This is a genomic window from Effusibacillus consociatus, assembly GCF_042652925.1.
GTDB classification, from domain to species: Bacteria; Bacillota; Bacilli; order Tumebacillales; family Effusibacillaceae; genus Effusibacillus; species Effusibacillus consociatus.
In genome coordinates, this window is the sequence record NZ_JBHSHC010000006.1 from 1 (window position 1) to 104,444 (window position 104,444).

Here is a 104,444-nt window from a genome sequence, read left to right on the forward strand (position 1 = left end):
AGAGGGGGGCCAACCACCGTTCTGCGCCGGCGATGATCCAGTTGGCCAGCGTTTGACGTGAAAGTTCTACGCCCAGGCGCTGAAACTGCTGCTCCTGCCGGTACAGCGGCAGGCTGTCTACATACTTTTGGCTCATCACATACGCCAACATCGACGGCGACACTAGACTGCCCGGCACCACAGGAGCGGGCATCGGCGCGGTCACAATCGGTGTGCGGATCGCCTCCTGCTCGCACCGGCGGCAGCCATAGACATGGCACACATGCCGAACCACTTTGACTGCACATGCCGAACCACTTTGACTTCCGCCGGGATGATCTTGAGCTCCTGCCGCGTCTCGGTGCTCATTTCGTGCAACGTGCCGGTGCAGCAGGGGCAGACCTGCTCCTCCTCGGTCAGCCGGTATTCAATCGTCTCCACCGGCAACCCCTCAAGCTTCGTTTCTCGCGCTCCACGCGTTTTCTTTCGGCGGTAGGTGATGGTTTCCACGGTGGGTTCCGGCACCGACGGATCGGCTTCGGCTTCCGCTTCGTTGAACATATCCAGCGTCAATTGACTCGGATCGGTTTTTTCACTGGATGCACAAAACCGCCGATGCTGCGCGATACGGAACTGCTCCTCAAGCCAGGAGACTCTGGCCTTGAGCTCCGCATTCTGTTTCGCCAGTTCGATATTCTGGTTCCATAGTTCTTCAATTATAGGTAGGGACATATCGGCTTGGTTTTCCATAACCAAAGAAATTCGCCATCGCCCCTGATTCTCCTGCTATTGCCGGTGTCCATCGGGTGAACGTTTAGGACGGGTGGAGTCCTATAGGACGATCTCGGCCCGCACCTCAAGATGGGCCTGACGTTGTTCCAGAGAAAGGCCGTCCAGTAGCCAGCGCAATTGTCTGCGGCTAATGGATATCGGTGCGGAGCAATTTTCGTTCGGCCAGGCAAACGTGCCGCGCTCCAGGCGTCGGTAAAACAGCCAGAAACCATTGTGCTCCCAGTAGAGCATTTTCAACTTGTCGCGCCCACGATTGCAGAAGACAAATAAGCTGGGCGAAAACGGATCAAGTTGAAAACCTTCCTGCACGAGCGCGGCCAAGCTGTCAATCGATTTACGCATATCCGTGCTGCCAGAAGCCAAATACACCCGATCCACCTGAATTTCGCTTAGCATAGGACTTGCAGTGCCTTGACGATATCGGCTAGCAGGGATGGTTCGAAGCCGGGTCTCACCTCAATGGTTGCCGAACCGACTTTGACTAGCAGGGGTGAGGCTCCGTCAGATGTCATTTCGTCCATATGAAGGGGAACCCACTGCGGTTTCCTGTTTGCTTGTGTTTGTTCATCAGCCTTTTTTAATTTTCGCATCCAATACCACAGTTGGCGCGGCGTAACCTTGTGGCGTTCACACCAGATTGCAGTACGCTCTCCACTAGACCGGTAGTCTTGGATCCGAGCGATCCATACCTCTCTAAGCTCTGCTTGTGTCATAAAAAAATCCCCCTTGCTTCATTCTGAGGAAGATTATCTCATGGGGCAAAGCAGCTTTGTAGGTGTGCAGGATTTGACGCTTACTTTTTATTTGCCGGCCAAATAAAAAAAGTCCAGCTTTTTCAGCTAGACCACGTACTTGTACCTGTACAATTCAACTGTTTGTGTCCTTTTTCGTATCATCTGACATATGGATGTTACACGTTCCAATATGGCAGTAAGCGTTTTCTACAAAGCGAAAACCCGTTTTGAAAATATGTGTGTTCGTTCACTTCAAGTAGTTGATTGCAATAAAGGCAAAAGAAATGGCTTTGTACAACTTCCTTCAATGATGTTACCTCCTACGATATGTTGGAAGTTCTACATTCCTCCCGATTTACTTCTTATATTATTCGTCAAACATGCTAGATTTTCGAGTGCACATAGTGGCACGTATGTATTAAAGGTTTTTATAGAGGTCACCGCGACTGGAAACCTTGATGATCAAAACAATTAATTGTTCGTTTTCAACTGAAAAAACGATCCGAAAGTCCCCCACACGTTTCCGGAAGAGGCTTTCGCCACCTTCCAAGGGCTTGACATTTTTATCAAGGTACGGGTTCTCGGCTAACTCAAGAATGGCGTTTCGGATCCGCAATCGTGTGGGTTTGTCCAGTTTCTTAATATACTTTTCAACCTCTTTGCGGAAGATCACTTTATACATCATTACTCAGGTCTCCAAAAACCTCATCAAAAGTGACATACTCGCCTTTCGCCACTTCCTCTTTGGCCTTTTTTGCCTCAGCCAAAATTTCGACCAGCTCTTCCGGAGTCAAATCGTCACTATCTTTTTCGCCTTCAAAAATGATTTTGGGCAGCGCCTTCACAAGTCTCTCGTACCGATCTTCAGGTAACAGGTCAATGATGCGGTGGAACTTTTCTTTTGGCATCGACATAGCGATTCCTCCATAATGTCCGCTAATTGATATTAGCGGTAATTGTATGTATCTTAAATTCACCCTTGATGTCCGCTAATGTATGAATTAAGATAAGATTATCATGTCCGCTAATGTAAGTCAAGAATTTGGAGGGTTTCCGACAGTGAGCATCCCAAAGGTAATATCCGCACAAGGAGAACAAATAATTAACGATTTCATATACATCCTCTCCACGGAGGAAGACTTGAATCCAAAAACTTTGAAGGAATATGCAAGTGATCTGAAACAGTTTATTGGATGGTTTGAGAGTTCTGAACAAGACAACCAGGAAGAGGATATTGCTTTTCGATTAGAGGATGTGGCCACCCCCACGTTGACCCGATACCGGGAAGTCATGCAAAAAACAATGGAATTAAAGCCGGCAACTATCAACCGCCGCTTAATTACACTTAAACGATTTTTTGAGTGGGCGACTACCGAAGGACGTATCCGCCGTGATCCTTCAAAGCCGGTGAAGTTAGTTCCGGCAGAAAAGACAAGCCCCCGACAGATGACAGAAAAAGAAGAAGCCGCTTTGGTTGCTGCGGCGGAACACAGCGGTACGTTACGAGATCAGACCATTATTATTGTAATGCTTCATACGGGCCTTCGCACAATGGAAGTTTGCGACCTGGCACCAGAAGATATCAATATTGGAAAACGCAGTGGAAATGTAACTGTACGGTCCGGCAAGCGAAATAAACAAAGAGAAGTTCCCCTAAACTCCACATGCAGAGCTGCTTTGGAAAAATATGTGTTTACACTGCCGCCAGGCAGCAAGTATTTGTTTCCATCTGAAAAAACTGGCGGAAGGCTGAGCGAACGGGCACTTCGGCATCGGATTCAAAAATATATGAAATTGGCGAGACTTGAAGGGCTAAGCGCTCATGATCTACGACATCGATTTGGGTACGTTATGGCAGTAAATACACCTTTGCACCGACTGGCTCAAATTATGGGGCATGACAGCTTAGATACGACAATGATATACGTTAAGGCGACCCAAGCGGATTTACAGTCCGAGGTTGAAAAAATTGCTTGGCAATAGGAAAGGCATTTCATTCATAAACAGCCTAGAGATCGAAAAGGGATGAGATCATGCCAGTTGATTTTCTTACAACGGAACAGGAGGCGAGGTATGGCCGTTTTACGAGCGATCCGACCCCTGAACAATTAGCGAGATATTTCTGGTTAGACGATCAGGATCAAGCCCTCATTTGGGAACGTCGGGGTGATCATAATCAGTTAGGCTCTTAAATTCAAAGATCTTCGAAAAGTGGAAAGAAACTCGTAAAAACCTTGAAAAGACAGCGTTAAAGCAAGGCTGCCGTAAACAGCCCGTGTCACATGATCGGGTAATCAGTTTGCAGCAACTTCCGTCAGTCCGGGAATGATGAAGAGTTCCCTGGTTTTGAGACCGAGCGTAATGACGCTCTTTCCCAGCTTGGTCAGGTAGTACTTCCTTTGTACCGGGGACTTTCTTCACAATCCCGTGAACACGAAGGCGCTTCAAGATACGGGAAACCGAAGCCGGACTAAGTGTGCCTTGCAAAAAAAGTCGTCTCGCCCATGTCATCTTTCCCCATCCCCGCTTGCTCCTACAGCCACAAGGCTTCTCCGCCTCTTTACAACATCTCCCAAAATTACCAAAGTAATTATAGTCGTGAGATGAAACAGGAGAAAATCGAGGTCAGAACGGGAAAAAACGGGATAAAAAAAGCAATTAAAGTCGAACTAAGAGCAGGGGGAAAGGCAGGGAAAAAGATTCGGGATAGGGCAAAAGATAATCGGAGGAAATGATCGAGAAAAAACAGGAGAAAAACGCTTGAATCCCTTGTACCACAAGGGTTTTCTTCTTTTCCCCTCCCAATAAATCCTCTCCCCTGATTTAAGAAAAGAGCCGAGGAAATACAGGAGTGGATACCCGCTTCTCGCTCGGCTCGTAACATGACTTTTTAGGCTTTAACACGACTTTTTAGGCTTTTAGATGACTTTGATTGGTTTTTACAACAGCTGTTCGATGAAAATAAAGTATTAGACAGGAGTTGTTGATGTGGCGCGGTTTTTTGAGTTTGAAAATCGTCAGCTTTTGAAAAATAAGTTTTAGACTAAGTATCTAGATTAGATTCTAAATACGAAAACCCAGGAAAATAAAGTATTAGACTGGAGAAAAAAGTGACGATAAACTTGCTTCCACAGGCACCTTGTTATTAGTTAGATAGCTAGTTCCCCCTGAAAAAATGACGAAAGTGGAGAGCCATCTCTTAAATCGATTTTTTCAGGGGTAACTAACTAGTTCTCTCTTAAGAAATTCTTTATCGCTCGTCCAATCACAGTATATATTGAGATAATGTTTGTTGAGAGCTTTAATTACTTTCTTGATAACATCGGAATCTAGAAAACTATGAGAAATAAATACATCAAAAACCTTTTGGTTCTGAAGATTATTGCTTTCAATTCTGTTTAATAAATCCAGAGGGGTCATGAAAAACTGACTTGTCTCAGTCATGTAACTCTTTTCTTTACCTTTAAACTTTTTTCTTAATTTCACATAGTTTCCCATCAGTTGCAAATGTCTAAACGCCATGTTGCTAATCTGGTTATTCCGTTCACTGTCATTAAGCTTGTAGAAAAATTCTAGGACTTTATTGGATTTATATTTTTGTAGTTCATTAAATATTTCCAACTTTCCTTCCAAACTTATTCCTCTTTGGTGATAAGCAGCAATAAATGCATCAATATATAGTGGTTCAACATTTTGAATAAGTTCATTTTCTTTAGCGATCTTGTCATTTTTACTCTTAATAGCGATTTGCCTCTTAACCTTAAAACTGTTGAACTTTTCTTGATAACCCAGCCTATCAAAGTTAGCTTTGTGCTTAATAAGCATACCTTTAGATAGCATGTGTTTGACTTTAGGCAGATTAAGAAAATGCTTCCTCGGTGGGTCAGGCTTGTACCTGATTTTCTTACCAATTTTTCGCAAGAATTCATCTTTCTTTTTATAGTGTTGATAACGTTGGTTTAGTTCGCACCACTCATGCGGATACAACTCTTTAAATAAATTTAACAGTGTATCCGCGTTATAATTATAAGGTAGGACTTCTGATAGGCGTCTCAATATTTGTGTAATTTTTTTATTGATCCGCATCGTTTCTCCAACATATTTTCTTTTTGTTACACCCGGCATGTACTATATCCCCTAAAATGATCGTTATCAATGCATCTCTAATTTACACACTTTTTCGAATGTTATATGAATCTATATTTTCATTAATGTCGTATGCTATCTGAAGATAATAATCGATATTATCAATAAAATCGACCCACTTAACCGATCGTATATATGAGGCTTCCCCGGTGTATACCTTGTTTAATTCACTATGGTTACTACAATCGTTATAAGTAGGAGATTTTATGTTAAACATATTTTCTCTCAATATTGTAAATAAAGTATAGGTCTTTAGTGTCCTACAATTACAGTAGGGACACGAGTTATCCAGGATGAAATATTCGTAGCTATTATTTTGATCTGGCAAAACAACTGCCAGCAATGCATTGGCATCACTAGTCCTTCCGTTTCTCGTAAGTTCTTTCAACGAATACGAGATCTCCCAAGGGATCCACTGGTCTTCTTCGCTGACAAATGCCGATTTCATATTCTTTGAAATAAACACAATGGTGATACTACTATCAAAGATCTTATCCTTTAATTTAGTCCAAATCGTTTCATCCTTGAATTCACTAAGGTCTTCACCGTCAGCTTCACCTTTGTTAATGTGATCGTCTTCCTTTAGTTTGTCTTGAAGCTCATCTACATAATGTCTTACAGTTGTAGAATAGTCGTTATTTAGAGGATATACATTGCTATCGGAATACTTATAGGAAATAAAAATCTTTCTCCCCATTTTATTCACTCCCCAAATTATTCTTTACCTGCCAGCCCTAAGGACTCTAATTATTTTTATTACTCTTCTAATGATTTCCTGATGATCATTCTTTGCATCCCCAATGAATTCAAAATCTGGTTTAAGTGCCGGGAAATCAAAATAGTATTTATTGAAATCTGCGATTACTTCTTCCCATAATGCCTTGGATACATAACCTGTAGCACCTATAGGTATAACCTTAACCCCTTTTGAAACAGCAATATCGAATTCTTTTCTTACACCATCTGCATCTACTACTTGACCATTGTCATCTTTATTCCCAAATAAAAACACAGCACAGCCTACATCCGAGATTAAATCTCTCCTATATTTGTCCCATAAATCCTTCAAGTCCATTCCGTTTGTTGCAAACTGGGGGAACGGCCTTAAAATTAAATAATCACTGATTTTTCGTTTGTTTGTGGAGTAAACAAAATCTAATGATCCGTTAATAACAGCACTTCCAACTCCTAAACCAAATCCAGATGCTATTTTGAAATCAGCTTTCACTATCTCATGACTCAGTTGATGAATAAACATCTGTGCAACTTTCTCATCACTATCGAACTGGGCGTACTCTGCTGCACTCCCAGATATAAGTATGTTTGATCTAATGTAACGTTGGTAAATGGTATCTAAAATTTCGGTAATATCTTCATATTCATCGACTAACACTGGCTTGATGTGATACCTTTCTAAATCTGCACACTTTAGTTCCTGTTTAACTGAATTGTACCTGAACATTTCATCGCCTTCTTCTTGGGGAAGATGGCAGTAATCATTGCGACTGACCTTTCTAAAAAAACAGTAGTGGGTTCTTCCGTCTTGGCCCATTAATACTCGGATGCGACTTAATATATACTCTAAATCAGGGTCTTCAAAGCTATAACCAATGAATAAAAAGGTTTTTGAAATTAAATCACCTTTAAGCCCCATTGCAAAAAGCTGATTCTTTTCATGAAATGTTTCGTATTCATCTTTTATCAAAACAGTTTCATCGGCCCTTTCAATATCTCCATGCATTTTGTATACAATCGCATCTCTTCTGGGCTTTAATAGGGCAAAATCGGTTTGCTTTATTTTAACGTCTGGGTTCTTTCCTGCCTCAGTCAATGACCTTTCAATCAATCTATCGTAATTTGTTGTCCAGTAAGTATCTATAGGTAACTTAGCTAGGATTCGGTGGTTCTCATTTATTTGAGCCTGCGCTGAAAAATTATCAATAACCAACTGCGATAATCTTTGCCTGCCATTTTTATTATAGAAATACTGTGCTAAAGATATTAAGTCAGTCTCTTTTTCTATATCAAGGTGAAGCTCCTCTGCTACCTCCTTTAAAAGTCCTTTCCAATTAACATATCCTGAAGCAGCGGATAAACCCGCTCCTGCGAAAATAGCTGCATTTTCTTCATGGAGAGCTTTCAGGAATTCCCGTATTAGAACTTCTTTATCAGTTGACATCAATTTCTCCCTCCAAATTAATAGGCATAGCTAAATAACAATTCATGTTAGCTATGCCTAGGTGTATTAATATTTAAATTCTCCCGTCTCTATCTGCGCCATCAATTCGGCTTGCTGAAGCACTAAATCAATTGCCATCTTCTCCAGATCCGGCGGGTAACCGTATTTCTTCAACAGCCGCTTGACCGTAATTCGCATTTGAGCCCGTACATTCTCACGAAGCGTCCAGTCGACTTTGATGTTGCTCTTGATCGCTTGAGTCAGTTCGTGTGCGATCTGCTTCAACATGAGATCGCCCATCAGTTCCTTGGCCGAATCGTTCGAGGCAAGCGCGTCATAGAAAGCCAGTTCTTCCTTAATCAAACCAAGATCTTCACCGCGCTTGACAGCCGCATTCATATCTTTGGCCATCTGGATAAGTTCTTCGATAACTTGTGTCGTTTCGATGGTGCGGTTGTTGTATTTCCGAATTGCTTCCTCCAGCATCTCTGAGAATTTCTTCGATTGTACAATACTGGTCCGGGAAACAGCCTTCACTTTACCCTGAAGCAACCTGCGGAGAAGTTCCACCGCCAGATTCTTCTGCTTCAACCCGCGCACATGTTCCAGGAACTCATCCGATAGTATCGCTATGTTCGGTTTCTGTAAGCCAACAGCCTCCAGAATATCGACAACTTCATCGGATACGACCGATTTCGAGATGAGCTGATTCAACTCGGCGTCGAGTTCTTTCGTCGTTTTCTTCCTGTTCTCGTCAGTTATCAACTTAATAATACCTGATTTAACCGCTTTGAAGAAACTGATTTCGACATTGACTTCCTCCGCGGCGGAAGTTGTCGCGCAGAGCGAGAAGGCTCTTGCTAATTCCGTCGTCCAATTCAGGAAGTTCCGCTTGCTCTCTTCACCCAATCCAAGTACGTAATCGACCGTCTCAACAATTGCCTTCATCCGGTCGGATGCTTTCTCCGAAGCAAATTTACTGTAGTCATACCCATGGAGCAATTCGCGGATGAGCTGCAGCCTTTCCAGCATAAAATCAACGGCCTGGTCCGTGTCGATGCCGGCAGTTTTGCGGTCGTTTTCCGTATATTGTTGAAGCGCCGATTTCAGTAAATCCGCTATTCCGATATAGTCGACGATCAAACCGCCTGGTTTGTCGCGGAATACCCGATTCACGCGAGCGATCGCCTGCATCAGGTTATGGCCTTTCATCGGTTTGTCGATGTACATGGTATTCATGCTCGGCACGTCAAAACCGGTCAGCCACATGTCACGGACAATGACGATCTGAAGCGGATCGTTCACATTCTTCATCCGTTTCGCTAAATGTTCGCGGCGCCGCTTGTTGCCGATAAACGGTTGCCACTCCTCCGGATCGCTGGAACTTCCGGTCATGACGATCTTGATCTTGCCTTCATTGTCGTCGTCGCTATGCCAATCCGGCCGAAGCGCCACAATCGCTTTGTACATATCGATGGCAATCCGCCGCGACATCACAACAATCATCGCTTTGCCGAAACCGGCTTTCTGCCGCTGCTCGAAATGTTCGACGACATCCTGCGCGACTTTCTTGACTCGTTTCTCTGCACCTGCCAATGCTTCAAGCCTGGCCCAACGCGACTTCAGACGCTCCCGCTGCGAATACTCCTGATACTCCGTAATATCCTCATACTCGCTGTCGATGACCGGACGTTCCGACTCCGACAGCTCCAGGCGGGCAATACGGCTTTCGTAATAAATTCTGACCGTTGTCCCGTCTTCTACGGCTCGGGTCATATCGTAAATATCGATGTAATCGCCGAAAACGGCAGGCGTATTTTTGTCTGTCAGTTCGACCGGCGTTCCGGTAAAGCCAATATAAGAAGCGTTCGGCAACGCATCGCGCATATACTTGGCATAGCCATACTTAATTGCCGCTTCGTCGTCCCCGGCGACCATTTCCGCCTGAAAGCCGTACTGGCTGCGGTGCGCTTCGTCCGCGATCACAATCACATTGCGGCGTTCCGTAAGAACAGGGTACTTGTCTTCATTTTCATCCGGGGTGAACTTGTGTACGGTTGTGAAAATGATCCCGCCCGACTCCACCGACAGAAGCTGGCGCAGATGAGCCCGATTCTCCGCTTGCTGAGGCGTCTGCCTGAGCAAGTCCTTTGATTTACTGAACGTGCTGAACAACTGATCATCCAGATCGTTCCTGTCCGTCACCACGACGATCGTCGGGTTGTTTAACGTCAGCACGAGTTTGCCCGCGTAAAATACCATGGACAAGCTTTTTCCGGAGCCTTGCGTATGCCAGATGACGCCGATTTTGCGGTCCCCTTCGTCCATCGTTGCACGTTCCGTACTCGCAATCGCTTTGTTGGTCGCGTGGTACTGGTGGTAACCGGCCAATATTTTGAATAGTTGCTCCCCATCGGTCTGAAACAGCACGAAATGCTTGATGATGTCGAGCAGCCGGCTTTTTTCAAACATCCCTTTAATCAGCACTTCGAGCTGGGGCAGGGAAGAAGGAGCCACATCTTCGCCTTCAATCGTACGCCACATCATAAAGCGGTCTTCATTCGCTGTCAGCGTACCGACGCGGGCATTCACGCCGTCACTGACGACCAGGAACGAGTTATAGGTAAACAGGGACGGTATCGCGCTTTTGTACGTCTGCACCTGATTGTAGGCGTCGCTGATCCCGACTTCTTCGTTGGAGGCGCTTTTCAATTCGAACACAGCGATCGGCAAGCCGTTCACGAACACGACGATATCCGGGCGCTTCTCTCCCTGATTCTCGACGACGGTAAACTGGTTGACGACCAGAAAATCGTTGTTGCCGATCCGATCCGGATCAGTGTCGAGCAACCATACTTTTTCCGTCGGATATTCGCCGTTAGCCGCCCGATACTGAATGTCGATCCCGTCGGTGATCATCTTCTGGAACGCCTTGTTGTTGATCAGAAGGCTCGGACTGCGCGACACTTCAATGACCCGGATCGCTTCCTCAATCGCTTCCCGCGGCACATGTTTGTTGATGCGAATAAGCGCCTCGCGCAGCCTGTCTTTCAGGATGACGTCATGGTAAAATTGCCGTTCGGGATACTCCCCTTCGGGAGAAATATCCGGGCCGTAAGCTTTTTCGTAGTTCAGTTCTTCGAACCATTCCAGCGCTGCCTGCTCCAGGTCGCTTTCGGTATAGGATGTGGTATAATTGGCCATCATTGCACCTCCTTTGAGTTAGGTTTGATATATTGCTTTGCTCTCGGCAACCATTGGCAGATTGGGAGCGCTGTGATCCTGCTCGACAGGGACACGGATCTCACCAGACATCAGTTTAGGGAGAAGAGTGTCGCGAATGGAAGCAAGATATTTATTTTCTAATGTGTTTTCATTAATTTTTTTATAAATGCCTGAAACTAAGTCGTTAAATATGTACGCTGTATCTGACCCTCCATAAGCTAATTTATAATGCAATGTCCCTTTTGGGTTCACCCGTTGGCGACTATTCGTGGAACCCGTTGTGTTTCCAACCAAATATTGATGGAAGCCTTCAGAATTTAAAATCGAAAAGCAATATGCACGAAGCTTACTATTTACAGGGATATAATTCACAAATTCAGTTGAGCAGATTGCATAATCGGTTAAACAATATGGACTCCAAATTCTTTTCGTTTCCGGATTTAGTTTAGAAACAAGAATTGAATTTTTACTTACTTTGTATTTATTGCTTTTTATTTCGCAACCGAATTCAAATACTGGTAACTTCCCGCTGTCAAACGCAGGAAGACTGTAATGTTCAAAAATGATATCAGGCTGTGTTGCCGGATTTATGGAGATTGTACTTATTTCACAAAACTCCCCCAATGTGCAGACCTTCCACCCCTTCGGAATCAAACCCAATTCGCTTTCCTCAAACTCGCCGCCGCTGGACTTATACGGTTCGCCGTTATCATCTGGAAACTCGAAGTCTACAAACCACCGTTTGAAAAGGGCTTGAGCCATGTCTTCAAGGTTTTTGATGATGGCGTTGTTGAGTTCGATTTTTTTGTCTATTGATGCTAGCATTTCTCCGATCTCACGTTGTTCATTGTCGGAAGGCAAATAGACCATGGTGTATTCTATGATATCAGGATTAAAAGCCGGGTATGCGGATGTCTGCCCTTCGGCGATCTGAGTCAAATATCTTGTATAAGAGTCCGAGGTCAAATAATAGTACAGAAAATCCGGATGAACCTTTTTAGGTGATATTACTGCAAACCCTGTCGATGCGATCATATTTGGTTCTGCCTTACGAATCATGGTATAGTGCTTCAAATTCGGACGAACTGTGGAAATCAAAATATCGTTATCCTGCACAATCCGGCGAGCGCGACTGGGAGCGTCGTTCAGATTGAATTTCTGTAGTTGATCTATATTACGATGGTTGACTGCCGCAATATCAATATACTGGATTGTATCAATACAATCGCTTTTCTTGATCGCCCTTTCATTCACAACTGCAATATCTTTCACCAATTTTGCCTTCCATTCATTAGGAGGCGTCATCCCGTTAAATGGCTCAAAACTCAAACCCAATCCCCCCAAGCCGCTTGCGAATTTCATCCTCTAGTTGCCGGGACTTGGCGAACTGCTCCGCCAGCTCCGATGTCAACCGCGCCATTTTATCCTCGAACGGTTCGCTGTCTTCTTCCACATCTTCAATCCCGACATAACGCCCCGGCGTCAAAATATACTCGTGCTCTTGAACCTCAACAAGCCTCGCCGCTTTGCAGAAGCCCTTCACATCCTCATAGATTCCGGCTTCCGGCTGTCCGCGCCAGGCATGATAAGTATCGGCGATCTTCCGGATATCGTCCGTGCTCAACTCGCGATGTGTGCGATCCACCATATGTCCCATTTTGCGTGCATCGATAAACAGGATTTCACCGCGGCGGTCTCGAAGTCCCTTCGGCGCTTTATTCTTGGCAATGAACCAGAGACAAACCGGGATTTGCGTCGAGTAGAACAACTGCCCCGGCAAGGTGACGATGCAATCGACCAGGTCTGCATTAACCAGCTTGCTGCGAATCTCAAACTCCGCCGTCGTACTCGTCGACATGGAACCGTTCGCCAGTACGAAGCCGGCCACACCGCTGGGCGCAAGCTTGTTCACGATATGCTGAATCCAGGCGTAATTGGCGTTTCCAGCTGGAGGCACCCCATACGTCCAGCGTGCGTCTTCCGTCAGCCGTTCGCCGCCCCAATCGCTGATATTGAACGGCGGATTCGCCAGGATGTAGTCGGCCTTCAGATTTTTATGTAAATCATTGTGGAACGTATCCGCGTGATGCTCGCCAAGATTGCCGTCGATGCCGCGAATGGCGAGGTTCATCTTGCACAACTTCCACGTTGTCGGGTTCGATTCTTGCCCGTACACCGCAATATCGCCAATGCGCCCCTGATGTTCCTCTACAAACTTCTCGCTCTGAACGAACATGCCACCGGAACCGCAGCAGGGGTCGTATACGCGGCCCTTAAACGGCTGAATCATCTCGACGAGCAAGCGAACAACGCTGTTCGGGGTATAGAATTCGCCGCCGTTCTTGCCTTCAGCGCTGGCGAATTTGCTCAGGAAGTACTCGTATACTCGCCCCAGAACGTCTTTCGAACGGCTCTCTTCATCCCCAACCTTGAACGAAAACAAGTCGATGACTTCACCGAGACGGGTTTTATCGAGCGCTGGTCTGGCGTAATCTTTCGGCAGCACGCCTTTCAGCGACGGGTTTTCCTTCTCGATGGCGATCATGGCGTTGTCGATAATTTGACCAATTTCCGGCTTCTTCGCATTATCCTTGATATGGCTCCAGCGCGCTTCCTTCGGCACCCAGAAAATATTTGCCGCCACGTATTCGTCCCGGTCTTCCGGATCGGCGTACGGTTCATTTTTAAGCGCTTCGTACTTCTCTTCAAACGCATCAGACACATATTTCAGAAATAGCAGGCCGAGCGCTACATGCTTATACTCCGCCGCATCCATACTGCCGCGCAGCTTATCGGCCATGCTCCATAATTTTTCTTCGAATCCAATGTTCGCTGTTGCCATTGTCAAATATTCCTCCTCAGTAGAGTTGCTCGTATAACTGGCTCTTCACTTGTTCCCAGCGGTTCGCCGCTTCGCGAACGACTTCTTTATATCGTTCCTTCTCTTGAATATATCGCTGGATTAATTCTTGCTGCGTGTCTTCCGGTACCAGGGGCAATTCCATTTCCGCCACATCCGCCGGATTCAAGTTCATTACGGTTGTTCCCCGCTGAAAACTTTGAATAAGGGCCGTACCGACAGGGCTTTCCAGAAACATTTTGGCAAAATGGCTCTTGATCGCCGACTTGAATCGGATAACGATCATATTCGAGGAAGCGATGACCACCCCTTGAGCCTCCGGAAACACAGCCAGCTTGTTCACGGTGCCGCGGCACGTCATCACCAGATCGCCTGGGAGAATCTCGTAACGCTTCACTTTCCGCTCTTCTTCGTCTATCGTTTCAAGCTGATCCAACAGCACTTCGCCGTCATCGAGATTGGATATATTCAGCACCTTAATGTTCCCGGGCTTTAGATCCTGCTTCAGAACCGACTTGCCGCGAAAAATATCCGCCACATCGCGCAACTTCACTTTCGGGGTTGCCGCCTGCTGGAAGGAACGAAGCGTATCCTGATCTTCATCCAATAGCAGTTCGATTCGCCAATGATCCAGTTGCCGGAACCGGTCGGGATGGATGGAAATCTCCCGTTCCGTCACAAGCTTTGACTTCTCCACATGAAGCCGCCCGAGGATCACTTCTTCCGCAGGAGCTTTGCCGAAGTCAACCTGATAGGTCTTGATGGAAGTGTAGGGACGAAACAAGCCGTCCGGAAGCGAATAGATCGTTTGCACCGGCGCCTGTTCATTCATTTGCTTCCGCCAGCTTGCGATCGCGCCGGATTGAAACAGCATCCGTGCAGGAAAGGTCACGCTCAATCTCCCGCCGTCTTGCAAGAGTGGAAGCAGGTAGCTGGCCGCTGCGCCTTCGGATTCCCGAACCGCGACCTCGTCATCGTTCATTTTCATACCGAAATTCGGCATCGCCAGGATCGCGTCGAATTGATGTTCCAAAGGCAGCGGCTGATAAATGGACCCTTGAACAATGCGGATATTGGAATAGGGCTCGAAATACGTCTTGAACAATCTGCCGATGATGTAGTTTTCCGTTAACATAGTGATGGTCCATGGTCGATGGTAACATTTGGTCTCGACGAGTCCTTTGATATACTTTTCAGCTTCTGCAAACAGAATGTTCTTGCAACCATGTCGCACACACTGATCGACAAACCGCTCTACGATTCCAGGATGGACGATAATGCTCCCTGTAATACGATCTTGTTGAATCGTTAGCATGGCGTATTCCAACAAGTCCATATCCTTGCCTGTGTGGTATAATTTATAAAATAAATCCCGATCGCCGGGGAAATGGCCTAATTCTTTGTCTAAGGCGCGTTCCTTCATCCACTGAAACAGCTTCTCGGGTTCAGTCATTAGCTCCGTTTCTGCCAACGGTTTTTGTTTCAGAAGTTGTTGCATCCGCTTCACACGAATGGCCTCGCGAAGCAACTGATCACGGGTTGATATATCGTGAAGTAGACAGATATTCCAGAACGATTCAATCAATTCATCACCTTCTTTCACTGCCAAAAGCCAACTAAATTATACCATCCAAGAATTGAGTATTTCAATACCAAAAATAAATTCAAAGTTGGACTGTCTAGCCGGATAATTTCCCGTTTATTCGATACGCCCAATCCCTAATTGAATCGCTTTGATAATGCTTAACCTTTTCGATATTGAAGCCGTTGCATTGGTTTAAAATGTTCTGATCCCAGTGGCCGCCTTTTTGAACAAGCCCTTCAAGGAGCAACTTAATGTCACGCTCAACCGTCTTTAGTGAAGTCTGCTGGGTTGGGTGGAGGATCAATGTCGAAATGGACCAATCATCCGGCCTGGCTACTTCGATAACAAACTTAGTCGTGATACCATTATCCGCCTGTACGATCGCGCATGTTCGTCGGGAGCCGTTTGGACACACAGAAAATCTTTTGCCGGGAGGTACCCTGAGCACAGACATCCGGATATGACCGGGAAAGATATGCTTCAAGATTTGAATCATCTCGAAAAAAGATTCAAGACCGATGGCCTCTGTGACTGGTATGGTTTCAAGCGTCTGAAAATCGATAGGAGGCGTATCGCCGCCGACCATCGAATCCTGTGTGCTTACTTCCTCTAGTCCTCCTGAGTTCTTCCCGCCTCTCCCGGAGGTGACGATCACGTCATTGCCGGTATGGGAATGCCTAACATCCTCCCGACGAGCAGTAACCCTCGGAAAATTGGAGAATCGCATAAACGTAGGAGGGGTCTCCAATACATCTTGCCTCGCGTTTTCCCTGGCATTTTCGCTTTGATCATTCAATATGTAGTCTTTATTTTCGGATCCGGACGTAACTCGAACTTGTTTATCTCCTGAAATCGACTCACGACGTTTCTTCGATGGGTGCCAAAAGACGATTTCTTCCGCCGGATGCTTAAAACCGCCAATACCGAGAATTTCTTTCACCAAGAAGTAGTTATTGAATTGTTCTCCTCGAACGTGAAACTCAAGAGGACCAACAGCCGGGAGCTCAACGCTAAGCGGAATTCCCTTCTTCATCCTAGCGCTCGGATTTTGAGGCGAGTCCTTGATCACTTGATTGAACATCAATTGATAAACGGAATCCCACATGGTACGAATAGCGGGATCAATGTAAATCCAGGATAGGTGACGTGCGTTACTTTCGCTTGCCAATTTGGCCGGTACACGAAAACTCAAATCAAAATACAGAGTTGTTCCTCTCATATCGCTGTTATCGACCAACATTTCCAGACCGTGCGGCTGCATCAAATAATACGCCAAATACCTGGAGTTAATAAAGATGGCTCTAATGAATTCGAACACTGGAAAGCAATAAATCATCCCGTCAAACTGAAACTGAATAATTTTTTGAAGCCCTAGCTCCGGATTTTGACGGAAGTCAATCAAGCGCTTGGGCAATTTAAACCCATTGCTAATCAGACCTTGATCCAAGCTGCTTATCGTTACTCTATGTACAATACCTTCCAATGGCTTGACTTGATCAAATACTCCGTTGGTGTAGATTTGTCCCATGCGCAAATAGGGTACTGTTCCCCATGGGTAGGATATAACTTTTAAGTCCCCGGTTTCCGTCCGAAATGCGACTCGAACCCTCCAATTCCCTTTGTAGTCCATGAAAGGGGACCCGAACCAAAATAACTCAACTTCCTGATTCTCCGGAAACGGTCAGGTACGCAGTATCAATGCAGCCATAATGGAGTCACCTCAGCAGATGCAATTCGATTCATTACAGCCCCTTGTCCAATACAACGAGCGATTTCATCCGATACCTCTTGGGCATATCCTGGTCGCAGTCCGGCTTTTTTCACAAGTTTCCACCGTTTTATGGGCCATTCGCCGGCCATTTGCTCAGCAGCCCATCGAACTCTCCTAATTTGAAATTGGGATGTAGACTCAAGGTAATCAGATAAAATTTTCGTCGTTACAGGGAGCTTTTGTTTTTGCTTTTCTAGCAAACTCAGTTTCCCGACTCGTTTGCCTATCGCTGCAATCGTAATTCTGACAGGTTTATTTTCGCGATCAGATAATATCCTTCTACATGCTTCCTCGACAATCCAACTTAGCTCCATGTCACGTTTTCCCCAGTCGACTCGTGTATTTTTAGATCCCTTGGACCGGACAGGTTTGGAAGATGTTCTTGGTCTCTTAAATAATGCAGGTTCCAAGTTGCGAGTTGTCACGGTACCTTTGGCGTACTTAATGACTGTATCCGTATCAACTCCCAATAACGCTGCCATGGAACGATAGGAAATGCCCTCTCGCAAATGTACCTGAAGCTTATCCATCCAAACAGGACCAAACGATTTTATACGCCCTCTGCGGTATTTATCGTTTTCGGATTGATCCGGTCCTCGTCTTGAATAGGCGAAGCCGCATTCACAAGTAAAGGTTCCTACAGGCCGACCGGTATCTGTACAACGCGTAATCCGGAGGTCCGTTATTATTGAGGTTCGATAATGTTCCGCTGCTTTGTTCAGACATGGCCATGGCCCTCTGCCGAAGGGTGCGTCATCCACCTCGGATTGTTCTAAAAATCCATTGAATGACCCGTACAAAAAACGGATCAGCAGCATCTGTCGCAGCGGATGAATCGCCCGCCGGGCGGGCCTTGTCGCCAGATTCAACCATGTGTAGTCTTTACCGTATGGAAGGCTGCCCAGCATCTCCAGCAGTTCTTTCCCATAGCAAATGACGAACTGTTCCTCAAGTTTTTGCTGGCGAATACGCCCGCCTGCTGTTACATACCCTTGCTTCCGTAAGCGTTGAAGAAATATGTTCCTGGATTCATAAAGAACTGGCATATCGTTGGTTTTCATTAATGCCTGAATGTCTCTAGCGATGTCTGAAAGCTGATCGATTGTTTTACCCGACAAGTTCGCGACAATCGGTACAGAGCCGAACATCTTCTTTGAAATTGGGAGAACGGTCAACCCATATCTGTCTGAAACCGGATACGTAATTCGATGCAGAACATCCCGATGAACCGGACAAACCCATACTCCCGGAAGCTGGTGAATGCGGTGCCAATACGGCTCCCCATATTGGTTTATATCTTCTTCATAGCATTGAGAACAGAACCGCAAATCACTGTTCCTATCCACAGTACTGGCGGTAATCCCAACAAGTGCATGTATCCCCGAACCATCCGGCCCTTTCATGAGTTGCTTTAAACGATTGGCGCGATCCTTGGGCAAGAACGGAGCATAAAACGGATAACAAGTGTGGTCTTTCATCCAATCATCGGCTGTCATTCCATGCAGCATACTTCTGCGCGAAAATGTCTCGATATGACTTGGCAGGTCAATTGTAGGAATAATGTTCTCCGTGCCAAATAATTCTTTATATGACCACTTGGGGGTTGTGTTATTCGCTCTCAGGTGATAACGAGAAATCACGCTATATAAAAGCTCATCAGGATACGGAACAGGGATTGCATATCGTTCATTCATGGGTTCAATGCCTCATCCAAGGAACTCCAAAGGATTTTTAATATATCCGGCTGCTTTCAGCGCCTCGTAAGCGGACAACTTCTTCTTTCTTCCTTGTGAAACGATTAATCTCAAATCGTTAGGCTCAGTCAGAATCACTTTTGAATTGCTTCTTCCGCGTTGCTTTGTGGAAGCACTTGATGGAACAGGCTGTGTATGTAAAGCCAGCTTTAAGGCCTCTTTATGCAGATCTACACGATCCAGTTCGTTCAAGTGCGCCTTTACAACCTGCTCGGCTGATCGCTTCGCTGACTGGCGATCAATTCCCGCCTCAACAAGCCATGCGCAGACTTCGTTCACGGTTTGTTCCACAACGTCGTAACCGAGTTCATTCCGAATCAATTCCAATCGTTCCGCTTGCCGCTGTTCAGCTTCAATCCGATCCAGATAATCGTCAATGGACACACTGGAATAAATGTCGGCGAAATTCTGAATTTGCCTCTTCTTGCCGGATCGTAATGCTTCGAGAGCAGGCCGAATTAATGTCAGCCGATCCTTTGCAACGGAACGAATCAATTCCGGAGTAATTTGCTCCATTTCTTTATCCAATGCTCTCCATTGGGTCAGCATGAACAGTTTAATCGCAATGTCGGAAATGCCTTGGGATTCGTCGTACATGATATCAATGAACTCCTGATTCAGTTCAGCCTTTTTGTCTGTCCACTGATATTTCCACAAACCTTGCAGCAGCCACGTCCATTCCTCATCTTTCTTAAAATGGTGCCACGCAGCGTCCCCTTGGCCGCTGTTGCGCCGCGCGTTTCGAAATTCACCATTTAATGCGGGGAGCGCCTTATATGTTCCGACAAGTATGACTGGCAACCCGATAGTGTTGACCAATTGAACGAAGAAGTTCAGCATTTGAGCTGCGCGATCGTCCTTGGCTTCTTGAAGGTTTTGGATTTCATCAATCACAAGAACCCCCAGACAATGCACTGCAGCCGCCTGCGCCATGAGCGGCAACAATTCATCCGGATTTTTCGTGACATTCTTTTTGTAGTACTTTGTCCCAACGAGACTATCGACCGCAAGCAAAAAATTTAGGCAGAGCCCTCTGATGGAACCGTCATGCGGGCAATCCATCTTTAACCACACAATTTGGTAGGGGGCGGGCATATCTTTGCCTTGGTATTTCCGATGCAAAATCACTTGCGGATACATTTGTAAAATTCGAAGCAAGCTGCTGGACTTCCCGATTCCCGAAATACCAACTAAAGCAAACCCGGCTGATGTGGGTGTATTCACTGGATATCCGCTTGTATTCCCCTTCATGATGAGCTCATATGCGTCCTTACGGGCTCGGAAAGCATAATTCGGGGTAAGCGGATTTCGGCCGACATAACCGTCTCTAATCAGTCGGGAAATGCTTTGCTCCAGCTCCAAATGTCGAGATAATGGTTGAAAGAAATCGCGAGAAATCCGTTGTACGCAATGTAACCGAAGATGAACGGGCAACTCTCGTTCAGAAGCATGAAACTTCGGTCTCGAAGCTAATTTCTGTACAACGGTTTTCTCGTCCCATATCGGCGGCAGTGCCTCAAGCAAGGGATTGTTGCGGTAATCCTCGATTAACGGATCCTGATAGTCTGCTTCAACAAATGTACCGCGGCTGAAATGAAATAAGGGGACATCAAATTCACTCATTCCTCTTCACCATCTTCGATCATATAGGCTTTAATTTTGGACAGTTTGTCTGCCGGCGGAATATATGACGGTGCCTTTCTGTCATCACTGTCTTCTCTCCTCATTGGAATAACATTATTTGCTGGGATGTTTGGTACTTGAGGTTGATCGGACAATTTAAAAGCTTCTCGTTCACGATTGAGCATTTTCTCGTTGGAGCGATGTTGTCTCGTTCCTTTTATTCGCTGGTTACTGCTTTCTTGATTTTGATTCATCGCTTCATCAGTCTTTTTAGCCGCTTCTTCTACAATCGCCTTCGTATGAGCGTCCAGTTCGATTTTGGACAACATATTGTTGATCTCTTGATGGCGACCTTGATACTTTTCAATCTCGAGCAAATCTTCTACTTCTTCGAATCGTTTGTTCATATAACGTTCTTCCCGTTCAAGCAAAGTACATGGTTCAAATCGGTGGCCTTCATCCAACCACAAATAAATTTCGTCGGTGGAACGGGGATCGTAGCATACTTGAACACGCCACGTTTTGCCTGCCCTTGCTTTTACAAACCACTGTTCGCGCAATGCCAAGTCACAACCGTAATGCATGCCTTTGAACTGCATTCCAGCCGCTGTGACGGTCGCTTCCCCGTGATACATTAGGTTTAGCTTGACAATGTGTTCCGGCTGCTTCTTGAGCCGTCCGTTTCGATTAATGATGCCCCACTGCCACAGTTCGCGTGGAATAGGGAGAATATCATCGGCGATCATAAACTCATTCCGGTCGTACCATTGCATGTGGTGATGATTGTTATGATAAAGCACATTGCGAATCATAATCTGGGTAAACTCCCGAAGCGTTAATTTTGCATCCAGACGGTAATCTCGTTCACCTCGCTCCCGTTGACGCTCTTTGATTGCTCCCGGTATAAACCGAATACTCCGAAGATTGATTAATCGGAATTGCTGCTCAACAATGCCCTTCCAATCTGCCCGGTATGGGGAAGCGTTCTCCACATCTACACCCAAAACATCAATAAGATGGCTTGGCTTATGCCCTTCCAGCTCCCCGCGGTCAGCTGTCAACTTTTGAGGCAAGTGACTGCAAATCCACTCCTCCGGTTCAATATCGATGCCATATTGAGCACAAAATCTCACTTTATCCATTGTCGTATTGGCCAGAGCCATCATCGCTCCGACCCAGCTCGGTCCTTCGAGCCCGATGTATAATCCAACGATGTAACGGCTGAATACATCGATTACGATGTAAATAATCGGTCTTCCGATAATCCAATCCCGACGATATTCACTAACCAGGAAGACATCCGCTACAGTCGCATCGATTTGGAATCTGGAACCTGGACCGAAGCTTTCATGAGTGGAACTGCCAAGAATCGGCCTGTACTTGAGCGCATATTGTTTCTTTCCAAGCCGGCTTCTTAAGGAATCTTCCAAGTCCAATTCTTTCTTGAACCAATAACGATACTGTCCGAACGTCGGCAATTTATCCGGTGGAGGAAGAATGGGGACGAGTGCTTTCCCGTCTTGTCGAAAGCCCGTGGCAAAAAACTTTTCAAGCGTTTTTTGGTAGGCATGTTTGAGAGGGGCTTTCTCCTTGTTGTTGTAAAATAGCCGAATGCCCGAACGAAGCAATTGTTTCGTTTCTTCGTCAATATTGATGCCTGTCGGTCCATCCTCGAACTTTCTGGGACGGCCGCGTTTTGCTTTTCCGGGAGCTCGATCAGTCCCATAATCTCCACAATTGTAATAATGGGGGAGAAGAGCATTTTTCAACTTTCCGCCTTGCCAGAATCTCCGCAAATAACGATAGATTGTACTTTTATGAAGTCCTGTCTTTTCTTGAACTTCTCGTACACGTACTCCTCGCCATTTTTTATCAAAACAGTCTGGTTCATCTGACACGACATCTTTAATCGCATCCCATGCTTTATCACGGAGGAGCAGATGTTCATGATCAATGAATTGCTCCAGTAACGGAATGTTTGAGTTGATCCAGTCAATGGGCTTACATAGATTAGCCTCTATGCCAGCAATGAACTCCGTATATGTTTTCATGACCGGAAACGCCTTATCGTCCTCGAGCGCGATGCTGAATACCACATCATTTGCCTGGGAAATCCACAGGATTCGCTCTACAGCACGATCATCTGTTTCGGATGAAATCCATTCTATCACCTGATTTTCAAAGATAGATCTTGATGGCATTACGTTTATCCACCTTTCGCTTCAAGCCTTATATCCGAATGCTTCTCAGAGAAGTCCTTAGCCGGAAGAGTAGGCATGATTCGTTCGGTCATATCAACGGACCATATTTTACGTGCTATAAAATGGCGGAATAACGCAAGTGAAGTACCTGCATCAAGTCCTAACTGTTCGTCGCAGGCCAAGCATGCTCTCGATATGACTTCACCATTATGTAATCGAGCGGATAACATCTGTTGCAGGTTGCGAATCGTAAATATTCCAAGCGCCGGAACATCTTCATTGTGGAACTCTTTATGCACCCATTCGATATTTCGTATAAGTGCATCAGGCAGATCTGAATCGGTGATGATACCCCAATCTACATGTCTGGAATCCCAGTAAATCCGCTCAATTTCAAATTTCGCTATAGTTCGTTCATTTTCCAATTCAGCGGATGGTTTCACTGTTCTGGCTAATGTTTTATCCTGATAAGTAATAAGAAAATCCGTGGTCATCACAATCGGTATGCCAGTTTTCGGATCTTTGGGATGCTCCACACCGATTTTTTCTGCTATCATCTGCGTTTCTTCTAACGGCAAAAGTGGAAATTGTTCACGAATATCCGATACATCGTCGCAATAATCCAGGAGGTAGAAATAATCACGCTCAATATCCGACAAGAGTTGGTGTCTTCGACCGGTCGTCCATCCAACGCCGCGAGTAGCCCTGCCTTCTGAAGGAACGTCTTGAATGGTAAGCCAAGGAAGATAGTCCTTGCCGATTCCCTGTCCTCTGCCTTCTTTAATCATCCTTTCAATTTTTGCTTCTGTGAGTTGCCGTTTCCGCTTGGCCACTGGATCACCTCAAATGCTTGTCCGGTAGACAGTTTCGTGTACTATCTGCAAGCTCTTTTCTCAACGCCATCAATCTTTGGAACTCTGAATAATACGCCCTGACTTTCTTTAAATCACATGGCAAAAATTCAATCCGATAGCAGTTAATCTTTAAGCCATCCTCTATAATTATTACAATCTGCTCTTCATCTTGGGACTTAACCGCCACCGGCCAACCCCCAACTTGATGAGCCCGCTCAAACCATTTCTCATGAATGGCTAATGAACAGGAGTAGAGGCTCCCGTCAAACCAAATTCCATTTTGAGTCACGATTCCAATACCCGACTTTTCTTTCACTTGGTAACACCCCAATATGTTTTGGTGATATTACCATATTTACACTTTTCGGATTTTTTTAATCCGTTTTCGGATATTTATTTTTTCTCATTTTGATTTCTATAATTTCGTAGAGCTCATTTTTTTCTTGAGCAGGGAGTGTACGAATACTGGTAAGCAGCTTTAACTCCTCATTTGATACATAGGTTGGAGTGGGAGAGAAAGATTCGTCATCTGAAAGCAGCCAATTAAGATCACATTGGAATGTGTTTTTAAGCGCAATGATCGTTTCACACGATGGCAAACAAACTCCACGTTCAATATCACTAAGCGTTCCTTGCGAAACGCCGATTTTCAGTGCAAATTCTTTCTGATTCAACTCATGCGATTTTCGGATAGTTCTGACTTTCTCGCCCAGATTCAAACCGGATCAACTCCAAAAAAAGAAAATAACCCCGCAAATATTCCATTTACGGGGTTCAAGCTCTAGATGTCTGTTATTCGGAGTAAATGCTGAAGCACCCAGCAGTCTAATACTTTATTTACTCAGTCTAAAACTTTATTTTCACAGTCTAACACTTTATTTTTCAGTCTAATACTTTATTTTCACCGAACAACAGCCCCAAAGGGGCGGTGTATTCTTACTCCACAGTAACACTCTTAGCCAAGTTCCGTGGCTTATCTACATCGTTCCCACGAGCTACGGAGGCGTAGTACGCGAGCAGCTGCAGCGGAATCACTGCCAGTACCGGTGCCAGGAACGGCAGCGTACGCGGGATGGTGATCACCTCATCCGCATTCTTCTGAATGGCGGTATCGCCTTGCCAGGTGAGTGCCAGGACGTATGCATCGCGCGCCTTGACTTCCACAATGTTGGAGACTGTTTTTTCATACAGCTCATCTTGGGTGACCAAGGCAATCACCGGAACCCCTTCGGTAATCAGGGCGAGTGTTCCGTGCTTCAATTCACCGGCTGCATAGGCTTCCGCATGGATATAGGAAATCTCCTTCAACTTCAGCGAACCTTCCAGCGCAACCGCATAGTCAAGACCGCGCCCGATGAAAAATGCGTCTTCCTTATCCGCATATTTTCGTGCAAATTGCTCAATGGCAGGTGCCGTCTGGAGAACCTTTTGCGCCAGTTCCGGCAGTCCCTTCAAACCAGCCAAAATGTCCGGTATCTGATGAGCGCCCTCCGAACCGCGCTCTTGCGCCAAATAGCAAGCAAACAGGTAAAGCGCGATCACTTGCGTGGTGTAAGCCTTGGTAGAAGCTACCGCAATCTCAGGCCCCGCCATCGTGATAATCGTATTGTCCGCTTCCCGGTTTACGGAAGACCCCAGTACGTTGGTGATTGCCAGAACGCGAACTCCGCGCTGCTTCGATTCCCGAAGCGCGGTCAAAGTGTCCAATGTTTCACCCGACTGGGAGATCACGATGACCAGTGTGTTTTCGCTGACAATCGGATCCCGATAGCGATACTCCGATGCGATCTCCACATCGACCGGAATACGGGTTAATTTCTCAATTACTGTCTTCCCTACCAATCCGGCATGCCAGGATGTACCACAAGCCACGATGTGAATTCGATCGATCGCACCCGCTTGTTCTGGCGTCCAGTTCAGTTCTTTCAAAATTACGCGTTCGCCGTCTTCCGAGATGCGTCCGGTTAACGTATCGCGGATTGCTTTCGGCTGCTCGTGAATTTCCTTCAGCATGAAGTGTTCGTAGCCGCCCTTTTCCGCAGCTGTCGCGTCCCAGGTCACATTGAAGACTTCTTTCACAGTCGGGTTGCCTTCAAATGTGAAGCATTCCACTCCGTCAGTTGTCAGAACCGCAATCTCCCCATCGTCGAGGATATAAGTCTTGCGGGTGTATTCCAGAATCGCCGGAATATCCGACGCGATGAAGTTCTCTCCTTCTCCAAGGCCGACAATCAAAGGGCTTTGTTTACGAACGGCAATCAGCTTGCCCGGCTCATCCTGTGCCATGATCCCAAGCGCAAAAGCACCGTGAATTCGTTTCAGAACTTGAACAACCGTTTTGAACAGATCTCCGTTGTACAGCTCCTCAATCAAATGGACAACCACTTCGGTATCCGTTTGCGATTGGAAAATATGGCCTTTCGCAATCAATTCCTCACGCAATTCCAGATAGTTTTCGATAATCCCGTTATGAACGACCACGAAACGACCCTCTTCATCCGTATGAGGATGGGCGTTATCGTCCGAAGGACGACCGTGTGTCGCCCAACGCGTATGCCCGATTCCTTGGGAACCGGCTAATACGGCCTCACCTTTCACGCGCTGTTCGAGGGATGCCAGGCGGCCGACCGATTTTTGCAGTTGGATGGAGCCGTCCTTTAATATGGCGATTCCTGCCGAGTCATATCCGCGATATTCCAATTTGCTAAGTCCGTTAATCAATACGTCTTGGGCTTGACGATGCCCTATATATCCAACAATTCCGCACATGGAACACACAACCTCCAGTAAGAAGCTCTAAAAATTGGCAATACGAAACCCTTCCACTTTCACTGAAAGAGGAATCCTCGTGTAGTCGGCCTGTGCAGGCACATACTACTCCCTGTTTACCCTGTGAGCTGTTCTTGTCCCGCCGGTCACCCAACGGTTTTCAAACATGCTCTTACGGCAGAGGGATTGTCTGCCGGGAGGCATCCGCCGAATCTTCGCTAACCTCCTCCGCGTCAACTGCAGCCATCTGCAGTCCGGGCGCTGGATCGAGTTTTTCTAACCCGACCCTCCTTCCTGTATTCGATTGCACTTGCTTTCCATCTCCTATCTCGCCGCCGCACCACCTCCTCAAAGAATGTTACTTCCATTGTATTCCGGTCCCCCGCAAAATGCGTAGACGGAAACATCAAAACCAGGGGCCTATTGCAGAGCCCCCAGCTCCTTCCGTACTACATTCGCGATCGAATCCACATATTCCTGCACCTGGTCCTGATCGGGCCCTTCGGCCATAACACGAATCAGGGGTTCGGTACCGGAAGGGCGTACGAGTACCCGGCCTTCGTCACCCAATTCTTCTTCCACCTTGCGGATGGCATGCTTGATGTTCTCGTTCTGGTCCCAGCCTTCTTTGCTTCCTACACGCACATTCACAAGCACTTGCGGATAAGAACGCATAATACTGCGCAGTTCAGATAGAGGTTTGCCTTCCGCCACCAGTACATTCGTCAGTTGAATTGCAGTGAGAATTCCATCCCCGGTGGTGTTATGCCTGAGCATAATGATGTGGCCGGATTGTTCGCCGCCAAGCACATAGCCGCCTTCCCGCATCGCTTCCATCACATAGCGGTCGCCTACTGCGGTGCGAACCAGCTCAATGCCAAGCTCTCTGGCCGCTTTTACAAAGCCCACGTTGCTCATGACAGTCGTTACAATTGTATCTTTCGCAAGCTCACCCGCCGCCTTGAGGGAGCGGCCAAGGATCGCCATCACATAGTCGCCGTCAACCAGCTGGCCCTTCTCATCGACTGCGATCAGCCGGTCGGCATCACCATCGAACGAGAGCCCGATCGCCGCACTGTGCTGCAGCACAGCCTCACGAACCACATCCGGATACGTGGAGCCGCATTTTACATTTATATTCACACCGTTTGGTTGCGAATTTATGGCAATTACTTCTGCACCCAATGCCCGGAATACTTCCGGTGCAATATGAAAAGCAGCCCCATTGCCGCAATCCAACACCACTTTCAAACCGTCAAAGCGGTTCGGGATCGTGGTCCGGAGATAGTCAATATACAAGGAAACAGCATCGGACCGATCTTCCACACGGCCGATATCCCCCGCTACAGGCCGAGGCATCCGGTCTTCGCCTTGCAGCAAAGACTCAATCTCTTCTTCCGCTTGATCGAGGAGCTTAAAGCCGTCCCCGCCAAAAAATTTGATCCCGTTGTCCGCAACCGGGTTGTGAGATGCGGAGATCATAACGCCGGCATCGGCCCCAAGCGTACGTGTTAAGTAAGCAACTCCCGGTGTAGAGACAACACCGACTCGAATTGCGTTTCCCCCAACCGACAAAATTCCGGCAACAAGCGCCGCTTCCAACATATCGCCTGAAATTCGGGTATCTTTCCCGACAACAATTTTCGCATTCTGTTTCCCGCGGGTTAGCACGTATGCGCCTGCACGTCCCAGGCGGTAAGCAAGCTCAGCGGTTAACTCTGTATTCGCTACTCCTCTGACTCCATCCGTTCCAAACAAACGTCCCAAATTGGCTTGCCCCTTTTTGCTAGAATACTATGCCCATTCTCCCACATTACGTCGAATCCTGCAATAACCAGGATCCACCATCCCCTTTTTTCCAAGTTCGTATTATATTTGCAAGGATTTTGTGGAGTTTTGTCGTATCTATATAATTGAAGTTCATTTAATTTTATTTAAATTTTGCCAAAAGGGGCGAGCCCGTGTGTCCGATTACACTCGCTATTCTCGTCTTGCCACGATAACACAATTAATCAACTCCAATTTGGATTTGCGTTCCGTTTTGGAACATGTGGTTACAGCCATATCGGAAGAGATTGTTCAATGTGATTTGGTCGGCATTTTTTTGCCGCAAGAAGATGGGGCATTTCGCGGTTTTGTCGGAAAGCCGGAACAGGCTAACGGACTAACAGTGGATCAAATCATAATCGATCCGGCACACGATTTGCTCGCTCAAGAGATCATACAGACCAAACAAAGCATCTACATCCCTGATACTTCCAAAGATCGCCGTCCCAATCGACGTTCTGTCGAAATGCTTCATATCCAATCCATGCTCGGGCTGCCAATTGCTTACGAAGATGAACTGTTCGGTCTGATTTTTCTTCATGATTACGGCACACCGATGAATCTCACTTCGGATGAAATCCAGTCAGTAGAAGCATATGTAAACATGGCGGCGGTTGCGATTCGAAACGCAAAATTATTATCCCGTCAGCAATCGCTCCTCGCGGAAAAACAATTGCTTCTCGACGCAACCCGGGAGCTCGCTTTGTGTTCAACCACGCAGGAAGTGCTCGACACGAGCTTCCGCTATGTAGGCGTTGCACTTGGCAACCATAACATTGGGGTCCACCTTTGTGATGCAATGGGAAAAAAATTTCGCCCGGCCCGTATGCATCATCACAGCGAATGGACGGAAAAGGAATGGAAGAAGGTGCACAATCAAGTCCAATTGGACTTTGAGAAAGATCTTCTCTTTCAAGAAGTTGTTCGCACCAAACAAGCGGTCCTGATTCCCGATGTTAACCTCGATCCCCGTCCCAACCATGAAGCATGCCGCACATTCGGAATCAAAGGGATCTTCATGTTACCTCTGGTAGCAACCGGAGAAATTCTTGGAACTATGGCAGTCGTCAGTCTGGGAGAAGTCCGTACCTATTCGGAAGCAAGCCAACTTCTTGCCCAATCGATTGTCGATGCGACTGCCACAGCTCTGGCAAACGTCATTCGAATGGAACAGCTTGAATTGATTATCAAGGCCAGGACTGCCGAACTGCATGAAAAAAACGGCATGCTGGAACAGGTCGTGTCGGAGCTGAAATCCCTCGACCAGATGAAGAACGATTTTATTGCCAGTATGTCACACGAACTCCGGACCCCGATGACCGCAATCAAAGGAAGTGTCGAACTTCTGAAATCGGGTGTGATGGGTTCTCTCAACCCGGAGCAAATGGAGCTGGTCGATATGGCGGAACAAGGAATCATCCGGCTGTTGAATAAGGTAAACGACATTCTTGATTTTTCCAAACTGAAGGACGGTACTTTCCTGATCCATAAAACAAAAACCGACTACCAGGAACTGATCCGACGGACGGTTGATATCGTAACGCCCCTGTTTACCAAGAAATCACAGCGATTGTCTGTCAATGTGCAACAGATGCCGCCGATTGAGATTGATCCTGACCGGATCGAACAGGTTCTGCTTAATCTTTTGGGAAATGCCAGCAAATTCACTCCAAAATATGGAAAAATTACGATTCACGCAGAACTTGTGGATGAGGGAGTGCTTACGACCATCGAAGATACGGGAATTGGAATTCCCAGCAGCTGTTTGGACAAGATTTTTGATCGATTTTACCAAGTCAAACATGAAAAAATCCGCAATACATCAGGTACCGGCTTGGGTCTTTCGATTGCCAAACAAATTGTGGAACTCCACGGTGGAGAAATGTGGGCGGAAAGCGTTTTGAATTCCGGCAGCCGATTTTACTTTCTATTACCCTTGTAAAAGGAGTGATTGAACATGAAAGCTGTTCGTGCCGTACTTGAATTTCTGTCTAGCGGCGGGGTGGAATGTATTTTTGGAATTCCCGCCGGTTCCGTAAATGGTTTTTTTGATGAGATGTACGATATGCCGCACCTTACACCTGTCATCACCAAACATGAAGGAGCCGCTGCCTACATGGCCGCCGCTTATGCGAAGACATCCAAACGTCTGGGGGTCTGTATCGGATGCAGCGGACCCGGCAGCACCAATTTGCTGACCGGTGCGGCAAATGCCATGCGCGAGCAGCTCCCTGTACTGTTTCTCACCGGGGCGGTACCAACAAACACCGTCGGATTAAACGCATCCCAAGAATTTGACTCGCAAAAAGTCTTTCAGCCTTTGACAAAATACAGTGTTACAATTGATGGGGAGAAAGACTTGCTGCAAGAAGTACGGTTTGCAGTTTCCATCGCTTTATCGGGGATACCCGGGCCTGTACATATCGCTGTCCCGCTTGATATCCAACTCAAGGAAATTCCCGCTCCGGAGATTCTTCCCTTTCCACAGCGCCAGCCCATCATCCCCGACCCTCTCCAGGTTAAGCGGGCTGCTGCGAAACTGATCGAATACAAAACCGGAGTCGTTTTCGTCGGACAGGGGGCCGCTCAGGCAGTTCCGGAACTGCTCGAATTAGCCGAGATTCTACAGTGGCCGATCGTGACCACCCCTCAGGCGAAAGGATTGCTTCCGGATTCGCACCCTCTTGTTCGTGGGGTGTACGGGTTTGCCGGTCAAGAAAGTGCTGTCCGGCTCATGCACGATGGAGATCATCGAATGCTTCTCATCGTGGGATCAAGTCTGGGGGAAACGGCTACCAGCAACTGGAATCCACAGCTGACAAACGGTCGTTTCGTACTGCAGCTTGATTATGACCCCAGTGTATTTAACCGAAAATACAACGTGGATCTGCCTATTCTCGGCGATGCCAACCTCAGCCTGCAATTCCTCATCAAAGAGCTTCAAGAAGCCGGACTTCAGCGTAAATCCTATCACCTGAGCTCAACTTCCAAGCAACCAAGAACCGGAATTGAGTATAACACACAAAACGTTCTCAACACTCTGCAGGAAAGTTTGCCGAGTGACACACGATACACAATTGATATTGGGGAATTCATGTCCTATGTGATTCACTACATGCGGGTCCCGCAAAGTGGCGCCTTTGATATCAATGTCCATTTCGGAGCTATGGGAAGCGCAATCGGTTCGGCGATCGGCATTTCCCTGGCGGACTCTTCCCGACCGGTTACCTGTATTACAGGTGACGGCTGCTTTTTCATGCATGGGATGGAAATTCTTACTGCCAAAGAATACAACCTTCCTGTCTTGTTTGTGGTGATGAACAATTCTCGTCTCGGGATGGTCTATCACGGACACACCCTGCAGTACAAAAGATCTCATCCGCGCTTCGAACAACAGCCGGTAAATATTGCCGCGATGGCCTCCGCAATGGGCATCCCATCAGCTCGAGTCGAAAAACATGACGACCTTTCACAAGAGCTTGTTCGGGATTTGCTTGTGCCCGGTCCTTCGCTGCTCGAAATTGTTCTTGTGGATGAAAACATTCCGCCAATGGGAGACCGCGTAAAGTTTTTATCATCGTTCGGAAAATAGCGGCTAATTTTCTGTCATTGTAACAAGGTTGTTACACGATTGTTACACGCTTATCATCGTTCTGTTACAACACTCCATTAAGATAGTCGGTAGGGGAAAATCTCGGGAGAAAACAGTCTGAGGGAGTGTTTGTATTGGAGGGCAAACAAACGCCGGTCCAACCACATATCGAAAAGCTTCGGACAAAATTGGAGCACACCGCTATGAAACACGGTGATTTGTTGCATCCGGAAGTCATTCGGATCAGTCAGGAGCTCGATTTGCATCTCGTGAGAATTTTTCGCGAGCAGCTCCACCACTCAAAGATCCTACATGCCCAAGCTGCGAACCCGGGAATACGTGCAGGGGGGAAATGAAGTGAAAACGATTCTCCTGGTCGAAGACGACATCTTGAGTGCCAAATTGCTTCAGATCGTGTTGACTCGTTTAGGAAACCATAACGTGATTGTCAGTGAATGCGTCGACGAAATTCTGGATCTCACAAGCTCCGGCAATGTAGACCTTATCATCATGGACATCTCCTTAACTCGAAGTGTATATAATGGCAAACCGGTAGACGGGCTAAGTCTTACACGCATGATTAAGGACAAACCGGTATCAAAAGACATCCCCATCATTCTCGCTTCGGCTCAGTTAATGATGGACAATGCCCCGCAGATCGTAGAAAATTCGGGAGCCGACGACTACATTCCAAAGCCGCTGATGGACCATCTGATCCTGATCGAAAAGGTCAATCACTGGATGGGTGTTGAATCGTAACTGGAGAAAAAAGGGGTTTTCATCTATATGTAGAATATAACTAAGAACAGAACTACAACTCGAAGGTGATTGTTCTTGGTGAACACAAAAATTCTTTCCGTAGATGACGATCCCGCCATTTTGCGATTGCTTGAAATGGTGCTCAAGAACGCAGGTTACGAGGTCTATTCCACCACCTCGGGTGAAATGGTACCGTCTCTTATTCAAACCATACAGCCGTCTCTGATCATACTTGATATCGAACTCCCCGACTCGAATGGCATTGATCTGGTCCAGATTATTCGACAATATACCCAGGCTCCCATTATGATGCTTTCGGGCAAAAACTCGGACATTGAAAAGATTTCATCTTTTCATTCCGGTGCAGACGACTACGTGGTAAAACCATTTAGTGTAGCGGAACTGGTGGCTCGGGTTCAGGCGATTCTGCGCCGATTGGGAAATCCCGTGTCTCAACAGGAGAATGCTCCCGTCCCTGTCAAGGAACGGAACATTGTGATTCAGCTCGAATCTGATCAGCATCGGGTCTTTATCGGGTCACAGGAATTGTTTCTGACTCAAAAGGAGTTTCATCTCCTGCAGCTGCTTCTGGACGAAAAAGGGAAAGTCCTGTCCCGCGAACTGATCTTGGATAAAATCTGGGGCATCAATAATGTGGAGATCGAAACCCGCGCAGTGGATGCTTGCATCAGTCGGCTTCGCAAGAAGGTTAAATCCGTGCTTGGACACGATGTGATTGAGGCGGTACCCGGATTTGGCTACCGGTTAACAATCTGAGATGTTACTGGGGAGACGTATATCCTTTGGAGATGTACGTTTTATTTTTGTTACATACTTGTTACACGTTTGTCGATGTTTCGTTACAACACTGGTATATACTTGAAACAGCATCATCTCCAGATGCTTTCCATATTTGTGGGATGGTAGGTTCAATAGGGAAAACGCCCGGATTCGTTCGGGCGTTTTTCACTGTCCTATTCTGGAGTTATTTTTACCGGTACCCGGAGAGGCGCTTTCTCTGCAAGCTTAACAGTTGCCGGAACGGATATTGCAGCCTCGCGCACGTAATCCCCAGGCCCAAGCCCTGTCACGTCGACCACAATCTTAATGTCCTCCGGTCGAATGGCTTCTACATCTGCCGCCAACCCTTCCACCGTTACGGTGAAACCTTCTGGAGGAAGCACTGCTTTCAAACCCTTTGCAAGACCTTTCAACTCTGCCGTGAGCTTTGGGAATTCCTTGCGTTGAATTGTCGGTTGATAAACGAGATCCACAGTCTTTGGCTCCAGCGACAAATTGAGCGTTTTTCCTTTGTCATTTACGGCATTGACAACCACAGTTTGTTCGACACCAGGAGCGTCGAACGCTTGTACTGGAATACGAGCTTGTACTTTTTGCACTTGCTGAACCAAGGAAGCCGGGCCGGTAACCGCTACTTCATTCGGTTCGGCTCGCACGGCAGCCAATTTGGTGGGGTCCTCAAGTCGTTCCGCCACCAGTTCGACTCTGAAAACCTGCCGCACATTCGCTTCCAATCGAATTGACGCATATTGAGAATCTTGGCTGACACCCGGAGGAAGCCCTTGAACTTGTACGGGCAGCTGATGGATTCCTTCCCCATAATTTCGTGCGTCAACTAAGAATTTCAGCTTGTTGGCCTGCATTTTCGCCTGCCAGACCGATAACCTCTCTCCATGTATTTTAAGTGTGACCTCGGGCGGTTCACCGACCAGTGATACCCGTTCCTTATTCAATAGTACTTCCACCGTTCCGGTTATGGTTTCGGTAACACGGTCAATCTGCGGCGGGGCGTCCGCTGCATCGGGACCGGCCCGTACAACCAGCCATAACATAACAGACAATACAAAAGCGATTAGACGAACGAAATTGTTGCTCCTTAGAAATGCGTCCATTACTCCTCCCCCGCCTTTCGCCCGAGGAATGAGAAACCACTTGTTCTCTGGGGCATCAGGTGGCTGGTCAGCATTTGACGCAGGGTTTGGTCGTCAATGTTCCGTACAATTTTTCCGTTAACAGTCAATGATACAAAGCCTTTTTCCTCCGAAACAACAATTCCAATGGCATCCGAATTTTCGGTGATTCCAATCGCGGCCCGATGCCGGGTGCCCAACTCCTGAGCCAGATTGGGATCATCTGATAAAGGCAGAAATGTATTCGCGGTCACGATCCGATTTCCGCGAATTACTACGGCGCCGTCATGCAAAGGGGTATTGGGAATAAATATATTGATCAGAAGTTCGGACGAGACGATCGCTTCAATCTTCACACCAGTTTCCATGATGTCTGCAATACCGGTTTCACGCTCAATGACAATAAGACCGCCGATCTTGTTTTTTGACAACACGGATGTCGCTTTCGCAATCTCATTGATCATTCTGCGTATGTCTTGTTCATCCTCTTGGGTTTTCGATAAGGAAAAGGAACGGGAAAAAAAACCTCCCCGCCCCAATTGCTCAAGGGCTCTACGAAGCTCTGGCTGAAATACCACCGGAATAGCAAATAACCCGATTGTTAAACTCTTGTCCAGAATCCAGTTCAACGCTCTTAAATTCAGGTAACTCGAGATTCCTGTCATAATCAGGATCACAACAATCCCTTTCAACAGCTGAACCGCCCGGGTACCACGAATTAAGAGAATCATCCGATAAAGAACGAAGGCTACGATCAGAATGTCAAGTGCATCCGCTATGTTAAATTGGCCGATTACGTCAAGAAAAGTCTGCAATCTTGCCACCTACTGTCTCATTAGCAGCTATTCAGTTGTAGGGTTTCCCTACCTCTTCCATAAGATTCGATAATTGTTTCGGTTTCCCTGCTCCGAATTCTGCTATTATTTTAAAGCTTCTTGAATTGTTGACCAAAACTGATTCAGATAGTATTTCATTATGTGAAAAGTTTCGTTTATTTCTTCTGTTTTCCCGGAAATATCGGCGCCTGCCTGCTTATAAATCTGACCGTTCAACGCCACAATATCGCCGTCGACTTTCCCCTCAACAATCACGTCTCCATTATGAATCACCAGATTCCCTTTATACTCCTGCCCTTTTGGAATTATGATCACCCGGTTATCCTTCATCACCAAGCTTTCGGAGGGATTCGCCGAAACGGAAAATTGGTCAGGTATCGACCACCATACTCCTAAACTAAACACAAAAGCAGCCGCAGCTGCAATACCTGTCCACCTTACCACGGGAACACGCCAGTTTCTTTTCGCCAGATGTTCCCGCTCCATCTTCGCAATCAAATTTTCCGTAAAATCGGCAGGTGCCTTAAACCATTCAGCAGTGGAAAGCTTCTGCGCAATGTAGCCCAATTCAACAAAGTGCTGGCGGCATTCCGCACATCCTGCTATATGGGCTTCCACCTGCTCTCGTTTTGACCGGTCCAATTCGTCATCCAGAAACAATTGCATTGCCTTCTTTACATCCCCGCAATCCATGTTGACCAGCACCTCCTCTCATGGGGTCATATACGTGCGCAGTGCCTCCCTGCCTCGATGCAGTCGGGTTTTTACCGTTGAAACCGGGACAGACAGCACATCCGAGATTTCCTGCATGGACAGCTCTTCAATGTATTTTAATACTATCACAGCCCGATAAGACGGCGGCAATTGCTCGATGGCAGCTTGCAGTTCCAACCGGGATTCCCTGGTTAGCACCCGCTCCTCCAACATTGGATCCTTGCTGGGAAGGATTCCATACATGTCGCCGCCATCCTCGTCGTCAAGCGGAGCATCCAGGGAATAGGATGCTTTTCTCTTGCGAAGCCGATCAATGCAGCAGTTGGTGGCAATGCGAAAAAGCCAGGTGGCAAACTTGTGACGGGAATCGAATCTTTTCAAATTGGCATAAGCGCGCAAAAAAGCTTCTTGCGCCACCTCTTCCGCATCATGCGAATTGCCCATCAAGCGGTAACACAAATTATACAATTTGTCTTTGTATAACTCCACAAGCTCGGCAAATGCCATGCGATCGCCTTTTTGCGCTCTTTTTACGATCTTTGCTTCCAACAAATCCATCTAAATCCTCCGGAGTGCCCCGTAAAATGTAATACGAACCAGAACCAAAAAAGTTTCACCAAAAGATACTATTTCCGCGAGCGACTCCTTTTTCCCTCCTTTATTTCCCAAAAAAGCAAAAAGACACGACCGGTGTCCCGCAATCCTTCACCGTGCGTGCCCTTCCAAACGTGTTTTTACGCTTTCTGCTTTTCCCTTAACCCTGCAATCAATACTTCCGCCACTTCCGGTCGGGTAAATTCAACGGGGAGCATCTCACCGTTTCTCAGTTTTTCCCGCACCTTGGTACCGGACAGTGTCAACCGCTTGGATTCATCGTGCGGACAAGTTTTTGGGGAAGCCATGTTGCCGCATGCGGTGCAATAGAAACTGTGCTCAAAGAACAATGGCGTGATTCCCAGCTCTTCGGAGGAAAACTCTTGGAAAATCAATTGGGCATCGTACGTGCCATAATAGCTGCCCACTCCCGCGTGGTCGCGGCCGACAATAAAGTGGGTGCATCCGTAATTCTTCCGCACCATCGCGTGAAACACTGCTTCACGCGGTCCTGCATATCGCATAGCTGCCGGGAAAACGGCAAGCTTAACCCGATTCTCCGGATAATAATTCTTTAGCAATACTTGATAGCTTCTCATTCTGACATCGGCCGGGATGTCATCCGATTTGGTCTCACCGACCAACGGATTGAGGAACAACCCGTCTACAATCTCAAGAGCACATTTTTGAATGTATTCATGTGCCCGGTGGACAGGATTCCGAGTTTGAAACCCAACCACGGAACGCCATCCTTTATCCCTGAACAGTGCACGCGTTGCCACCGGATCGAGGTAAAATTCCTTGAACTCTTTAGGTTCTTTCCGATTCAATACCCAGATCGGCCCCGCAACATAGACATCAGGGCGTTCATACAATTTCTTTACCCCCGGATGCTCAATGTCGGTTGTACGATATACTTTCTCCGCTTCACGCTCTTTATCGTAAGAGAACTTCTCTCGAACTTCCATGACTCCATAAATGACGTCATCCTGTCCGAGCAGCGCCACCGATTCCCCCAGCTCAATCGTTTGAGCCTGCTCCCGCGTGACCGGCAGCGTGATGGGAAGACTCCAGACGTGGCCGCTTTTCAGTCTCATGGTTTCCACCACGGATTCATAATCATCCCGGCCCATAAACCCGGTCAACGGGGAGAAAGCGCCGATTCCAATCAATTCAAGATCGGAAATCGCCCAATTGTCCAAACGAATTTGTTTATATGATTTCGCTATTTCGAGTTCTGCATCTCGTTCAGATCCTCTTAAAACTCGATCTATGAGTACTCCTCCATGTGGTGCGATCAAATCTTTCACCCAAGACTCCTCCTAAGCTAAAAATTTCATTCCGGATAATGCGAGCATTACCAACAAAGCGGTTCTGACAGCAATGTCCGGCAATTTGGTCGTCAATTTGCTGCCGATCAAGATTCCGGGAATCGACCCGAGCAGCAGTTTGGAAACCAGGTTGAGATCCACATTCCCGATCGTCAAATGGGCAATTCCTGCAACACCGCTGACCAGCAGAGCTTGCATAATATCAGTCCCAACCAGCTTCGCGCTCGCTACCGGATAGATCATCGCCAAGATCGCCACAAACAACGATCCGCTGCCAACGGATGTCATTCCGACGATAAATCCTCCAACCAGGCCCAGTGTAATCAATTTCGACTTGGCCGGCCTTTCAACCTCTTCCGTACGTTGAACTCGATTCTTTTTACTGAATATCCTCCATAGCATTACGACGGCAACCAATAGGTACGTAACGCCAAGAATCTTAAAGATCATACTGTTCAATTGCTTCGCATCCATCACGTTCTGCATGTACAGAATCGTGAGGACTCCCAAAAGAGCGCCGGGAACACTTCCGGTTGACAACCATTTTACAACCACAAAGTCAATTGTTTTCTGACGCCAATGCTGCCAAGAACCGAATATTTTGGTGATGGAGGCATAAATCAGATCGGTTCCAATCGCAACTGCCGGGGAGACTCCGAACAGGAAGATCATCATGGGGGTCATGATTAATGCTCCCCCCATGCCGGTCATTCCCACGACCAGACCAACTACAAATCCTCCCAGACTTATTTCATATCCCATACAGTCCACACCCTCTTCCAAAAGTTTGACCCGGTGCTATCCGCCAATGTGCAAAGGGTGTGGAAACCCCTGTTACTTATGCAGACCGCACTCCGTTTTTTCAAAATTCGACCAGCGTCCAGCCCGCGGGTCTTCGCCCGGCTTGACAGGTCGCGTACAGTGTGTACATCCGATACTCGGGTACCCCTGATCATGCAGCACATTGTATGGCACGTTGTTTTCCAGGATGTAGTCCCAAACCTGCTTGTTGGTCCACTTTGCAAGCGGGTTAAACTTAATGAGTCCGAATTTCTGGTCCACTTCGATAACCCCCGCATTCGCTCGTGTGGGCGCCTGCTCACGTCGAATTCCCGTGATCCACGCATTAAAGGTGGAAAGCGCTCGAGTTAACGGTTCCACTTTACGGATGTTGCAGCAAGCATTCGGATCGGATGCCCAAAGTGCATCTCCGTGCTTTTCCGCTTGCTCTTCCAAAGTGAGAAGCGGGCTGTAACGGATGAGGTTCGGATTGTATTTTTCCACTAAGCGGTCTCTCACTTCATAAGTTTCTTTGAACAATACATCCGTATCCAGGTAGAAAATCTTCGTTTCGGGCTTAATCTTGACAATCATATCGACAAGTGCCACATCTTCTGAACCGAAGCTGCACGCGAATGCAATGTTGTCAATCGTCTCAAGCGCAAAACGAAGAATTTCTTGAGGAGTGGAATCCTCCATTGCCTGGTTTAACTCTTGCACTTTCTCAGGAGATAATACAAATTGTTTTTGATCGTTCATGTTCTCTTACACTCCCTTGTATAAGTTATTCAAATGGTTGATATAAGGAAATCTTATAAAGCGTTGAAAAAAAAGATGGCCGCTCCCCTGAGAAAGGATCCATTCTCAATGTCTTTAATAACATATTGCGGGCCTTTGTCAGGGGTTACTGATTTTTCCGAAGAAATTAAAACCAAGTAATACAGTAAGAATTAATGGTATTTCATTGTTCTAAATTTACTACGCCCTGTAGAATTCGTCAACCGTTTTTTTAAAAAAAAAAAGACTGCCAGAAGATTAGCAGTCTTTCCACAAACTGTTCTCCAACAAAATTACTCGGAATTCCGTTTCATATCACTTTTTGCCCCAGCACAGAACAGATCATATCCACCGCGACACGTGCCGTACGATTCTCCACATCAAGGATTGGATTGACCTCGACCACATCGATAGAGGTCAAAATATTGGCATCCGCCAGCATTTCCATGGCGAGATGACCCTCCCGGTAGGTGACCCCTCCCAGAACCGGGGTCCCCACACCCGGTGCCTCACGCGGATCAAACGCATCCAAGTCCAAGCTCAAATGCACTCCGTCGACGCCGTCCGAGGCGATGCGGATGGCCTCCTCCATCACTTCCGACATTCCTCGCTTGTCGATTTCATGCATGTCAAATACGGTTATTCCTGCCTGCTTGATGAGCGACCGTTCCAGGGGATCAATCGAACGGGCACCTACCAACACTACATTTTTTGCCTGTACTTTCGGCTGAAAGCCTGCCACATTGGTGAGATCCGGATGCCCCAATCCAAGTGCCACCGCGAGCGGCATCCCGTGTATGTTTCCGGATGGAGTCGTCTCCTCTGTGTTCATGTCCCCATGTGCGTCAAACCAGATAATTCCAAGACGAGGAACCGATTTCGCCGCACCGGCCACGCTTCCGATGGCAATGGAATGGTCTCCGCCCAGAATGATCGGCAGACGCCCGGATGCAATTTCTCCGGACACCTTTTGCGCCACATCGTTAGACACGGTTACGATTTCTGGCAGGTACTTCAGTTTCTGATTGGCCACCCGGTGGGATTCCGGAGTCGGGGAATCGACATTCCCCAGTTCAATCACTTCATAGCCAAGTTGGGAAATTCGATCATGCAAATTCGCGTACCGGATTGCCGACGGCCCCATGTCGACTCCACGCCTTCCCTGCCCCAAGTCGGACAGAACTCCGATAATTGAAACCGCTTTTTTCATGTTTCTGCCCCCAGTTCGTTTGGTTCCGCCCCATTCCGGTACTAGTTAAAACCGGATGCGGCTCCTTTACAGATGATGAACAACGAGCCCGTCACCTCTGATCCGCCGAAGCAATGCCATATCCAAAGTTCGATGCGTAAAAAAGAGAATCTGCCGTTGGGATGATTTGGTAAGCAGATACTGCATCGTCTTTTCCAGACGCTGATCGTCATAATGCAAAAATGGTTCGTCAATCAAAAGCGGCAAACGGTCTCCCTCTTCAATCACAGATTCGGCGACAGCCAACGCCAGCGCAAAGCTTAACTGATCCGCTGTCCCCTTCGACAACCCGCTCATTTCGTAAGTATATCCAGAATCGGGGGATGTCACCCGGACGTCCAATTGTCCATCCACCCGGAGGTTGGAATATCGTCCTCCCGTAAAAATTTCGGCCAGTCCGGACACTTTTTGCACAAGCCTCGGTGCTTGTTCCCGATATAAAGCAATCCGAATTTCCTCAAATGCCGCTTTGGTTGTTTCCAACGCTTCCCGGGCGGCAGACCACTTCGCAGCCTGCTCCCGCCAGTAGTCCAATTCCCGCCCTAAAGCAACCAGATTTACACGTCCCTGCCGAATCGACTGCAGGCGACCCTCCAGCTCTTTTACCCTGGCAAAATCGGCCAGGTACACCCGTTCATCTTGCTCCAAAGAGCGTAATTCTTCTTCCAACTGCCGGGGATTCAACGGGGTATCCGGCAAGCGGATCAAATCATTGGCAACGTCCAATTCTTCCAGTCGCTTCTGCCAGCGGCTGATCTCCTGCTGGATCCCTGAGATCCTTTGAAGGAAATCAATCTGCTGCAGCAGCTGCTTTGCTTTTGTTTCCCATTCCTCGACTGCCAGCTCTAATTCGTCAGCATCAACATCAAGGTGCACTTGGTAGTTGGCATCGAATATTCCTGACTCCCGAAATACGCGCTCGACGGTTGCCAATTCGGCTTGCAAACGTTCTTCCGTTTTCCGAACTTCACTGGATACCCACTCCATCTGTTGTTCAAGTCCCGAGAGACGTTCTCGAGTTTGCAGAATCTGCTGCCAACGGGCACGGGCTTGCCGCGGGGTATCCGCGTCGAATCGCTTAAGCAATTCAATCAGTTCCGTTTCCCATTTCTCAATTTCCGCCTGCTTTTGTTCCTGCTGCTGCTTGATCAGAATTTGATACTTCCGTATTTTATTCCGGCCGGCCACGCGACTTGCCACCGACAGCACAATCCCGACGGCTGCAGCCGCAATTCCGATTGCCCGATAGCCAAGCAGGGTGAGAAAGCCACCTGCCAGAATGGCTCCCACTCCACTTAGCAAGAGCGAGGAGTTCCAGCCGGACACTTTGCCTTCGTTCCCCTCTGGATTAACCGGCTCGTTACGAAAGTCATCAGTCAGTTTCTGATCCAACTCTTCAATCCGTTGGAGATCCGGTTCAGCGATTTGTTTATACCGAGCGGCAAACCCAATACTGTCCGGATCCGGTCGAAGAGATTCCAGTCTTTCGACAAAAGTGGCCCGTTCTTGAAAAAGGGAACGGCAGCTTTCAACTCTTCGGTATAGAGTTCCCCGAATTTCCTGAAATTGTTCCTGTGAGAAATCCGCAGGGAAAGAACAGTCTTCCGCGTTCAGAGAAGTGGCTGCTGCTTCAGAAGGCGATTTTTCCAACTCCAAGTTCTTCAGAAGAGAATGGATATGGCCCGCCAGCTCTATTTTCCGTAATGCGAGGCTTGTTTCTTTCTCTTTACACTCTCCGTGTATACGCTCCAATTCTTCACACAGCTCTTTGCCCGCTGCTTCGTTCGCTTCTTCCTTCCCGATCGCCAGTTTGATCTGCTGCTGCTTCGCCACCGCCTGCCCCAAGGGTTTGCTTTCCGCCCGTTCCGTTCCGATCTCCTCAATTTTTTGCGCAATAACCGCTTCCGCTTTCTGAATCAATGCCTGGTCAGCCGTTTGCAAGAATGACCCGCTGATCAATTTGGGGGCTGCCTCTCTTCGCCATTCGTCCCATTCAGCTCGCAAACCTTCTCCCAGACACAGCGAATTTTTGAACATCAATTCGTCAATTCCAAGAAGCGATTGCAGAAACAATCTTTCTTTTCGAGCATCCTCGGGGAATTCATTGGTAATGTCTTCTCCCGTATGGGCCAGATAGATTCTGCAATCTTCCCGATTTTTCAGAAAGCTGCGCTCTATCCGGTACGACTGCCCATTGATCGTACATTCCAATACTCCTCCGTAAACTTCGCCCTGCCAAGGCATGTACCGGCTGTGTTCTTCCGTATAAACTGTCCGTTTCTTACCGGGTTTTTTCATTCCGAATAACATCGCAAGAACAAACGACTGCAGGGTGGTTTTCCCCGCTTCATTCGGACCGTAAATCACCTGCAGGCCATCTTTCAAATCGAGCGTGTAATTCTGATATTTGCCAAATCCGTGTATCTCCAACCGGTCAATTCTCAACGGTTGATCACCCTTCCATAGGTTAACGCATCCAATCCGATGGTCAGTGCCAACTCCAACACTTCCTTCCGGCGTTCATCCGGCTCCGCCACTATCCGTTCCCGCATCAGCTTGACAAACCTCCCATGAATCGACTCGGGCGTATAGCTGTCCAAGTCATAATCCAAACGGGTGTCATTTTCCACCTGAATCCAAAATCCGCTCTCCGACCATTCCCGCTTCAGATGCTCCAAATCGATTCCTGCATCCAACGAACCGACCAAACGAATTCGAATCAGATTTCGCTCCCATTCGTCCGCCGGGATCGCTTCCCGCGCCCGGCTTGTAATCTCTCGTACAGATTCACACCCGGTTACATCGATCTCGCGCATCTGATACGAGCGCTTGGCCAATGGAAGCCAGGTCAGGCGTGCTCCGCCTTTTTCAGCTTCCACCAGAAACGCGCCGTGTTCTCCCAACTCGTCAAATCCAAGCGGTTCCAGGCTGCCTGAATAGGCGGCCCGGATTCTCCCCGCTTCTTCCCAAATCATTTCTTTCTGATGATAGTGAGCAAGGGCTGCGTAGTCAGCCCCGATACGGCGGATTTCCGCACGGGAAATCGGGAGATAGGGACTTCCCTCAGGCGCATCGACACTCCCGTGAATCATCACAATCTCGATGGATTCGGAATCTGCCAACCGCAGGTTCCTGTACGGATTCTCTCTCTGGATGGTCGATGGATAGCCAAATCCCCAAACTCCGCAAATTCCTCCCATCAATTCCACACGTTCCACCTGCGGCCCGTATATATGTACATGACTTCCCCAATCGACTCTCCTGTACGGGGAATCCACTGTAAGCGGATCATGGTTTCCCGGCGTAATCAGAATCGGCAACGGCGCCAATTCTTTAAACATTGCCTTGATTTCCTGCAGATGACCATCGTCTATGAAGATCCCTTCAAACAGATCTCCTGTAATCGATATGAAATCGACTGCATGCTCCAGGGCGGACTCACAGGCTTTCCGAAAGGTAGCCAGCAATTCATGCGCCCTCCGGTCTGCTGCCTGTTTCGAAAATCCACTGCCTCGAAACGCAGTCCCCAAATGAACATCTCCAAATTGCAAAAACCGAACTGAACGGGTCATTTTTCATGCTCCCCCCTACTAACCTTTTTCGGTATTCTTCGGGGAATTCCTTCCGACTTGTATCCTGAAGCTGCAACACGCTACAATAAGCTGAGGAAAGGATGATGGACATGCAGGACTACGAACACCTGCTTTTATCGTGGACGCAGCTCCAAGCGATCCGACTCATTATGGGTGAGAATGCGGAAGCCGGTTCCATGCGGGTTATCGAGCAAAAACTGAAAGAAGAATATCAGATTACTGAAGTAAGCCTTGTCGGACGCACTCTTGACGAATATGCGGTCTCTTTCCGCAAAAACGGGGAGAACAAGATGGTTCGCTTTGATGCAGACGAGGTGGAAAGCATTTATGATGTCTAAAAAATGGCTCCGTCCGATTTGGATATCCGCAATGCTGATTGCCATCCTGGCCGTCTACGTAGGGCTTTTTAAAAACCCTCTGCCTGGCCGCTTCTTTGTCGATCTTTCAAACTCAATGTTCCTTTGGGGCCTAACACTCCTGTGTGTAAGCCTGATCTATGTCACCCGTTTTTTCGGGTTTCTTGCGTATTTTCAAAACTGGTTCCGGTTTCGCCCTCTGACCCCAACATCTGACGAGGAAGCGGAACCGGAAGCCCCCCAACACGAGGATACAGAAAAAAGGGACCCGTCTCTTGTGTACGCGTCCCTCCTGCTCATTGCTCTTTCGATTCCGATCTACTACATCTGATGTGGATCGGCTATTTCATATACCACGTTAACAATACCGGTGTTACAAACCCTTCAATAGCCGCCGCGGCAACCAAAAGAAGAGCGATCACCGGAAGCGCGAGCAGCGCCTCTTTAAACGCGTAACGGAAGCTTTCCCAACGCGTTTTCCCCACCATTGGCCGCAGCCACATATACCCCAATTTAATGCCCATCGCCCCGGCTATTAAAAACGCCGGGATTTCCAATACCCCATGCGGAAGGATGCCGAACAGAATCAGAGCCCACACCGGGGCTTGGCCCATTTGTCCCATCAGGGCAAGTGCATACCCGACAACCATCCCGTTGATCACAAGTAAATGAATGGACAGAATGGACAGAAACACACCGGATCCAAGTAAGACCAATGAAACCGTTAGATTATTTTTAAACAAAAGCAGGGACAAATCCAAATGGTCGCCTTTTGCTTCCGCAGCAATTTGCTCGAGATGACGGAGATACTGTTTCAAGAATCCATGAAGAGGTTCAAAGAAGACGAGTCCAATCAAAAGCCCTACGACAAACAAACTGAATGCAAACCACACGTAGCCTCGGTTTTCCTTGATAACTGAAATAGATCTCATGGTTCCTCCTTAAAAACTTGGTGTGCCCCATTCAGGCATAACCTCGTCCCGCTTGCATAGACTTGTACCGATATGGACAGTGTAGTGACGGAGGTGTAATTTTATGAATGTAATTTGGTCATTTCATTGGAAGCAGGGCAAGCGAATTGCCATTCTCGCAATCGCTATGCTGCTTTTTGCCGGGGTTCTCTACGCAGAAGTAGGCCCCTCGAATTTAATTTCGATACCCACCGCATCCACTGCTTCCCCCGGAGCGATCTACAAAGTCCAGACGGATCAAAAGGTGGTGGCTCTCACGTTTGACATCTCTTGGGGTGAGAAAACACCGGGACCTGTGCTTGATGTGCTGGAAAAGAAGGGCTTAAAAAAAGCAACCTTCTTCCTGTCGGGTCCATGGACCTCCACCCACCCCGAAATTGCAAAACGAATTCGAACCATGGGGTTTGAAATCGGTTCGCACGGCCATCTGCATAAAAATTTCTCACAGTACAGCAACGACTGGATCCACGATCAGGTCAAAAAAGCGGAAGAAGCGATTTTCGACACGACAGGAGTCAAAACCAAGCTGATTCGGACGCCTAACGGCGACTTCAATAAGCGTGTACTTGAGAAACTCCATTCGATGGGGTATACCACAATCCAATGGGATACCGATTCGCTCGATTGGAAAAATCCCGGCGTCGATACCATTGTGAACCGTGTGCTTTCGAAAGCGCACCCTGGCGATATTATATTGATGCATGCCAGTGATTCATGCAAACAAACTGTCGAAGCACTCCCCCGCATCATTGACGGCCTACGCGAAAAAGGGTATGAATTCGTTACAGTTACGGAACTGATTGCCGGTACGAATACGCGATCAAAAGCGGAGTAGTTACTCCCTTATGATTCGGCCCAGCAAGAGAATTAAATAACTGTTGCACGCCAGCAGGATGGTACCGATCATGATCGTTAAACCGGTTTCTCCTGTTGCGGAACCAAATTTTAACGCGACATACCATTCAATCGTTGTGAACACATACAGGAAAAACACCGCGGGGATAAATGCCTTTTTCCCTGAAACTTTCGATTTCACATAAGCTACAATCAAAGCTATAACAAGCGGCCAGGTAGCGAATCCGACGTAAGGCCACACCGATCCCGTTCCCTGGCCTGCCGTTATGTAGCGGAGATAGATCATGTCCACATAAACAACAAGAATCAGAAACGCCTGCACCCAATGCCAGAGACGCTGCGGAAGAAACCCTTTGACGATGAAGTTGAGAGTCAGATAAGCCCAGAACCCCATCAATGCTGTCGCAGATACAAAACCTCCGACTTCAAAGCCAAAAAACAAACGGATATTTGCAAAAATATCGGTGAGCGAATGCAGAACTCCGACCAACATCCCCACTGCCACTGTAGTAAGTACCATAAATCCGAATCTTTTCAGAGTCATTCAACAAATCTCCCCTCCAAACGTACCAAAACCATCATAAACAATAATCCGCGAAAAAAACAGTCTAATATTTCCCATCCATAGATTGGTTGCGCCGGTCTCGCATGCAAGAGTCTCCTCCGAGACATATTATGTACAAGCACCGAAAGGAGGGCTTTCTATGCGAGTCCGCAGCCGTTTAATTTTCATATTGGCCCTTGCCTTCCTCTTGAGCAGTCTCACATCATGTTCGTCTGGAGGCAAACAAGGCGGAGAACAGCAAAAACCTGAATATAACCAAATGAAAGCCATGACGTTGGATGTTCTTCATTCGAAGGAAGGAAAAGATACTCTAAAGGATGTTGTGAAGGAACCTTCATTCAAGAGTTCGTTGATCATATCGGAACAGGAAGTTCAAACTGCAATAATGAAAACATTAAGTGATGAAAAAACACAAAAGAAAATTCTTGAAGAGCAGATGAAAGATCCAAAGTTTGCTGCCTCGATGGTGAAAGCATCGAAAAAAGAACATGAAGCGCTGTTAAAGCAGATGATGAAGGACCCCGACTACCAACAATCGATGCTCACACTCATGAAATCACCCGAATACCAGAAAATGATCTTAACCACGATGCAGAGTCCCGAATATCGGCAAATGACCATGAAAATCATGGCCGATTCCTTACAAAACCCGGAATTTAAGCTGATGTTCATGGATCTCGTCAAACAAGCGATCCAATCCGGTGCGGGCGTATCCAAAATGGAGGAGAAAAAAGAAGGCAAAGAGAAGAAGGAAGGCAAGGAAGGTAAAGAGGGTAAGGAAGAGGGAAAAGAAGGCGGTAAAGAAGGAGAAGGCGGTGGTGGAGAAGGAGAAGAATAAAGAAAGACCCCCAGGCAGGGGGTATCTTTATTTCCGGAGATCCGCTTTCTTGGCAACCGCCTTTGCAACCGATTCAAAAATCAGGGCTTGTTCACTACCACTTGGGAAAATCCCGCTTCCGGATGCAGTTGCCACAGCGAGCGGAATTTGCCCGAGCAGGTCGGTTCGCAATTCCCGTGCGAGTTTTTCCCCGCCGCCTTTGCCAAAAATATAGTGTCTTTCACCGTTTGCTTCAAAATAAGACATATTTTCAATTACACCAAGAATTTCATGGTTTGTTCGCAATGCCATGGTGCCCGCCCTTGCGGCGACTTCCGTTGCATTTGACTGAGGGGTAGTCACAATAATCTCTTTGCTTTTCGGAAGCAAAGTATGAACATCCAGCGCCACGTCACCAGTTCCTGGCGGAAGATCGAGCAGCATCACATCAAGTTCTCCCCAGAATGCTTCCGCAAAAAAGTTACGCAGCATCTTACCCAACATCGGCCCCCGCCAAACGACCGGCGCATTCTCTTGGACAAAGAAGCCCATCGACATGATCTTGACACCATCTTGCTGCACCGGCATCAGCATATTCTCGACCAGAGTCGGCTTGCGATCGCCCAAATTGAATATATTTGGCAAACTGAAACCATAAATATCAGCATCGATTACGCCTACACGATATCCTAGACGGGATAACGCCACTGCCAAATTTGCCGTGGCAGTGGATTTCCCTACACCGCCTTTGCCGGAAGCGACCGCGATAAATACAGTGTTCGTATCGGGCCGCAACAAAGGCGGAACCTCCGGTTGTCCTGCGATTTGCAACGGGTTAGCCTGTCCAGCCCGCACTTTCGCGGCGAACCGGCTTCGTTCTTCTTCTGTCATTGTACCCAGTACGACGTCATACGAACCAATCCCCGGTATCGAGGCAAGAGCAGCGCGAACATCCTGATCAATTTTATTTCTTAACGGGCACCCGGCCACGGTAAGCAATACTTCTACCGTAACATGATCCCCTTTTATGTCGATCCTTTTCACCATCTCCAATTCTACAATACTGCGATGAACCTCCGGGTCTTCCACTTTCCGCAACGCTTCTAAAACAGCCTGTTCCGTAATCACCCGACTCACCTCCATCATTCATAATTTTCATTTTACCTGTTACCTGCATTTCTTACAAATGATTATCGAATGTTTCCCGCTGACGCTATATATTCAAGAATTCCTTCATATATGGAATACGCGATCTTTTTTTGGTAAGATTTCTGTTTCAGCAGGGCCAGCTCTTGCGAATTGGACAAAAATCCTACCTCGGCCAATACAGCCGGAACATGAGAGTTCCTTAACAAGTAAAGATCCTCTTGTGGTTCCACATCCCGTTTACTGTCCAACTGCTTTTGAAATTGCCCCTGGATGGCTTTGGCCAGCCGTTCGCTTTCTTCCAGCTCCGAGTCATAAAAAACTTGTGCTCCCCGTCCGCCGCCCGGATTTGAATTGAGATGGATCGAGAAAAACAAATCCGCTTTGTGTTCTTTCACCAGAAGGAGACGAGCTTTGAGATCCTGTGCTTTTCGCCTGCTGTACCCTTTCGTTTCCGGATTGGCCAGATCCCGATCATCTTCTCGGGTCATGATCACATACGCGCCCGCTTGTTGGAGATAGTCGCGCAGATATTTGGAAACAGGTAGAGTAACCGTTTTCTCCACCGTTCCGTCAACTCCCACAGCCCCCCCGTCCGGACCGCCGTGTCCGGGATCCAGGACAATTGTATAACCGGATAAAGGAGCACTCCAAGACCACAATTTTGTAATCGGGACATCTGCCATAAATAAGTTAACCACAAACAACAAAATGGCTATAGATCCCGACACGAAAGATATTTTACGCCAGTCATTTGTCAAAAGCATGGCTTTGTTCCTCCTTGTCTGCCGCCTCCACTTCTCTGATATATATGACAAGCAGGCAACAAACCATTCCGATTTTGTCCCACGAAGTCCTGGGGGAACAAAGCTTACATGCAAAAAGGACACCGTAAAGGTGTCCTTTGGAAACTTGGGTTGAGATTAACGCTTGGAGAACTGAGGCGCACGACGAGCAGCTTTAAGACCGTATTTCTTACGCTCCTTCATGCGTGGGTCACGAGTCAGGAATCCAGCCTTCTTCAGAGCCGGACGCAACTCGCTGTCCGCTTTCAACAATGCACGCGCAATACCGTGACGGATTGCACCGGCTTGACCGGAAATACCGCCACCATGTACGTTACAGAGTACATCGTATTTTCCAAGCATATCAGTGAGAAGCAACGGTTGCTTCACAATCAGCTTCAAAGTCTCAAGACCGAAATACTCATTAATGTCACGACGATTCACTACAATCTTGCCATCACCCGGTACAAGACGAACGCGCGCAACAGAATGCTTACGACGACCGGTACCCCAATATTGTACTTGAGCCACAGGGCCAACCTCCTCTTAAATTAGTTCACTGATTCCCAAGGAATCGGTTGTTGTGCACTGTGCGGATGCTCAGTTCCAGCATATACCCGAAGCTTGGTGAGCATCTTTGCACCTAGGCTGTTCTTGGGAAGCATACCTTTTACTGCAGAGAATAAAACGCGCTCCGGCTTGCTCTTGAGCATGTCTGCAGCAGTGGTTTCCTTCAAACCGCCCGGATACAAGGAGTGACGGCGGTAAATCTTAGACTGCAGCTTTTTACCGGTAAAGACTACTTTTTCAGCATTGATTACGATAACAAAATCACCGGTGTCCACATAGGGAGTGAACTCAGGCTTATGTTTACCACGCAGAATAGTTGCAATCTCAGTTGCCAAACGACCAACTGTCTTGCCTTCTGCGTCGATGATGTACCATTTACGTTCCACAGCGTTTGGTTTCGCCATGTAAGTCGTACGCATGGAATTTCCTCCTAACTTTTCACAGTTTAAACCGGGGCTAGTGGGATTAGCGGGTTTAAACAACAATATTTATTTTATCTATTCCTGTAATGCAAGTCAAGTAAAGAATAAAGTATTCGGCATCGGCCCCAAAGCTGATCGTCACTTTCACCCATATGGGCGAAATGAGCCTTTCGGCCCTCGAGTATAAATTGCACCTAAGTGACCAGTCACTAACTTGCACTTTAGATGGGGGGACGCTGCTTCATGTACGCGGATAGAGAACTTCTATCAAAGTCAATCCGTGTGCCGGAGCGGTTACACCTGCCTTGGTCCGATCAAGGGCCTGCAGCATCTCCGGAATACGTTCGGGGTCAATTCTTCCCTTTCCGACGTCTGTCAACGTGCCGGCAATAATACGGACCATATTCCACAAAAAACCGGATCCCTGAACCGTTATGGAAAGCAGATTTCCCCGTTCGACCAAGGTGACCTGCTGAATCTCCCGAACCTTATCTTCAAGTGGTGTTCCCGCATTGCAAAAACTCGTAAAATCGAGTTCTCCAACCAGATACTCAGCGGCTTTTCGCATCTTCTCAATGTCTAATAAATAAGGGACATGCCAAGCATAGCGGCGAGCAAATACATCCGGAAACATTCCTCGGTCAATCTGGTAGCGGTAAATTTTTCCCACCGCGTCAAACCTTGCGTGAAAAGACTCCGGAACTTCTTCCGCAGCGCGAACTACCAAATCCTGGGGCAAATTCACGTTTAGCGCGATTGCCCATTTTTCAGTTGGAATTCGAGAGGCGGTGTGAAAATTGACAATCTGCCCCCATGCGTGGACCCCGGCATCCGTTCTGCCAGACCCGATTACTTGTACAGGCTCACCCGTTAGTTTTTGAAGCGCGAGTTCCAATTCTCCTTGAACCGTGCGCAATCCGGGCTGTACTTGGAACCCGTGAAAATCGGTTCCCTCATACGAAACCGTCAATTTTATATTCCGCACACCTCTTACCTCCAGCAGTACTTTCTATTGGTTCCATTCCGGTCCCAGATGTCTTTCGTGGGCACAGAAAAAAAGGGCAATGACGATTTGTCATTCCCTTTTCCCGGATTACTCTACGAGTTCAAGAATTGCCATAGGAGCGCCGTCCCCGCGACGAGGTCCGACTTTCAGAATACGAGTATATCCACCTTGGCGTTCTGCAAAACGAGGAGCAATCTCAGCAAACAACTTCTGAACCGCATCCTGGCCGGATTCATTCGCCGTTTCCGGACGAACAAACGAAGCCACTTGACGGCGGGCATGCAGATCGCCGCGTTTTGCCAGGGTAATCATTTTTTCAGCGAGCGAACGGATTTCTTTTGCTTTTGCTTCGGTTGTCTCGATGCGCTCATAGATGAAGAGATCGGTAACGAGGTCTTGGAAAAGAGCTTTCCGCGCACCCGTCCGACGGTTCAACTTGCGATATGCCACTTTACGTTCCCCTCCTTTGAAACAGGAAGTTTTACCCCGAATACCCACTTGATTCGGGTCGCCACTCAGGTGCTTGTCACCTGAGTGGGTGTAGTGGGCGGTGCTTTTTACGGGGCAACCTCTGTTGATGATTCGTCCCACGTTGCGACGCGCAACATGCACATGTGTTGAACATGCCACATGGACGTCGCAATGTTCGTCGCCGCACGATGCGGCCGCCCATTCAGCGGGGCTACCTAAAATATTTTGCTGTCAGTCTTCTTCCCGGAGAGACAGGCCAAGTTCTGCAAGTTTTTCTTGCACTTCTTCAAGCGATTTGCGACCCAGGTTCCGTACTTTCATCATTTCTTCCTCGGTCTTTGCGCACAATTCCTGAACGGTATTGATGCCCGCACGCTTGAGACAGTTGTAGGAACGAACCGAAAGATCGAGTTCTTCGATCGTCATTTCAAGAACTTTTTCTTTCTTATCGTCTTCCTTCTCGACCATGATCTCTGTATCTTTCACTTTATCCGTTAATCCAACGAACAGCATCAAATGTTCAGTCAGAATTTTTGCGGCCAAACTTACCGCTTCATCTGGACGAATGCTCCCGTCGGCCCAAAGCTCGAGCGTTAGTTTGTCGTAGTTGGTTACTTGTCCGACACGGGTATTCTCCACACTGTAGTTAACTCGAGAGATCGGAGTGAAGATGGAATCGATCGGAATCACGCCAATTTCCAGATCCTCACGCTTATTGCGATCAGCTGGTACATATCCGCGGCCGCGATTCGCTTTGATTTCCATGTAGAACTTCGCTCCGTCAGCTAACGTGGCAATATGCAGATCAGGGTTTAGAACTTCCACATCAGAATCTGCTTGAATATCAGCAGCTGTGATAGTTTTAGGCCCTTCCGCTTCGATCACCAGCGTTTTTTCTTCGTCGGAGTGAATTTTGAGAGAAAGCCGCTTGATATTAAGGATGATCTCAGTTGTATCTTCGACTACACCCGGAACGGTCGAGAATTCATGGAGTACCCCTTCAATCTTGACAGAAGTGGCCGCAGCACCTGGCAGGGATGACAAAAGAATTCGGCGAAGCGAATTTCCCAGTGTTGTCCCATATCCCCGTTCTAACGGTTCCACAACAAACTTCCCATACGTTCCATCGGAACTGATTTCAACCGCATCAATCTTCGGCTTTTCAATTTCGATCATGCAGTAACCTCCTTCTCGACAACTCATACAAGCTGGTACGACGAGCCCGACAGATCAAAGATCTGACGGGGAAAGACCTATTAACGCGAATACAATTCAACGATCATCTGTTCCGCAACCGGAATATCGATTTCTTCACGAGCCGGGACACGCACAACACGACCGGATTTTGCATTCAAATCGCGCTCCAGCCATCCCAGAATCGTTTTGCCTTCAGCAGACTCAACGAGTTCTTTCACGCGCGGAGATTCGATGCTCTTCTCATTGAATGCAATCACATCTCCCGGTTTGGTCAGATAAGACGGAATGTCTACCTGCTTGCCGTTCACAGTGAAATGACCATGACGAACGAGTTGGCGAGCTTCCGGACGGGAAGCAGCGAATCCAAGGCGGTATACCACGTTGTCCAGACGGCTTTCAAGAATCTGAAGCAACGTTTCACCTGTAATGCCTTTGCGGCGTGCAGCTTCCTCGTAGTAGCTGCGGAATTGTTTTTCAAGTACACCGTAAACACGACGTGCTTTTTGCTTTTCACGAAGCTGAAGTCCGTATTCGGACACTTTCTTGCGCGCTTGACCATGTTGCCCTGGAGCATATGGACGGCGATCGATAGCACACTTATCGCTGTAGCAGCGCTCACCTTTGAGATACAATTTTACGCCTTCACGTCGGCACAACCGACAGACGGCACCTGTGTATCTTGCCATGTCTAGTGTTGACACCTCCTGTTGAGATTATACTTTTTCCTGTATAGTTTCGAACAAATCTACATAAGCTAAAAGTTACGTTATACGCGGCGGCGCTTTGGCGGACGGCAACCATTGTGCGGAATCGGAGTGACGTCACGAATCATTGCCACTTCCAAGCCTGCAGCTTGCAAAGAACGGATTGCCGCTTCACGACCGGCACCAGGTCCTTTAACGAATACTTCCACCGATTTCATTCCGTGCTCCATTGCAGTTTGTGCAGCAGATTCAGCTGCCATCTGAGCTGCAAACGGAGTGGATTTACGAGACCCTTTAAAACCGAGTCCACCTGCACTTGCCCAAGAAATTGCATTGCCGGCGGGGTCGGTAATGGTCACGATGGTGTTATTGAACGTGGAACGAATATGAGCAATGCCGGATTCGACATTTTTCCGATCACGGCGTTTGGTACGGGTCGCAGCTTTACCGCGGCCTTTCACAGCTTTTGCCATGTTCTAATTACCCCCCTTGTTATTTCTTCTTGCCGGCAACTGTCCGGCGCGGACCCTTACGGGTACGAGCATTGGTCTTGGTACGCTGACCGCGAACCGGGAGACCTTTCCGATGGCGAACGCCACGGTAAGAACCGATTTCGATCAAACGCTTAATGTTCAAAGCAATTTCGCGGCGAAGATCCCCTTCAACCTTGAGGGTTTTGTCAATCGCTTCACGCAATTTGCTGATTTCATCTTCTGTAAGATCACGAACGCGAGTATCAGGATTGATACCGGTTTCGGAAAGAACTTGATTCGACGTGGTACGACCAATACCAAAGATATAGGTCAAAGCGACTTCAACTCGCTTGTCACGTGGCAAGTCAACACCTGCAATACGTGCCATGTCCTCTATTACACCTCCCAATTCAAATCTCAAAGTTAGATTATAAACTATTTATAACATGTATTTCAAACAGCCTGGAGTTCGAATAGAACCCCCTCACACCGACTAGGGGGCAGCCGCTCTATTTCTCCTTGCTGACCCTTACCTACAATTAATATTTCATTAGCCTTGCTTCTGCTTGTGTTTCGGATTTTCGCAGATGACCATGACCGCCCCTTTACGACGGATGATCTTGCACTTTTCGCAAATAGGCTTTACTGACGGCCGTACTTTCATCGCGGTGATCCCTCCTTTAAAGAAAACTTGGTATTCACCAAGTCTCCGACGCAGGTGAATGCCTAGTTGCACTTATACTTGTTTCATCTGCAACTTATACTTCCCAACAAGTATAAGCAAGTCGTTACTTGAACCGATATGTGATGCGGCCACGCGTTAAATCGTATGGTGATAATTCAACCGTGACCCGGTCGCCGGGCAGGATTCGAATATAATTCATTCGAATCTTTCCTGAGACATGGGCAAGAACTTTATGGCCATTCTCCAATTCAACCCGAAACATCGCATTTGGCAAAGGTTCTATCACAGTACCTTCGACTTCAATCACATCATCTTTCGCCATGATGTTCACTCCCCTTTTCAGAGACGATATCCGGATTCTGTTGACTTTCAAATCGATTGAGGCAAAATCGCAACTTCGAATTGGTCACGCGCCCTGATTCTTGGATGCTAGTAAAAACTTCCATTGCAAAGCCACCTGTAAATCGGATATGCTGCAGGTTCTTTTTTTTGGGTTGGTCGTACTTTCGTTTGTCACCGTCAGCCAGTAGCACGAAACGTTCATTCAATACACCGATTATTATAGCGTATTGACCTGTCTCTCGCCCTTTCAACACTTCCACAATCTGACCGATTAAGGGTTCAGGCAACTCGTTCAACATCTTCCCCACCTACAGACGAGTAAGAATTTCGGGGCCGTTTTCCGTAATCGCAACCGTGTGTTCGAAATGGGCGGCTAACGATCCGTCAGCTGTTACAACGGTCCAATTGTCAGCCAAGGTTTTGCAATGGTAAGTCCCTATATTGACCATCGGCTCGATCGCGAGCGTCATCCCGACTTTTAAACGCGGACCTCTCCCAGGAGGACCATAGTTTGGAATCTGCGGATCCTCATGCATTTGTCTGCCGATCCCGTGCCCCACATAATCGCGAACGACCGAAAATCCGGCAGCTTCAACATGTGTTTGGATTGCGTGGCCGATATCAGAGAGCCGATTTCCTTCCCGAGTTTGCTCAATTCCTTTGAACAAAGACTCTTCAGTAACACGAAGCAGTCGAACAGCCTCATCTGATATTGTTCCTACCGGATATGTCCAAGCGGAGTCACCATGAAATCCATGTTTCTCAACACCGATGTCAATTGAGATGATATCTCCCTCTCTTAACACTCGGGAACCCGGAATCCCATGGACCAATTCCTCATTCACAGATGCACAGATGGACGCGGGAAAACCGTGATATCCTTTAAAAGAAGGAACAGCCCCTTGTTTACGGATAAATTCCTCCGCAATCTGATCCAATTCCTGTGTTGTGATTCCAGGACGAATGGCTTTGGCCAATTCCTGATGAGTCAGTGCCACGATTCGTCCGGCCTCTCGCATCATATCCAGTTCGGTCTTTGACTTGCTGACAATCATTCCACACCTCGAAGGATGCTTGATATCTGTTCAAACACTTGATTAATCTCAGCTTCTCCGTCAACGGTACGAAGTAGACCTTTGGCCTCGTAAAAATGAAGTAATGGTTCTTGCTGCTTGATGTTTACATCAAGTCGGGTTGCAACTGTTTCCACAGAGTCATCTGCACGCTGATACAGTTCGCCGCCGCACTTGTCACATTTCCCTTCTTCTTTTGGAGGGTTGAAAATGACATGATACGCAGATCCGCATGACCGGCAAATACGGCGTCCTGTAAGGCGCTCAAGCAAGGATTCACGCTTTACGTCCAGATGAATGACAACATCAATGCTGCGACCCATCTCGGCAAGCGCTCTTTCCAAAGCTTCAGCTTGCGGAACTGTTCTCGGAAAACCGTCGAGCAGGAATCCTTTTTCCGTATCAGGAAGACTCAGTCGTTCACGGACGATGCCGATTGTTACATCGTCGGGAACGAGTTGCCCCTTATCAACATATTCCTTTGCTTTCAGCCCGAGCGGAGTGCCTTCCGCCATTGCAGCGCGGAAAATATCTCCGGTCGAGATGTGAGGAATTCCAAACTCCTCAACAATTCTTTCTGCTTGAGTTCCTTTGCCTGCACCAGGCAATCCCATAAAGATGACCTGCATGTTCCCCCGCCTCCCTCAAGAACCTTCTCTTTTTATCGAATGAAACCTTTATAGTGACGTTGCAGCAATTGGCTTTCCAGTTGCTTCATCGTCTCAAGCGCCACACTCACGATGATCAGAAGCGACGTGCCGCCGAAGTACATATTCAAAGCCGCGACGTTCATAAAGAGGATCGGGAGCACTGACACGGCCGCAAGGAACAAAGCGCCTGCTAGTGTAATTCGATTCATGACGCGGACGATAAACATCTCAGTTGGCTTCCCTGGACGAACCCCCGGAATGTACCCGGCGTTCTTCCTCATCTGATCCGCCAACTGTTCCGGATTAATTTGTATCGCAGTGTAGAAGTACGTAAAACCGATGATCAAAAGCACTTCAAGAGTAATATATAACCATGCTGTCGGCCCTGGACTAAAGTGAGCGACAATCCAATTCGCTACAGCGTTTGGCTGGAACCAGCTCGCAACTGTCGAAGGAAAAATCAATAACGATGTTGCAAAAATGACCGGTATCACACCTGCCGCATTCACTTTAAGGGGAATATGAGTCGTTTGACCACCATACAAATTACGTCCAACCATACGCTTTGCATACTGCACTGGAATCCGGCGAACACCTTGTTGAACATAGATTACTCCTACAATTACCAGCACAATCGCGATCAACAGAAGTGCAACATAAACAAGATTCAAAAACAACCGGTCCGGATTTGTATAGAACCATGTGGTATAGATTGTGTTTATCCCTCTGGGTACTTGAGCGATAATCCCGGCAAAAATGATTAACGAAATTCCGTTGCCAATTCCTTTTTCCGTGATTTGTTCCCCTAACCACATTAGAAACGCGGTCCCGGCGGTTAAGGTGATCGCAATCAAAGCAAAAGTGGCAAATCCTTTATCGATAATCAATCCAGGAACCATTCGATCAAACGAGAGTGAAAATCCAACCGCCTGAATCAAACCAAGAACCACTGTCAAATAGCGTGTGATTTGAGCCAGTTTTTTTCGGCCGTGTTCGCCTTCTTTTGCCCATTCCGCAAATTTGGGGATTACGTCCATCGTGAGCAATTGCACGATAATCGAAGCCGTAATATAGGGTGTAATAGACATGGCGAAGATTGAAAAGTTTTGCAGTGCACCGCCGGAAAACGTGTTCAAAATCCCTAGAAACGCATTTTGACTCGGATCAAACAGTTTGGCATTCACGTTCGGAACCGGAATATAGGAACCGATTCGGAATACTGCCAACATGGCCAGCGTGAATAACACACGCCGGCGCAAATCGGAAACTTTAAAGATATTTTTTAGGGTCGAGAACATTTAGATCACCTCGGCCTTACCGCCAGCAGCTTCAATCTTCTCAATTGCAGAAGCGGAGAATCCGTGAGCTTGAACGGTAAGAGCAACGTTGATGTCCCCTTGACCCAGTATTTTAACGCCGTCCTTGATATTCTTGATGACTTTGGCTTCGAGGAGCATCTCAGGAGTTACAACAGTCCCTGCCTCAAAAACGTTGAGTTTGGAAATGTTGACTTCCGTAATCTCCTTCTTGAACGGAGCATTGGTAAAACCACGCTTCGGAAGACGACGGTACAATGGAGTTTGACCGCCTTCAAAACCGGGGCGTACGCCGCCGCCTGCGCGGGCGTTTTGACCTTTATGTCCTCTACCTGCAGTCTTGCCTAAGCCAGAACCGATTCCACGACCAACGCGCTTCCGGGTCTTCTTCGCTCCAGCAGCCGGACTGAGTTCATGCAGTTTCATACGAACACCTCCTTGAACTTGCAGTTCTCGTTATTCCGAGATTTCTTTCACTTCAACGAGGTGGCTGACCTTGTTAACCATACCTCGAATTGCAGCATTGTCAGGTTGCACAACAGTTTGGTGGATCTTACGGAGACCCAGAGTTTCTACCGTTAAACGTTGCGCCTCCGAACGACCGATCAAACTGCGCTTGAGGGTAATTTCCAATTTTTTAGACACGGTATTCCCCTCCTTAACCTAAGAGCTCTTGAACAGTCTTACCGCGAAGTTTTGCAACTTCTTCCGGACGCTTAAGACGCTTTAAACCGTCCAGCGTTGCATTCACCATGTTCATTGCGTTGGAAGACCCAAGAGATTTGGTTACGATATCTTTTACGCCTGCAAGTTCCAATACGGCACGAGCAGGGCCGCCCGCGATAACTCCAGTACCTTCAGAAGCGGGCTTGATCAATACACGACCTGCACCGAAGTGACCAATCACTTCATGTGGAACCGTAGTTCCGACAACCGGTACGGAAATTAAGTTTTTCTTTGCATCTTCGATTCCTTTACGGATGGCCTCCGGCACTTCAGCGGCTTTTCCGAGACCCGCGCCTACATGACCGTTTCCATCGCCTACAATAACGAGCGCCGAGAAGCTGAAACGACGACCGCCTTTTACAACTTTCGCAACGCGGTTGATAGCAACCACTTTTTCCGAAAGTTCGAGTTGATTCGGATCAATACGCATGTGTTTCCCTCCTTCGCACTTAGAATTCCAGGCCCGCTTCACGAGCAGCATCGGCCAGTGCTTGAACCCGTCCATGATAGAGATATCCGCCGCGATCGAAAACAACTGCTTTGTATCCTTTTTCAATCGCACGCTTAGCTACCAATTCGCCGACCTTCTGTGCGGCTTCCACGTTTCCTCCATTTTCCACTTGGCCCTTTAATTCCGGGTCTACAGTGGAAGCTGAAACCAACGTTACGCCTTTTGTATCATCAATCAATTGTGCGTAGATATGCTGATTGGAACGAAAAACATTCAAACGCGGACGCTCGGCGGTACCGAACAATTTCTTGCGAACACGAACGTGACGACGTTTCCGCGCAGTATTTTTGTCAGCTTTAGTGATCATTCCCATTCACTCCCTTCAAGCTGCGAGTGTATTATTTCTTACCGGTCTTACCGACTTTACGGCGAATGACTTCGTTATCGTACTTGATACCTTTGCCTTTATAAGGCTCTGGTTCACGCAGAGAACGGATTTTCGCAGCTACAGCGCCAACTTGCTCCTTGTTGATCCCTTTGATCACAAGCTTGTTGGTACCTTGCACATCAATCTCGATTCCTTCTTCCGGAACGATTTCAACCGGATGGGAGAAACCAAGAGACAGAGTCACTTTATTTCCAGCCTTAGCGGCACGATATCCTACACCCACGAGTTCCAAAGTCTTTTCAAATCCTTTGGTTACGCCTTCTACCATGTTGTTCACAACAGAACGAGTAGTGCCGTGCAGGCTGCGATGCAGCTTATTGTCGGATGGACGATCGATAATGATTTGATTGTCCTCGATTTTGACAATCATCTCTTTATTCAATTCACGGGAAAGGCTGCCTTTAGGACCTTTAACCGTGAGAGAGCCGTTATCATATTTCACTTCAACGCCGCTTGGAACAGCGATCGGCTTCTTTCCAATACGAGACATTTGTTACACCTCCGATCTCGTCGAGATTACCAAACGTAGCAAATCACTTCGCCGCCAACTTGAGAACGGCGAGCTTCTTTATCGGTCATAACACCTTTTGAAGTGGACAAGATCGCAACGCCCAATCCACCAAGAACGCGAGGAATTTGTTCGCGCTGTGCGTATACCCGGAGACCAGGCTTGGAAATACGCTTCACGCCAGTAATTACACGTTCGTTATTTTGACCGTACTTGAGAAAAATTCGGATAACCCCTTGTTTGTTGTCGGGGATAAATTCCGCATCCCGAATGAATCCTTCACGCTTGAGGATTTCCGCAATCTGACGCTTGATGTTGGATCCCGGAATTTCCACTTTCTCATGACCCACCATATTCGCGTTGCGGATACGGGTAAGCATGTCTGCAATCGGATCAGTCATTACCATAACTGACTACCTCCTTCCTATGCTCCTGATTACCAACTGGCTTTCTTCACGCCAGGCAATTGTCCCTTATATGCAAGCTCGCGGAAACAAATCCGGCACATACCGAATTTCCGCAATACGGAATGCGGGCGTCCGCAGATACGGCAACGCGTATAAGCGCGTGTGCTAAACTTTGGCTTCCGCTGGGACTTGGCGATCATGGACTTTTTAGCCATTGATTTCTAACCTCCCATTTGTTTGAAGCACTGTTTTTTTGAATTCAAATCCTGCGATTATGATTGACGGAACGGCATCCCGAGCTGAGCAAGAAGTTCACGAGCTTCTTCGTCAGTTTGCGCGGTTGTAACGAATACAATATCCATGCCGCGCACCTTATCGATTTTATCATAATCAATTTCCGGGAAAATCAGCTGTTCTTTCAGACCAAGCGTGTAGTTTCCGCGTCCGTCGAAAGCCTTCGGAGAAACCCCACGGAAGTCACGAACGCGCGGAAGCGCGACGTTGAACAGTTTATCCATGAAATGATACATCCGCTCGCCGCGAAGAGTAACTTTTACGCCGATCGGCATACCTTCACGCAGCTTGAAACCGGCGATCGATTTCTTCGCGCGAGTTACAACCGGCTTTTGACCGGTAATTTGTTGGATATCTTCCACAGTGGCATCCAAAGCTTTCGCGTTCTGGATGGCTTCACCGAGGCCAACGTTTACAACAATCTTTTCAACCTTCGGAACCTGCATCACGTTCTTATAGTTGAATTTCTGCATCAGTGCAGAAACCACGTCAGTTTTGAACTTTTCTTCCATACGTGCCAAGGAAAAAACCTCCTTTCTTCACCTGGTTACTTCTCGAGTACTTCACCAGATTTTTTAGCATACCGTACTTTTTTACCGTCTGTAAGGATTTTCTTTCCGATACGAGTCGGTTCACCGCTCTTGGGATCAAGAATCATCACATTGGATGCGTGAATCGGAGCTTCGCGCTCAACGATTCCCCCCTGCGGATTCGCCTGATCCGGACGAGTGTGGCGCTTAATAATATTCACGCCTTCAACCAATACTCGGCCTTCAGAGGGATATGCCTCAAGGATCTTGCCCTTTTTGCCTTTATCTTTACCTGCGATCACCATTACTTGATCGCCTTTACGAACGTGCAGTTTGGACATCTAACACACCTCCTCGGATGTGATTCGATCTTTGGCTCTTACAGAACTTCCGGAGCCAGGGAGATGATTTTCATAAAATCTTTTTCACGAAGTTCACGGGCAACCGGTCCGAAGATACGGGTGCCCCGCGGGCTTTTATCTTCTTTGATAATAACAGCTGCATTTTCATCAAAACGGATGTAAGATCCGTCATCGCGACGAACGCCGCGCTTCGAACGTACAATAACAGCTTTGACAACGTCACCCTTCTTGACAACGCCACCGGGTGTTGCACTCTTCACAGAAGCGACGATAATATCACCGATATTGGCCGAACGACGGTTAGAGCCACCCAGAACGCGGAAACACATAATTTCCTTCGCACCGGAGTTGTCAGCTACAACAAGTCGAGTTTGCGGTTGAATCATGGAAGTACCTCCTTCCGATTACAGTATTACTGCCTTTTCAACCACTTCCACCAAACGCCAGCGCTTGTCTTTGGACAAGGGGCGGGTTTCCATGATTTTCACGATATCGCCGATCTTGGCGGTGTTGGTTTCGTCGTGAGCCTTGAACTTCTTAGTCACCTTAATTGTTTTTCCGTACAACGGGTGCTTTTTGTTCTGTTCGACAGCAACAACAATCGTTTTATCCATTTTGTCAGAAACTACTTTTCCTACACGGACTTTGCGATAATTACGCTCTACGCTCATCGTCATCCTCCTTCCGTATGCGGTTACCCGATCCCGAGTTCACGTTCTCTAAGGATGGTTTTAGCGCGGGCAATGTCTTTCCGAACCTCGCGAATCCGCATCGGATTCTCCAATTGACCTGTAGCCAGTTGGAAACGCAGATTGAAAAGCTCCTCTTTCAAAGAGTTCACTTTATGCTCAATTTCCGCGGTGGACAAATCCCGAAGATCATTAGCTTTCATCTGCCTCACCACCCACTTCTTCACGTTTTACAAACTTGCATTTAATCGGCAGTTTGTGCATTGCAAGGCGCATTGCTTCGCGGGCAATCTCTTCGTTTACCCCTGCAAGTTCAAACATAATGCGTCCAGGCTTAACGACCGCTACCCATTTTTCAGGAGAACCTTTACCGGCACCCATTCGGGTTTCAGCAGGCTTTGCTGTAATAGGAGTAGACGGGAAAATTTTAATCCAAACTTTACCGCCACGGCGAATGTAACGAGTCATCGCAATACGCGCGGCCTCAATTTGACGGTTTGTGATCCATGCCGGTTCGAGGGCTTGCAAACCGTATTCGCCAAAGGTTACCTGGTTACCAGCCTTGGACTTACCGGCTAAGTCAGGACGATGCGTTTTGCGATGTTTCGTGCGCTTTGGCATCAACATGGCTTATTTACCCCCTTCTTCGGCAGCAGCTTTGCGTCCGCCTCTAGTCGGAAGCACTTGACCGCGATAGATCCACACTTTCACACCAAGACGACCATAAGTGGTGTGCGCTTCAGCAGTTGCATAATCGATATCTGCACGTAAAGTGTGAAGCGGTACAGTACCTTCCGAATAACCTTCGGTACGAGCGATTTCGGCACCTGCCAAACGCCCTGCCACCTGAACTTTAATTCCTTTTGCTCCCGCACGCATAGTACGTTGAATGGCTTGCTTCATCGCACGACGGAAAGCCACGCGGCGCTCCAACTGCTGGGCAATGCTGTCAGCCACGAGCTGAGCATTCAGTTCGGGAACTTTGATTTCCGTAATATTGATATGAACGCGTTTGCCGGTCATCTTGCTGAGTTGGTTTCGAAGCGCATCGACTTCAGTACCACCCTTACCGATTACCATTCCCGGCTTCGCTGTATGAATGTTAACATTCACACGGTTTGCAGCCCGTTCAATTTCAACAGATGCCACAGAAGCATCTTTCAAACGATTGAAAATAGCGTCACGGATCTTAATGTCTTCGTGCAGGAGTTCGGTGTAGTCCTTTTTATTAGCGAACCACTTGGATTCCCAATCACGAATGACCCCGATCCGAAGACCTACTGGGTTGACCTTCTGTCCCATTCGTTATCCCTCCTTACTTTTCGCTTACTACCACAGTAATATGGCTTGTACGCTTATGAATCCGTGAAGCACGTCCTTGTGCACGCGGACGGAAACGCTTCAACGTCGGTCCCTGGTCCACAAAAATCTGGCTGACCACCAGGTTATCCACATCCATGTTATAGTTATGATCCGCATTGGCAATCGCCGACTTCAGAACCTTTTCCACAACAGGAGACGCTGCTTTTGGAGTATGCTTCAAGATCGCGATTGCTTCACCCACTTTTTTACCGCGAATCAGATCAACAACCAGACGAACTTTACGCGGCGCGATGCGAACATGACGCGCTATAGCTTTGGCTTCCATCATGAGACCTCCTCTCTATCCGGACATCAATTACCGGCGAGATGCTTTTTCGTCACCTGCGTGACCTTTATACGTACGAGTAGGCGCGAACTCACCGAGCTTATGGCCTACCATGTCTTCCGTTACATATACAGGAACATGTTTGCGGCCATCATATACCGCAAATGTATGACCTACGAATTCCGGAAAAATGGTGGAACGACGTGACCAAGTCTTAATCACTTTCTTGTCGCCGGCAGCATTCATTGCCTCGACCTTTTTCATCAAATGATCATCGACAAACGGCCCTTTTTTAAGCGAACGACCCATTGAGGTACCTCCCTTCAGACCAGCTTACTTTTTACGAGAACGAATAATATACTTATTCGATGGCTTGTTCTTCTTGCGAGTCTTCTTGCCCAAGGTCGGCTTACCCCATGGGGACACCGGAGACTTACGTCCGATCGGCGCACGACCTTCACCACCACCATGCGGGTGATCGTTCGGGTTCATTACAACCCCGCGAACAGTCGGGCGCTTGCCGAGCCAACGAGAACGTCCAGCTTTACCAACGTTGACATTTTCGTGGTCGAGGTTGCCCACTTGACCAATGGTCGCACGGCATTCCGCACGGATCAGTCGAACTTCACCGGAGGATAGGCGCACATGGCAGTATTCGCCTTCTTTGGCAAGAAGCTGCGCTTCCGCACCCGCTGCACGAGCCAATTGACCGCCTTTGCCAGGTTTCAATTCGATGTTGTGAATCACAGTACCAACGGGAATATTAATGAGCGGGAGCGTATTCCCCACCTTAATGTCCGCATTAGCACCGGAGAAGATGGTGTCGCCCACTTTCAAACCGAGCGGTGCAAGGATATAGCGCTTCTCACCATCAGCATAATTGATCAAAGCAATGTTGGCGGAACGGTTCGGATCGTACTCAATCGTTGCTACGCGACCCGGAATTCCGTCTTTGTTACGCTTGAAGTCAATAACCCGATACTGCCGCTTGTGACCGCCGCCTTGATGACGAGTCGTAATTTTCCCTTGGTTGTTACGACCTGCATTTTTCTTGAGCGGTTCAAGGAGAGATTTTTCGGGTTTATCGGTTGTAATCTCTTCGAACGTCAAAACGGACATGAATCGACGTCCCGGAGAAGTGGGTTTATATTTTTTGATTCCCACTGCAATACCCTCCTTTGCTTTCTAATTCCGTACTGGTTGGCTTTTCCGGGTCCCCATTAAAGTACTCGGAATAGGCTTCGAAGCTTCACGTCACTTTAATGGGCCCTATTGTGCTCCTTCAAAGAAGGAGAAAGGCTTCGAATCAGCACTCAAAGTTACAATGGCTTTTTTCCATTCAGATGTCATGCCGACATAACGTCCGACACGCTTCCGCTTACCGGGAACACGAGCCGTGTTAACCTTTGCAACCTTGACACCGAAGATATCTTCAATTGCTTGTTTGATTTCGGTCTTGTTAGCCTTCAGGTCCACTTCAAAAGTGAACTTGTTGTCTTCCATCAATTCCGTGGAGCGCTCGGTAATGACTGGGCGCTTAACGATATCACGTGGATTTTTCATTACGCGAACACCTCCTCCACTTTTGCAATCGCGTCTTTGGTGATTACCAAGGAATCGTGATTGAGCAGGTCATATACACTAATGCCGGTTGCCTTAACGAACTTCACGCCCGGAATGTTGCGAGCAGAGAGTTCTGCATTGGTATTTGTGTCCAAACCCACCACCAGCGCTTTTTTAGCTGCGTTCACGTTGGTTAGGACACGAGCCATTTCCTTTGTCTTTGGAGCATCAAAGTTCAAGGAATCCAGCACAATAATCGCATTCTCGTTTACCTTCGAAGAAAGCGCAGATTTCAGAGCCAAGCGGCGAACTTTCTTCGGAAGCTTATAAGCGTATGAACGCGGAGTCGGCCCAAAAACGGTACCACCACCAACCCATTGCGGAGCGCGAATGGAACCCTGACGAGCACGACCGGTGCCTTTTTGACGCCACGGTTTACGGCCACCGCCTCTTACTTCCGAGCGGTTCTTCACATCGTGCGTACCACGACGGAGACTTGCCAATTGCGCAACCACCGCTTCGTGCAGCACATGCTGATTCGGTTCAATTCCGAAAATGGAATCCGCCAGTTCGATTTCTCCTACTTGCTTACCTTCCATGTTCAAAACAGGAACTTTCGGCATGAAAATTTCCCCCTTTCCTTACGAGATTATTTCCCCGACTTAACAGCCGTCTTAACGGTTACATAAGAATTTTTAGGACCAGGAACCGATCCTTTTACCAACAACAAGTTGCGGTCGGTGTCCACCTTAACAACTTCCAGGTTCTGAACCGTTACGCGCTCTCCACCCATGCGACCGGGAAGAGTTTGACCTTTGAACACGCGGTTCGGGCTGATCGCACCAAGAGAACCGGGTCCACGATGGTAACGGGAACCGTGTGCCATCGGTCCACGAGCTTGGTTATGGCGCTTAATCGCACCCGCAAAACCTTTACCCTTAGAAACGCCGACAACGTCCACTACTTCGCCAGCAGCGAAAACATCCGCCTTCAATACTTGACCCACTTCGTATTGGGCCAGGTCAACTCCGCGGAACTCTCGCACATAACGCTTCGGGGTTGTTCCTGCCTTCGAAGCATGACCAGCTTCAGGCTTATTCGCACGCTTTTTATCTGCAAAGCCGATTTGCACGGCTTCATATCCGTCATTTTGCAATTCTTTCTTTTGAAGAACCACACACGGACCAGCTTCGATAACCGTTACCGGTACAACATTTCCATCTTCAGTAAAGACTTGGGTCATACCCAACTTGCGTCCCAAAATGCCTTTCATATTGCCACCTCCTAATATTCGAATCATTCTCCCCAAAGGCGAAGGGACAGAGGATTCGTCCTGCAAACAAAGCAACTCGGCCGGGTGTATCCCACCTTGTCTTACAATTTGATTTCGATGTCTACGCCAGACGGCAGGTCAAGACGCATAAGCGCATCCACAGTCTGCGGTGTCGGATTGACAATGTCAATCAAACGCTTGTGAGTCCGCATTTCAAACTGTTCACGAGCATCTTTGTATTTGTGCGGCGCACGCAGGATCGTGATCACTTGCTTCTCAGTCGGAAGCGGGATCGGACCTGATACAGAAGCTCCGGAACGCTTGGCTGTGTCAACGATCTTCTCAGCGGAAGTGTCGAGCACCTTATGGTCGAACGCCTTCAAGCGAATGCGGATTTTTTGCTTTGCCATATGAATTCCCTCCTTTATCGCCCCAATATCATGGACATACTCCGCGAAAATTCCCCTGATTGGCCCCGCATATGGCATTTATGACGGTGCTTCAGCAACCTTTCGCATCATCGCAGTCTAAGACCAACAATACGAAATTATACATAAAAATTTAGATAAAAACAATGCTTTTTTCGAGAAATATTATATAAAGAGCAAAAATATTGGATTTGTATTTATCGCGCAGCTCAAAAAACAAAAGAATTTTCAAGTTCAAAGAAAATTTGGCATCCACAAAGTGACTGACACGGATGAATACCCTTTGCATTTTACATTCAAAAACTATAAAAAACCGGGTCTCTCGACCCGGTTAGATTCAATTCAATTACTTCGTGATGGATACCACTACACCAGCACCAACAGTACGACCGCCTTCGCGGATAGCGAAGCGAGTACCTTCTTCGAGAGCGATCGGGGAAATCAGCTCAACGTCCATGGTGATGTTGTCGCCAGGCATAACCATCTCGGTTCCAGCAGGCAATGTGCATACGCCAGTAACGTCGGTAGTACGAACGTAGAATTGGGGACGGTAACCGTTAAAGAACGGAGTGTGACGTCCACCTTCTTCTTTGGTCAAAACGTAAACTTCAGCTTTGAAGTTGGTGTGTGGCTTAATAGAACCCGGCTTAACCAGAACCTGACCACGCTCAATATCTTTACGTTCAACACCGCGGAGCAGAGCACCGATGTTGTCACCAGCTTGAGCGGAATCAAGCAGCTTCCGGAACATTTCAATACCGGTCGCCACAGTCTTGCGAGTTTCTTCAGCAAGACCAACGATTTCTACTTCATCACCCACTTTGAGAGCTCCACGCTCAACACGACCAGTTGCAACAGTACCACGACCAGTGATCGTGAATACGTCTTCCACAGGCATGAGGAACGGCTTGTCAGTTTCACGAGTAGGTTCCGGGATGTAAGAGTCAACAGCTTCCATCAGTTCGTCGATTTTCTTAGCCCATTCGCCATTCGGGTTCTCAAGAGCTTCTTTCGCCGAACCGCGGATTACCGGGATGTCGTCGCCAGGGAATTCGTATTCGGACAGAAGGTCACGAATTTCCATTTCTACGAGATCCAAGAGTTCTTCGTCATCAACCATGTCACACTTGTTCATGAACACAACGATGTATGGAACGCCTACCTGACGGGACAACAGGATGTGTTCACGAGTTTGCGGCATTGGGCCGTCAGCAGCGGATACAACGAGAATTGCGCCGTCCATCTGAGCAGCACCGGTGATCATGTTTTTCACATAGTCAGCGTGTCCCGGGCAGTCAACGTGAGCATAGTGACGGTTAGCAGTTTCGTACTCAACGTGAGCGGTGTTGATGGTAATACCACGCTCGCGCTCTTCCGGAGCTTTGTCAATTGCATCGTAAGCCATCGCTTGTGCTTGACCGCGGCTTGCAAGAACGGTGGTGATTGCAGCAGTCAAAGTGGTTTTACCATGGTCAACGTGACCGATAGTACCAATGTTAACGTGCGGCTTGTTACGTTCAAATTTAGCTTTTGCCATTATGATTCACTCCTCACTTTAATTCAGGGCATTAACCCTTGTTTTTTGTAATAATCTCTTGCGCGATGTTCTTTGGAACTTCTTCATAAGAATGAAATACCATCGAATAGTTCCCGCGACCTTGGGTACGGGAGCGCATAGAGGTTGCGTAACCAAACATCTCGGAAAGTGGTACATAGCCACGGATAACTTGAGCGCCAGCAAGAGCTTCCATACCTTCAATACGTCCGCGACGAGAGTTGATATCCCCCATAATATCGCCCATGTATTCTTCCGGCACAGTTACTTCTACCTTCATGATCGGCTCGAGCAATACCGGATCGGCTTTTAAAGTACCCGCCTTCAACGCCATAGAACCGGCAATTTTAAATGCCATTTCCGAGGAGTCGACATCATGGTACGAACCGTCTACAATGGTAACTTTCATATCGATTAGCGGATATCCCGCGAGGACACCATTTTCCATCGCTTCTTGCACACCTTCATCCACAGCTGGGATGTATTCTCTCGGAACAACACCACCAACGATCTTGTTTTCGAAGATGTATCCTTGTCCGCGCTCGAGTGGTTCAATTTCAAGCCAAACATGACCGTATTGACCTTTACCGCCGGACTGACGGACAAATTTGCCTTCAACTTTGGTCTTGCTCTTAATCGTTTCTTTGTAAGCAACCTGCGGTTTACCTACGTTAGCTTCAACTTTAAACTCACGCTGCAGACGGTCCACAATGATTTCCAAGTGCAATTCGCCCATACCGGAAATAATCGTTTGACCGGTTTCCTGATCCGTATGAGTTCTAAATGTCGGATCTTCTTCCGCCAGCTTGGCAAGCGCAAGACCCATTTTATCTTGGTCAGCTTTCGTTTTCGGTTCGATAGCAACCGAGATAACCGGATCCGGAAACTCCATGGACTCAAGAATTACAACATTCTTTTCGTCACAGAGCGTATCCCCCGTAGTGGTGTCTTTCAAACCTACGGCAGCTGCAATGTCACCGGCATATACAGTAGAAATTTCTTCACGGTGGTTTGCATGCATCTGCAGAATACGACCGATACGTTCACGCTTATTCTTTGTAGAGTTCAATACGTAGGAGCCGGAATTAAGCACACCGGAATAAACCCGGAAGAACGCCAGCTTACCAACGTAAGGATCTGTCATGATTTTAAACGCAAGCGCAGCGAAAGGTTCATTGTCACTGGATGGACGAGTCGTTTCGGTTCCGTCTTCAGTTACACCTTTAATTGCCGGAACATCAACAGGAGCCGGCAGGTAGTCGACAACTGCATCAAGCATAGGTTGAACACCTTTGTTCTTGTAAGAAGAACCACAGAGAACCGGAACGATTTGACCATTAATCGTACCCTTACGAAGAGCTGCCTTGATTTCCTCCAATGTCAACTCTTCACCTTCAAGGTACTTCATCATCAATTCTTCATCCAACTCCGCAACTGCTTCCACAAGCTTCATGCGGTATTCTTCCGCTTGATCCTTCATCTCTTCCGGAATATCACGAGCTTCGGAAACTTTGCCAAGGTCGTCAGTGTAGATGATCGCCTTCATCTCAACGAGATCGACCATGCCAACGAATTGATCCTCGGCACCGATTGGCAATTGAATGGGAACTGCATTCTTTTTCAAGCGATCACGCATTTGGTTAACAGCCCGATAGAAGTCGGCACCGATAATATCCATTTTGTTCACATAAGCAATACGAGGAACCCCATACTTGTCCGCCTGGCGCCATACTGTTTCGGATTGAGGCTCTACGCCACCCTTCGCACAGAATACACCAACCGCTCCGTCAAGCACCCGCAAAGAACGTTCCACCTCAACAGTGAAGTCCACGTGCCCCGGTGTGTCAATGATATTGATTCGATGACCTTTCCATTGAGCTGTTGTAGCCGCAGAGGTAATCGTGATACCACGCTCTTGTTCCTGAACCATCCAGTCCATGGTAGCTGCACCCTCATGCACTTCTCCGATCTTGTGCACCCGTCCGGTATAGAACAGAATACGTTCCGTGGTAGTTGTTTTCCCTGCGTCAATGTGAGCCATGATCCCTATGTTTCGAGTTTTTTCTAACGGAAACTCACGAGCCATTCGATTGCCTCCTTTCTGCGTATAAGTACTGAAGAGGGCCTAACCGGCCCACCGTGTTCTACCAACGATAGTGAGCAAACGCTTTGTTTGCCTCCGCCATCTTGTGGGTATCTTCACGTTTCTTAACAGCAGCCCCTGTGTTGTTGGCTGCATCGAGAATTTCGCTTGCAAGCTTTTCTTGCATGGTCTTCTCCCCACGTTGACGGGAGTAGTTGACCAACCAACGGATACCGAGAGTTGTTCGACGCTCAGGACGAACTTCAACCGGCACCTGGTAGTTCGCACCACCCACCCGGCGAGCTTTAACCTCAAGAACCGGCATGATATTTTTCAGTGCAGCTTCAAATACTTCCATCGGATCTTTGCCCGATTTCTCACGAATGGTTTCGAGAGCATCGTACACGATCTTTTCAGCCACACCTTTCTTGCCGTCTACCATAATCTTATTGATCAGGCGGGACACCATTGTGTTGTTATATACAGGATCAGCAAGAACTTCACGACGAGGTACTGGACCTTTACGCGGCATCAACTTCCCCTCCTTTCGAACCGGATTTAAACGATAGAATATTAAGATTTAGCTTTCGGACGCTTCGCACCGTACTTCGAGCGACCCTGCATGCGATCCTTCACGCCAGCGGTATCAAGCGCACCGCGAACGATATGATAGCGAACACCCGGAAGGTCCTTCACACGACCACCACGAACAAGAACCACAGAGTGTTCTTGCAGGTTGTGACCGATCCCCGGAATGTAAGCTGTTACTTCGATTCCGTTTGTCAAACGCACACGCGCATATTTACGCAGAGCGGAGTTAGGTTTCTTCGGAGTCATCGTTCCAACACGGGTACATACCCCGCGTTTTTGAGGAGACGATTGATCGGTTTGTTCCTTTTCAAAGCTGTTGTAGCCTTTTTGGAGAGCCGGAGCAGTCGACTTTTTCTCAACTACCTTACGGCTTTTCCGAACCAACTGATTAATTGTCGGCATCAATCTACACCCCCTTCCACATTCTCAAGCCCACAGAGCCTGGTGGTTCATCAACAATCAAATAAATAACAGCCGAAATGATACGGTCGTGAGAAACCGCCTAACGATTTCAACTGTTAGTCTTGCAGGATCGCTGCAGCAGCAGCTCCCACTTCTATTCCACAGACCCTTCCAAGTTGCTTCATGGAATCCACCCAGAAAACCGGAGTCTTCTTGGCTTCACATAGATGGACAATCCGTTCTACGATCTTTTTGTCCGCATCTTTCGCAACAAACACTTCTCTCGCTGCAGATTGCTCCAGGGCCTTCGTTGTCTGATTCGTGCCAATAGCAACGTTTTTGGCACTACGAATGCGCTCATATGGCATTCGACAACCCCCTTTTTGAACAAAATGCGTTAAGGACTGTGAGCACACTAAATCATTCTATCAGCCTAAACTGACCATGTCAATAAATTCACTGCATGTTAAAAAAAGAAATTTATGCTCGGCGGGATCTTATCCCGCCGAGATTTTTCTTTACTCAACTACCGTTTCCACTTCTCGCTCTACTTCCGCATCTTCACCTGCAGCAGATTCCACTTCCAATTCCACTTCGCCTTCCAGTTTGATGTTGCGATAACGCGACATTCCCGTACCGGCAGGAATCAATTTTCCGATAATCACGTTTTCCTTCAATCCGAGCAAGCGATCTACCTTGCCTTTAATTGCAGCTTCCGTGAGGACCCTCGTGGTTTCCTGGAACGAAGCGGCAGACAGGAAGGAATCTGTTTCCAGTGATGCTTTCGTAATACCTAGCAAAGCAGGACGGCCTACCGCAGGTTCATTACCTTCGAGCAGCGCTTTCAAGTTTGCTTCTTCGAACTCATGAATGTCAACATACGTACCCGGCAGCAGCTCGGTATCCCCATTTTCAAGTACGCGAATCTTACGAAGCATCTGGCGAACCATAACTTCAATATGCTTATCGTTGATATCTACACCCTGCAAACGATAAACACGTTGCACTTCACGCAGAAGATAGTTCTGAACTCCGCGGATTCCCTTAACTTTAAGCATGTCTTTCGGATCAACTGAACCCTCGGTCAATTCGTCCCCAGCTTCCACTTTCTGGCCGACAACCACTCGAATTCGGGAGCCATACGGAACCGGATAAACTTTCGTTTCCGCTTCACTTGTAATTTCAATCTCCCGCTTATCCTTTACCTCACGGATATCGGTTACTTCCCCATCCATTTCGGTGATGATGGCCTGCCCTTTCGGATTCCGGGCCTCGAAAAGCTCCTGGATTCGCGGCAAACCTTGAGTAATGTCATCACCCGCAACACCACCGGTGTGGAAGGTACGCATTGTCAACTGGGTACCCGGTTCACCAATCGATTGAGCGGCAATAATACCCACGGCTTCACCAATCTCAACCATCTTACCGGTTGCAAGGTTGCGTCCGTAACATTTGATGCAAACACCGTGTTTCGTACGACAGGAGAGTACAGAACGGATACGCACTTTGCTAATTCCAGCTTCTATGATTTTACGGGCAATTTCGTCGGTAATCAGTTCATTTTTCCGAACGAAAACCTCACCCGTTTCCGGATGTTTCACCGTCTCAAACGCCATTCGACCGTTAATGCGGTCAAACAGATCTTCGATAATCTCTTTCCCGTCACGGATCTCATCGACAACAATCCCCTTGTCGGTGCCACAATCAATTTGACGTACAATTACGTCTTGCGCAACGTCAACAAGCCGTCGGGTCAAATAACCCGAGTCCGCGGTACGGAGCGCCGTGTCGGCAAGACCTTTACGGGCACCGTGCGTGGAAATAAAGTACTCCAATACGGTCAAACCTTCACGGAAGTTGGATTTAATCGGCAGCTCGATGATTCGACCGGACGGGTTGGCCATAAGACCACGCATCCCTGCCAGCTGGGTAATCTGAGATACGTTACCGCGAGCCCCGGAATTGGCCATCATATAGATCGGGTTTAAGCGATTGAGCGACTTCATCAGCACTTCGGTAATCTGATCTTTCGCCTTGCTCCAGATCGTGATAACCCTGTCATACCGTTCGTCATCCGTAATCAATCCACGACGGTATTGGTTCGTAACTGTTGCAACCTTCTGTTCCGCTTCGGACAAAATCTCTTTCTTGGCTTCAGGCACCGTGATGTCAGCAACGGAAATTGTAATTCCCGCTTTGGTTGAGTATGAGAACCCGAGCGCTTTGATTTTATCGAGAATTTCAGCCGTTTGAGTGGTACCGTACCGGTTGAATACCTCAGAAATAATCGTTCCAAGGAATCCTTTAACGACTGCATTCTGTACGGGAAGCTCCTGTACACGAGCCCTGACGTCAGCACCCTTTTCCAGGATGAAAAATTCATCAGGCACACCCGTCAGCAGATTCTTCTTATCGCCGACATTGATGTACGGAAAATCTTTTGGGAAGATCTCATTAAAGATGATCTTTCCGATTGTGGTGATCAACAATCCCTGTTCCTGCTCAGGCGTAAAGGTCGTCTTGCCAAGCGATTTTACCGGAATGCAAACGCGGGTATGAAGCCCTAACCGCTCGGATTGATAAGCAAGAATCGCTTCATGCGGCGTGGCAAAAATTCGCCCTTCTCCTTCGTTGCCCGGTCGGTCGACCGTGAGATAATAAGATCCCAAAACCATATCCTGAGTAGGCGTAACGACCGGCTTTCCGTCCTTCGGATTCAGAATGTTATGAGCAGCCAGCATCAACAAACGGGCTTCCGCCTGAGCTTCCGCAGACAGGGGAACGTGAACCGCCATTTGGTCTCCGTCAAAATCGGCATTGTACGCAGTACATACCAGCGGATGCAATTTGATTGCCCGACCTTCCACGAGAACCGGCTCGAATGCCTGGATGCCTAAACGGTGCAAGGTAGGAGCACGGTTTAACAGGACAGGATGCTCGCGAATCACTTCTTCAAGAACATCCCATACTTCAGGGGATACTCGTTCCACTTTGCGTTTTGCGGACTTAATGTTATGGGCAAGCCCTTTTGCAACCAGTTCCTTCATCACAAACGGCTTAAACAACTCCAGCGCCATTTCTTTCGGAAGACCACACTGGTACATCCTCAAATGCGGACCTACCACGATAACGGAACGACCGGAATAGTCGACCCGTTTCCCGAGCAGGTTTTGCCGGAAACGTCCTTGCTTCCCTTTAAGCATATGGGAGAGCGACTTGAGCGGACGGTTCCCCGGCCCTGTGACAGGGCGGCCGCGGCGACCGTTATCGATCAGGGCGTCGACCGCTTCCTGCAGCATCCGCTTTTCGTTCTGAACGATAATGTCAGGGGCGCCGAGGTCCAATAACCGCTTCAAACGGTTGTTCCGGTTGATCACCCGGCGGTATAAATCATTCAGGTCGGAAGTAGCAAACCGTCCCCCATCAAGCTGAACCATGGGGCGCAGTTCAGGAGGAATTACCGGCAGAACATCCAGAATCATCCACTCAGGATGGTTTCCGGACATCCGGAAAGCTTCAAGCACTTCCAAACGCTTAATAGCGCGGTTGCGTCTTTGTCCCTGCGCAGTTTTGAGCTCTTCTTTCAGCAGATCGACTTCTTTTTCCAAGTCGATGTCAAGCAGAAGCTTTTTGATTGCTTCTGCACCCATGCCCGCTTGAAATGCATACCCGTATTTTTCACGATGTGCACGAAATTCCTTCTCAGAGAGAAGCTGCTTCTTCTCCAGAGGGGTATCGCCGGGATCTGTGACCACGTACGATGCGAAGTAAATCACTTCTTCCAAGGCCCGCGGAGACATGTCTAGAATCAGACCCATACGGCTCGGTATTCCCTTGAAGAACCAGATATGAGAGACGGGGGCAGCAAGCTCAATGTGCCCCATCCGCTCACGACGTACCTTTGCTCGGGTTACCTCAACGCCGCAACGGTCACACACAACACCCTTGTAGCGAACCCTCTTATATTTTCCGCAATGACATTCCCAGTCGCGGGTTGGTCCGAAAATCTTCTCACAGAAGAGACCTTCTTTTTCAGGTTTCAACGTCCGATAGTTGATGGTCTCGGGTTTCTTGACTTCTCCATGGGACCAGGAGCGAATTTTCTCAGGAGATGCCAACCCGATTTTCATGTACTCGAAATTATTTACGTCTAACAAAGGGCCTTACCTCCCTTAATCTTCGTTTACTTCTCGTGCTTCCAGGTTCAGATTCAGCTTTTCTCCCGAATCATCGTCATCGTCTATTTCGCGCATAACGATTTCCTGTTCGTCCTCCGACAAGATCTTCACATCCATACCCAGGGATTGAAGTTCTTTGATCAAGACCTTAAACGACTCAGGAACACCCGGTTCAGGGACGTTTTCACCTTTCACAATCGCTTCATATGTCTTCACACGACCAATAACGTCATCAGACTTGACCGTAAGAATTTCTTGTAACGTGTAGGCTGCGCCATATGCTTCAAGCGCCCACACTTCCATCTCTCCGAAACGCTGTCCGCCAAATTGCGCTTTTCCGCCTAACGGCTGCTGGGTTACAAGCGAGTACGGACCTGTGGAACGAGCATGGATTTTGTCGTCCACCAGGTGGTGCAGTTTCAGCATATACATCACGCCAACCGTTACCCGATTCTCAAACGGTTCACCGGTCCGGCCATCATAGAGCACATGCTTGCCATCCCTCGCAAGGCCCGCTTCTTCCAGCGTATTGAACACGTCGTCTTCCGACGCACCGTCGAACACCGGCGTAGCCACATGAATACCAAGTGAACGAGCCGCCATGCCCAAGTGCACTTCAAGCACCTGACCGATATTCATCCGGGACGGAACGCCCAAAGGATTCAGAACGACTTGGACCGGGGTACCATCTTCAAGGAACGGCATATCTTCTTCCGGCATAATCCGGGCAACGACACCCTTGTTACCGTGGCGCCCCGCCATCTTGTCTCCTTCGGAAATCTTACGTTTTTGCGCAATGTAAACACGAACGAGCTGGTTTACACCCGGAGGCAGTTCGTCTCCGTTTTCACGGGTAAATACTTTCACGTCAACGATAATACCCGCACCGCCGTTCGGAACGCGTACGGAGGTATCACGCACTTCGCGGGCTTTTTCACCAAAGATCGCATGCAATAAGCGTTCCTCGGCGGTCAGTTCCGTCACACCTTTAGGAGTCACTTTACCAACCAAAATGTCACCCGCGTTCACCTCGGCACCAATCCGGATAATTCCTCGCTCATCAAGATTCTTGAGGGCATCTTCGCCCACGTTTGGAATATCACGGGTAATCTCTTCCGGCCCAAGCTTCGTATCACGCGCCTCCGCCTCATATTCCTCGATATGAATGGAGGTATAGACATCTTCCTTCACAAGCTTCTCGGACAGAAGAATCGCGTCCTCGTAGTTGTACCCTTCCCATGTCATGAAGGCAACCACCACGTTCTTCCCAATCGCCATTTCACCTTGGTCAGTAGCCGGTCCGTCAGCGATAATATCGCCTTTCTTGACGACATCTCCACTTCTTACGATCGGTCGCTGGTTGATGCAGGTGCCTTGATTAGAACGGGAAAATTTCAGCAATTTGTATTTGTGCAGATTCCCTCTTACAACCTTCTGGTCAACCTCTTGCTGCTCCCGAATCCAGATTTCGCTGGCATCGACCCGTTCCACGATACCGTCGACCTTGCTCACAACAGCTGCGCCAGAATCCTTGGCTGATTTATGTTCCAAACCGGTGCCGACAAAAGGCGCACTCGGAATCAAGAGAGGAACCGCTTGTCGCTGCATGTTGGATCCCATCAACGCCCGGTTCGCGTCGTCGTTCTCAAGGAACGGAATCAAAGCTGTAGCCACGGATACCACCTGTTTGGGTGAAACGTCTACATAATCAACGCGATCCGGCGGCACGATAAGAGTCTCTTCTTTATATCGGACAATTACAGAGTCGTCCAGGATATTGCCTTCTTCATCCAACCGTACGCTCGCTTGCCCGATTACATAGTTGTCTTCTTCATCGGCTGTAAGGTAATGAATTGTGTTGGTTACTCGGCCGGTCTCCGGGTCAACTCGGCGGTAAGGAGTCTCGATAAATCCGAACTCATTGATCCTCGCATAGGTAGATAACGAGTTGATCAAACCGATGTTCGGTCCTTCCGGCGTCTCGATCGGACACATTCTTCCATAGTGGGAGTGGTGGACGTCACGAACTTCAAAGCCCGCCCGTTCACGAGTCAAGCCACCAGGCCCCAGTGCGGACAAACGACGTTTATGGGTCAATTCGGCCAGAGGGTTGGTTTGATCCATAAATTGAGACAACTGGCTGGAACCAAAAAACTCTTTAATTGCGGCAATCACAGGTCGAATGTTGATCAATGCCTGTGGAGTAATTGCGTTTGCATCCTGAATGGACATCCGCTCTCGCACTACCCGCTCCATCCTGGAAAGCCCAATCCGGAACTGGTTCTGAAGCAATTCGCCAACAGAACGGAGACGACGGTTTCCAAGATGGTCAATGTCATCCGTAGAACCTACTCCATGCAGGAGATTCATAAAGTAGGAAATCGACGCGATGATATCGGATGCGGTAATATGCTTAGTGTTTTTATCAACACCCGCATTGCCGATGACCTTAATTACTTTTCCTTCCTCATAAGGAGAATAGATCTTTACCTCTTGAAGAAGGATTTCCTCTTCGGCTACAACGCCGGAAGTCGATTTGTATTCGACAAAGTTAACCGATTCTTCAAGCACGGGCAAAATCCGGTCAAGCAAACGGCGATCTATGATTTGACCCGCTTCCGCAATTACCTCACCCGTATTGCGATCAACCAACGCCTCGGCAAGACGCTGATTCAACAACCGGTTTTTGATATGAAGCTTCTTGTTAATCTTATATCGACCCACATTGGCCAGATCGTAACGCTTCGGGTCAAAGAAGCGGGAGATCAAAAGGCTGCGGGCATTCTCCAGTGTAGGAGGTTCCCCGGGACGAAGACGTTCATAGATTTCCAACAATGCTTTTTCTGCGGAATCCGTATTGTCTTTATCCAATGTGTTGCGGAGATAATCGCTTTCACCGAGCAGATCGATAATCTCTGCATCGGTAGAAAAGCCTAGTGCGCGCAAAAGAACCGTCACCGGAATCTTTCTTGTGCGGTCAATCCGAACATACACAATATCTTTAGCGTCTGTCTCCAATTCGAGCCAGGCGCCGCGATTGGGAATCACAGTTGCAGTGTAGGCTTTTTTGCCGTTCTTGTCAGTTTTCGTATTGAAGTACACGCTTGGAGAACGAACCAACTGGCTGACAATAACGCGTTCGGCACCATTAATAATGAAGGTTCCCGTTTCGGTCATCAGCGGGAAATCCCCCATGAAGACTTCCTGTTCTTTTACTTCGCCCGTTTCGCGATTAATCAGACGGACTTTGACTCGCAAAGGAGCCGCAAATGTTACATCGCGCTCTTTTGATTCTTCCACATCGTACTTGGGCTCCCCCAAGCTGTAATCAATGAACTCCAGCACTAAATTCCCTGTGAAATCCTGAATAGGAGATATTTCTTGGAACATCTCCTTCAATCCTTCATCCAGGAACCATTGATACGATTTCTGCTGGATCTCAATAAGGTTTGGCAGCTCCATCACTTCTTTGATCCGAGCGTATGTGCGACGTTGCCGCCGACCATACTGAACAAGTTGTCCCTGCAAAACTGTCACCCCTCACCATTATGGTCGCCTAATAATTGTATTCCAGATAGGAAAAAGCCCGAATAAAAAACATACCTCCCGACACGGAGTATCGGGATGATATAAGATAGATTCGAGCTTCAAAAGCACAGAAATGGTTACTCTATTCCTTTTGACCAAAAATTATGCGAAATATTCATATGTAACCAATCTATACACATAATGTCTTTACGCATTTTCTTACGATACCATACCAAAAAACGCTTGTCAACGGTAGTTAAAGAAAACTTTTCATTTGTCAAGTCTTGACTTAGGAAAAAGTCATACGAAACTTTTCGGCTTTTTACAGCAGAAAATACGATAGCCTGCATCTTTCGCCTTATCTTGCACATCTTCAAACAATTCTTCCAGTTTTTTTCGTGCTGACGGAGCACCCTGTTTCTTTTGAATGACCACCCAAAGTTCGCCCCGTGGAGTCAGCCTCCTGCCGGCTTCTTCAAATATTTGATGAACCACAGCTTTGCCGGCACGAATGGGCGGATTGGTGAAAATACGGTCAAAATCCTTTTCTGCTACCTGCTCGAACAGGTTGCTCACACGAACTTCAGCATTTTGCACCGCATTTTGAGTCAGATTCTTTCGGGCAAGTTCTACTGCCCGTTCATTGATGTCAATCATGAGTACGGATCCATTGACAGCCAGTTTAGCCGCTGTTATCCCAATCGGCCCGTAACCGCAGCCGACATCCAAAACCCGGTCCTTTTCCGAAATTTCCATTGTTTCTATCAACAACGCGCTCCCAAAATCGATTCCGCCCTTGGAAAAAACCCCTGCATCCGTCCAGAACTCGAGGTTGAACCCGCGTAATTTTTGGCGGATTAAACGCAGGTCATGGCCGACCACAGGTTGATTGGAAAAATAATGGTCAACCAATCGCCATCATCCTTTCACAAATTCAGCTTTTACCATTATAACGAAACGAATTGGAAAAAACAAAAGGGCCGTTCTTTCGAACAGCCCTTTTCTCAAAAGATCATTACTTAATTTCAACAGAAGCGCCAGCTTCTTCAAGTTTAGCTTTGATCGCTTCGGCATCTTCTTTGGAAGTCTTTTCTTTGATTGCCTTCGGAGCGTTGTCAGCAATTTCTTTAGCTTCCTTCAGGCCGAGACCGGTAACTTCACGGATTACCTTGATAACGTTGATCTTGGAAGCACCAGGGCTTGCAAGGATAACGTCAAATTCAGTTTGCTCTTCAACAGCGGCACCTGCACCAGCAGCTCCACCAGCTACAACTACCGGAGCTGCAGCAGTTACGCCAAATTCTTCTTCAATAGCTTTTACAAGATCGTTCAGTTCAAGAACGGACATGCCTTTAATCGCTTCAATAATTTGCTCTTTCGACATGGATTGTACCTCCCCAATGGAATGTAAATAGTATTTTGGTGTTACGCTTGTTCTTTTTGGTCAGCGATTTGCTTAACCGCGTATGCGAAGTTCCGCATCGGAGCTTGCAATACGCTGAGGAACATAGAGATAAGACCTTCACGGGACGGCAAGGTAGCCAACGCAGTGACTTCGTCAAGACTCACTACACGACCTTCCACCACACCCGCTTTGATTTCCAACGCTTTGTGCGTCTTGGCAAAATCGTTCAGGATTTTAGCCGGTGCCACTACATCCTCATAAGAAAATGCAATTGCAGTCGGACCTGTCAGATGCGCATCAAGCTCTGTCAATCCCAATTCTGCGGTAGCACGGCGCGTCATTGTGTTTTTCAACACTTTGAATTCGATGCCGGCTTCGCGAAGCGTTTTCCGCAACTCGGTAACTTCCGCGACAGTGAGTCCACGGTAGTCGGCTACGATCGTACTCTTGCTGTCACGCAATTTCTGCGAGATTTCCTGCACTAATTGCGCTTTTTCTTCACGGATTCCCATCATTACACCTCCCTGGCTTGCGCATGGATGCGCTGATGCCGTTACAATTAAAAGAGCCCCCGCAGACAAAACGAGGACTCGGAACATGCGTAAAACATCTATCACGTTCACAACCTCGGCAGGCTGTATCATTAAGTGCTTGCGCACGCCTGCTGTCTACGGTTCGTCAATTTCAGTTGTTATCACACGATTGACATCATACCACTTTCACGGCCAGATGTCAAAACGGGAAATCTTACTTGCCAGCTTCCGGCGTCAACTTAGCCAAGTTTACCTTTACGCCAGGTCCCATCGTGGAACTCACAGTGATGTTCCGGATGTATTGACCTTTCGCAGCAGCCGGCTTAGCTTTTTGCAGTGTGTCGATCAACACATAGAAGTTGTCCAGCAGCTTTCCTTCGTCGAATGATACTTTCCCGATCGGAGCATGGATGTTACCAGCCTTGTCGGTACGGTATTCAATCTTACCAGACTTGATTTCATCGACAGCTTTTTTGATATCGAAAGTAACTGTACCGGTTTTCGGGTTTGGCATTAAGCCCTTCGGACCGAGAACACGACCCAGTTTACCTACGGATGCCATCATGTCAGGTGTTGCCACAACAACATCAAAGTCAAACCAACCTTGGTTGATCTTATTGATGAGATCCTCATCACCTACATAGTCAGCACCAGCAGCTTCCGCCTCTTTCGCCTTTTCACCTTTAGCGAAAACAAGCACGCGCGGAACTTTGCCGGTACCATGCGGCAATACAACCGCACCGCGTAGTTGTTGATCCGCTTTCTTCACATCTACACCAAGACGAACTGCAACTTCAACAGTTTCATCGAACTTGGCGCTTGCAGCTTTCTTTACCAAAGCTACCGCTTCGGACACATCATAAACAGTGTCTTTGTCGATCAGCTTGGAAGCTTCTGCATACTTCTTCCCATTCTTAGCCATTTACGCTTCCTCCTTTGTGGTTATAACGGTTGGAGACCTCCCACGAATAAAGGTTGGATTCATCCAACCCATCGACAACGGCACCCAGCGTGCCATTTCATCAGTCTTCGATAACAATACCCATGGAACGAGCGGTACCTTCAACCATGCGCATAGCAGCTTCAACGCTCGCTGCGTTCAGGTCAGGCATCTTGGTCTCTGCAATTTCGCGAACCTTAGCACGCTTCAGTCTAGCAACCTTTTTCTTGTTCGGTTCACCGGAAGCAGTTTCAATTCCAGCCGCTTTCTTGAGCAGAACAGCTGCCGGAGGAGTTTTTGTTTCAAAAGTGAAGGAACGATCTTCATACACGGTGATCACAACAGGAATGATCAAACCACCCTGATCTGCCGTACGTGCATTAAACTCCTTACAGAAACCCATGATGTTAACCCCAGCTTGACCAAGTGCCGGACCAACCGGCGGTGCAGGGGTGGCTTTACCAGCAGGAATCTGAAGCTTCACAAGTTTGATTACTTTCTTAGCCACAACATCCACCTCCTTCTCATAATGTGGTCAGACGGGCCAAAGCCCTCCCACGTCAAACAGGCACTATTATAACTTCTCTACTTGCGAAAAATCAAGTTCGAGCGGGGTTTCACGGCCAAACATGGAGACAAGAACTTTAAGCTTCTGTTTATCTGGATGTATTTCTTCCACGCTGCCCACAAAATTGGCGAACGGCCCCTCAACTACGCGAACCGCTTCTTTCAGGGAGAAATCGATCTTGGCTTTTGTTTCATCCACGCCCATTTGCCGCAAAATGGCTCGAACCTCATGAGGCATGAGAGGAGTCGGCTTAGAACCGGATCCGGCTGATCCCACAAACCCGGTTACCCCAGGCGTATTACGGACAACATACCAAGAATCGTCCGTCATGATCATCTCGACAAGCACATAACCCGGAAAGACTTTTCGCATAACAGCTTTTTTCTTCCCGTTTTTAACTTCCATCTCCTCTTCCATCGGAACCAGGACCCGGAAAATCTTGTCTTGCATCTCCATTGACTGAACGCGTTTTTCCAGATTCGTTTTTACTTTGTTCTCATAACCGGAATAGGTATGAACCACATACCAATGCTTTTCCATGTTTTCCATTCAGTTGAGGGCGGTTGCCCTTCCCCCCTAATCATATAGTTGCCTATCGACCCAAACCCAATAATTGCAGCAATTCGCTGACCCCAAGATCGAACAGGAAAATCACAATCGCCATAATCACGCAAGTTGTAAGCACAACCGCTGTATACGACAACAATTCCTTGCGATTCGGCCAACGAACTCTTTTAAGTTCTCCCCAACCTTCTCGAAAGAAGGAGAAAACTCCAGCCATCTTCTTCATACGGTTTCCCTCGTTTCAGATCACGAAAGCCTTAACGAGTTTCGCGATGAAGGGTGTGATGGTTACAGAACTTACAGTACTTCTTCAGTTCGATGCGATCCGGGTTCGTCTTTTTATTTTTCTTTGTAATATAGTTGCGCTGTTTGCAATCTGTGCAAGCCAACGTTACCGCTATACGCATCATGACACCTCCCACAGGTACTTCTACTCTTTTAAATTAAAACGGGCACGCCCAAAGTGACAGCCACAGATGATGGGGCTGTTGTCCACTTTGGTTTCCGTTTCTATGGATACCTAAATTAATTTAGCATATGAGGTATCCGATGTCAACTAAAGAAAAACCCGGGCTTAATTGACATCCCGGATTTCCAAGTATCTCTCAAGTTTTCTTTTCACTCTTTGCAGGGCATTATCTATCGATTTTACATGGCGTTTCAGATCAACCGCAATCTCTTGATAGGAACGACCATCCAAGTAAAGCATTAACACTTTCCGCTCCAAATCGCTAAGTATTTCCCCCATTTTTAGCTCTATGTCAACAAACTCCTCCTGATTGATGAGCAATTCCTCAGGATCGGACACACGCGACCCGCAGATCACATCCAGCAAGGTACGGTCGGAATCTTCATCGTAAATGGGCTTGTCCAGAGAAACATAGGAATTGAGGGGGATATGTTTCTGTCGAGTGGCAGTTTTAATCGCGGTAATAATTTGACGAGTGATGCAAAGTTCTGCGAATGCTTTAAAAGAAGTTAGTTTATCATCACGATAATCCCGTATCGACTTGTAGAGACCAATCATGCCTTCTTGCACTATATCTTCCCGATCCGCACCGATCAAGAAATAGGAACGGGCCTTCGCTTTCACGAAATTCTTGTATTTGTTGATCAAATACTCAAGCGCTTCGTCGTTGCCTTCCCTAACCGCTTCAACCAGGTCCTCGTCCGATAATTCATCAAGATCTTTAACCACTTCCATGTCCTGCACATAAAGATTAGATGACAAAGCCTATCCCTCCGACCCGGCAGCACTAAAAACATAAACCAATTATACTTTATGTAATCTTAAGGGGTCAATTGTTAATCTATGTCTTTTCTCCTCCATTTTTCGAATATTTCTGCGACTTCCTCATTCAATTGATCACCTAGAGTATTTCTTTTCTTTTCCAGCTTATCGACTTCTTTCCGGATTGATTTTCGAGCCTCGATCACTCGTTGCTCCAGTTCCCGAGCCGATATGCGGAGGGCTCCCTCGCCAAACGTTACCTGCTGCTCAACAAGGTCCGAAGTTGCAACATAGATATGGGAAGTCCTTTTTTCCATCTCATGGACAAACCGTTCGATCATCTCATCAGCAGTCTCGTCTTCCTTGGAAAAATAGACTTGCACTTTCCCGGATTGGTACTGTTTGCGAGCGCCTGCAGCCAGGTGCGCATCAAAGACAACGATTACTTCCATTCCGGTAAAGCTTTGAAACTCTGTTAAAATCCCCACAAGCTGGTCACGGGCAAGTTCGAGACTCTCTTTTTTCGACTCTGCCAATTGGGACCATGCCCCGATAATGTTGTACCCGTCAACGATTAAAACCTCTCTCATGCTTTGGCAACCGTCGGAGTTTTTACTTTTTGACACCGCGTTGGTGCACTGCTTCATAAAGCAATACACCCGCCGCAACGCCCGCATTTAATGATTGGACCTTGCCGATCATGGGGAGCCGCACGAGATAGTCACATCTCTTTTTCACCACTTCGCCAAGTCCCTTGCCTTCGTTGCCGATTACCATTACAATCGGACCGGTCATATCCACCTGATAATACATGTTCTTCGCACCCACGTCCGTTCCGATTACCCAGTACCCGGCTTTTTTCAGAGTTTCAAGTGTCTGCGAAATATTTGTCACCCTTGCGACCGGGATATGTTCGATAGCCCCGGCAGAGGCTTTTGCCACAGTAGCCGTCAAAGGAACCGCCCGGCGTTTCGGGATCACAACACCATGAGCACCCACCCCGTCCGCAGTACGAATAATCGATCCCAAATTGTGGGGATCTTCGATTTCGTCAAGCACCACAATTAAGCCTGGACGCGGCGATTTATCTGCAGCTTGCAGAATCACATCCAGTTCCACGTAATCTTTGGCAGCCAGATATGCGATTACACCTTGATGATTGCGGGTAACGGCGATCGTATCTATTTTGGCTTTTGGAACCCGCTGCACAACGATTCCACGTTCCTTCGCCCGGGCGAGTATTTCGGTTGCCGAACCGCCTTCCACCCCTTCGCCGATCAGGATTTTATTCAGTTCCCGGCCGCTTTTGAGTGCTTCAAGCACAGGATGCCGTCCCTCCAGTTGCTCACCCGTATCGGCGGCAGGAGTCTGCTCCTCTCTTTGCGGATTCCGCAGTTTCCCGCGCTCCGGTTGAACTGCACGTTTCCCCCCGCGGGTATTGTCACGAACCGCTGTTCTGCTCCGCGGTTTTGTCCGTTCAGTTTTTCTCATTTCGATCACCCTTTCGTAATTTCGAATCAACGAACTCGATTGCTGCGGCCGCCAGTTCCCGCAACCGGTCGTGATCGCCCCGCAAAAACAGATACCCCAGCAAACTCTCAAACCCTGTACTGTGCCGGTAGTCAATCACATCTGCGTTTTTTGGCACCGTACCGGATTTCGCATTCCTTCCTCTGCGGACCACACCCGCTTCTTCTTCGGTTAAATCCTTCGACAGAAAATGGATAATATCGGCCTGCGACTTTGCCTTCACATAATGAACAGAGGCTTTTTGCAGCCTGTGCGGCCTTAATTCTCCCATGGCGAGCAAATGCTGACGAACGAACAGCTCCCAAACGGCATCGCCCAGATATGCAAGCGCCAAGGCGGGCATTTCCTGAGGAGGACGAATCAATTCCGTTCTCATTTCCTCCATCGTTTCACTTCCGTTTCCATCGGACTCCCTGCTGTGTGTCTTCCAGAATAATTCCCATCGCTACCAAACGGTCACGAATTTCATCTGCTTTTTTGAAATCGCGATTTTTGCGAGCCAAAGAGCGTTCCTCGATTAAACGCTCCACTTCCTCCGCCAGTTCATCCTCCTGTTGGTTCGAACCGAGCCCCAGTACATCCGACAATTCGACGAGAGCATCACGGTACATTTCAACAGTGGTTGAATCGGGGTTCCCGCTGTGCAAATGCGAATTCGCTTCCCGCACAAGCTCAAAAACCGCCGCGATTGCATCAGCGGTGTTGAAGTCATCGTTCATCGCCTCAATAAACTTGGCGAGCAAGGAGGCAGGATTGTGTTCCTTGCTGTCAGAATCCCCTTTTTCAGCCGCTGTTAACCAATGGTTCAGATTGGAGATTGCAGTATCGATACGTTCCAACCCTATGGCCGCTTGTTCGATCAGGTCATTGGAGAAATTTATCGGGTTGCGGTAATGTGCGGACAAGAGAAAAAACCGAATGACCCGCGGCTCATACTGCTGCACCAAATCATGCACCAGCACAAAATTCCCCAGCGACTTCGACATCTTCTCATTGTTGATATTAATATACCCATTGTGCATCCAGTAGCGGGCAAATGGCTTTCCGTTCGCAGCTTCCGATTGTGCGATTTCATTTTCATGATGGGGAAAAATCAGGTCATGTCCGCCCGCGTGAATATCCAGTGTATCTCCGAGATATCGTTTGCTCATAGCCGAGCATTCGATGTGCCAACCGGGACGCCCTTCCCCCCACGGAGACGGCCAGCTGACTTCCCCCGGTTTGGCTGCTTTCCACAAGCTGAAGTCCAAAGGATTTCGTTTTTTCTCGGACACTTCAATGCGGGCACCCGCCAGCAGATCTTCAATCGGCTGTTTGGAAAGTTTGCCGTACTCAGTGAACTGGTTGGTGCTGAAATATACATCCCCGTCAACCGCGTAGGCATACCCTTTTTCAACCAACTCTTCAATCATCGAAAGAATTTCCTGCATATGTTCCGTCACGCGGGGATGAACGTCAGCTTTTCGAATCCCCAACAATTCCGAATCCTGAAAATAGGCCTCCACAAACCGATCCGCCACCACTTGCGGATGAACGCCTTGCTCCTTTGCCACCCGGATGATTTTGTCATCCACATCCGTGAAATTCTGTACGTACGTAACTTCAAACCCTTGGTATTGAAGATAACGGCGGATCACGTCAAAGATTAAAAAAGGCCTTGCATTCCCAATGTGAAAATAGTTGTAAACGGTGGGTCCGCATACATACATGCGAACCTTGCCCGGTTCCTGCGGTTTAAACTCTTCCTTTTGACGCGTCAAAGTATTGTAAATTCGAATCGTCATGCGACTTGCCCCCACTTTTCAGTTCTTCCAGTTCGTTTCGCAACGAAATGATTTCCTCTTGCATCTGCTTGATCGCCTCCATTACCGGGTCAGGCAGGTTGCATTGATCCAGATCGTCGGCAAGCCTTCGTCCGTCTTGAATCACCACACGACCCGGGACTCCGACAACTGTCGAATTCGGCGGAACGGGTTTGAGTACAACCGACCCCGCTCCGATCTTTGAATTGTCTCCCACTGTGATCGAACCGAGTACTTTCGCCCCGCTGGCAATCAATACCCGGTTTCCGATCGTCGGATGTCGTTTCCCTTTTTCTTTCCCGGTTCCTCCAAGTGTAACTCCTTGATAGATTGTTACGTCGTCCCCGATTTCAGCCGTCTCCCCAATCACTACACCGGCGCCATGGTCGATAAACAGACGGCGGCCGATGGTTGCCCCGGGGTGGATCTCAATTCCGGTAAAAAAGCGGGCTAACTGAGAAATAAACCGGGCAAGCGTAAAATAGTTTCTCTTGTAAAAAGCATGCGCAATCCGGTACGCCCATAACGCGTGCAAACCGGAATAGGTCAATACCACTTCAAACGTGCTTCTTGCAGCAGGGTCTCGATCAAAAACCGCCCTGATATCCTCCTTCATCAATGAAAACATAAGATTCCCCCCCAAAATCACCCATCAAAGTGACGTGAGCCTTTGCAGCTTATTCCGAGTACTTTGATGGGGCCCCAATAAAATCTTTAAAACAAAAAACCGCCCCTGTTGACCAGAGGCGGTTTGTATCCGCGGTTCCACTCTGTTTACCCACGCATCGCCCATTAAAGTAAAGTAAATCACCCCACAAAGTGATGTGACAAAGCAGCAAACAACGGGAACCGCGGCAATGCCGCGCAAGGTCTCGCTAAATGCTAAAGCACAAGTCTCGCCATGTTGCGGGGACCCCGATAACCACTTATGGGGAATCCGGATCGTTCCTAAACTCCTGGGATGCGGGTCACTCAAAGCCTTGTAACGGAGGCTTCCGTCGGGCATTACTCAGCATTCCGCTTTTCCTCCCGCGAAAGCAAGGGGCATTCAGCGCATTTTCCGTGATCGCCACTTTCAGCCGGATTCCCGATGACGACTCTCTGGCACGTTCCACACACTTACTGGTCCTTGCTGTGCTCTTTCACTTTTTTGTAATTACTATTAGCTTACTCTTTCTCGAGTATTCTTTGCAAGCGGGATATCACCCGTTCCCGGCCCAAAAGCTCCAGGGACCGGTTTAAATCGGGCCCGTGGGCTTGTCCGGTTGCTGCAACCCGGACCGTCATGAACAACGGGCGTCCCTTATAACCTGTTTCTTTCTGGATTTCCTTAAGGGCCGCCTGAATCGCGTTCGCATTCCAGTCGGGAAGTTGTTTCGCTTTTTCCAGAAAAGCGGCCACCACAACCGGGACCTGCTGCTCTTTCAGCACGTCAGCCGCTTCCCCTTCGTAGGCCACTTCTTCCTCAAAGAACTGCTTTGCCAATTCGAGCAACTCCGCTACATAAGCCATTTTCTCTTTATGCAAAGACACTAACGCGGTCACCCACTGGCGATCAAAGGTCTCTCCAATCAATCCCGCCTGCTGAAGCTGTGGGATCGCCAATTCGACAATCCGTTCCGGATCGGCTTGCTTGATATAGTAACCATTCATCCAAGCCAGCTTCTCAGTGTCAAAAACAGCCCCTGATTTGGAGACCCGATCCAACGAGAATGCCTGGATCAGTTCTTCCAGGGAAAAAATCTCCTGCTCCCCGCCCGGTGACCACCCCAACAATGCGAGGAAATTGAGAATCGCTTCCGGTAAATAACCGAGATTCCGATACTGTTCGATAAACTGAATAATCGACTCATCACGCTTGGAAAGCTTTTTCCCGTTCTGATTCAGAATCAAAGATACATGAGCAAATTCAGGAACATCCCAGCCGAAAGCTTGGTAAATCAATATTTGGCGCGGTGTGTTGGAAAGGTGTTCTTCGCCGCGGATCACATGCGTAATTTTCATCAAATGATCGTCAACCGCGACGGCAAAGTTATAGGTCGGGATTCCGTCAGATTTGACAATTACATAATCACCGATGCCGTCCGATTCAAACTGTACATTCCCGCGAACGTGGTCGGTAAAAGTGATCATTTGACCTTCCGGGACACGGAATCGAACCGTCTTTTTTCGGCCTTCCGCTTCAAAAGCTGCTTTTTGATCCTCTGTGAGGTGACGGCATCGTCCCATATACCGCGGCATTTGTCCCTTGGCAACTAGCGCTTCACGTTCTTTTTCAAGCTCTTCCTCGGTGCAATAGCAGGAATAGGCTTTCTCTTCAGCGAGCAGTTGGTCCACGTATTTCTGATAGATGTCCAGACGTTCCATACAGCTGTAGGGGCCAAATTCTCCGCCTACCCCAGGACCTTCATCCCAGTCTAATCCCAGCCACTTAAAATTCTCCAGAAACTTTTCTTCTGCGTTTTGCACATTCCGCGCCTGGTCAGTATCTTCAATCCGCAATACATAAGTACCTCCCAGCTTTTTCGCCAGGAGATAGTTAAAAAGGGCGGTTCGCGCCCCGCCAATATGTAAATGTCCGGTCGGACTCGGTGCATATCTTACTCGTACTGTCATCTGACTCATCCCCTTGAGTGGCCCATCAAAGTGACGCGAAGCTACGACGTTGAATCCGAGCACTTTGATGGGGGCCCGAAAGATTCTTTTAATCCCCATTAAAATAACAATATAGAACTTCTCTTGCTATTAGTCAACCTTAACAAGCAATACAACCGCTTGTGCGGCAATTCCCTCTCCTCGTCCCGTAAAGCCCAATTTTTCAGTGGTGGTAGCTTTGACATTTACCTGAGACAGGTCCGCCTCCAATTCCTTGGCAATTACACCCCGCATTTCTTCAATGTAGGGGGCCAATTTTGGCTTTTGGGCAATTACCGTACAGTCAATATTTCCGAGCCTAAATCCTTTTTCTTTCACTATCCCCCAGACATGGCGAAGCAGTTCGACCGAATCGGCATCCCGATACCGTTCATCCGTGTCAGGGAAGTGCCTTCCGATATCTCCTTCCCCTATCGCCCCCAGCAGTGCATCTTTAACTGTATGCAGCAGAACATCCGCATCCGAATGACCAAGCAAACCCTTTTCATAAGGGATCATTACACCCCCGATGATTAAAGGACGACCTTCCACCAATTGATGCACATCAAATCCGGTTCCAATCCGAAACATGTAATTCCCTCCCTATGCCTGTGGTGATCGAAGAAACGCTTCTGCAATGATTAAATCTTCCGGTGTGGTGATTTTGATATTCCGGTAGGAACCTTCGACAATTCTTACCGAATGGCCCGTCCACTCCACCAAAGAGGCATCATCCGTGCTTCGATATCCACTCTCGCTTGCCTTCTTGTGGGACTCCCGAAGAAGTTTTGCCTGAAACGCTTGAGGTGTTTGGACCGCGTAAAGAGCCTGTCGTGGGATTGTTTCAGCCACAAACCCGTTTTCAACTTTTTTAATCGTATCTTTTACGGGAGTCCCAATCGTTGCAGCGCCATATTCGGCCGCCGATTGAATCACCCGATCAATTTCCGCGGCATTTATAAATGGACGTGCTCCATCATGCACAAGAACCAGTTCAACCGAATCGTCCACCGCTTGCAAACCATTGCGAACCGAATCTTGTCGTTCCGGACCTCCCGCAGCATAACGGATTACACGCCGAATCCCATATTGATCCATCAAACTCTTGGCGTCGTCCAAATCTTCCTCCCCCACAACCAGCACAATTTCCTTAATCAGGGAGGACTCCTCCAACGCCCGTAATGTGCGAATGATCAGAGGGACTCCTGCTATCTCCATGTATGTCTTCTTGACATCGCTTTTCATTCGAGATCCGGTTCCCGCTGCCACCACAATCGCAGAAACTTTCAATTCGACACCCCCACCCCAGCAACATATTCCCCAAGATGTCGTCCATTAAAGTGACGAAGTCTCGCCCGATACATCTTTCCATACCCCAAAAACAAATGAAAAAACGGGTCTCACAAACCGATGAGACCCAATCTGGTTCTACTCCAAAACTTTGCCCAGCTACAGAGCTTTTTCAAGAAGTTTTGGCTTTGCAAAAATCATCCGTCCAGCTGAAGTTTGCAGCACACTGGTCACCATCACTTCCAGCCGTGTTCCGATGAATTCTTTTCCGCCTTCAACCACAATCATTGTGCCATCATCCAAATAACCGATACCCTGGCCGTATTCCTTGCCATCTTTGATGACCTGCACCAGAATTTCTTCTCCAGGAAGCACCACCGGTTTCACCGCATTGGCCAGATCGTTGATATTCAAAACGTCTACTCCCTGAAGCTCACAGACTTTATTAAGGTTAAAATCATTGGTCACAACTTTTCCGTTGATCTGTTTCGCCAGCCGGATTAATTTGGAATCAACTTCTTGGATGTCTTCGAAATCGATTTCCATAATGTTCACTTTAATTTTAAGCTCTTTCTGGATGCGGTTCAGAATATCCAACCCTCTGCGGCCGCGATTTCGTTTTAATACATCGGACGAATCCGCGATATGCTGTAATTCCTCCAGTACGAAAGTAGGAATCACGAGGCTTCCGTCCAAAAATCCGGTCTTTACAATATCCGCAATCCGCCCGTCAATGATGACGCTTGTATCCAAGATCTTGGCGTCACCCAACTTGGCAGGATTTTTTTGTTTGTCCTTCCCGCCAAATCTGCCCGGGAAAAATGAGACCAGTTCTTCACGCTTGCTGTAACCGATTCGGAAACCGAGTATTCCAAGCAAAATACTGGCAAACGCCTGAACCACTTCACCTACCACCGGAATGTTGGTGATTGCAGGAGAAAGCAGGTAGGCAACGATCAGGCCGGCAACGGTTCCGACTATACCGGCAAACAAATCGGATAATGGAGCCCTTAAAAGCTTCTCTTCGAACCAACGAATTAAAGAGACGCTGTAGTTCACCACCCATGCAGTTGCAAGAATAAAGATGGCACCACCTAATGCAGCTCCAAAAAAGGGGGATGTAAAAGGTTGATAATTCAACTGTATAAATTCAAAATGAATGAGTTCAAATAAGTTGGGTCCAAAGGTATAACCCAAAACCATACCAATCGTGGCAAAAAACAAATGAACAATCCTTTTAATCATCCCTTCACCTCCTCATCTTAATTATAGACAAAAATTAGCACTCCAAAAACACAATCTGCAGAAATTCAAGATGTTTTATTATAGGACAAGAGTAACACATGAAAAAAGGGGAGTCAAATTTTAGAAATTTTAATGTTAACATAAATCATTCAATTTCGTCAATATTAATTACAAATTAAAACAGCCCAGGAAGGGCTGTAACGGCTTACATTTCAAATTTGGAATCATACGAATCCTGAACGATCACTTCACGTTTTTTCTTGCGGGAACTATAGTTTTTTTTTAATCCGTAAAGTGCATATAAAGCCAATGGCAGGAAAATGAGTTTGCTTGCCTGCTCAGGATAATAAACAAATACGAACGTTACAAACGCGGCTAACACCGGAATAATCCAATAGGCCGCTCTGGGAATTCCAACTTTTTTGAAGTTCGGATATTTTATACGGGAGATCATGAGATAAGATAGCCCTACCATCGCAATCGGAAGAAACACCCTGGAGGCCGGTATCAAATTATGATACAAAGCCATTGTAGCCAAGATCCCGCCAGCGGCAGTAATCGGAAGTCCGACAAAATAATTCGGGTTGGTGGTCATCACATTAAAACGAGCCAATCGCAGAGCCCCACAAATTGGAAAGATGCTTGTGATCATCATGCCGATCCATCCGAGCTCATGCAGAATCACGCCGTACATGATGAAAGCGGGAGCTACCCCAAAGGAGATCACATCAGATAAGGAGTCCAATTCCCTCCCAAACTCACTGCATACGTCGAGAGCTCTGGCAATGCGGCCATCCAGCCCATCCAGCAGCATTCCGACAATCACCAGAATTGCGGCTAAACCAAATTCATCGTTAAAAGCCAAGATAATTGAGATGATTCCAAGAAATAGATTTCCTATCGTAAAAGCGCTAGGGAGCGCTTTAACAAACATATGGGTACCCCCTGTCAACACTGCCCCAAAAATAATTTTGTTGACGCATCTTGCATTACTTGTATTCTATCCATAATAACCAGATTAGATGTGCCTGTCAATGAACACCTGCTCTTGAATTCTGCGAAGTCCTTCCTTGATCGACCTGGCGCGAACTTCCCCGATTCCCTCCACATCATCCAATTCTTCGATAGAAGCGCTTAGAATCCGAGTGATGCTTGAAAAATGCGACACCAAATTCTCGATGACCGGATGCGGCAGGCGAGGGATTTTGGTCAGGATCCGATACCCGCGTGATGACACCGGTTCATCGGCAATATTCACATCGGTATTGTAGCCGAGAACCCGGACAATCGCTTCCCCGTCGAGCAGATCATCCGCAGACAGAGAATGCAGTTCCGTCAGAATTTGATGGGGCGTCAACTCGGTCTCGCGGCAGAAATCCTTGACAAGCAAGTATGCCTCTTCGTCAACCTTCGACACCAACTCATCAAGCTGCATGGAGATAAGTCGGCCTTCTGTCCCTAGTTCTGTAATATATCGTCGAATTTCATTTTTTATGCGTAAAACCATCTCAATTCTTTGCATAACCATCGCAACTTCATGCAAAGTGACCAATTCTTCAAATTCCAAGGCGCTCAAATTTGTTAAGGATTGATCAAGTACCGCCTTATAACGTTCCAACGTATTGATCGCCTGATTGGCTTTTGAAAGAATTACGCTGATGTCCTTTAATGTATAACGAAAATTGGATTGATAGAGCGTGATCACATCGCGTCGCTGCGAAATGCAAATGACAAGCTGCCCGGTTTGCTTTGCTACCCGTTCCGCCGTACGGTGGCGTGTGCCTGTTTCAAAAGACGGGATGGATGAATCGGGGGTCAACTGGGCATTGGCGATCAAAATCCGTTTCATATCCTCACTTATAATAATGGCCCCATCCATTTTGGCAAGCTCATATAAATTCGCGGGGGTAAATTCACAGTCAATATGAAATCCGCCATCTACGATTTTGTCGACCGTCTCCGTTTGTCCAACCACGATCAGTGCACCCGTCTTCGCCCGAAGCACGTTTTCCAGACCTTCCCGTAAACCGGTTCCTGGCGCGGTTACCCGTAACAGCTTGTTGATCGATGTGTCTTTTTTCATGTCCTCTCTCATATGGTCACCCCCGGAACACAATTTGGAACGCCTGTTGTATACTATCGACACCTACTACCTCAATCCCTGCAGGAGGGGTCCAACCTCTTAGATTCTTGGACGGAATAATGCATCGGGTAAACCCAAGTTTTTGTGCTTCTTTCACACGTTGTTCGATCCGGGAGACCCCCCGGATTTCGCCCGCAAGGCCCACCTCCCCGATAAACACATCATTGGGCCCCATTCCAGTATCTTTGAAGCTGGATGCGATTGCCAGAGCCACTCCCAGATCGACAGCCGGTTCATCCAAGCGGACTCCGCCGACTACATTGATAAAAGCATCCTGGGCACCCACGTATAAACCCATCCGTTTCTCAAGTACCGCCATGATCATCGATACCCGATTATGATCGATTCCGTTGGCATGTCTGCGAGGGTTTCCGAAAGCAGTCGGACTTACCAACGCCTGGATTTCCACCAAAACGGGGCGCGTGCCTTCAACAGATGCTACAACCGCGGAGCCTGGTGCCCCTTGCGAACGTTCTGACAAAAACATTTCGGAGGGATTCCCTACTTCGACAAGTCCTTCTTCCCGCATTTCAAAAATGCCGATCTCGTTTGTGGAACCGAAACGATTCTTTACCGAACGCAAAATCCGATAAGTATGATGGCGTTCCCCCTCAAAATAAAGAACGGCATCCACCATATGCTCCAGCATCCTCGGACCGGCAATGGCACCTTCTTTGGTTACATGGCCCACAATAAACGTGGCGATGCCCGATGTTTTCGCAATGCGCAATAAATGCCCCGTACACTCCCGCACTTGTCCGACAGATCCCGGCGTAGTCCCGACTGCCGGATGAAAAATGGTCTGAATGGAATCGATGATGAGAAAATCCGGCTTCACAGCGGCAATTTGCGCTTCAATCCGGGTAAGGTCGGTTTCGGATAAAATCAAAAGGTTCGGCGTCAGGATATTCAGCCGATCCGCACGGATTTTAATCTGTTGAGCCGATTCCTCACCGGAGACATATAACACTTTAAGTCCCTTTACCGCCAATTGAGAAGACGTTTGCAGCAAAAGGGTCGATTTTCCGATTCCGGGGTCTCCACCGACCAGAACAAGGGAACCGCCAACTATTCCTCCCCCCAGCACCCGATCTGTCTCTGACGATCCCGTTAATACCCGAGGTTCCTGTGATATATCAATCGCATCGATGCTTTCCGCCTTCGAATCGTTTGCTGACAAACCTGACGGTATGCCTGCTCTAGCCGGACGCTCGACTTCTTCTACCATCCGGTTCCAAGTGTGACACCCGGGACATTTGCCCATCCATTTGAGGCTTTCAAAGCCGCATTCTTGACACACAAATTTGATCTTTGCTTTGGCCATTGCTTCTCTGGTTTCTCCCGTTCACATAAAATAATTGCGATCTTACATACACGTATATGTACTCGCCAGTCATCTGGTACCTTGCGGGCTTCCTCTTAGCATTAATTATACCATAGCCTGTTTGTCGGATAACAAAAAAGAGAACGGCCAAAGGCACGTTCTCTTCGCAGCCGGACTTATACCTCCGCCGGATAATGCTCCATTTTGGTCACTTTTAACCGATCGCCTTCCACATCGATCTTCACGCGGTCTCCGCGTTGGATCGATCCCGTAAGCAGTGCTTCCGACAGGTTATCCTCGATATGACGCTGGATTGCGCGCTTGAGCGGCCGGGCACCGTATGTCGGATCGAATCCTTCTTTCGCCAGGAAAGATTTTGCTTCCTCCGACAACAGGAAATCGATGTCATGTTCCTTCAAGCGCTTGCGAAGATCGTCGGCCATCAGGTTGACGATCTCTTTGATATGTTCTTCCGCCAACGGATGGAAGACAATGATCTCGTCAATCCGATTGAGGAATTCCGGACGGAATTGCTTTTTTAACTCGTCCATGACTTTATCCTTCATATCGATGTAGTCCGCTTCTTTTGTTGCGGTAAAGCCCAAGGCGCCGCCTTTACGGATGGTTTGGGCACCCACGTTGGATGTCATGATCACAATCGTATTGCGGAAGTCTACCGTTCTGCCCTTCGCATCGGTGAGTCGTCCGTCGTCCAACAATTGAAGCAGCACGTTGAATACTTCCGGATGCGCCTTTTCAATCTCATCCAACAGCACTACAGAATAAGGTTTACGGCGCACTGCTTCTGTCAACTGCCCGCCTTCCTCATATCCGACATATCCCGGAGGGGCTCCAACCAGGCGCGAGGTGGTGTGTCGCTCCATATACTCGGACATGTCGATTCGAATCATGGCGTTTTCATCACCAAACATCGCTTCCGCGAGAGCTCTGGCCAATTCGGTTTTTCCGACACCTGTCGGTCCGAGGAAGATGAAGGATCCAATCGGGCGCTTTGGATCTTTAAGACCGGCACGAGCTCGGCGAACTGCACGGGAGATTGCTTTAACTGCCTCTTCCTGTCCGATCACCCGGTTATGCAGGATTTCTTCCATATTCATCAGCCGCTCGCTCTCTTCTTCCGCAAGCTTCCGAACCGGAATCCCCGTCCACATTGCTACAATATCTGCAATGTCTTCAGATGTTACAACCGTGTCTTTTTTCACTTGGTTTTGCTGCCATTCAAGTTTGCGGGATTCCAGCTCTTCCCGGAGCTTTTGCTCTTTGTCACGCAGAGAGGCCGCTTTTTCAAACTCTTGGCCCTGCACGGCAGATTCCTTCTCGAATCGGACTTCCTCAAGTCTTTCTTCCAACTCTTTCAAATTTGGCGGCTGTGTATGAGTGCGGAGCCTTACCCGGGATGCTGCTTCATCAATCAGATCAATCGCTTTATCAGGCAGGAAGCGGTCAGTAATATAACGGTCGGACAGACGAACCGCAGCTTCCAATGCCTCGTCGGAGATTTTGACGCGATGGTGAGCTTCATATCGGTCACGCAGACCGTGGAGGATTTGAATTGCATCTTCCACGTTTGGCTGATCGACCATAATCGGCTGGAATCTTCGCTCCAAGGCCGCATCTTTTTCGATGTGTTTGCGATATTCATCCAAAGTGGTCGCGCCAATGCATTGAAGCTCTCCGCGTGCCAGTGCGGGTTTCAGAATGTTGGAAGCGTCGATCGCTCCTTCCGCACCACCAGCACCAATCAAAGTATGCAATTCGTCGATAAACAGAATGATGTTTCCGGCCTGGCGAATTTCATCCATGATCTTTTTCAGTCGGTCTTCAAATTCGCCGCGGTATTTTGTTCCCGCTACAACCGTCCCCATGTCGAGCACCATAACACGCTTGTTGCGGAGAGTTTCCGGGATCTCGTTTTCCACAATGCGTTGTGCCAGTCCTTCTGCTATGGCCGTTTTCCCGACACCGGGTTCACCGATCAGCACCGGGTTATTTTTGGTTCGACGGGACAATACCTGAATGACGCGTTCAATTTCTTTTGCCCGACCGATAACCGGATCCAATTTCCCATCTCGGGCCATATTCGTCAGATCACGGGCAAGCGAGTCTAACGTCGGAGTATTTGCGTTTTGCGGAGACTCCTGATTGTTATCGTTCACGTCGCCTCCCAGCAATTGCAGAACTTGCTGTCGGGCTTTGTTCAGGGATACCCCCAAATTCGACAGGACACGTGCGGCAACTCCTTCGCCTTCACGAATCAGCCCCAGCAAAATATGCTCGGTTCCAACATAGTTATGCCCGAGTTTGCGCGCCTCATCAATCGACAATTCAATTACTTTCTTCGCGCGTGGAGTATAAGCCATGCCGCCTGTTTGTCCTTGACCGCGCCCAATGATTTTTTCCACTTCTTTTTGGACTTTGTCACTGGATAATCCCAGGCTGACCAAAGCTTTTGCGGCAATTCCTTCGCCCTCCCGTACAAGACCAAGAAGAATATGCTCTGTGCCTACACCCGAATGCCCCAAACGGCTTGCTTCTTCCTGAGCCAAGGCCAATACTTTTTGTGCACGTTCAGTAAATCGTCCAAACATCATCTATACCACCCCTTTTACAAAATGTATTTATTGTAAAGCAGAATCTGAACGCAAACGTTCCCTAATAATCGATGCCCGCCTCCAATCCCTTTCCCCGGGAGCCAATTCCTTTCCGGTTAACTTTTGCAAAAATGCGGGACGGGTCATAACCATCAATTCTTTTAGGATTCCTGCTGAAACACCCTTGATTAAGTGGAGGTCAATTCCAAGCTTAATGTCCGACAGCCTTTGCATCGATTCTTTAGATTCGATTTTTCTCGCATATGCCAAAATTCCGTAAGATCTCCATATGCGGTCTTCCAAAGCTTCCCTGTTCTCACGCAGCAATTGGTTGCGGGCAGCACGTTCATGTTCGAGTATCTGTTTGACAACCCCTTGGAGATTCTCAAGAATTTCATCTTCCGATTGTCCCAAAGTAATCTGATTCGACACCTGGAACAGATTGCCCGTCGCGTCGCTGCCTTCGCCGTAAAGCCCGCGAACAACCAAACCAACTTGAGAAATTGCAGATAAGATTCGGTTAATTTGATTGGTCAGTACAAGCCCGGGCAGATGCATCATTACGGAAGCCCGTATTCCGGTACCGACATTCGTTGGACAGGATGTCAAAAATCCATATTTTTCGTCAAATGCATAATCCAGTTTCATTTCTAGAATATCATCAATCCGGCTTGCTGACAGCCATGCATTGCGAACCTGAAATCCAGGGAAAATGCACTGAATCCGCAAATGATCTTCCTCATTGATCATGACCGAAACCGATTCGTTCCCCAATACGGCAAAAGCACTGCGCCTGTCCTCCTCAGCCAAAGCGGGAGATATAATGTGTTTTTCTACAAACACCTGCCGTTCAACGTCTGACAGTTCCCGGCTGCGGAACAATTCAAATTTCCCAATCCGCTGCATTTCAGGACTCGAAAGCGCTTTGCGAACTTCCTCCACAATCGCTTCCGCATCACTGTCCGTCAACAACACCGGAAACGGATACCGGGCAAGATTGCGTGCAATCCGAATACGCGTCGAAATTACTATATCTGATTCGGGCCCATCTTCCTTCATCCATGTGGGGCTTGTGTTAAGAAATTCATGAATGGACATCTTGACACCCCCTAAGTCCCTAGTTGCTTCTCCAGTTCCCGGATTTTGTCCCTGAGAACGGCTGCTTCCTCAAACTTTTCCGTCTGTACGGCCGCCTGCAACTGGGCTCGTAGTTTATCCAAATCCCGTTTGGCTTTTATCTTTCCGCCGGTTCTCTGCGGTACTTTTCCGATATGGGTTGTGGATCCGTGCACCTTCCGAACCAGAGGCTCTAAACGGGAACGAAAATGTTGATAACACTCCGTACACCCGAAACGGCCGATCTGACTAAACTGATTGTAGGTTAATCCGCATTTGCTGCATCGTGGCGGTGCCGATACAGCGGCACCCGGCGATTCAAAATTTAACAATCCGGATAACAAGCTGTTCAGGGAAAACCCGGCCGCCGCCTTGTGCATCCATTCTCCTTTTTCTCTGGCGCATGGCTCGCACAGATGAAATTCACTTTTGTCACCTTGGATGATCTTCGTGAAATGGACGGTGGCTTGCCGCTGCCCACATTCCTGACACTTCATGCAGAATCCCTCCTATCCTTTCAGAATCGCTCGAATCATAGCAATCAGCAGATTCGCTCGAAGACGGTCCCGTTCAGGAATCGCGGCTTGCAAGACATCGCGGTGTACGGCCGCTTCAAGCATTCGCGCCTCACGGTCAGTGATAATTTCTTCTTCAAGCAATCGTTCAATGATTCCTTCCGCTTCCCGTTGCGTAATTTGGGATCCAATCAACTTCACTACCGCTTGATAAAGAGTACAGTCCGGATCGAGTTCCACTTTGCGAATTCGGATAAATCCACCGCCGCCGCGTTTCGATTCAACGATATACCCTTTTTGGAAAGTAAATCGGGTGCTTATGACATAATTGATCTGTGAAGGAACGCATTGAAAGCGATCCGCCAGCTCACTGCGCTTCACATCTACAAAACCGGCGTTACCGGACTTTAAGATTTGCTTTATATACTGTTCAATGATATCGGAGATATTACTCAGAGCGACCACCTCCCATCATTGACTTTGACTATTATTGACCTTTAATTAAATTATATCCACTCTATTTTCGAATTGCAATATCAAACCAGCACAAAATTTCCTCAAATCGGCGAATAATACGATCCGCCCCGTCCAGTTCCCCGGGTCTGGCGAACCCAAAATCACAACCGATCACAAAGAGTCCATTTGCTTTTCCGGCACGAACATCCGATTTTCGATCTCCCACCATTACGGCATCACGCTCCTCGGTATCGAGCAGCAGTTTTTCAACCAGCTCTTCTTTGCGTGAAGTCTTAAACTCACCCGCTGAATAGATCCGGTCAAAATAACTATCAATGCCTTTTGCACGAGCCACACCTTTTACATAAGGTTCCCCTCCATTAGACGCTATATACAGGCGCATCCCTTGATTCCATAGTGCTGCAGTGTCTTTTTTACTTCGGGATACAGCTGTCCATTTCCTTCTTCCAGAAGACGCGGTTCTTCTTCAAGCAGCCACCCATCCGCTGTTGCCCGTTGATGGTCGGTTGCATCAGGAATCATTTTTCCCATATGTCTGCCGTCGTCATCCCAAATACCTGCGTAATCTCATCTGGGTTCGGCAGCTCCTTTTTATTATAGATTCCCACTGCTTGCAACCTCTCAAAAGTTTTTTGAAAGGCCGGAACCGCCAGTTGCTCAGTTTGAAACAATGTACCGTCAAGATCAAAAATAAAAGCGCCAATTTTTCATATGTACCCCCATAGTTTTGAACAAACTTTTTGAACAAACATTGAAAAAAAAGGGAAAACCAAGTATATATGATACAATACTAAAAAGTCGAATTCTGTCACTTTGAATGGTGGATCTGAAAGGAAGCGAGCATTGCATGTCAAACAAATACGAAGAGATTGCCCAGGCAGCGATTAAATTGTTTGAACAAAAAGGCTATCATGCGACCTCCGTCCAAGACATTGCGGATGAAGTAGGTCTGCAAAAAGGAAGCCTTTACCACTATATCTCCAGCAAAGAAGAACTGTTGATGAAAATTACTCAGCAGTCAATCAGCGGATTCAACCGCCGGCTTGAAAAAATCATCGAGACCCAAGTATCAGCCAAAGATCGATTGATTCTTGCCATCCAGAATCATGTAGTAAGCGTGGCGGCCAACCTCGAAATGACAACCGTTCTGCTGCGTGAAGCTTTGTCTTTGGAACCGGAGCATCATACCGTCATCAAAAATGAAACGGATCGTTACCTGAGTCTTTGGGCTCAAATTATTGATGAAGGTGTAAAAGCAGGCGAATTTAAACCTGGCAACAGCCGCTTAATCGCTCTCGCAATTCTCGGAAGCTGCAACTGGGTATACCGTTGGTATCAAGAAGGCGGGAAACTTACACCCGAAGAAATCGGTTCTTATTTTGCCCATATTTTTATTGACGGCATTAAAAAATAATCTATTCTTCCCCTAGCTTTTCATATGGTCCAGTAAGACCGGGAGAGCGAGGGAGTTTTTTTGTACAAGCTACTATACAAAATTCTTGCAAGGGTATGAATTTGTTACCGGAGTTTTTGAACCTCCAAAACAACATGCTGTAAATACAAAAGTACGCCCTAGCCAATGGCTAAGGCGTACTTTGAAATTCGGATTTCATCAAAAAGACCTGATCAACAGATCAGGTCTTATGGTGCCTAGCAACGACCTACTCTCCCAGGGCTCGTGCCCAAGTACCATCGGCGCTGGAGAGCTTAACTTCCGTGTTCGGGATGGGAACGGGTGTGTCCTCTCCGCCATTGTCACTAGACATGCAGGGATGTTGTACGACTTGATTCCATCCGTCAGACCCACAAGGGGTTGCAGACCTCATCAGGGATTTACAGACCCTTTTCAGGACTTTCAGAGCCTTCAAAGGACTTTCAGCAACCACTTTAAGAGGCTTTCAGCAACTTTAAGGGGCTTTCATACCCTTATTTTGCTTTTTTCGGGATGGAATCTTTAAGTCCCCGAAACACCCTTATTTCCTGTTTGCTCCC

General features: G+C 47.8%; 116 protein-coding genes, 1 rRNA gene, 2 pseudogenes and 1 other annotated feature. Of the genes and pseudogenes, 12 read left to right on the plus strand and 107 right to left on the minus strand.

What is annotated here, in order from left to right; translation table 11 throughout:
* The 5 genes and pseudogenes from ACFO8Q_RS00415 to ACFO8Q_RS00435 form a co-directional block, all read right to left on the minus strand.
* Positions 1–711 (minus strand): annotated as a pseudogene (locus tag ACFO8Q_RS00415) (transposase); the annotation flags it as partial.
* Between the two features lie 99 nt (positions 712–810).
* Entirely contained in the window at positions 811–1,134 is a 324-nt protein-coding gene (gene tnpB, locus ACFO8Q_RS00420) for an IS66 family insertion sequence element accessory protein TnpB (RefSeq protein ID WP_380023437.1), read from the minus strand.
* A gap of 26 nt (positions 1,135–1,160) precedes the next feature.
* On the minus strand, positions 1,161–1,484 hold the full coding sequence (gene tnpA, locus ACFO8Q_RS00425; RefSeq protein ID WP_380023438.1) for an IS66 family insertion sequence element accessory protein TnpA: 324 nt from the start codon (positions 1,482–1,484) through the stop codon (positions 1,161–1,163).
* Between the two features lie 439 nt (positions 1,485–1,923).
* Positions 1,924–2,190 (minus strand): type II toxin-antitoxin system RelE family toxin, encoded by a 267-nt coding sequence (locus ACFO8Q_RS00430; RefSeq protein WP_380023440.1) that lies wholly within the window; start codon positions 2,188–2,190, stop codon positions 1,924–1,926.
* On the minus strand, positions 2,180–2,419 hold the full coding sequence (locus tag ACFO8Q_RS00435) for a hypothetical protein (RefSeq protein WP_380023443.1): 240 nt from the start codon (positions 2,417–2,419) through the stop codon (positions 2,180–2,182). The genes ACFO8Q_RS00430 and ACFO8Q_RS00435 overlap by 11 nt, the downstream gene beginning before the upstream one ends.
* Before the next feature lie 103 nt (positions 2,420–2,522).
* On the opposite strand from ACFO8Q_RS00435, the gene ACFO8Q_RS00440 reads away from it, so the two are divergent.
* Together ACFO8Q_RS00440 and ACFO8Q_RS00445 are read left to right on the plus strand one after the other, a co-directional pair.
* On the plus strand, positions 2,523–3,488 hold the full coding sequence (locus ACFO8Q_RS00440; RefSeq protein ID WP_380023445.1) for a tyrosine-type recombinase/integrase: 966 nt from the start codon (positions 2,523–2,525) through the stop codon (positions 3,486–3,488).
* A gap of 50 nt (positions 3,489–3,538) precedes the next feature.
* A pseudogene (locus ACFO8Q_RS00445) lies at positions 3,539–3,691 on the plus strand (DUF4158 domain-containing protein); the annotation flags it as partial.
* 1,027 nt (positions 3,692–4,718) lie between these two features.
* Here ACFO8Q_RS00445 and ACFO8Q_RS00450 read toward each other — a convergent pair.
* The 17 genes from ACFO8Q_RS00450 to glmM form a co-directional block, all read right to left on the minus strand.
* The gene (locus ACFO8Q_RS00450; RefSeq protein ID WP_380023447.1) at positions 4,719–5,630 is read right to left on the minus strand and encodes a hypothetical protein; all 912 of its coding nucleotides are present in this window, start codon (positions 5,628–5,630) and stop codon (positions 4,719–4,721) included.
* Between the two features lie 43 nt (positions 5,631–5,673).
* Positions 5,674–6,348 (minus strand): TIR domain-containing protein, encoded by a 675-nt coding sequence (locus tag ACFO8Q_RS00455; RefSeq protein WP_380023449.1) that lies wholly within the window; start codon positions 6,346–6,348, stop codon positions 5,674–5,676.
* 24 nt (positions 6,349–6,372) lie between these two features.
* Positions 6,373–7,830, minus strand: coding sequence for an SIR2 family protein (locus ACFO8Q_RS00460; RefSeq protein WP_380023451.1), 1,458 nt, complete (start codon positions 7,828–7,830; stop codon positions 6,373–6,375).
* Between the two features lie 66 nt (positions 7,831–7,896).
* A complete protein-coding gene (locus ACFO8Q_RS00465; protein ID WP_380023452.1) occupies positions 7,897–11,034 on the minus strand; it encodes a type I restriction endonuclease subunit R in 3,138 nt (1,045 codons plus the stop codon).
* Positions 11,035–11,052: 18 nt separating this feature from the next.
* A complete protein-coding gene (locus ACFO8Q_RS00470) occupies positions 11,053–12,384 on the minus strand; it encodes a restriction endonuclease subunit S (protein ID WP_380023453.1) in 1,332 nt (443 codons plus the stop codon).
* Positions 12,374–13,897: a class I SAM-dependent DNA methyltransferase gene (locus tag ACFO8Q_RS00475; RefSeq protein ID WP_380023454.1), complete on the minus strand. Its 1,524-nt coding sequence runs from the start codon at positions 13,895–13,897 to the stop codon at positions 12,374–12,376. Before ACFO8Q_RS00475 ends, ACFO8Q_RS00470 begins: the two co-directional genes overlap by 11 nt.
* Before the next feature lie 16 nt (positions 13,898–13,913).
* On the minus strand, positions 13,914–15,518 hold the full coding sequence (locus ACFO8Q_RS00480) for a restriction endonuclease subunit S (RefSeq protein WP_380023455.1): 1,605 nt from the start codon (positions 15,516–15,518) through the stop codon (positions 13,914–13,916).
* Positions 15,519–15,594: 76 nt separating this feature from the next.
* Positions 15,595–17,130, minus strand: coding sequence for a Tn7-like element transposition protein TnsE (locus tag ACFO8Q_RS00485; protein WP_380023457.1), 1,536 nt, complete (start codon positions 17,128–17,130; stop codon positions 15,595–15,597).
* A gap of 65 nt (positions 17,131–17,195) precedes the next feature.
* Complete coding sequence (locus tag ACFO8Q_RS00490) at positions 17,196–18,965, minus strand: TnsD family Tn7-like transposition protein (protein ID WP_380023458.1); 1,770 nt, start codon at positions 18,963–18,965, stop codon at positions 17,196–17,198.
* Between the two features lie 12 nt (positions 18,966–18,977).
* Complete coding sequence (locus ACFO8Q_RS00495) at positions 18,978–20,648, minus strand: ATP-binding protein (RefSeq protein WP_380023459.1); 1,671 nt, start codon at positions 20,646–20,648, stop codon at positions 18,978–18,980.
* Positions 20,645–22,849, minus strand: coding sequence for a Mu transposase C-terminal domain-containing protein (locus tag ACFO8Q_RS00500; RefSeq protein ID WP_380023462.1), 2,205 nt, complete (start codon positions 22,847–22,849; stop codon positions 20,645–20,647). Before ACFO8Q_RS00500 ends, ACFO8Q_RS00495 begins: the two co-directional genes overlap by 4 nt.
* A gap of 5 nt (positions 22,850–22,854) precedes the next feature.
* Complete coding sequence (locus ACFO8Q_RS00505; protein WP_380023463.1) at positions 22,855–23,682, minus strand: TnsA endonuclease N-terminal domain-containing protein; 828 nt, start codon at positions 23,680–23,682, stop codon at positions 22,855–22,857.
* A gap of 4 nt (positions 23,683–23,686) precedes the next feature.
* Positions 23,687–24,019: a hypothetical protein gene (locus ACFO8Q_RS00510; protein WP_380023465.1), complete on the minus strand. Its 333-nt coding sequence runs from the start codon at positions 24,017–24,019 to the stop codon at positions 23,687–23,689.
* Positions 24,020–24,077: 58 nt separating this feature from the next.
* Positions 24,078–24,422, minus strand: a complete 345-nt coding sequence (locus ACFO8Q_RS00515; protein WP_380023466.1) for a helix-turn-helix domain-containing protein — start codon at positions 24,420–24,422, stop codon at positions 24,078–24,080.
* Between the two features lie 217 nt (positions 24,423–24,639).
* Complete coding sequence (gene glmS / locus ACFO8Q_RS00520; RefSeq protein WP_380023467.1) at positions 24,640–26,472, minus strand: glutamine--fructose-6-phosphate transaminase (isomerizing); 1,833 nt, start codon at positions 26,470–26,472, stop codon at positions 24,640–24,642.
* A gap of 172 nt (positions 26,473–26,644) precedes the next feature.
* On the minus strand, positions 26,645–26,782 hold the full coding sequence (locus ACFO8Q_RS00525) for a hypothetical protein (protein ID WP_380023469.1): 138 nt from the start codon (positions 26,780–26,782) through the stop codon (positions 26,645–26,647).
* A 110-nt stretch (positions 26,783–26,892) separates the two neighbouring features.
* Positions 26,893–28,239 carry a phosphoglucosamine mutase gene (gene glmM / locus ACFO8Q_RS00530; protein WP_380023470.1) on the minus strand — a complete coding sequence of 449 codons (1,347 nt, stop codon included), beginning with the start codon at positions 28,237–28,239 and terminating at the stop codon, positions 26,893–26,895.
* A gap of 196 nt (positions 28,240–28,435) precedes the next feature.
* Between glmM and ACFO8Q_RS00535 the strand changes: the two genes are divergently transcribed.
* From ACFO8Q_RS00535 to ACFO8Q_RS00555, 5 genes are all read left to right on the plus strand, one after another.
* Positions 28,436–30,241 carry an ATP-binding protein gene (locus ACFO8Q_RS00535; protein WP_380023472.1) on the plus strand — a complete coding sequence of 602 codons (1,806 nt, stop codon included), beginning with the start codon at positions 28,436–28,438 and terminating at the stop codon, positions 30,239–30,241.
* Between the two features lie 15 nt (positions 30,242–30,256).
* Positions 30,257–31,891 (plus strand): thiamine pyrophosphate-binding protein, encoded by a 1,635-nt coding sequence (locus ACFO8Q_RS00540; protein WP_380023474.1) that lies wholly within the window; start codon positions 30,257–30,259, stop codon positions 31,889–31,891.
* 134 nt (positions 31,892–32,025) lie between these two features.
* Entirely contained in the window at positions 32,026–32,247 is a 222-nt protein-coding gene (locus ACFO8Q_RS00545) for a Spo0E family sporulation regulatory protein-aspartic acid phosphatase (RefSeq protein WP_380023475.1), read from the plus strand.
* 1 nt (position 32,248) lies between these two features.
* Positions 32,249–32,650, plus strand: coding sequence for a response regulator (locus tag ACFO8Q_RS00550; protein WP_380023476.1), 402 nt, complete (start codon positions 32,249–32,251; stop codon positions 32,648–32,650).
* 78 nt (positions 32,651–32,728) lie between these two features.
* Positions 32,729–33,427: a response regulator transcription factor gene (locus tag ACFO8Q_RS00555; protein WP_380023477.1), complete on the plus strand. Its 699-nt coding sequence runs from the start codon at positions 32,729–32,731 to the stop codon at positions 33,425–33,427.
* Positions 33,428–33,624: 197 nt separating this feature from the next.
* Here ACFO8Q_RS00555 and ACFO8Q_RS00560 read toward each other — a convergent pair whose 3' ends face one another.
* The 10 genes from ACFO8Q_RS00560 to ACFO8Q_RS00605 form a co-directional block, all read right to left on the minus strand.
* Positions 33,625–34,563, minus strand: coding sequence for a CdaR family protein (locus tag ACFO8Q_RS00560; RefSeq protein WP_380023479.1), 939 nt, complete (start codon positions 34,561–34,563; stop codon positions 33,625–33,627).
* Positions 34,563–35,396, minus strand: a complete 834-nt coding sequence (gene cdaA / locus ACFO8Q_RS00565) for a diadenylate cyclase CdaA (RefSeq protein WP_380023613.1) — start codon at positions 35,394–35,396, stop codon at positions 34,563–34,565. The genes ACFO8Q_RS00560 and cdaA overlap by 1 nt, the downstream gene beginning before the upstream one ends.
* A 105-nt stretch (positions 35,397–35,501) precedes the next feature.
* On the minus strand, positions 35,502–36,110 hold the full coding sequence (locus tag ACFO8Q_RS00570) for a zf-HC2 domain-containing protein (protein ID WP_380023480.1): 609 nt from the start codon (positions 36,108–36,110) through the stop codon (positions 35,502–35,504).
* A gap of 18 nt (positions 36,111–36,128) precedes the next feature.
* Positions 36,129–36,689, minus strand: coding sequence for an RNA polymerase sigma factor SigW (gene sigW, locus ACFO8Q_RS00575; RefSeq protein ID WP_380023481.1), 561 nt, complete (start codon positions 36,687–36,689; stop codon positions 36,129–36,131).
* Positions 36,690–36,865: 176 nt separating this feature from the next.
* Entirely contained in the window at positions 36,866–38,035 is a 1,170-nt protein-coding gene (sat, locus tag ACFO8Q_RS00580; RefSeq protein ID WP_380023484.1) for a sulfate adenylyltransferase, read from the minus strand.
* Positions 38,036–38,047: 12 nt separating this feature from the next.
* Positions 38,048–38,818, minus strand: coding sequence for a sulfite exporter TauE/SafE family protein (locus ACFO8Q_RS00585; RefSeq protein WP_380023485.1), 771 nt, complete (start codon positions 38,816–38,818; stop codon positions 38,048–38,050).
* A 72-nt stretch (positions 38,819–38,890) separates the two neighbouring features.
* Complete coding sequence (locus tag ACFO8Q_RS00590; RefSeq protein WP_380023487.1) at positions 38,891–39,595, minus strand: phosphoadenylyl-sulfate reductase; 705 nt, start codon at positions 39,593–39,595, stop codon at positions 38,891–38,893.
* A 328-nt stretch (positions 39,596–39,923) separates the two neighbouring features.
* The gene (rocF, locus tag ACFO8Q_RS00595) at positions 39,924–40,823 is read right to left on the minus strand and encodes an arginase (RefSeq protein ID WP_380023488.1); all 900 of its coding nucleotides are present in this window, start codon (positions 40,821–40,823) and stop codon (positions 39,924–39,926) included.
* Positions 40,824–40,889: 66 nt separating this feature from the next.
* Positions 40,890–43,307 carry an ATP-binding protein gene (locus ACFO8Q_RS00600; RefSeq protein WP_380023490.1) on the minus strand — a complete coding sequence of 806 codons (2,418 nt, stop codon included), beginning with the start codon at positions 43,305–43,307 and terminating at the stop codon, positions 40,890–40,892.
* Positions 43,304–44,434: a metallophosphoesterase family protein gene (locus tag ACFO8Q_RS00605; protein WP_380023492.1), complete on the minus strand. Its 1,131-nt coding sequence runs from the start codon at positions 44,432–44,434 to the stop codon at positions 43,304–43,306. The genes ACFO8Q_RS00600 and ACFO8Q_RS00605 overlap by 4 nt, the downstream gene beginning before the upstream one ends.
* A 110-nt stretch (positions 44,435–44,544) precedes the next feature.
* Between ACFO8Q_RS00605 and ACFO8Q_RS00610 the strand changes: the two genes are divergently transcribed.
* Positions 44,545–44,793 (plus strand): hypothetical protein, encoded by a 249-nt coding sequence (locus ACFO8Q_RS00610; RefSeq protein ID WP_380023494.1) that lies wholly within the window; start codon positions 44,545–44,547, stop codon positions 44,791–44,793.
* On the plus strand, positions 44,783–45,142 hold the full coding sequence (locus ACFO8Q_RS00615) for a hypothetical protein (protein ID WP_380023496.1): 360 nt from the start codon (positions 44,783–44,785) through the stop codon (positions 45,140–45,142). Before ACFO8Q_RS00610 ends, ACFO8Q_RS00615 begins: the two co-directional genes overlap by 11 nt.
* A 10-nt stretch (positions 45,143–45,152) precedes the next feature.
* Here the strand turns inward: ACFO8Q_RS00615 and ACFO8Q_RS00620 are convergent, their stop codons facing one another.
* Complete coding sequence (locus ACFO8Q_RS00620; RefSeq protein WP_380023498.1) at positions 45,153–45,743, minus strand: stage II sporulation protein M; 591 nt, start codon at positions 45,741–45,743, stop codon at positions 45,153–45,155.
* A 103-nt stretch (positions 45,744–45,846) separates the two neighbouring features.
* Here ACFO8Q_RS00620 and pdaB point away from each other — a divergent pair, with 103 nt between their 5' ends.
* Positions 45,847–46,617, plus strand: coding sequence for a polysaccharide deacetylase family sporulation protein PdaB (pdaB, locus tag ACFO8Q_RS00625; protein ID WP_380023500.1), 771 nt, complete (start codon positions 45,847–45,849; stop codon positions 46,615–46,617).
* Here pdaB and ACFO8Q_RS00630 read toward each other — a convergent pair whose 3' ends face one another.
* Positions 46,618–47,181: a KinB-signaling pathway activation protein gene (locus tag ACFO8Q_RS00630; RefSeq protein WP_380023502.1), complete on the minus strand. Its 564-nt coding sequence runs from the start codon at positions 47,179–47,181 to the stop codon at positions 46,618–46,620.
* A gap of 160 nt (positions 47,182–47,341) precedes the next feature.
* Here ACFO8Q_RS00630 and gerD point away from each other — a divergent pair, with 160 nt between their 5' ends.
* Positions 47,342–48,040 carry a spore germination lipoprotein GerD gene (gene gerD / locus ACFO8Q_RS00635; protein WP_380023504.1) on the plus strand — a complete coding sequence of 233 codons (699 nt, stop codon included), beginning with the start codon at positions 47,342–47,344 and terminating at the stop codon, positions 48,038–48,040.
* Positions 48,041–48,067: 27 nt separating this feature from the next.
* Here the strand turns inward: gerD and ACFO8Q_RS00640 are convergent, their stop codons facing one another.
* The 72 genes from ACFO8Q_RS00640 to ACFO8Q_RS00995 all read right to left on the minus strand — a co-directional run bounded on the left by ACFO8Q_RS00640 (position 48,068) and on the right by ACFO8Q_RS00995 (position 103,123).
* Positions 48,068–49,147: an Mrp/NBP35 family ATP-binding protein gene (locus tag ACFO8Q_RS00640; protein WP_380023507.1), complete on the minus strand. Its 1,080-nt coding sequence runs from the start codon at positions 49,145–49,147 to the stop codon at positions 48,068–48,070.
* A 62-nt stretch (positions 49,148–49,209) separates the two neighbouring features.
* On the minus strand, positions 49,210–49,932 hold the full coding sequence (cwlD, locus tag ACFO8Q_RS00645) for an N-acetylmuramoyl-L-alanine amidase CwlD (protein WP_380023508.1): 723 nt from the start codon (positions 49,930–49,932) through the stop codon (positions 49,210–49,212).
* Positions 49,933–50,088: 156 nt separating this feature from the next.
* Positions 50,089–50,481 carry a 30S ribosomal protein S9 gene (rpsI, locus tag ACFO8Q_RS00650; RefSeq protein WP_380023510.1) on the minus strand — a complete coding sequence of 131 codons (393 nt, stop codon included), beginning with the start codon at positions 50,479–50,481 and terminating at the stop codon, positions 50,089–50,091.
* A gap of 20 nt (positions 50,482–50,501) precedes the next feature.
* Complete coding sequence (gene rplM, locus ACFO8Q_RS00655; protein ID WP_380023513.1) at positions 50,502–50,939, minus strand: 50S ribosomal protein L13; 438 nt, start codon at positions 50,937–50,939, stop codon at positions 50,502–50,504.
* 244 nt (positions 50,940–51,183) lie between these two features.
* Entirely contained in the window at positions 51,184–51,927 is a 744-nt protein-coding gene (gene truA / locus ACFO8Q_RS00660) for a tRNA pseudouridine(38-40) synthase TruA (protein WP_380023515.1), read from the minus strand.
* 108 nt (positions 51,928–52,035) lie between these two features.
* Positions 52,036–52,398 carry a 50S ribosomal protein L17 gene (gene rplQ, locus ACFO8Q_RS00665; protein WP_380023516.1) on the minus strand — a complete coding sequence of 121 codons (363 nt, stop codon included), beginning with the start codon at positions 52,396–52,398 and terminating at the stop codon, positions 52,036–52,038.
* Positions 52,399–52,650: 252 nt separating this feature from the next.
* Entirely contained in the window at positions 52,651–53,595 is a 945-nt protein-coding gene (locus ACFO8Q_RS00670) for a DNA-directed RNA polymerase subunit alpha (protein ID WP_380023518.1), read from the minus strand.
* Positions 53,596–53,675: 80 nt separating this feature from the next.
* Positions 53,676–54,302, minus strand: coding sequence for a 30S ribosomal protein S4 (gene rpsD, locus ACFO8Q_RS00675; protein WP_380023520.1), 627 nt, complete (start codon positions 54,300–54,302; stop codon positions 53,676–53,678).
* Between the two features lie 80 nt (positions 54,303–54,382).
* A complete protein-coding gene (gene rpsK, locus ACFO8Q_RS00680) occupies positions 54,383–54,793 on the minus strand; it encodes a 30S ribosomal protein S11 (protein WP_380023521.1) in 411 nt (136 codons plus the stop codon).
* 19 nt (positions 54,794–54,812) lie between these two features.
* Positions 54,813–55,181, minus strand: coding sequence for a 30S ribosomal protein S13 (gene rpsM, locus ACFO8Q_RS00685; RefSeq protein ID WP_380023523.1), 369 nt, complete (start codon positions 55,179–55,181; stop codon positions 54,813–54,815).
* Between the two features lie 162 nt (positions 55,182–55,343).
* Positions 55,344–55,457: a 50S ribosomal protein L36 gene (rpmJ, locus tag ACFO8Q_RS00690; protein ID WP_018131305.1), complete on the minus strand. Its 114-nt coding sequence runs from the start codon at positions 55,455–55,457 to the stop codon at positions 55,344–55,346.
* Positions 55,458–55,581: 124 nt separating this feature from the next.
* Positions 55,582–55,800 (minus strand): translation initiation factor IF-1, encoded by a 219-nt coding sequence (infA, locus tag ACFO8Q_RS00695; RefSeq protein ID WP_018131304.1) that lies wholly within the window; start codon positions 55,798–55,800, stop codon positions 55,582–55,584.
* Positions 55,787–56,119 carry an RNA-binding protein gene (locus tag ACFO8Q_RS00700; RefSeq protein WP_380023524.1) on the minus strand — a complete coding sequence of 111 codons (333 nt, stop codon included), beginning with the start codon at positions 56,117–56,119 and terminating at the stop codon, positions 55,787–55,789. The genes infA and ACFO8Q_RS00700 overlap by 14 nt, the downstream gene beginning before the upstream one ends.
* 9 nt (positions 56,120–56,128) lie before the next feature.
* The gene (gene map, locus ACFO8Q_RS00705) at positions 56,129–56,875 is read right to left on the minus strand and encodes a type I methionyl aminopeptidase (RefSeq protein ID WP_380023525.1); all 747 of its coding nucleotides are present in this window, start codon (positions 56,873–56,875) and stop codon (positions 56,129–56,131) included.
* Positions 56,872–57,522: an adenylate kinase gene (locus tag ACFO8Q_RS00710; protein WP_380023527.1), complete on the minus strand. Its 651-nt coding sequence runs from the start codon at positions 57,520–57,522 to the stop codon at positions 56,872–56,874. The genes map and ACFO8Q_RS00710 overlap by 4 nt, the downstream gene beginning before the upstream one ends.
* A 32-nt stretch (positions 57,523–57,554) precedes the next feature.
* Complete coding sequence (gene secY / locus ACFO8Q_RS00715; protein WP_380023528.1) at positions 57,555–58,841, minus strand: preprotein translocase subunit SecY; 1,287 nt, start codon at positions 58,839–58,841, stop codon at positions 57,555–57,557.
* On the minus strand, positions 58,842–59,285 hold the full coding sequence (rplO, locus tag ACFO8Q_RS00720) for a 50S ribosomal protein L15 (RefSeq protein WP_380023529.1): 444 nt from the start codon (positions 59,283–59,285) through the stop codon (positions 58,842–58,844).
* 30 nt (positions 59,286–59,315) lie between these two features.
* Positions 59,316–59,504 (minus strand): 50S ribosomal protein L30, encoded by a 189-nt coding sequence (gene rpmD, locus ACFO8Q_RS00725; protein ID WP_380023530.1) that lies wholly within the window; start codon positions 59,502–59,504, stop codon positions 59,316–59,318.
* 13 nt (positions 59,505–59,517) lie between these two features.
* The gene (gene rpsE, locus ACFO8Q_RS00730; RefSeq protein ID WP_380023532.1) at positions 59,518–60,015 is read right to left on the minus strand and encodes a 30S ribosomal protein S5; all 498 of its coding nucleotides are present in this window, start codon (positions 60,013–60,015) and stop codon (positions 59,518–59,520) included.
* Between the two features lie 19 nt (positions 60,016–60,034).
* A complete protein-coding gene (gene rplR / locus ACFO8Q_RS00735; RefSeq protein ID WP_380023533.1) occupies positions 60,035–60,403 on the minus strand; it encodes a 50S ribosomal protein L18 in 369 nt (122 codons plus the stop codon).
* Between the two features lie 31 nt (positions 60,404–60,434).
* Complete coding sequence (gene rplF, locus ACFO8Q_RS00740; RefSeq protein WP_380023535.1) at positions 60,435–60,974, minus strand: 50S ribosomal protein L6; 540 nt, start codon at positions 60,972–60,974, stop codon at positions 60,435–60,437.
* A 26-nt stretch (positions 60,975–61,000) separates the two neighbouring features.
* Positions 61,001–61,399 carry a 30S ribosomal protein S8 gene (gene rpsH / locus ACFO8Q_RS00745; RefSeq protein WP_380023537.1) on the minus strand — a complete coding sequence of 133 codons (399 nt, stop codon included), beginning with the start codon at positions 61,397–61,399 and terminating at the stop codon, positions 61,001–61,003.
* 29 nt (positions 61,400–61,428) lie between these two features.
* Positions 61,429–61,614: a type Z 30S ribosomal protein S14 gene (locus ACFO8Q_RS00750; protein ID WP_096181005.1), complete on the minus strand. Its 186-nt coding sequence runs from the start codon at positions 61,612–61,614 to the stop codon at positions 61,429–61,431.
* A 57-nt stretch (positions 61,615–61,671) separates the two neighbouring features.
* Positions 61,672–62,205 (minus strand): 50S ribosomal protein L5, encoded by a 534-nt coding sequence (rplE, locus tag ACFO8Q_RS00755; protein WP_380023614.1) that lies wholly within the window; start codon positions 62,203–62,205, stop codon positions 61,672–61,674.
* 35 nt (positions 62,206–62,240) lie between these two features.
* Positions 62,241–62,555 (minus strand): 50S ribosomal protein L24, encoded by a 315-nt coding sequence (gene rplX, locus ACFO8Q_RS00760; protein ID WP_380023615.1) that lies wholly within the window; start codon positions 62,553–62,555, stop codon positions 62,241–62,243.
* Between the two features lie 47 nt (positions 62,556–62,602).
* Positions 62,603–62,971 (minus strand): 50S ribosomal protein L14, encoded by a 369-nt coding sequence (rplN, locus tag ACFO8Q_RS00765; RefSeq protein WP_380023539.1) that lies wholly within the window; start codon positions 62,969–62,971, stop codon positions 62,603–62,605.
* An 18-nt stretch (positions 62,972–62,989) separates the two neighbouring features.
* Positions 62,990–63,256: a 30S ribosomal protein S17 gene (gene rpsQ / locus ACFO8Q_RS00770; RefSeq protein WP_380023541.1), complete on the minus strand. Its 267-nt coding sequence runs from the start codon at positions 63,254–63,256 to the stop codon at positions 62,990–62,992.
* Positions 63,257–63,279: 23 nt separating this feature from the next.
* Positions 63,280–63,477, minus strand: coding sequence for a 50S ribosomal protein L29 (gene rpmC, locus ACFO8Q_RS00775; RefSeq protein ID WP_380023542.1), 198 nt, complete (start codon positions 63,475–63,477; stop codon positions 63,280–63,282).
* A complete protein-coding gene (gene rplP, locus ACFO8Q_RS00780; protein ID WP_380023544.1) occupies positions 63,467–63,901 on the minus strand; it encodes a 50S ribosomal protein L16 in 435 nt (144 codons plus the stop codon). Before rplP ends, rpmC begins: the two co-directional genes overlap by 11 nt.
* Positions 63,902–63,904: 3 nt before the next feature.
* Complete coding sequence (gene rpsC, locus ACFO8Q_RS00785; RefSeq protein WP_380023545.1) at positions 63,905–64,576, minus strand: 30S ribosomal protein S3; 672 nt, start codon at positions 64,574–64,576, stop codon at positions 63,905–63,907.
* Between the two features lie 13 nt (positions 64,577–64,589).
* Positions 64,590–64,922, minus strand: a complete 333-nt coding sequence (rplV, locus tag ACFO8Q_RS00790; protein ID WP_380023547.1) for a 50S ribosomal protein L22 — start codon at positions 64,920–64,922, stop codon at positions 64,590–64,592.
* Positions 64,923–64,952: 30 nt separating this feature from the next.
* Positions 64,953–65,231, minus strand: a complete 279-nt coding sequence (gene rpsS / locus ACFO8Q_RS00795; protein ID WP_096181013.1) for a 30S ribosomal protein S19 — start codon at positions 65,229–65,231, stop codon at positions 64,953–64,955.
* Between the two features lie 24 nt (positions 65,232–65,255).
* Positions 65,256–66,086: a 50S ribosomal protein L2 gene (gene rplB / locus ACFO8Q_RS00800; protein ID WP_380023550.1), complete on the minus strand. Its 831-nt coding sequence runs from the start codon at positions 66,084–66,086 to the stop codon at positions 65,256–65,258.
* Positions 66,087–66,191: 105 nt separating this feature from the next.
* Positions 66,192–66,485, minus strand: a complete 294-nt coding sequence (rplW, locus tag ACFO8Q_RS00805; RefSeq protein WP_380023552.1) for a 50S ribosomal protein L23 — start codon at positions 66,483–66,485, stop codon at positions 66,192–66,194.
* Positions 66,485–67,108, minus strand: coding sequence for a 50S ribosomal protein L4 (gene rplD / locus ACFO8Q_RS00810; RefSeq protein WP_380023553.1), 624 nt, complete (start codon positions 67,106–67,108; stop codon positions 66,485–66,487). Before rplD ends, rplW begins: the two co-directional genes overlap by 1 nt.
* A 26-nt stretch (positions 67,109–67,134) precedes the next feature.
* A complete protein-coding gene (gene rplC / locus ACFO8Q_RS00815; protein WP_380023556.1) occupies positions 67,135–67,758 on the minus strand; it encodes a 50S ribosomal protein L3 in 624 nt (207 codons plus the stop codon).
* A gap of 101 nt (positions 67,759–67,859) precedes the next feature.
* Positions 67,860–68,168 carry a 30S ribosomal protein S10 gene (rpsJ, locus tag ACFO8Q_RS00820; RefSeq protein WP_380023558.1) on the minus strand — a complete coding sequence of 103 codons (309 nt, stop codon included), beginning with the start codon at positions 68,166–68,168 and terminating at the stop codon, positions 67,860–67,862.
* A 364-nt stretch (positions 68,169–68,532) separates the two neighbouring features.
* A complete protein-coding gene (gene tuf, locus ACFO8Q_RS00825) occupies positions 68,533–69,723 on the minus strand; it encodes an elongation factor Tu (protein WP_380023559.1) in 1,191 nt (396 codons plus the stop codon).
* Positions 69,724–69,754: 31 nt separating this feature from the next.
* Complete coding sequence (fusA, locus tag ACFO8Q_RS00830) at positions 69,755–71,827, minus strand: elongation factor G (RefSeq protein WP_380023560.1); 2,073 nt, start codon at positions 71,825–71,827, stop codon at positions 69,755–69,757.
* 58 nt (positions 71,828–71,885) lie between these two features.
* Positions 71,886–72,356: a 30S ribosomal protein S7 gene (rpsG, locus tag ACFO8Q_RS00835; RefSeq protein WP_380023562.1), complete on the minus strand. Its 471-nt coding sequence runs from the start codon at positions 72,354–72,356 to the stop codon at positions 71,886–71,888.
* Between the two features lie 41 nt (positions 72,357–72,397).
* On the minus strand, positions 72,398–72,817 hold the full coding sequence (gene rpsL / locus ACFO8Q_RS00840) for a 30S ribosomal protein S12 (RefSeq protein ID WP_380023564.1): 420 nt from the start codon (positions 72,815–72,817) through the stop codon (positions 72,398–72,400).
* A gap of 116 nt (positions 72,818–72,933) precedes the next feature.
* Positions 72,934–73,185 (minus strand): ribosomal L7Ae/L30e/S12e/Gadd45 family protein, encoded by a 252-nt coding sequence (locus ACFO8Q_RS00845; protein ID WP_380023565.1) that lies wholly within the window; start codon positions 73,183–73,185, stop codon positions 72,934–72,936.
* A gap of 150 nt (positions 73,186–73,335) precedes the next feature.
* Positions 73,336–76,974, minus strand: coding sequence for a DNA-directed RNA polymerase subunit beta' (gene rpoC, locus ACFO8Q_RS00850; RefSeq protein WP_380023566.1), 3,639 nt, complete (start codon positions 76,972–76,974; stop codon positions 73,336–73,338).
* 15 nt (positions 76,975–76,989) lie between these two features.
* Positions 76,990–80,523 carry a DNA-directed RNA polymerase subunit beta gene (rpoB, locus tag ACFO8Q_RS00855; protein ID WP_380023567.1) on the minus strand — a complete coding sequence of 1,178 codons (3,534 nt, stop codon included), beginning with the start codon at positions 80,521–80,523 and terminating at the stop codon, positions 76,990–76,992.
* Between the two features lie 300 nt (positions 80,524–80,823).
* Complete coding sequence (locus ACFO8Q_RS00860) at positions 80,824–81,435, minus strand: class I SAM-dependent methyltransferase (RefSeq protein WP_380023568.1); 612 nt, start codon at positions 81,433–81,435, stop codon at positions 80,824–80,826.
* Positions 81,436–81,538: 103 nt separating this feature from the next.
* Entirely contained in the window at positions 81,539–81,907 is a 369-nt protein-coding gene (gene rplL / locus ACFO8Q_RS00865; RefSeq protein WP_380023569.1) for a 50S ribosomal protein L7/L12, read from the minus strand.
* A 41-nt stretch (positions 81,908–81,948) separates the two neighbouring features.
* Positions 81,949–82,443, minus strand: coding sequence for a 50S ribosomal protein L10 (gene rplJ / locus ACFO8Q_RS00870; protein ID WP_380023571.1), 495 nt, complete (start codon positions 82,441–82,443; stop codon positions 81,949–81,951).
* Between the two features lie 37 nt (positions 82,444–82,480).
* Positions 82,481–82,620 (minus strand) — a sequence feature (ribosomal protein L10 leader region).
* A gap of 55 nt (positions 82,621–82,675) precedes the next feature.
* Positions 82,676–83,383, minus strand: a complete 708-nt coding sequence (gene rplA, locus ACFO8Q_RS00875; protein ID WP_380023574.1) for a 50S ribosomal protein L1 — start codon at positions 83,381–83,383, stop codon at positions 82,676–82,678.
* 100 nt (positions 83,384–83,483) lie between these two features.
* Complete coding sequence (gene rplK, locus ACFO8Q_RS00880; RefSeq protein WP_380023576.1) at positions 83,484–83,909, minus strand: 50S ribosomal protein L11; 426 nt, start codon at positions 83,907–83,909, stop codon at positions 83,484–83,486.
* Positions 83,910–83,975: 66 nt separating this feature from the next.
* Positions 83,976–84,509 carry a transcription termination/antitermination protein NusG gene (gene nusG / locus ACFO8Q_RS00885; RefSeq protein WP_380023578.1) on the minus strand — a complete coding sequence of 178 codons (534 nt, stop codon included), beginning with the start codon at positions 84,507–84,509 and terminating at the stop codon, positions 83,976–83,978.
* 52 nt (positions 84,510–84,561) lie between these two features.
* A complete protein-coding gene (gene secE / locus ACFO8Q_RS00890; RefSeq protein WP_380023580.1) occupies positions 84,562–84,759 on the minus strand; it encodes a preprotein translocase subunit SecE in 198 nt (65 codons plus the stop codon).
* A gap of 31 nt (positions 84,760–84,790) precedes the next feature.
* The gene (gene rpmG / locus ACFO8Q_RS00895) at positions 84,791–84,940 is read right to left on the minus strand and encodes a 50S ribosomal protein L33 (protein ID WP_380023582.1); all 150 of its coding nucleotides are present in this window, start codon (positions 84,938–84,940) and stop codon (positions 84,791–84,793) included.
* Positions 84,941–85,107: 167 nt separating this feature from the next.
* Positions 85,108–85,737: an RNA polymerase sporulation sigma factor SigH gene (gene sigH, locus ACFO8Q_RS00900; RefSeq protein WP_380023616.1), complete on the minus strand. Its 630-nt coding sequence runs from the start codon at positions 85,735–85,737 to the stop codon at positions 85,108–85,110.
* A 101-nt stretch (positions 85,738–85,838) separates the two neighbouring features.
* On the minus strand, positions 85,839–86,354 hold the full coding sequence (locus ACFO8Q_RS00905) for an NYN domain-containing protein (RefSeq protein WP_380023584.1): 516 nt from the start codon (positions 86,352–86,354) through the stop codon (positions 85,839–85,841).
* A gap of 22 nt (positions 86,355–86,376) precedes the next feature.
* A complete protein-coding gene (gene rlmB / locus ACFO8Q_RS00910; protein WP_380023586.1) occupies positions 86,377–87,255 on the minus strand; it encodes a 23S rRNA (guanosine(2251)-2'-O)-methyltransferase RlmB in 879 nt (292 codons plus the stop codon).
* Positions 87,242–87,679: a Mini-ribonuclease 3 gene (locus ACFO8Q_RS00915; RefSeq protein WP_380023587.1), complete on the minus strand. Its 438-nt coding sequence runs from the start codon at positions 87,677–87,679 to the stop codon at positions 87,242–87,244. The genes rlmB and ACFO8Q_RS00915 overlap by 14 nt, the downstream gene beginning before the upstream one ends.
* A gap of 4 nt (positions 87,680–87,683) precedes the next feature.
* Positions 87,684–89,078 carry a cysteine--tRNA ligase gene (cysS, locus tag ACFO8Q_RS00920; RefSeq protein WP_380023589.1) on the minus strand — a complete coding sequence of 465 codons (1,395 nt, stop codon included), beginning with the start codon at positions 89,076–89,078 and terminating at the stop codon, positions 87,684–87,686.
* Positions 89,029–89,724 carry a serine O-acetyltransferase gene (gene cysE / locus ACFO8Q_RS00925; protein ID WP_380023590.1) on the minus strand — a complete coding sequence of 232 codons (696 nt, stop codon included), beginning with the start codon at positions 89,722–89,724 and terminating at the stop codon, positions 89,029–89,031. The genes cysS and cysE overlap by 50 nt, the downstream gene beginning before the upstream one ends.
* Positions 89,725–90,263: 539 nt before the next feature.
* Positions 90,264–91,712, minus strand: coding sequence for a glutamate--tRNA ligase (gltX, locus tag ACFO8Q_RS00930; RefSeq protein WP_380023592.1), 1,449 nt, complete (start codon positions 91,710–91,712; stop codon positions 90,264–90,266).
* Positions 91,713–91,841: 129 nt separating this feature from the next.
* Entirely contained in the window at positions 91,842–92,321 is a 480-nt protein-coding gene (ispF, locus tag ACFO8Q_RS00935) for a 2-C-methyl-D-erythritol 2,4-cyclodiphosphate synthase (protein ID WP_380023594.1), read from the minus strand.
* A gap of 12 nt (positions 92,322–92,333) precedes the next feature.
* Positions 92,334–93,020, minus strand: a complete 687-nt coding sequence (gene ispD / locus ACFO8Q_RS00940; protein WP_380023596.1) for a 2-C-methyl-D-erythritol 4-phosphate cytidylyltransferase — start codon at positions 93,018–93,020, stop codon at positions 92,334–92,336.
* Between the two features lie 159 nt (positions 93,021–93,179).
* Positions 93,180–94,265 (minus strand): PIN/TRAM domain-containing protein, encoded by a 1,086-nt coding sequence (locus tag ACFO8Q_RS00945; RefSeq protein WP_380023597.1) that lies wholly within the window; start codon positions 94,263–94,265, stop codon positions 93,180–93,182.
* Between the two features lie 205 nt (positions 94,266–94,470).
* Positions 94,471–95,199 (minus strand): CDP-diacylglycerol--serine O-phosphatidyltransferase, encoded by a 729-nt coding sequence (pssA, locus tag ACFO8Q_RS00950; RefSeq protein ID WP_380023598.1) that lies wholly within the window; start codon positions 95,197–95,199, stop codon positions 94,471–94,473.
* A gap of 84 nt (positions 95,200–95,283) precedes the next feature.
* The gene (gene disA, locus ACFO8Q_RS00955) at positions 95,284–96,360 is read right to left on the minus strand and encodes a DNA integrity scanning diadenylate cyclase DisA (protein ID WP_380023600.1); all 1,077 of its coding nucleotides are present in this window, start codon (positions 96,358–96,360) and stop codon (positions 95,284–95,286) included.
* Between the two features lie 4 nt (positions 96,361–96,364).
* A complete protein-coding gene (radA, locus tag ACFO8Q_RS00960) occupies positions 96,365–97,732 on the minus strand; it encodes a DNA repair protein RadA (RefSeq protein ID WP_380023601.1) in 1,368 nt (455 codons plus the stop codon).
* A 176-nt stretch (positions 97,733–97,908) separates the two neighbouring features.
* Complete coding sequence (locus ACFO8Q_RS00965; RefSeq protein WP_380023602.1) at positions 97,909–100,344, minus strand: ATP-dependent Clp protease ATP-binding subunit; 2,436 nt, start codon at positions 100,342–100,344, stop codon at positions 97,909–97,911.
* 27 nt (positions 100,345–100,371) lie between these two features.
* Complete coding sequence (locus ACFO8Q_RS00970; protein ID WP_380023603.1) at positions 100,372–101,442, minus strand: protein arginine kinase; 1,071 nt, start codon at positions 101,440–101,442, stop codon at positions 100,372–100,374.
* Between the two features lie 11 nt (positions 101,443–101,453).
* Complete coding sequence (locus ACFO8Q_RS00975; protein ID WP_380023605.1) at positions 101,454–101,957, minus strand: UvrB/UvrC motif-containing protein; 504 nt, start codon at positions 101,955–101,957, stop codon at positions 101,454–101,456.
* A gap of 12 nt (positions 101,958–101,969) precedes the next feature.
* Positions 101,970–102,431: a CtsR family transcriptional regulator gene (locus ACFO8Q_RS00980; RefSeq protein WP_380023617.1), complete on the minus strand. Its 462-nt coding sequence runs from the start codon at positions 102,429–102,431 to the stop codon at positions 101,970–101,972.
* Between the two features lie 61 nt (positions 102,432–102,492).
* Positions 102,493–102,834, minus strand: coding sequence for an HAD family hydrolase (locus ACFO8Q_RS00985; RefSeq protein ID WP_380023606.1), 342 nt, complete (start codon positions 102,832–102,834; stop codon positions 102,493–102,495).
* The gene (locus tag ACFO8Q_RS00990; protein ID WP_380023607.1) at positions 102,819–102,983 is read right to left on the minus strand and encodes a hypothetical protein; all 165 of its coding nucleotides are present in this window, start codon (positions 102,981–102,983) and stop codon (positions 102,819–102,821) included. The genes ACFO8Q_RS00985 and ACFO8Q_RS00990 overlap by 16 nt, the downstream gene beginning before the upstream one ends.
* Positions 102,971–103,123: a hypothetical protein gene (locus ACFO8Q_RS00995; RefSeq protein WP_380023609.1), complete on the minus strand. Its 153-nt coding sequence runs from the start codon at positions 103,121–103,123 to the stop codon at positions 102,971–102,973. Before ACFO8Q_RS00995 ends, ACFO8Q_RS00990 begins: the two co-directional genes overlap by 13 nt.
* 176 nt (positions 103,124–103,299) lie before the next feature.
* On the opposite strand from ACFO8Q_RS00995, the gene ACFO8Q_RS01000 reads away from it, so the two are divergent.
* On the plus strand, positions 103,300–103,866 hold the full coding sequence (locus tag ACFO8Q_RS01000; RefSeq protein WP_380023611.1) for a TetR/AcrR family transcriptional regulator: 567 nt from the start codon (positions 103,300–103,302) through the stop codon (positions 103,864–103,866).
* 234 nt (positions 103,867–104,100) lie between these two features.
* Here ACFO8Q_RS01000 and rrf read toward each other — a convergent pair.
* Positions 104,101–104,215: ribosomal RNA gene (gene rrf / locus ACFO8Q_RS01005) — 5S ribosomal RNA — on the minus strand.
* Between the last annotated feature and the right edge of the window lie 229 nt (positions 104,216–104,444).

Excerpts from the sequence above, each read along its gene's own strand:
- tnpA (WP_380023438.1), bottom strand. The coding sequence starts at position 1,484 with ATGACACAAGCAGAGCTTAGAGAGGTATGGATCGCTCGGATCCAAGAC.
- ACFO8Q_RS00430 (WP_380023440.1), bottom strand. The coding sequence starts at position 2,190 with ATGATGTATAAAGTGATCTTCCGCAAAGAGGTTGAAAAGTATATTAAG.
- ACFO8Q_RS00435 (WP_380023443.1), bottom strand. The coding sequence starts at position 2,419 with ATGTCGATGCCAAAAGAAAAGTTCCACCGCATCATTGACCTGTTACCT.
- ACFO8Q_RS00440 (WP_380023445.1), top strand. The coding sequence starts at position 2,523 with ATGTCCGCTAATGTAAGTCAAGAATTTGGAGGGTTTCCGACAGTGAGC.
- ACFO8Q_RS00450 (WP_380023447.1), bottom strand. The coding sequence starts at position 5,630 with ATGCCGGGTGTAACAAAAAGAAAATATGTTGGAGAAACGATGCGGATC.
- ACFO8Q_RS00455 (WP_380023449.1), bottom strand. The coding sequence starts at position 6,348 with ATGGGGAGAAAGATTTTTATTTCCTATAAGTATTCCGATAGCAATGTA.
- ACFO8Q_RS00460 (WP_380023451.1), bottom strand. The coding sequence starts at position 7,830 with ATGTCAACTGATAAAGAAGTTCTAATACGGGAATTCCTGAAAGCTCTC.
- ACFO8Q_RS00465 (WP_380023452.1), bottom strand. The coding sequence starts at position 11,034 with ATGGCCAATTATACCACATCCTATACCGAAAGCGACCTGGAGCAGGCA.
- ACFO8Q_RS00475 (WP_380023454.1), bottom strand. The coding sequence starts at position 13,897 with ATGGCAACAGCGAACATTGGATTCGAAGAAAAATTATGGAGCATGGCC.
- ACFO8Q_RS00485 (WP_380023457.1), bottom strand. The coding sequence starts at position 17,130 with ATGGACTACAAAGGGAATTGGAGGGTTCGAGTCGCATTTCGGACGGAA.
- ACFO8Q_RS00490 (WP_380023458.1), bottom strand. The coding sequence starts at position 18,965 with ATGAATGAACGATATGCAATCCCTGTTCCGTATCCTGATGAGCTTTTA.
- ACFO8Q_RS00495 (WP_380023459.1), bottom strand. The coding sequence starts at position 20,648 with ATGAGTGAATTTGATGTCCCCTTATTTCATTTCAGCCGCGGTACATTT.
- ACFO8Q_RS00500 (WP_380023462.1), bottom strand. The coding sequence starts at position 22,849 with ATGCCATCAAGATCTATCTTTGAAAATCAGGTGATAGAATGGATTTCA.
- glmS (WP_380023467.1), bottom strand. The coding sequence starts at position 26,472 with ATGTGCGGAATTGTTGGATATATAGGGCATCGTCAAGCCCAAGACGTA.
- ACFO8Q_RS00540 (WP_380023474.1), top strand. The coding sequence starts at position 30,257 with ATGAAAGCTGTTCGTGCCGTACTTGAATTTCTGTCTAGCGGCGGGGTG.
- ACFO8Q_RS00560 (WP_380023479.1), bottom strand. The coding sequence starts at position 34,563 with ATGGACGCATTTCTAAGGAGCAACAATTTCGTTCGTCTAATCGCTTTT.
- ACFO8Q_RS00570 (WP_380023480.1), bottom strand. The coding sequence starts at position 36,110 with ATGGATTGCGGGGATGTAAAGAAGGCAATGCAATTGTTTCTGGATGAC.
- sigW (WP_380023481.1), bottom strand. The coding sequence starts at position 36,689 with ATGGATTTGTTGGAAGCAAAGATCGTAAAAAGAGCGCAAAAAGGCGAT.
- ACFO8Q_RS00585 (WP_380023485.1), bottom strand. The coding sequence starts at position 38,818 with ATGGGATATGAAATAAGTCTGGGAGGATTTGTAGTTGGTCTGGTCGTG.
- ACFO8Q_RS00590 (WP_380023487.1), bottom strand. The coding sequence starts at position 39,595 with ATGAACGATCAAAAACAATTTGTATTATCTCCTGAGAAAGTGCAAGAG.
- rocF (WP_380023488.1), bottom strand. The coding sequence starts at position 40,823 with ATGAAAAAAGCGGTTTCAATTATCGGAGTTCTGTCCGACTTGGGGCAG.
- ACFO8Q_RS00605 (WP_380023492.1), bottom strand. The coding sequence starts at position 44,434 with ATGACCCGTTCAGTTCGGTTTTTGCAATTTGGAGATGTTCATTTGGGG.
- ACFO8Q_RS00610 (WP_380023494.1), top strand. The coding sequence starts at position 44,545 with ATGCAGGACTACGAACACCTGCTTTTATCGTGGACGCAGCTCCAAGCG.
- ACFO8Q_RS00615 (WP_380023496.1), top strand. The coding sequence starts at position 44,783 with ATGATGTCTAAAAAATGGCTCCGTCCGATTTGGATATCCGCAATGCTG.
- ACFO8Q_RS00620 (WP_380023498.1), bottom strand. The coding sequence starts at position 45,743 with ATGAGATCTATTTCAGTTATCAAGGAAAACCGAGGCTACGTGTGGTTT.
- pdaB (WP_380023500.1), top strand. The coding sequence starts at position 45,847 with ATGAATGTAATTTGGTCATTTCATTGGAAGCAGGGCAAGCGAATTGCC.
- ACFO8Q_RS00630 (WP_380023502.1), bottom strand. The coding sequence starts at position 47,181 with ATGACTCTGAAAAGATTCGGATTTATGGTACTTACTACAGTGGCAGTG.
- gerD (WP_380023504.1), top strand. The coding sequence starts at position 47,342 with ATGCGAGTCCGCAGCCGTTTAATTTTCATATTGGCCCTTGCCTTCCTC.
- cwlD (WP_380023508.1), bottom strand. The coding sequence starts at position 49,932 with ATGCTTTTGACAAATGACTGGCGTAAAATATCTTTCGTGTCGGGATCT.
- rplM (WP_380023513.1), bottom strand. The coding sequence starts at position 50,939 with ATGCGTACGACTTACATGGCGAAACCAAACGCTGTGGAACGTAAATGG.
- ACFO8Q_RS00670 (WP_380023518.1), bottom strand. The coding sequence starts at position 53,595 with ATGATCGAAATTGAAAAGCCGAAGATTGATGCGGTTGAAATCAGTTCC.
- rpsD (WP_380023520.1), bottom strand. The coding sequence starts at position 54,302 with ATGGCAAGATACACAGGTGCCGTCTGTCGGTTGTGCCGACGTGAAGGC.
- rpsK (WP_380023521.1), bottom strand. The coding sequence starts at position 54,793 with ATGGCAAAAGCTGTGAAAGGCCGCGGTAAAGCTGCGACCCGTACCAAA.
- rpsM (WP_380023523.1), bottom strand. The coding sequence starts at position 55,181 with ATGGCACGTATTGCAGGTGTTGACTTGCCACGTGACAAGCGAGTTGAA.
- rpmJ (WP_018131305.1), bottom strand. The coding sequence starts at position 55,457 with ATGAAAGTACGGCCGTCAGTAAAGCCTATTTGCGAAAAGTGCAAGATC.
- infA (WP_018131304.1), bottom strand. The coding sequence starts at position 55,800 with ATGGCGAAAGATGATGTGATTGAAGTCGAAGGTACTGTGATAGAACCT.
- ACFO8Q_RS00700 (WP_380023524.1), bottom strand. The coding sequence starts at position 56,119 with ATGTTGAACGAGTTGCCTGAACCCTTAATCGGTCAGATTGTGGAAGTG.
- map (WP_380023525.1), bottom strand. The coding sequence starts at position 56,875 with ATGATTGTCAGCAAGTCAAAGACCGAACTGGATATGATGCGAGAGGCC.
- ACFO8Q_RS00710 (WP_380023527.1), bottom strand. The coding sequence starts at position 57,522 with ATGCAGGTCATCTTTATGGGATTGCCTGGTGCAGGCAAAGGAACTCAA.
- secY (WP_380023528.1), bottom strand. The coding sequence starts at position 58,841 with ATGTTCTCGACCCTAAAAAATATCTTTAAAGTTTCCGATTTGCGCCGG.
- rplO (WP_380023529.1), bottom strand. The coding sequence starts at position 59,285 with ATGAAACTGCATGAACTCAGTCCGGCTGCTGGAGCGAAGAAGACCCGG.
- rpsE (WP_380023532.1), bottom strand. The coding sequence starts at position 60,015 with ATGCGTATTGATCCGAATCAACTCGAACTTTCGGAAAAAGTGGTTGCT.
- rplR (WP_380023533.1), bottom strand. The coding sequence starts at position 60,403 with ATGATCACTAAAGCTGACAAAAATACTGCGCGGAAACGTCGTCACGTT.
- rplF (WP_380023535.1), bottom strand. The coding sequence starts at position 60,974 with ATGTCTCGTATTGGAAAGAAGCCGATCGCTGTTCCAAGCGGCGTTGAA.
- rpsH (WP_380023537.1), bottom strand. The coding sequence starts at position 61,399 with ATGGTAATGACTGATCCGATTGCAGACATGCTTACCCGTATCCGCAAC.
- ACFO8Q_RS00750 (WP_096181005.1), bottom strand. The coding sequence starts at position 61,614 with ATGGCTAAAAAGTCCATGATCGCCAAGTCCCAGCGGAAGCCAAAGTTT.
- rplE (WP_380023614.1), bottom strand. The coding sequence starts at position 62,205 with ATGGAAGAAAAGTTCAAAACTGACGTGGTTTCTGCACTGATGCAGAAA.
- rplN (WP_380023539.1), bottom strand. The coding sequence starts at position 62,971 with ATGATTCAACCGCAAACTCGACTTGTTGTAGCTGACAACTCCGGTGCG.
- rpsQ (WP_380023541.1), bottom strand. The coding sequence starts at position 63,256 with ATGAGCGTAGAGCGTAATTATCGCAAAGTCCGTGTAGGAAAAGTAGTT.
- rpmC (WP_380023542.1), bottom strand. The coding sequence starts at position 63,477 with ATGAAAGCTAATGATCTTCGGGATTTGTCCACCGCGGAAATTGAGCAT.
- rplP (WP_380023544.1), bottom strand. The coding sequence starts at position 63,901 with ATGTTGATGCCAAAGCGCACGAAACATCGCAAAACGCATCGTCCTGAC.
- rpsC (WP_380023545.1), bottom strand. The coding sequence starts at position 64,576 with ATGGGACAGAAGGTCAACCCAGTAGGTCTTCGGATCGGGGTCATTCGT.
- rplV (WP_380023547.1), bottom strand. The coding sequence starts at position 64,922 with ATGGAAGCCAAAGCTATAGCGCGTCATGTTCGCATCGCGCCGCGTAAA.
- rpsS (WP_096181013.1), bottom strand. The coding sequence starts at position 65,231 with ATGGGTCGTTCGCTTAAAAAAGGGCCGTTTGTCGATGATCATTTGATG.
- rplW (WP_380023552.1), bottom strand. The coding sequence starts at position 66,485 with ATGAAAAATCCACGTGATATCGTTAAGCGCCCAGTCATTACCGAGCGC.
- rplD (WP_380023553.1), bottom strand. The coding sequence starts at position 67,108 with ATGCCGAAAGTTCCTGTTTTGAACATGGAAGGTAAGCAAGTAGGAGAA.
- rplC (WP_380023556.1), bottom strand. The coding sequence starts at position 67,758 with ATGAAAGGCATTTTGGGACGCAAGTTGGGTATGACCCAAGTCTTTACT.
- rpsJ (WP_380023558.1), bottom strand. The coding sequence starts at position 68,168 with ATGGCAAAGCAAAAAATCCGCATTCGCTTGAAGGCGTTCGACCATAAG.
- tuf (WP_380023559.1), bottom strand. The coding sequence starts at position 69,723 with ATGGCAAAAGCTAAATTTGAACGTAACAAGCCGCACGTTAACATTGGT.
- fusA (WP_380023560.1), bottom strand. The coding sequence starts at position 71,827 with ATGGCTCGTGAGTTTCCGTTAGAAAAAACTCGAAACATAGGGATCATG.
- rpsG (WP_380023562.1), bottom strand. The coding sequence starts at position 72,356 with ATGCCGCGTAAAGGTCCAGTACCTCGTCGTGAAGTTCTTGCTGATCCT.
- rpsL (WP_380023564.1), bottom strand. The coding sequence starts at position 72,817 with ATGCCGACAATTAATCAGTTGGTTCGGAAAAGCCGTAAGGTAGTTGAG.
- ACFO8Q_RS00845 (WP_380023565.1), bottom strand. The coding sequence starts at position 73,185 with ATGCCATATGAGCGCATTCGTAGTGCCAAAAACGTTGCTATTGGCACG.
- rplL (WP_380023569.1), bottom strand. The coding sequence starts at position 81,907 with ATGTCGAAAGAGCAAATTATTGAAGCGATTAAAGGCATGTCCGTTCTT.
- rplJ (WP_380023571.1), bottom strand. The coding sequence starts at position 82,443 with ATGATGGGAATCCGTGAAGAAAAAGCGCAATTAGTGCAGGAAATCTCG.
- rplA (WP_380023574.1), bottom strand. The coding sequence starts at position 83,383 with ATGGCTAAGAATGGGAAGAAGTATGCAGAAGCTTCCAAGCTGATCGAC.
- nusG (WP_380023578.1), bottom strand. The coding sequence starts at position 84,509 with ATGGAAAAGCATTGGTATGTGGTTCATACCTATTCCGGTTATGAGAAC.
- secE (WP_380023580.1), bottom strand. The coding sequence starts at position 84,759 with ATGAAGAAGATGGCTGGAGTTTTCTCCTTCTTTCGAGAAGGTTGGGGA.
- rpmG (WP_380023582.1), bottom strand. The coding sequence starts at position 84,940 with ATGCGTATAGCGGTAACGTTGGCTTGCACAGATTGCAAACAGCGCAAC.
- sigH (WP_380023616.1), bottom strand. The coding sequence starts at position 85,737 with ATGGAAGTGGTTAAAGATCTTGATGAATTATCGGACGAGGACCTGGTT.
- ACFO8Q_RS00905 (WP_380023584.1), bottom strand. The coding sequence starts at position 86,354 with ATGAGAGAGGTTTTAATCGTTGACGGGTACAACATTATCGGGGCATGG.
- rlmB (WP_380023586.1), bottom strand. The coding sequence starts at position 87,255 with ATGAGAAAAACTGAACGGACAAAACCGCGGAGCAGAACAGCGGTTCGT.
- ACFO8Q_RS00915 (WP_380023587.1), bottom strand. The coding sequence starts at position 87,679 with ATGGAGGAAATGAGAACGGAATTGATTCGTCCTCCTCAGGAAATGCCC.
- cysS (WP_380023589.1), bottom strand. The coding sequence starts at position 89,078 with ATGACGATTCGAATTTACAATACTTTGACGCGTCAAAAGGAAGAGTTT.
- cysE (WP_380023590.1), bottom strand. The coding sequence starts at position 89,724 with ATGTTTTCATTGATGAAGGAGGATATCAGGGCGGTTTTTGATCGAGAC.
- gltX (WP_380023592.1), bottom strand. The coding sequence starts at position 91,712 with ATGACAGTACGAGTAAGATATGCACCGAGTCCGACCGGACATTTACAT.
- ispF (WP_380023594.1), bottom strand. The coding sequence starts at position 92,321 with ATGTTTCGGATTGGAACCGGATTTGATGTGCATCAATTGGTGGAAGGT.
- ACFO8Q_RS00945 (WP_380023597.1), bottom strand. The coding sequence starts at position 94,265 with ATGATTAAAAGGATTGTTCATTTGTTTTTTGCCACGATTGGTATGGTT.
- pssA (WP_380023598.1), bottom strand. The coding sequence starts at position 95,199 with ATGTTTGTTAAAGCGCTCCCTAGCGCTTTTACGATAGGAAATCTATTT.
- disA (WP_380023600.1), bottom strand. The coding sequence starts at position 96,360 with ATGAGAGAGGACATGAAAAAAGACACATCGATCAACAAGCTGTTACGG.
- radA (WP_380023601.1), bottom strand. The coding sequence starts at position 97,732 with ATGGCCAAAGCAAAGATCAAATTTGTGTGTCAAGAATGCGGCTTTGAA.
- ACFO8Q_RS00965 (WP_380023602.1), bottom strand. The coding sequence starts at position 100,344 with ATGATGTTTGGACGATTTACTGAACGTGCACAAAAAGTATTGGCCTTG.
- ACFO8Q_RS00970 (WP_380023603.1), bottom strand. The coding sequence starts at position 101,442 with ATGTCCATTCATGAATTTCTTAACACAAGCCCCACATGGATGAAGGAA.
- ACFO8Q_RS00975 (WP_380023605.1), bottom strand. The coding sequence starts at position 101,957 with ATGAAGTGTCAGGAATGTGGGCAGCGGCAAGCCACCGTCCATTTCACG.
- ACFO8Q_RS00985 (WP_380023606.1), bottom strand. The coding sequence starts at position 102,834 with ATGCGCCTGTATATAGCGTCTAATGGAGGGGAACCTTATGTAAAAGGT.
- ACFO8Q_RS00990 (WP_380023607.1), bottom strand. The coding sequence starts at position 102,983 with ATGGGAAAAATGATTCCTGATGCAACCGACCATCAACGGGCAACAGCG.
- ACFO8Q_RS01000 (WP_380023611.1), top strand. The coding sequence starts at position 103,300 with ATGTCAAACAAATACGAAGAGATTGCCCAGGCAGCGATTAAATTGTTT.